A 114,968-nucleotide genomic window follows, 5' to 3' on the forward strand; every position below is an offset into this window, starting at 1 on the left:
AAGGGCAGGTACTACCTGCGCCGCACCGACGACGGCATCGACGAACCGCTCCTGGACACCGACGGCAACCCCAGCGCCACGACGTACGACTGCCATGTCTGCCACCGCCCCTACGAGCGCCCCGACCTGGCCGCCTGCCGTACGCACGACGCGGTCGTCTGCTCCCTGTGCCTGAGCACCGACAAGGCCGGCGACCACGTGCTGCCGGCGACGGCCGTTCAGCCGGTGCGGTAGAGGGCCGTGAGCAGTTCCACGACGGCCTGGGTGGCGGGATGGGCCTCGTCGCGCCACCAGGCCAGGCGCACGGCGATCGGCTCGGCGTCGCGGACCGGACGGTAGACGATGCCGCGGCGCGGGTACTGGTCGGCGGTCGACTCCGCGGTCACGCCGACGTACCGGCCGGTGGAGATGAGCGTGAGCCAGTCGTCCACGTCGTGGGTCTCCTCGGTCCGCGGACGGGCGTCCGCCTCCCACAGCTCGGGGGTCGTGGTGCCGGTCCGGCGGTCGATCAGGAGGGTGCGCCCGGCGAGGTCGGCGAGCCGCACCGAACGGCGCCGGGCCAGGGGGTCGTCGGCGGCCAGGGCGCACAACCGCCGTTCCAGGCCGACGATGACGGAGTCGAACCCGCGGGCCCTCGGGCGGCCTGCGCAGCACGGCCAGATCGCAGCCGCCCTCCGCGAGACCGGCGGTGGCGGAGTTGACCCGGACGAGATGCAGGTCGGTACCGGGATGCGCCTGGGCCCAGCGGCGCTGGAACGCCGAGGTGTGCCGGCCGAGCGCCGACCAGGCGTAGCCGATCCGCAGCCGGGTGTGGCCCGAGGTGGCCTCCAGGACCAGGTCGTCCACCTCACCGAGCACCCGCCGGGCCTGCGTCACCACCCGCTGCCCGGTCGCGGTGGGCGTCACCTCCCGTGAGGTGCGGCGCAACAGCCGTACGCCGAGGGCCCGTTCGAGCGAGGCCAGGGTGCGGGACACGGCCGCCTGGGAGACCCCGAGCGCGATGGCCGCGTCGGTGAAGGTGCCCTCGTCGGCGATCGCGACGAGACAGCGCAGCTGTTTGAGCTCCACGTCATGCATGCGCACAGCGTATGGATGGAACGGCGTACGCATTTTGCGCATACGAGGGGACGCCACACGATCGGCGTATGTCTGCCGCGCCCTTCTCCGCAGCCGCGCACTCCTCGACAGCCGCGCACTCCTCCACGGCCGTGTCTCTCCCCGCGGCCGCGTCGCCGCCCACCGTCGCCGACCCCTGCACGGCCGCTCCCCCGCCCGGCGCCGACCCGGCGGCACCCGCCCGTGGGCGTCTCGCCGGTGTCGTCACCATGGTCGCCAGCGGGCTGTCCAACCAGACGGGGGCCGCGCTCGGCTCCCTCGCCTTTCCCGTCCTCGGCCCGGTCGGGGTCGTGGCGATCCGTCAGTACGTCGCCGCGCTCGCCCTGTTGGCGGTGGGCCGGCCCCGGCTGCGGTCCTTCACCCGGCGGCAGTGGTGGCCGGTGCTGCTGCTCGGCCTGGTCTTCGGGGCGATGAACCTGTCCCTGTACAGCGCCGTCGACCGCGTCGGCCTCGGGCTCGCGGTGACCCTGGAGTTCCTCGGCCCGCTCACCGTCGCCCTCGCCGCCACGCGCCGCCGCGTGGACCTGTGCTGCGCGTCGGTCGCGGCCGTGGGTGTGGTGACGCTGCTGCGTCCGCGCCCCTCGGCCGACTACCTCGGGATGGGCCTGGGGCTGCTGGCCGCCGCCTGCTGGGCGTCGTACATCCTGCTCAACCGCACGGTCGGCCGGCGGGTGCCCGGCGCCCAGGGCTCCGCCGCGGCCGCCGCGTTCTCCGCGTTGATGTTCCTGCCGGTCGGCGCGGTGCTCGTGCTGCGCGAGCCGCCGACCGCGGTGGCCGTGGGGTACGCGGTGGCGGCCGGCGTGCTGTCCTCGGCGGTGCCGTATCTGGCGGACCTGTTCACCCTGCGCCGGGTACCGGCCCAGGCCTTCGGACTGTTCATGAGCGTCAACCCGGTCCTCGCCGCCGTCGTGGGGTGGGTCGGCCTCGGCCAGGACCTGGACTGGACGGAGTGGGCGAGCATCGGCGCGATCGTCACCGCGAACACGCTGAGCATCGCCGTGCGCCGGACATGACACGGCCACCCCGCCCTGCCCCTGCCCCACGCCGCCCGGCCCCACACCGTCCCGACCCCGCCGCCAACGACCCCACCCCCACCACCCCCCGCCGTCCCGCCCCGACGCGACAGCCCTACGACTCCCTGCCCCCCGGCGTCCCGACGGGCGCCCGCCCCGGCTCCCCCGCCGCCGGACGGTCGTGCCCGGCGCGTGCGAGCGGGAGGAGCAGCAGGGCGGCGGCGAGGGGCGCGGCGGCCGTCACCGCGCCGGAGATGTGCAGTCCGCGGACGAAGCCGTCCGAGAAGCGCGCGGTGCCGGGCACGGTACCGGCCTGGGTGGCGACGACGAGGCCGAGGACGGCGACACCGAGCGCGGTGCCCACCTGCCGGTGCTGATCGCCGCGGCGCCAGCGAGGCGGTGGGCGCGCGGGTCGCCGAGTGCGAGGCGCAGCTGGCCCGGCTGACCGCCGCCCGCGGCTATCTGGCCCATCTGCTGTCCTGCCCCAGCGAGCACCCCACCGACGAGTGCCCGTACCTGGCCGAGGAGATCGACGAGTATCTCGCCCGCATGAAGCGCGTGTGACGGAACCGTTGACGGGGGCATGCCCTCCACTTATCTTCTGACCGAATTCACGAACCACGTTCGGTATCACGAACAAAGTGGGTCGAGTGCTGCGCCGCCGACGGGCCCGACCCGAGCCGTCCCTTCTGACGACCCCTCCCCTGAGCCGTCCCTGTCCGATCTGGAGAACTCCTTTGAGACGCACCGCAGTTCGCCTGCTCCTGGCCGCGCTGGTCGCGCTCGCCGCGTGTCTGGTCGGCCCGGGACCCGCCGCCCACGCCGCCGCGCCCGCCTCTCCGGCGGTGACCTACACCAACCCGATCGCGGAGAAGCGGGCCGACCCGCACATCGTCAAGCACACCGACGGCTACTACTACTTCACCGCCACCGTCCCCGAGTACGACCGGATCGTGCTGCGCCGGGCCACGACCATCCAGGGCCTGTCGACGGCTCCGGAGACGACGATCTGGACCAAGCACACCAGCGGTGTGATGGGCGCGCACATCTGGGCACCGGAGATCCACTTCATCGACGGCAAGTGGTACGTCTACTTCGCCGCCGGGGCCACCAACGACATCTGGGCGATCCGGATGTACGTCCTGGAGGGCACCGGCGCCAACCCGCTCACGGCCACCTGGACGGAGAAGGGGCAGATCAGGACCCAGTGGGAGAGCTTCTCGCTGGACGCCACGACCTTCGTCGTGAACGGCGTGCGCTATCTGTCCTGGGCCCAGCGCGACCCGTCCGTGAACAACAACACGGACGTCTACCTCGCGAGGATGGCCAACCCCTGGACGATCACCGGGACGCCCGTGTTGCTGTCGCGGCCCACCTACTCCTGGGAGACGGTCGGGTACAAGGTCAACGAGGGCCCAGCGGTGATCCAGCGCAACGGCAAGGTCTTCATGACGTACTCCGCCAGCGCGACCGACAGCAACTACTGCCTCGGCCTGCTGTCCGCCTCCGCGAGCGCCGACCTGCTCAACGCGGCGAACTGGACGAAGAGTTCGACCCCCGTCTTCACCAGCAACACGTCGACCGGGCAGTACGGTCCGGGCCACAACTCCTTCACCGTCTCCGAGGACGGAAAGTCGGACGTCCTCGTCTACCACGACCGCAACTACAAGGACATCAGCGGCGATCCGCTGAACGACCCCAACCGCCGCACCCGCGTCCAGAAGCTGTACTGGAAGGCCGACGGCACCCCCGACCTCGGCATCCCGGTGGCCGACGGGGTCACCCCGCAGCGCCTGTCGTCGTACAACTTCCCGACCCGTTTCGTGCGCCACTGGGAGTACCGGGCCCGCGTCGACGCGAACGTCTCGCCGCTCGCCGACTCGCAGTTCCGGGTCGTGCCCGGGCTGTCCGGCAACGGCACGGTGTCCCTGGAGTCCGCCAACTTCCCCGGCTACTACCTGCGGCACGTCGACTTCGAGCTGCGGGTGGTGAGGAACGACGGCTCGGCACAGTTCGCCGCCGACGCGAGCTTCTTCAGGCGGGCGGGCCTGGCGGACTCCGCGGGCGTCTCCTACGAGTCGTCCAACTATCCCGGCCGGTACGTCCGCCACTGGGAGTACCTGCTGTACGTACAGGCCCTGAGCACGGCCACGGACCGGGCGGACGCCACGTTCTACGCCGAGTGACGCCCGCCCGCGCCCCCGGCGCCGCCGGCTCCGGTGTCGTAGGCCGTCTCGATCGGCCGCTCGTCGGCCAGGACGTGCCCCTGCGGCGGCCCCTTCAGCAGCGCGCGCACGGCGGTGAGGAGGTCCGGCGCCACATGGGCGGCGCGGGCCGTCTCCTCGGGCGGGGTCTCGGGCGTCGGTACGAGGATGCCGTGGGCGCCCGCCCGGTGCGCGGCCTCGACGTCCGCGCCGAGGGGGCCGACGACCACGCAGTCCGAGGGGGCCGTGCAGACGCGTCCGACGGCCCACAGGATCAGGCCCGGTTCCGGCGGGCGGCAGTGGCAGCCGTCGTCGGGGGCGTGGGGGCAGACGCCCCGCACGTCGAAGGGGCCGAGGAGTTCGTCGACCCGGCGGTCCACGTGCCGGACGTCGGCGTCCGTGAGCAGCCCGCGCGCGATGCCGGGCTGGCTGGTGACGAACCCGGTGCGGATCCCCCGTAGCCGCAGCATCCCGAGCGCCTCGCGGGCACCGGCGACGGGGCGGACCCGGTCGGGGTCGGCGTTGTCGGGGACGTTCTCCACGAGCGTGCCGTCACGGTCGAACAGCACCGTCCTCACCCCGCTCATACGGCCACCTCCCGCCAGGCGGGGGCGTGCCGGTGCCGCCATCGTCCGCTCAGCCAGTGCCAGGTCGCCGTGGGCGGGATGAGCACGCTGGTGGCGAGCATGGTGGTCACCTCGTACCGGGTGCGGGGCCCGGCGGTGATGCGCTTCCGGGCGAACTCCCCGGTGGCGGCGGCCCAGCCGAGCGCGGCGGCCGTGGCGGCCCGCCGCCGGCCCGCGACCGCCAGGGCGCACGCGGCGGCACCCGCGGCCGTCGTCGCGAGGTGGGCGCGCAGCCGGCCGCGCGGGGCCACCGCCTTCTCCCACCAGCCGGGGCCGTGCAGATGGCGCATGAGGGCGTCGTCGGCGGTGCCGCGCTGGGCCCGCAGCGACACCCAGCGGCCGGCGGGACGCACGGCGTGCCGGGTGGTGCGTCGCCCCTGGTGGATGCGCCAGCCGGCGTCGAGGACCCGCAGGGCGAGGTCGGTGTCCTCGCGCCAGGCCCGCCGGAAGCGTTCGTCGAAACCGCCGACCCGCTTCAGGACCTCCGTGCGGTAGGCCATGTCGGCGGTGGTCCACCGGGCCCGCGCCCGGCCGGCCGTCTCGCGCTCCCAGTCGGTGAGGCGGCGCTCCCCGGGCAGCGGTACGGCGATGACGCCCTGGACGCCCGCGGTGTCCGGGCCCGCCTCGGCCAGGTCCCCCACCACCTGCTCGCACCAGTGCGGGCCGACCTGGACGTCGTCGTCGAGGAAGACCACCCAGGGCGAGGCGGCCGTACGCAGGCCGGTGTTGCGCGCGGCGGCCGGCCCGTGTCCGCCGCCCCGGACCACCGTCGCGCGGTCGCGCAGCTCCCCGAGGACGCTCAGCGGATGCTCCAGCGGGCCCGGGTCGGGGTCGGGCCGGTCGTCGACGAGGACGATCTCCCGTGGGGCCGGTCCGGTCGCCGCCGCGAGTGCCGCCAGGCAGTCGGCGAGGGTGTCGCGCACGAGGGTCGGGACGACCACGGCGTAGGGCACGGATCCGGTGCCGCCGGTGACCGCGGCCCGACGCGGTGCGGGTCCGCTCACGGGACTCTCCTCACTCTCGCCTTCACTTCCGTGCCGGATCGGGTAACCCTCCGGGGCGCGGGTACGCACACCGGCCCGCACCCGACTGGGCCAAGAGTGTGAGACGTATACGAACAAGCCGCTGAGCAGGCCGGATTCCCTACGATCGTTGTGTGGTCACCTTTCTTCTCGAACGCACGGCACCGCTCCCTCTCGACGAGGCGTGGCGCCGCCTCACGGACTGGCCCCGCCACGGCACGGTGGTGCCCCTGACCCGTGTCACCGTGATCACCGCCCCGCCGACGGGCGAGGGCACCGTCTTCGTGGCCCGTTCGGGAATCGGTCCCCTCTCCTTCGACGACCGCATGGAGGTCACCGTGTGGCGTCCCCCCACGGACGACCTCCCCGGCCTGTGCCGCCTGGACAAACGCGGCCGGGTCGTCACCGGCTGGGCCGAGATCGAGGTACGGCCGGGCCCCGGGGGCCGCTCGCGCGTGCTCTGGCGTGAGGAACTCCGGCTCCGCCTCCTCCCCCGCTTCCTCGACCCCCTGCTGGGACCGCCGGCCCGGTATGTGTTCGGGCGCGCGGTCAACGGCCTGCTGCGGAAGCCGTGAGCCGGTCCGCCCTCGCCGGCTGGGACGACACCGCTTCGCGGCGGGCCTGGGCTTCCGCCAGGTGGACACCACCCGAGCGGGTACGCCGGCTGCTCACACCGGGCGGGGTCTGGATGGTGACGACCCCGCTGACCGGCCGGCTGCCCGAGGAGCGGCACCGCATCGGGCTGACGCCCGAGGAGGTCGCCGTCGCGACGGAGGGCTGGGCCGAGGGGGCGTGGTACGACCTGGAGCCGAACGGCGTGCGCTGTTTCGTGCTGCGGGCCGGCTCAGGCCACTGAGCCGATGCGTCCCGTCGGCGCCGACGTCCCGTCGTGGTGGATCGGGGTGTGGGCGCCCGTGAGGGAGACGCCGCTGCCGCCGCGCCGGACGGCGACGATCTCCGCGGCGATGGACAGTGCGGTCTCCTCGGGCGTACGGGCGCCGAGGTCCAGCCCGATCGGGGACCGCAGGCGGGCCAACTCCAGCTCGGTGACGCCGACTTCGCGCAACCGCTCGTTGCGGTCGAGGTGGGTCCGGCGCGAGCCCATCGCGCCGACGTACGCCACCGGCAGACGCAGCGCCAGCCGGAGCAGCGGTACGTCGAACTTGGCGTCGTGGGTGAGCACGCACAGCACGGTCCTGGCGTCCACCTCCGTGCGCTCCAGATACCGGTGCGGCCACTCGACGGCGATCTCGTCGGCCTCCGGGAAGCGGGCCCGGGTGGCGAACACCGGGCGGGCGTCGCACACCGTCACGTGGTAGCCGAGGAACCTCCCGACCCGTACCAGCGCCGACGCGAAGTCGATCGCGCCGAAGACGATCATCCGGGGCGGCGGGACGGAGGACTCGACGAGCACGGTGAGCGGGGCGCCGCAGCGCGACCCCTGCTCGCCGATCTCCAGCGTGCCGGTGCGGCCCGCGTCCAGGAAGGCGCGGGCTTCGGCGGCGACCGTACGGTCCAGTTCGGGATGGGCGCCGAAGCCACCGTCGTAGAAGCCGTGGCCGGGGCCGTCGTGCGGGCCCTCGGGACGGACCAGCAGCGCCCGCCCGACGAGGTCCGCCGGGCCGGACACGATCCGCGCCAGCGCTGCCGCCCGCCCACCTGCCGCGGCTTCCAGCGCGGCCGTGACGACCGTACGGACGGGATCACCGGACCGTACCGGTGTGACCAGGATGTCGATGACCCCGCCGCAGGTCAGGCCCACGGCGAAGGCGTCGTCGTCGCTGTAGCCGAAGCGCTCCAGGACCGACTCCCCGTCCCGCAGCGCCTGTTGGCACAGCTCGTAGACCGCGCCCTCCACACAGCCGCCGGAGACCGAGCCGATGGCCGTGCCGTCGGCGTCCACCGCGAGGGCGGCGCCGGGTTGGCGGGGCGCGCTGCCGCCGACGGCCACGACGGTGGCCACGGCGAAGTCGCGTCCCTGCTCGACCCACCGGTCGAGCTCTTCGGCGATGTCCAGCATGTCTCGGTCTCCTTGACGGCGGCGGTGGGCTTTCCCGTGCGGGTGTCCTAGTGGACGCCCATCCAGCTCTCGATGGGGTTGAGGGCGTAGTAGACGAAGAAGATCGCGGTCAGGCCCCACATGAACGCCCCGATCTCCCGGGCCTTGCCCTGGGCGACCTTGATGGCGGTGTAGCTGATGACTCCGGCGGCGACGCCCGCGGTGATGGAGTAGGTGAACGGCATGATCACGACGGTGAGGAAGACGGGGATCGCGGTGGCCCGGTCGGCCCAGTCCACGTGCCGCGCGTTCGTCATCATCATGCCGCCGATCACCACGAGGGCGGCGGCCGCGACCTCGCCCGGAACGATCGCCGTGAGCGGGGTGAAGAACAGACAGGCCGCGAAGAACAGGCCGGTGACGACGGAGGACAGGCCCGTGCGGGCGCCCTCGCCGACACCGGTGGCCGACTCGACGAACACGGTCTGGCCGGAGGCGCCGGACACCCCGCCGATCGCTCCGCCCGCGCCGTCGATGAACAGCGCCTTGGACAGGCCCGGCATCCGGCCCTTGGCATCGGCGAGTTCGGCCTCGGTGCCGACGCCGATGATGGTGGCCATCGCGTCGAAGAACCCGGCGAGGACCAGCGTGAACACGATCATGCCGACCGTCATCGCGCCGACCTCGCCCCAGCCGCCGAACTCGACATGGCCGAAGAGCGAGAAGTCCGGCATGGACACCGCACTGCCGTGCAGTTCGGGAGCCCCGCCGGCCCACTGCTTCGGGTCGATGACGCCCAGGGCATTGAGGAGTACGGCGAGCACGGTGCCGCCGAGGATGCCGATCAGGATCGCGCCGGGGACACCGCGCGCCTGGAGCATGAAGATGGCGAGCAGGGTGAGCGCGAACAACAGCACCGGCCAGCCCGCGAGTTCACCGGCCGGGCCGAGGCTGACCGGGGTCGCCTCGCCCTGGTGCACGAAGCCGGCCTTGTAGAAGCCGATCAGGGCGACGAACAGGCCGATGCCCATGGTGATCGCGTGCTTGAGGGCCAGCGGGATGGCGTTCATGATCATCTCGCGCAGGCCGGTGACGACCAGCAGCATGATGACCACGCCGTACATCACGCACATGCCCATGGCCTGCGGCCAGGTCATCACGGGCACGACCTGCGAGGCGAGGACGCCGGAGACGGAGAGTCCGGCGGCGAGCGCGAGCGGCACCTTGCCGAAGAAGCCCATGAGCAGCGTGGTGAGGGCCGCCGCGAACGCGGTCGCGGTGATCAGGGCCTGCTGGCCGAGCGTGGCTCCCGCCACGTCCTTGCCGGACAGGATCAGCGGGTTGAGCAGGAGGATGTACGCCATCGCCATGAAGGTGGTGACGCCGCCGCGCACCTCGCGCGCGAGCGTGGATCCTCGCCGGGATATGTGGAAGTACCGGTCGAGCCAGGACCGGCCGGCCGGGACGCGGGTGCCTTCGCCCGCGTCCTCGGCCGTGGTCCTGGGCTCCAGGGACTGTTGGGTCATGGTGCCGTCTCCCAAGTTTCAGAGGGGGTTGGGATTTCACGACCCGGGGGACGGCCCGAGACGAACAGTGGACGAGCAGGACGAACAGAGGGGACCCGGAGGATGAGGGCCCCCGGGGGACTCAGCTGCCCGTGAGGTGTTCCGGGCGTACCGGTGTCCTGTTCAGCTCCAGCCCCGTCGCGTTGCGGATCGCCGCGAGGACGGCCGGGGTGGAGGACAGGGTGGGTGCCTCGCCGACGCCGCGCAGTCCGTAGGGCGCGTGGTCGTCGGCGAGTTCGAGCACGTCGACGGGGATGGTCGGCGTGTCGAGGATGGTGGGGATCAGGTAGTCCGTGAAGGAGGGGTTCCTGACCTTGGCCGTTACGGGGTCGACGATGATCTCCTCCATGACGGCGACGCCCAGTCCCTGGATCGTGCCGCCCTGGATCTGGCCGACGACGGACAGCGGGTTGAGCGCCTTGCCGACGTCCTGGGCGCAGGCCAGTTCGATGACCTTGACCAGCCCGAGTTCGGTGTCGACCTCCACGACCGCGCGGTGCGCGGCGAAGGAGTACTGCACATGGCCGTTGCCCTGGCCGGTGCGCAGGTCGAAGGCCTCGGTGGGCCGGTGCCGCCACTCGGCCTCGACCTCGACGCTCTCGTCCTCCAGTACGTCGACCAGGTCGGCGAGGACCTCGCCGCCGTCGGTGACGACCTTGCCGCCCTCCAGCAGCAGCTCGGCGGTGGCCCAGGCCGGGTGGTAGGAGCCGAACCTGCGGCGCCCGATCTCCAGGACCTTCTCCCGGACCAGCTCGCAGGAGTTCTTGACGGCGCCGCCGGTGACGTAGGTCTGCCGCGACGCGGACGTCGAACCGGCGCTGCCCACCTGGGTGTCGGCCGGGTGGATGGTCACCTGGGTGACGCCCAGTTCGGTGCGGGCGATCTGCGCGTGGACGGTGACTCCGCCCTGCCCGACCTCCGCCATGGCCGTGTGCACGGTGGCGACGGGCTCCCCGGCGATGACCTCCATACGGACCTTCGCCGTCGAGTAGTCGTCGAAGCCCTCGGAGAAGCCGACGTTCTTGATGCCGACCGCGTAGCCGACACCGCGGACGACGCCTTCGCCGTGCGTGGTGTTGGACAGCCCGCCGGGCAGCTGCCGGACGTCCGCCTCCTCGCCCGCGGAGAGCCACTGCTGCTCGGGCGGCAGGGGCATCGCCTTGACGCGGCGCAGGAGTTCGGCGACCGGCGCCGGGGAGTCGACCGGCTGCCCGGTCGGCATGATCGTCCCCTGCTCCATGGCGTTGAGCTGCCGGAACTCCACCCGGTCCACACCCACCGCGTCGGCCAGTTTGTCCATCTGCGCCTCGTAGGCGAAGCACGCCTGGACCGCGCCGAAGCCGCGCATGGCGCCGCAGGGCGGGTTGTTGGTGTAGAGGGCGATGGCCTCGATGTCGACGTCGTCGACGACGTACGGCCCGACACCCAGTGACGCGGCGTTGCCGACGACCGCCGGCGAGGCGGAGGCGTACGCGCCGCCGTCCAGCACGATCCGGCACTTGACGTGGGTGAGCTTGCCGTCCTTGGTGGCGCCGTGCTCGTAGTAGAGCTTGGCGGGGTGGCGGTGGACGTGCCCGAAGAAGGACTCGAACCGGTTGTAGACGATCTTGACGGGCTTGCCCGTCCGCAGCGCCAGCAGACAGGCGTGGATCTGCATCGACAGGTCCTCGCGCCCGCCGAAGGCACCGCCGACACCGGACAGCGTCATGCGCACCTTGCGCTCGGGCAGCCCGAGCACGGGCGCGATCTGCCGCAGGTCGCTGTGCAGCCACTGGGTGGCGATGTACAGATGGACGCCCCCGTCCTCCTCCGGTACGGCGAGCCCCGACTCGGGACCGAGGAAGGCCTGGTCCTGCATGCCGAAGGTGTACTCGCCCTCGACGACGAAGTCGGCGCGCTCGCGGGCCGCCGCGACATCGCCGCGGATGATCGGCTGCCGGTGGACGATGTTCGGGTGCGGGACGTGACCGACATGGTGGTCGTCGCGGCCCTCGTGGACGAGGATCGCGTCCGGCGCGGTCGCGGAGGCCTCGTCGGTGATGACCGGAAGCTCCCGGTACTCGACCTTGATCTTGGCGGCCGCACGACGGGCGGTCTCCGGATGATCGGCGGCCACGATGGCGACCGGCTCGCCGTGGTGCCGGACCTTGCCGTGGGCGAGGACGGGCGTGTCCTGGATCTCCAGCCCGTAGTTCTTCACCTCGGTCGGCAGGTCGTCGTACGTCATGACGGCGTACACACCCGCCAAGGCCAGCGCCTCGCTCGTGTCGATGGACACGATCTCGGCGTGCGCGACGGTCGAGCGGAGGATCTGCCCCCAGAGCATGTCCTCGTGCCACATGTCGGACGAGTACGCGAACTCGCCGGTGACCTTGAGGGTGCCGTCCGGGCGGAGCGTGGACTCGCCGATACCGCCCTTGGTCTGCGACCCCTGGGTGATCTTGGTGGGAGTGCCGTTAGGAGTGGACACGTCAGACCGCCTCTCCCTGTCGGGCCGCCGCCAGACGCACGGCATCCATGATCTTCTCGTAGCCGGTGCAACGGCACAGGTTCCCCGACAGCGCCTCGCGGATGTCCGCGTCGCTCGGGTTCGGGTTGCGCTCCAGCATCTCGTCGGCGGCGACCAGCAGACCGGGCGTGCAGAAGCCGCACTGGACGGCACCGGCGTCGATGAACGCCTGCTGGATCGGCGCGAGTTCGGTGCCCTCACCGGTCTGCGAGTCCTGCCCCTTGGCGGACCACCCCTGGGCGTCCTGAAGCGAGGTACCACAGGAGCCGGAGGCACCGGAGGCACCGGAGGCACCGGAGGCACAACCCCCCTGCTCCCCGCGCTGCTTGGCGAAGTCCGCGAGCCCCTCGACGGTCACGACGTCCCGCCCCTCGGCCTGCCCGGCGGCGACCAGACACGAACACACCGGAACACCGTCCAGACGGACCGTGCAGGACCCGCACTCCCCCTGCTCGCAGGCGTTCTTCGAACCGGGAAGCCCGAGCCGCTCCCGCAGCACGTACAGCAGGGACTCGCCCTCCCACACGTCGTCGGCTTCCTGCGGACGTCCGTTGACAGTGAAATTGACGCGCATCAGGCGGCGCTCCCCTTGTTGGTACGGCCGGCGGTGCCGCGGTACGACTCCCAGGTCCAGGTGAGGGTCCGGCGGGCCATGACCCCCACCGCGTGACGGCGGTAGCTCGCCGTCCCCCGCACGTCGTCGATCGGGTTGCAGGCGCCGGAGCACAGATCCGCGAACTGCTTGGCGACCGACGGCGTGATGATCTTCCCGTTGTCCCAGAACCCGCCTTCTTCCAGAGCGGCGTTCAGGAACTCCTCGGCGGCCTTGGCCCGCACGGGCGTCGGAGCGGCGGACCCGATCCCGGTCCGCACGGTCCGCGTCTCAGGATGCAGCGCGAGCCCGAAGGCACACACGGCGATGACCATCGCATTCCTCGTGCCCACCTTGGAGTACTGCTGAGGCCCGTCGGCCTTCTTGATGCGCACGGCGCGAATGAGCTCATCGGGCGCCAGCGCATTGCGCTTCACGCCGGTGTAGAAGTCATCGACCGGAATGAGCCGCGACCCGCGCACCGACTCGACCTCGACCTCGGCGCCGGCCGCCAGCAGGGCGGGATGGGCGTCGCCGGCCGGGGAGGCGGTACCGAGGTTGCCGCCGACGCCACCGCGGTTGCGGATCTGCGGGGAGGCCACGGTGTGCGAGGCGAGGGCGAGCCCGGGAAGCTCACCGCGCAGGTTCTCCATGATCTTCGTATAGGGGACCGAGGCCCCGAGCCGCACACTCTCCTCACCGACCTCCCACTCCTCCAGATCGCCGATGCGGTTGAGGTCGAGGAGGTACTCGGGCCGGCGGTGGTCGAAGTTGATCTCGACCATCACATCGGTGCCACCCGCAATCGGCACAGCGGTGGGGTGCTCGGCCTTCGCGGCGAGCGCCTCCTCCCAGCTGGCGGGGCGAAGGAAGTCCATGACCGGCTCTCTTCTTCGTCTCGTGAGTCATACAGATGGAGCGGATCGAGCCAATCCGTGTGCGGCGGTCCCGGCTCGTTCATGTGCTGTTTACGCGGAGTGAAACCAGTACACAGCGGTGTACGCCGACCGGGTCAGTCACGGAAACCATGAAGGAGTTGGCTGGTCGGGACCGTCATCTTGTAGATTCGTATGAACGGAGGCCCTCAGTAACCTCCCCGTTTTCCAGGAGAAACGTGAGACACCCCCCACGTGACCTGGGACACAACTCCCGAGACGGCAGACGCCGCCCACCCCTCACCGGACCCACTCCCTCATCGTAGATTTCGAGACAAAGAACGGCGGCGACGAGAATGCGGCTGCGCGCACTGCTGGACACCGACGCGCTGGGCCTGCGGCTGCTCGGCGGCGAGGACGAACTGGATCGCACCGTGCGCGGTGTGATGACCACGGACCTGCGGGACCCCAGCCGCTACCTCTCGGGCGGCGAACTGGTCCTGACCGGCCTCGCCTGGCGCCGCGACGCCACCGACGCCGAACCCTTCGTACGCCTCCTCGTCCAGGCCGGTGTGGCGGCCCTGGCGGCCGGCGAGGCCGAGCTGGGGGACATCCCCGACGACCTGGTCCTGGCCTGCGCCCGCCACCGCCTCCCGCTGTTCGCGGTGCACGAGTCGGTCGCCTTCGCCACGATCACCGAGCACGTCGTACGGCAGGTCTCGGGCGAGCGGGCGGGCGACCTGGCGGCCGTGGTGGACCGCCACCGCCGCATGATGACCTCGGGCCCGGCGGGCGGCGGCCCGGACGTCGTCCTGGACCTCCTCGGCTCGGACCTGGACCTGCGCGCCTGGGTCCTGTCGCCCACGGGCCGCTTGATCGCGGGCTCCAAAGCAGGCTCTCCCGCCCTGCCCCCCGACACCTGCGCCAAGCTGGCCGCGGAACACCTGTCAGCGACCCGCACAGGCCGCAGAGGCCCGCACCGCGTCCCCCTGGGCTCTGCCACCTACTCCCTCTTCCCGATCCGCAGCAGCGGCCGTACCGCGACGGCCTCCCGGGACGTACGCGAGACGGTCCTGTCGGACTGGCTCCTCGCGGTCGAGGCGGACGCGGGCGACTGGCCCGAGGAACGCCTCGATCTCCTCTACGGCGTCACCCAGCTGATCGCGGTGGAACGCGACCGCCGGGACGCGGCCCGCACGGTCCGCCGCCGCCTGGCCCAGGAGGTCCTGGAACTGGTCCAGACGGGAGCCGCCCCCGCGGAGATCGCCGCCCGCCTGCGCGTCGCGGCCCCCGTCCTCCTCCCCGGCCTCGGCGCGGCCCCGCACTGGCAGGTGGTGGTGGCCCGGGTCGAGTGGGACGGCGGCGACCTGGAGGGCGGCCCCGTGGCCCAGTCCCTCCTGGAGGAGATCCTGGTCGACCCGCTCGCCACCGGCCCGGAACCCTCCGACCGCATCGCGGTGGCCCACACAGGCGACGAAGCGATCGCCCTGGTCCCCCTCCCCTCGGTCTCCTCGGAGCACGACGGCTCGGAGACCGGCATCCTCGCCGACCTCCTCCTGGAGTCGGTCCGCGACCCCCTCTCGGCGGGCCTGGACGACGACGGCCGGGTCACCCTGGGCGTCAGCGCCGCGGTCCACTCCGCGGAAGGCCTCCGGGGAGCCCTGGAGGAGGCCCGCCACGCCCGCCGGGTGGCGGCGGCCCGCCCCGGCAGGGTCTGCGCGGCCGGCCACCAGGAACTGGCCTCGCACGTCCTCCTGCTCCCCTTCGTCCCCGACGACGTCCGCCGGGCCTTCACCGCCCGCCTGCTGGACCCCCTGCGCGACTACGACCGCCGCCACCGCGCCGAGCTGATCCCCACCCTCGAGGCCTTCCTCGACTGCGACGGCTCCTGGACCCGCTGCGCCTCCCGCCTCCACCTGCACGTCAACACGCTGCGCTATCGCGTCGGCCGTATCGAGCAGTTGACGGGCCGTGACCTCTCCCGCCTGGAGGACAAGCTGGATTTCTTCCTGGCACTGCGCATGAGCTGAAACCCCGAGGCCCCCACCACCCCACGACTTTGTGAAATCCTTCACCCACCCCCTTGGCTCAAACAACCAATCCATGCTGAGATGCGGCCACCACTCATAGCTCGATGGCGCGCTCGGGGAGGGCAAGGTGGCGGATACCGCCATGTCTGGTTACGGAACGACCGCCGGTGACGATCCACTCCAGACCGCGGTATGGCGGCTGCGCTCACGCGCATGCTGGACCGACGCGGCAGCTCTGCTCCAACCTGTCACCGCACCGGGGGCCCTCCAGAGAGCCGCCCTGCTGGTCGAACGCTGTCTCTACACCGAACAGGGCTGGGGGGAGGCCGAGGACGCCCTGCGCACGGCCGAGGCCCTGGCCCACACCGACGACGAACGCGGCGCGGCCGCTTGTGAAAGAGGGCACCTTGCCTACGCCGCCACGCTCCACGGCGTCCGAGACCGGGCCGACGAGGCCCGCGCCGCGCTGGGCCGAGCGGCGGCCCTGATCGCCCCCGGCGCCCCCCGACGGGCCCTCCTCGACTTCCGCCGCGGCCTCCTCGCCGAGAACCTCACCCGCTCCCCCCAGGCCGCCCGCGCCGCCTACCGCCGCGCCCACGCCGGCGCCACCGCCCACTCCGACGCCCTCCTGCTCTCCTTCACCTGGCGCCACCTCGCCGGACTCGCCCTCCGCGACGGCGAGTTGGCCGAGGCGCGGCACGGATTCGCCGAGTCCCTCCGCATCCGCGAGGAACTCGGCTACCTCGTCGGCACGGCCCCCGCGCTGGCGTCCCTCGCCGACGCCGAATCCGAACCCGAGGCGTCCCGCCTCCGCGAGGAAGCGGCCCGCCTCTTCCGGCTCCTGGGCGGCGTCCCCACATGGCTCTCCCACGAGTTGGCTCCGCCGGCGGCCACGGCGTAGTCCTGGCGGCGGGTGGGTGTGCGGGGTGCGGTCGCGTGTCGTCTGCGGCTGAGTGGGGGCTGGTCGCGCAGTTCCCCGCGCCCCTGGGGTGAGTGGGGTCGCCGTGGGTCCGAGCGTGCGGGTTCGGCGCCATCGGGGGTGCCGCGTGCGGTCGTAGGGCGGCTGCGGGTGAGTGGGAGCTTGTCGCGCAGTTCCCCGCGCCCCTTAGGTGGGTGCCTCGTGCGGTCGTAGAGCGTCTACAGGCCCGTTGTGGCTGGTCGCGCAGTTCCCCGCGCCCCTGAGGTGAGGACAGGCGGCCGGTGATGACGCAGTCGCCCACGGCGGTGAGGGGACGGGGCGGGGGGTGTCCGCCCGCAGCGGCCGGCGTCCGACACGCAGGACCTCTTGCCGGAACAGTTCCGCCGGACCGAGGACGGAGACCCCCCGCCCCGGCCCCGACCCACAACGCACCCGTAGGCGCTACGCGCACCCCCACCGGAGCCGCACAGCGCGCCGCAGGCATCACGCCCCGGCGAAGTGCTCGCCGACCAGCGCGCGTACGACGTCGAGATCCCGGGCGATGAGGGCGTCGAGCAGGGCGAGGTGTTCCGCGGCGTCGGCCACCAGTTCCGCGCGCCCTCGGGACATCGCGGCAGCGCCCACCAGCGGCCACTGGGCACGCCGGTGCAGGTCCTCGGCGATCTGGACCAACTGCCGGTTCCCCGACAAGGACAGCAGGGCCCGGTGAAAGACCCGGTCGGACTCGGCATACGTGGCACGGCACCCGGAGGACGCCGCCCGCACGCTCGCCTCCGCCAGCGGCCGCAGTTCGGCCCACCGCTCCGCGGACACGGTACGAGCGAGCCGCAACATCACCGGCACCTCTATCAGCGCCCGCACCTCGGCCAACTCGGCCAGCTCGGAAGCCCCCCGCTCGACCACCCGGAACCCCCGGTTGGGCACAACCTCGACGGCCCCCTCCAGCGCAAGCTGCTGCATGGCCTCCCGCACAGGAGTGGCGGAAACCCCGAACCGCTCCCCCAGAGCGGGCCCGGAGTACACCTCCCCCGGCCGCAACTCCCCCGTCACCAACGCGGTACGCAAAGCATCCAGAATCTGCCCCCGCACAGAGGCCCGCTGCACAACAGCCCGAGCCCCCTGCTCCCCCCGCGCATCCCGCGGACAGGGAATCGGCACCTCACTGTGCGTGTGCTCACCCCGGACAGCAGACCCGCCAGACCCGGCAGCCCCCGGAACATCCCGCTCCGGACCCACCCCCCGCCGCCCCACATCCACGGCCCGCACCTGAGCCGGCACCCGCACATCCCCGGCCCCGGAAAGATCAGCACCCCCCGCCCCGGCGGAGCCCTGCGCACCCTGCTTCACGGCCCCTCCTCCGGACGTATCAGTACTTGCCGTCATTACGGCGTCTTGTTACTCACCCGTCAAGCACCTTAGGCCCAGAACCGTTCAGTTCAAATCCCGACCATATTGGGTAAGGTAAGCCTCACCTTCACCGCAACGCCGAATCGGTGGTCCCGCATGCCCGCACAGCTGCCTGCACAGCTGCCCGCACCACGACCGGCCCCGCACTCGGCCGTCACCGAGGCCTACACCCGGCTCACCCAGGCCCTCCCGACCCTGACGGTCACAGAGCTGGCCCCCACCGAGCAGCCCCCGCAGACCCCCGGCTGGATCACCACCGCCGCACTCGTGGACGACCCCGCCGCCCTGGACACCTTCCTGGCCTGGGACGACGCACAGATCCGCCGCGACCACGGCCGCCCGGCCCGCCCCGACGTGATCGCGAGCTTCGGCCTGCACCGCTACGCCTGGCCCGCCTGCCTCCTGATCACCGCCCCCTGGTTCCTGCACCGCAGGGTCCCGCGCTACCCCGTGACCAGCGTCTCGTACGACCGCACACGCGGCCCGATGGCCTTCGCCGTACGCCCGGGCCCCTTCGCCTGCCTCCCGGACGACCCGGCGTCGACCCACCCGGACGCGAGGACGGTCCCCGACGAGGAGGCCCTGCGCGCCGAGGTCAGGGACGCGATAGCCGAGCACATGGAACCGGTCCTGGCCGCGTTCGGCCCGCGCATGCGCCGCCGCGGCCGCGCCCTGTGGGGGATGATCACCGACGAGACGGTGGAAAGCCTCTGGTACCTGGCGGAGCTACTGGGCGAGTCCGAGAAGCACAGGGCGGAACACGAACTCGAACACCTACTCCCAGGCGGGACCAGGCCGTACGCAGGCTCCCCAGCCTTCCGCGTCCTCACAGGCCCCAACGGCGAACAACTCCCCACCCGCGACCGGGCGAGCTGCTGCATGTTCTACACACTGGACCCGGACGACACCTGCGCCACCTGCCCCCGCACCTGCGACGCGGACCGCATCACCAAGCTGATGGCCGCCACGGCCAGTTGAGGCACCCTCAGGACGAGAGCCCGTCACCCGTCCCGTAAGATCGCTCCGGATCAGACGACCCCACGGTTACAGGCGTTTCACGATTTCCTCACACGCCGCAGGAACTTTCCGAGGAACCACCCGTACGGGTAGTCTTATTCGAACTCAACTCCCGCCCCTCAAGCGGCAGTTCGAGCAGAACGCCGCCCTGGGCAACCCCTTGCACTTCCTTGGCGGCCTCTTGCCCCGAAAACGCCTGAGGGCCGTTGGGATTGGGCCACTATGGCGGGCGTTACACGCCCTATCCCAATGCAAGGGACCCCAGATGAGATTGACCGACATATCGCTGAACTGGCTGCTTCCGGGCGCCGTACTGCTCCTGGGCATGCTGGCGGCGGTAGCGGTGCTCGCGCGCGGCAAGCGGTCCGGGGAGCACGCGAAGACCGAGGACTCGTGGGAGCGGAACGAGGAGCGCCGCAGGCGCAAGGAAGCCATATACGGCACGGCTTCCTATGTACTGCTCTTCTGCTGTGCCGCCGTCGCGGCCGCCCTCTCCTTCAAGGGCCTGGTGGGCTTCGGCGAGCAGAACCTGGGCCTGTCCAACGGCTGGCAGTACCTCGTGCCGTTCGGCCTGGACGGCGCGGCGATGTTCTGCTCCGTGCTCGCGGTGCGCGAGGCCAGCCACGGCGACGCGGCCCTCGGTTCCCGGATACTCGTATGGACGTTCGCCGGTGCGGCGGCCTGGTTCAACTGGGTGCACGCGCCCAGGGGCCTGGGCCACGACGGCGCCCCCCACTTCTTCGCGGGCATGTCCCTGTCGGCCGCGGTCCTCTTCGACCGCGCGCTCAAGCAGACCCGCCGGGCCGCGCTGCGTGAGCAGGGCCTGGTGCCCCGCCCGCTGCCGCAGATCCGCATCGTGCGCTGGCTGAGGGCCCCGCGGGAGACGTACAAGGCCTGGTCGCTGATGCTGCTGGAGAACGTGCGCAGCCTGGACGAGGCGGTCGACGAGGTCCGCGAGGACAAGCGTCAGAAGGAGACGGCCCGCCTCAGGCGCCGCGAGCAGGAGCGGGTCGAGCGGGCACAGCTCAAGGCGATCAGCCGGGGCCACCGCGGATTCGTGGGCCGCGGCCGCCAGTTGGAGGCACAGGCCACCCTGGAGCGGGCGGACGACCGCGTCACCGCGGAGCCTGCCATATCGCCCAAGGAGCAGCTGCCCGTACGCGCGCGTCCCTCCCTCCAGCCCGTCCGCAGCGGGTCTGAGTCGCACACGGTGGACCTCACCGCGGAGGACGACACAATGGCTCTGCCGCGCCTCGATTCCCTTGAGCGCAAGCTCAAGGACCTGGAGCAGCAGTTCGGCTAGCCGAAGCACCACGGGAAGGGGGCGTGACCGACAGGTCACGCCCCCTTCCCGTTCCGTCAACGCCTCTTCGGGCACTGTCCGTTCAAGCGAGACCGCCGTCGAGTTCGAACCACACCGACTTGCCCACCCCGTGTGCCCGTACGCCCCACGCGTCCGCGAGGGACTGCACCAGTATCAGACCCCGGCCGTGCGTACCGTCGCCGTCGCCGGCGTTGGCGTTCGCCACGCACATCCTGGGCCGGCGGGCGACGAAGTCCCGTACCTCCACCCGCAGTCCACGGGGTCCGATCACGGCCGTGAACACCGCGTCGTGGTCGGTATGGACGAGTGCGTTGGTGACGAGCTCGCTGGTGAGCAGTTCAGCGACCTCCGACCGCCCGGGCCGCCCCCAGTGCCGTAGCAGCTCTCGCAGCGCCTTACGGGTCTCCGGTACCGCCCCCAGGTCCGCCCGTTCCAGTCGGCGCCTGAGTTGCGGCACCGGCGCCTGTTCCACGGCGCTGTCGGTGTTGTCCTCCACTGTCTCCGCCGAGAAGGCCCCTACTGTCGTGGGACCGCCTCCTCGTGCCTGCCTCTTCATGACCCCCGCCCGCGTGCCGATGTCGGTTCCCCTCCTGCTCGAACACGTTCACGGGGATCCATGCCCCGTAGTTCATGGGGCAGTCATGTCGAATCACCGACGACCAGGTGTTCGGCCACAGTGCGGTGGCCCCGGCGGGATGCGCGGCCTCGGGATCCCGCGCCCGCGAGCCGCCGAGGAGGCGCCGCGCGCCACGACCGCCCCCCGACGCCGGCACGCACGGAACGCGCCACCGGGCGGCACATGCGGCCCGCGCGGTGCGCCCCGCGTGTGCCGTCGGTCGGGTCCGTGCGGCACATGTCCACAAGGCCGGTGCCGGCGGGCCGGGCGCTCCGGGCCGCCCACGAATCGCCCGGCACCGGGACGGAGGGGGAAAGCCCTGGTCGACGGGTTGGTTCCGGTGACAGGGACAGGTCTCCGCGGAGCGGGCGGGACGCCGAGTCGAAGCCGTGGTCGAAGCCGGGGCTTCCAGGCCGAGGACCCATACAGCGTGTACGACGACGCTGGGGCACCGCTCAGAGACATCCGCCCAGGAGCCGCCCCGCCCCGGTCGCGAACCCGGCGGGCGGAGTGAGCCGGCGTGTCCGCTCCCGGAGGCGGCGGTGAACCCGGCCGTCCACACGGCTTCACGCCTACGCGGCCGTGCGACGCCCTGACCGCCGGGGATCCGCCGACCTACCGACGCCGGACTGCCGACCTCGCCGTACTCGGCGAAGGGATGTGGCAGTTGATCCCGGACACGCGCACGGGTGGGGCCGGACCCCGGCACACCCGTCGGCGAGGCGCGGGCCCGGTACACCGCCGCCTTCCCGAAGCGCGCGAAACTGGCCGGAATCCGCTCCCGGGCCGGGCCCGGCTCGACACCCCGTTCCCGCTGGAACGGCCGCGGCGCGAATCCCCCCTGAGTTTCGCACCGCGGCCGTTCCAGGTCCTCGCCCCGCCGCTGCGGCTTGCGAGGGGGGCGTCGTCCCCCGATCCCCTCCGCACGGGGCCGCCCGCCCGACCCCCGTGCGGGAGGGCGGCCCCGGTGCCGCTGTGGCCCCGCGGTCAGTGGAGCTTGTTCACGGCCGTGACGGTCGTCTTCTTGAAGGCCTTCACCGGCGCGTCGCCGAAGTCGCCCATCTGCCCCCAGTCGACGACGGTGACGGTCCGGCCGTCCCGCCCGACGGAGAGGAGACCGACGTCCATCGACCCCCACGACGTGGTGGTCTGCACACCGTGCACATGGGCGCCCTCCTCGACCGCCAGCGTGCCGAAGTCCCGGTACGTGTTGACGATGTCCGGATCGCTCGGCTCGCGCTCCGCGCAGGAACGGAAGTCCTTGTTCAGACGCTTCGCGAGCGCCGCGGCCTTGGCGTCGCTGCCGACGACGATCGTCAGCTGCCGGGCGCTCGCCTCCAGGTCGGTGCGGTACTCGCGGTACCGGGAGTCGTACGCGAGGAGCGCCTCTCCCAGGCAGAACTGGAGTTCCTCCGGGACGCCGTCGGTGATCTTGCCGGTGGTCCAGGTGGAGTTGAGGTACCGGGGCAGTTCGGAGGACGACAGGAAGGCGGGCGCCTTGGCCTTGGCCACGGCGGAGTTCGGCGCCGCCTCGGCGTCGGCCTGTACGGAGAGTGTGGTGCCGAGCGTGGCGGCGGTCATGGCGAGTACGGTGAGCGCGCTGGCTCGGATGCGCTTGAGCATGGGTGTCCCCCGTGAACGAGTACATGAGTGTGGGATGCCGCCCTGCCGCCGGTCGGTCGGTCCGGTGGTCGTCGGTGCGACACCAAGAGCATCAGCGGTCACAGTGGCTGTGCGCAACAGGGGACGCCGGATCCACCACGGTGGAACCATCCCAGCCCCTCTGACGTGCAGGTATATGGGGTGCCTGGGATACGGGTCCGGGACGGACGGGGGATGGTGTGTCGGCAGCACAGGACGAGGTCGGGGAGTTCGCGGCACTGCTGCGGCGGTTGAAGGACCGGACGGACCGCAGCTACGGCTCGCTGGCCCGCCGCCTGAACATGAACACCTCCACCCTGCACCGCTACTGCGCCGGCGAGGCGGTCCCCCTCGACTACGCCCCCGCCGAACGCTTCGCCGCCCTGTGCGGAGCGACAGCGGAGGAACGCCTCGAACTCCACCGCCTGTGGCTCCGCGCGGTCGCGGCCCGACAACGCCCCCGGGCGGCCGACGCGGCGGACACGGCCGCCCGGGAGCCGGAGGAACCGGAGGAGCCGGAGAGACCACAGGGAACAAGCACCGCCCCCGACACCGAACCCGCCCCCGGACCCACCGACACCCCCAGCCCCGAAGACGTGCTCGGCGACGCCGGAGGAGCCCCGGACGCTGGTGCCGAGTCCGAGTCCGAGTCCGAGCCGGAGACGGAGACCGAGCCGGAGACGGAGACCGAGACAGAGGCGGTGCTGGACGGACGGTCGCCGTCCGCTCCCCCGCGCCGCGCCTGGTACCGCCGCCGGCGGCTCGCGGTGGCCGCGGCTGTCGCGGGGGCGTTGCTCGTGACGTTGGGCAGTCTGTCGGCGTTGCCGGCGGACCGGCCCTCGACGGAGGCACGGGTGCGGGAGTCGGACGAGCCGTTCCGACTCCCCACGGCACCGCCCGACGCGTCCGGCACCCCCTCGGGGACGCCGAACAGCCCCTCCCCCGGTACCCGCTCGCCCTCCGCCCCGGAGGGGACCGGGGGCGCCTCGGGTAAGCCGTCCGCGCCGCCGGGCGAAGGCCGCGGTTCCTCGCAGGGGCCGGGCGGGAAGGCCCCTGAAGGCGGGACCGGTACTCCGCTCACCTGGAGTGCCGACTCCCACGTCTGGAACCAGGGTTGCGGCCACGACTACGTCATCACCAAGCCACCGGCGCAGGTCCCGCCACCCCCGGCCGCGCAGGACGCCGGGCAGTGGGCGGCTTCGGAGGGTGCCGTGCACGGCAAGGAGACCCAGGTGCAGATCACGGTGCAGGGGCGCGATTCCACGGCGGTCGTCCTGGAGGCGCTGCGCGTCCGGGTCGTCGGCCGCGCGGCCCCGGTCCAGGGCTCCTCGTACGCCATGGACCAGGGCTGCGGCGGGGCGATCTCCCCGCGCTACTTCTCCGTCGACCTCGACAAGGACCGCCCGATCGCCCACTCGGTGGCCGGCGGTGACGAGGAGGGCCCGATCCCGGCGATCCGGATGCCGTACCGCGTGTCCGCCGAGGACCCGGAGGTGCTGCTGGTCACGGCGACCACCAGGGCCTGCGACTGCAGCTGGTACCTGGAACTGGACTGGTCCTCCCAGGGCCGCAAGGGCACGGTCCGCATCGACGACCGGGGCCGCCCCTTCCGCACCAGCTCCATCAAGGGCCTGCCGCGCTACTGGTACGCCACCGACGAGGCCGGCACACGCGCCTGGGTGCCGTACGACAGTTAGCCGTACGGCAGTCGGGAGTCAGGGACTGATCACGTCGCTCAGGGCCTGGGCACGTTGCGGATGTTGGAGCGGGCCATCTGGAGCATGCGGCCGACGCCTCCGTCGAGGACGATCTTGGAGGCGGAGAGGGCGAAGCCGGTGACCATCTCGGCGCTGATCTTCGGCGGGATGGACAGGGCGTTGGGGTCGGTGACGATGTCGACGAGGGCCGGGCCCTTGTGCCTGAAGGCGTCCTTGAGGGCACCGGCGAGGTCCTTGGGCTTCTCGACGCGGATGCCGTGGGCGCCGCAGGCGCGGGCGACGGCGGCGAAGTCGGGGTTCTTGTTCGTGGTGCCGTAGGAGGGCAGACCGGCGACCAGCATCTCCAACTCGACCATGCCGAGGGAGGAGTTGTTGAAGAGGACGACCTTCACCGGCAGGTCGTACTGGACCAGGGTGAGGAAGTCGCCCATCAGCATGGAGAATCCGCCGTCCCCGGACATCGACACGACCTGTCGCCTCCGGTCGGTGAACTGTGCCCCGATGGCCATCGGCAGGGCGTTCGCCATCGAGCCGTGGGAGAAGGAACCGATCACGCGGCGGCGGCCGTTGGGCGAGATGTAGCGGGCGGCCCAGACGTTGCACATCCCGGTGTCGACGGTGAAGACGGCGTCGTCGTCGGCGAGTTCGTCGAGGACGGAGGCCACGTACTCGGGATGGATCGGGACGTGCTTGTCGACCTTCCGCGTGTACGCCTTGACGACTCCCTCCAGGGCGTCGGCGTGCTTCTTGAGCATCTTGTCGAGGAACCGCCGGTTCTTCTTCTCCCGCACCCGGGGCGTCAGGCAGCGCAGGGTCTCCTTCACATCGCCCCAGACGGCGAGGTCCAGCTTGGAGCGGCGGCCCAGGTGCTCGGGGCGGACGTCGACCTGGGCGATCTTGACGTCGTCGGGGAGGAAGGCGTTGTACGGGAAGTCGGTGCCGAGCAGGATCAGCAGGTCGCACTCGTGGGTGGCCTCGTAGGCGGCGCCGTAGCCGAGGAGGCCGCTCATGCCGACGTCGAAGGGATTGTCGTACTGGATCCACTCCTTGCCGCGCAGGGCGTGGCCGACCGGGGACTTGATCCTCCCGGCGAACTCCATGACCTCGGCGTGCGCGCCTGCCGTGCCGCTGCCGCAGAACAGGGTGACCTTGTCGGCCGCGTCGATCATCGCCACGAGCTTGTCGATCTCGGCGTCGCCGGGGCGGACGGTGGGCCGGGAGGTGACGAGGGCGGTCTCGGCGGCCTTCTCGGGGGCCGGCTGGTCGGCGATGTCGCCGGGGAGCGACACGACGGCGACCCCCGACCGGCCTACGGCGTGCTGGATGGCGGTCTGGAGCAGGCGCGGCATCTGCTTCGGGCTGGAGATCAGCTCGCTGTAGTGGCTGCACTCGCGGAACAGCTGGTCGGGGTGGGTCTCCTGGAAGTAGCCGAGGCCGATCTCGCTGGAGGGGATGTGCGAGGCGAGGGCGAGGACCGGGGCCATGGAGCGGTGGGCGTCGTAGAGGCCGTTGACGAGGTGCAGGTTGCCGGGGCCGCAGGAGCCCGCGCAGGCGGTGAGCTTCCCGGTGATCTGGGCCTCCGCGCCGGCCGCGAAGGCGGCGGTCTCCTCGTGCCGCACGTGCACCCAGTCGATCGCGGAGGTGCGGCGGACGGCGTCCACGACCGGGTTGAGGCTGTCGCCGACGACGCCGTAGAGGCGCTCGACCCCGGCCCGGACGAGGATGTCGACGAACTGTTCGGCGACGTTCTGCTTGGCCATGCTGCTTCATGCCCTTCGGTCTCCGGAGATCCCTTCGGGTTACATGAATTCACACCGCGGGCCGTCACGCCTCCCAAACGGCGGCGGCCGTACGGTCATCGGCATAACCCTTGACCCGTACTTGGGTGTCGGCGAGGAAGGCGGCGAGGCCGGGCGGGGTGGGCCCGGACCACCGGCCCGTGAGGTACTCGCACAGCTCCGGTTCGCCGCGCAGGGGCTCGGCGAGACCGCCGGTGCACATCAGGAGCGTGTCACCCGGGCGGGCGATGGAGGCACGGAAGCGGAAGGGTTCGCGGGGCGGCTCGGGGGCGGGTTCGTAGGGGCTCGGGGGTGTGGGGATGCCCAGGTCCATGGTGAGGCGGTCGCCCTCGGGGGTCTCGGCGGGCAGCGAGCCGAAGCCGACGACCGGCTCCCCGGACACGTCGGTGACGCGGGGTTCGATGTCGTGCCACTCGTCGTCGCGGAGCCGGAAGAGGCCGCCCGCGCCGACGCCGAAGAAGACCCGGGTGCGGCACTCGGGGTCGGCGGGGAGGAGGAGGCAGCGCAGGGTGGCGGCGTACTCCTCGGGGTCGACACCCTGCTCGGCGGCGCTGGCGCGGAGCTTGCCGAGGCTGCGGTCGGTGAGGCGGTGCAGTCCCGACTTCAGGTCGCCGCGGCGGCCCGCCCTTATGTCCTCGGCCAGCCGGGCGTGACTACGGCCGACCGCCCGGCCGATCCAGTGGCAGGCCTCCGCTGCCGCCCGGTGGGCCCCCGGTGTGGCGCGGGCCCCGGTCGCCATCGCCACCAGGACGAGCGCGCTCTCCCCGGAGCCGAACCGAGCGGTGAGCAACGAGTCGCGCCGCGGCTCCCCCCGGAACCTCGCGGAATCCCCCCGCACGGAGACCGCCCTCAGCGTGCAGACCCCGTACCGGGCCCCGTCCAGCACGGTGTCCGCGACCAGATCGTCCAGGTCGTCCGGGTCCGCCGGGGGCAGCGCGGTCGGCTCGGCCTCGTAGGTGGGCGGTCCGGAGCCCACGTAGTCGACGGGGTCGGTCGCGAGCACCGGGACATCGAGGCGGGTGGGGGTGCGGACGTCCTGCGGGCCTGCGGGTGGCGCTGCCCGACGCGAGCCGCCCTCCACCGAGCCGGGAGCGGCGTCGCGCGGCCCGTGGGGGTCGGGACCGGCCTCGGCGTCCTGCGGGGGTTCCGCGGGGCGGCCGGGGGGCGATCCGGTGCTCGCGTCCTGCGGCCCGTACGGATCGGGCGCGACCTCGGCGTCCTGCGGACCGGCGGAACGGGCGGCCCCTGGCGGACGCCCCGGAGGTGAACCAGTGTCCGCGGCCCGCGGCGGGCGGTCCCGGGACGTGTCGGGGGTGGCGTCGCGCGGGGCGGGCGGATCGGGGGCGGTCTTCCTGTCCTGGGGGCCGTGGGCGTCGCCCTGTAGGCCGTAGTCGTCCGGGGTGTCGGCGGTGGGGCTCCGGTGCTGCCGGGTGGGGGGTGTCGTGGGGCGAGGGGGGCCGAAGGGGGGTGGTGGAGGTGGTGGGGTCGAAGGGGGTGGCGGGGTGTCCGGGGGCATCGGGGAGGCGGGGACGGCGGTCGCCGGTGCCTCCTCGACGGAGTTGTCGGTGGCGGAGGGGGCCCGTCCCGGGGGCGTGTACTCGGCGAATCCCGGTGGTTTCGGGCCGAGCGGGAACGTCGCCGGTCCCTGGGGAGCCTCGGGAGGCGGTTCCCAGGGAGCCCGAGCCCGCTGCCATCCGTCCCGCGCCGGTGCCTCCGAGCCGTCCGCCTCCTCGGCGGCACCGTCCCGGGGCGCCGGAACCCGCCCTTCCGGGGCCCCTGCCGCACCGGCCCGCTCCGGCGGGACCGCGTCGCGCCCCTCCACCGCCCCCGCCGCCGAGGCGAAGCGGTCGTCGAGGGACTCGGGTGTGGCCGTGGGGCCGGTGTCCTCGGTGGAGTCGTCGTACAGCTGCCCCCACCAGTCGTCCTCGTGACCGGTGGGCGTTCCCCCCTGCTGGCTCATGCCCCTAATTGTCCACCTCACGGGCCGGATGAAAACGGGGCATCCGGAAAATCCGGCACTCGACACCCCGTCGAACGGCGTGTCGAGTGATCCCCCGAACGCGGATACGACAGAAGCCGCCGGGCGGCTCCACCCCCCACGGGAGAACCGCCCGACGACGCCGGAAGTGTGACGCCGCCGCCTGTGGACCCGCTGTGGCCGACGTGCGTCACCCTGCCCCGCTGCGGCCACCGGGTACCCGGGAACGTCCTGGTGAACCCTGGTGATCTGCGCCCGCACCGGTCCTCCTGCACTCTGGACAGATGGGAGCGGTGGATCTCCTGCTGGTCGGGCTGGTCATCCTGTTCGGTCTGGGCGGGGTGCTGGTACCCGGTGTGCCCGGGTCGTGGCTGGTGTGGGCCGCGGTCATGTGGTGGGCGCTGAAGGATCCGCGGCCCGTCGCGTGGGCGGTGCTCGTGGGGGCGACCGTCGCGCTGTTCCTCTCCCAGGTGGTGCGCTGGGCGCTGCCGCCCCGACGGCTGCGCGCGAGCGGGGCGACCCCGCGGATGGGCGTGTACGCCGGGCTCGGGGCCTTCGTCGGCTTCTTCCTCGTTCCCGTGCTCGGCGCGATCCCCGGCTTCATCGGCGGGATCTACCTGTACGAACGGCTCCGCCTCGGCCGCCACGGCGAGGCCCGGGCGGCCCTGCGCACGGCGATGCGCTCGGGCGGCTCCAGCGTGCTCGCGGAGCTGTTCACCTGTCTGCTGATCACGGGGGCGTGGCTGGGGGCGGTGATCTGGGGCTGACGTAGGGCACGGGATCCGGGGCTGACGTGGGACGCGGTGATCTGGGGCTGACGTAGGACTGGGGCCCTAGGGCGAGAATCCGATGTGCGGGACCGGACGCGCGTGTTCGGATGGCTGCCATGACCGTATTCAGCGAGGCCGAACGCGCCTACCTCACGTCGCAGCGACTGGGGCGGCTGGCGACCGTCGACCAGCACGGGCAGCCGCAGGCGAACCCGGTCGGCTTCTTCCCGCAGGACGACGGCACGATCCTGATCGGCGGCTTCGCCCTGGGCACCACCAAGAAGTGGCGGAACCTCCAGAAGAACCCGAAGGTCGCGCTGGTGGTGGACGACATCGTCAGCCACCGCCCCTGGAAGGTGCGCGGCATCGACATCCGCGGGGAGGCGGAACTCCTCACCGGCCCGCACGAGTTGGGCCCGCACTTCAGCGAGGAGCTGATCCGCATCCACCCGCGACGGGTCCACAGCTGGGGGCTCGAGGACACCGCCTAGCGCCCGCCTAGAGCACGCCTTCCAGGGCGAGCAGGCGCGTCTTGCGTTCCAGTCCGCCCGCGTACCCCGTGAGCGCACCGGTCGCCCCGATCACCCGGTGGCAGGGCCGCAGGATCAGCAGCGGGTTGGCGCCGATCGCTCCGCCGACGGCCCGCACGGCGGCGCGGGAGGCGCCGATCCGCGCGGCGATCTCGCCGTACGTCGTGGTCGCGCCGTACGGGACGGTGTCCAGGGCATTCCAGACCCGCTCCCGGAACTCGCTTCCCGCACTCCTCAACTCCAGGTCGAAGTCCTTGAGTTCACCGGCGAAGTAGGCGGCGAGCTGCTCCTCGGCCGCCCGGAAGGGGCCGGGGTCGTGCCGCCAACCCTCCTGGACGGTACGGCCGTTCTTCTGGTCGGGCACGGACAGCGAGGTCAGCGCGCCGCTCTCGTCGGCGGTGAGCAGCAGTCGGCCGACGGGGCTGTCGAGGTGAGTCCAGAGTGTGGTCATGAGTACTCCAACTTCCCTGCTGCGCGCAGGTGTTGTACGGCATAGGAGCGCCAGGGGCGCCAGCTGTCGGGAATGTCGAGGCCCGGTGGGGCGACATCGGGATCGCCGAGGGCGCGGGTGCGGACGGCGGCGACGACCCGGCCGTCCAGACCGGGCAGGGCGAGCAGCGCTGCCTGCGCGTCGTCCCGGTCGGCGCCCGGGTCGAGGCGTACGGCGCCGTCGGCGAGGGCGGTGGTGAGCGCGCCCAGGGGGCCGTCCGGCTCGGCCTCGGCGAGGACGGCCGGGTCGGGGAACACGTGGGTGAGGCTGCCGCAGGGGGCGTCGAGCGCCTTCCCGTACCGCCGCACCAGCCGCTCGGTCTCGGCGCGCCCCACCAGGGCCCGCACGGCGAACTCCTCCGGGTCGGCGGCTCCGGGCGACCGTAGGCCGGGACGGGCGGCGACCAGCGGGGCGAGCCGTGCGTCGGCGCCGAGCCGTTCGTCGACGGCGTAGGGATCGGAGTCGAGGTCGAACAGCCGCCGCAGCCGCTGTACGGCGGTGGTGAGGTCGCGGGGGTCGGTGAGGTGCAGCCGGGCGTCCAGCCAGCCGCCCGGGTTCGCCCCGGACCCGGACCTGGCCGTACCCGGCCGCTCGTCGACGGCGACGATGCCGCTGCCGTGGGGCAGCCGCAGCGTACGGCGATAGGTCCGCCGCCCGCGCGCCCCGCTCACCTCCTCCACCCCGGCCACCGCCTCGGCCTCCAGCAGGTCGAAGGCCGCGCCCGCCTGGTAGGGCCCTCGGTGGGCGAGCCGCAGCGGGATGCCCGCCGTGGGGGTGGCCGCGCGCCGGGTGGTCCGGGCGGCGGCCCTGAGCTCGCTCGGTGTCGAGGCGTACACCTCGCGCATGGTGTCGTTGAACTGCCGCACACTGGCGAACCCCGACGCGAACGCGATCTGGGTGACCGGCAGGTCGGTGGTCTGGAGCAGGACCCGCGCGGTGTGGGCCCGCTGCGCGCGGGCCAGCGCGACCGGTCCGGCGCCGAGTTCCGCGGTGAGCTGCCGCTGCACCTGCCGCGCGCTGTAGCCCAGCCGCCCGGCCAGCCCGGCGACTCCCTCACGGTCGACGACGCCGTCCCCGATCAGGCGCATGGCCCGTCCCACCACGTCCGCCCGGACGTTCCAGTCCGCCGAGCCCGGCACGGCGTCCGGCCGACACCGCCGGCAGGCCCGGAACCCCGAGCCCTGCGCGGCGGCGGCCGTCGCGAAGAACCGCACGTTGTGCCGCTTCGGCGTCACCGCCGGGCAGCTGGGACGGCAGTAGATCCCGGTCGTCTCGACAGCGAAGAAGAACTCGCCGTCGAACCGCCCGTCCCTGCTCCGTACCGCTTCGTACCTGGTGTCTTCGTCCATCACATGACCCAGTGTGGCCCTTGCGGGCCCCCCGGGCTGGCGGAAATCGGACGGGGCGCTGGGAGACGGCGCTCGTCTTGACGGCACTCGTCTTGGAGACGGCACTCGTCTTGGAGACGGCACTCCTCAACGCCGGCCCAGGCAATCCCAGCCCGTCCGGCGTTTGAGGACGAGGCCCCTTCAGGGCCGACAGCGGGGGCCTGGGGGCGGCAGCCCCCAGAGACGGCCACCCCCACACCCCGGCAAGGAACGCGCCCTAACTCCAACGCCCCCGCTTCGCCTCCATCGCCGCCTTCCCGATCGCCCCCTTCCGCTTCCAGTCCTTGCGGATCTCCGCCCGGAGCCGCGCGTCGGTCTTGGCCACGATCCGCTGGTTCTCGCGCAGCAGCTTGCGGTAACTGTCCAACCGCCGCTCCCCCAGCTCGCCGGAGGCCACCGCGGCGAGGACCGCACACCCCGGCTCACTCTCGTGCGCGCAGTCGTGGAAGCGGCAGCGCTCCGCCAGCGACTCGATCTCGGAGAAGACCTGTCCGACCCCGCTCTCGGCGTCCCAGAGACCGACACCCCGCAGCCCCGGTGTGTCGATGAGGACACCCCCGCCGGGCAGGGCGAGGAGATTGCGGGTGGTGGTCGTGTGCCGCCCCTTGCCGTCCGCGTCGCGGGTGGCCTGTACGTCCATGACCTCCTCGCCGAGCAGCGCGTTCGCGAGCGTGGACTTGCCCGCGCCGGACTGCCCGAGCAGCACGGACGTACCGCCGGAGACGAGGGCGAGGAGGACGTCGAGCCCGTCCCCGCCCATGGCGCTGACCGGCAGCACCGGCACGCCGGGCGCGGTCGTCTCGACGTCCTGCACGAGGTGCGCGAGCGTCGCCGCGTCCGGCACCAGGTCGGCCTTGGTCAGCACGACCACGGGCTGCGCGCCCGACTCCCAGGCCAGCGCCAGGAACCGCTCGACCCGCCCGAGGTCGAGTTCGACGGCGAGCGACACGGCGACGATCGCGTGGTCGACGTTGGCCGCGAGGATCTGCCCCTCGGACCGCTTGGAGGAGGTGGAGCGCACGAAGGCCGTACGGCGCGGCAGATACGTCCGTACGTAGCGCGGGTTGCCCGCGGGTTCGACCGCGACCCAGTCACCGGTGCACACGACCCGCATCGGGTCGTGCGGGGTGACGAACGCGGTGTCCGCCCGGAGGATCCCGTCGGCGGTGACCACGTCGCACTGACCGCGGTCGACCCGGATCACACGTCCGGGCAGGAGCCCTTCGGGCTCGTAGGAAGCGAACTCGTCCGCCCAGGCGTCGTCCCAGCCGTAGGGAGCGAGCGCGGTGGAGACGGAGGAAGCAGAGCTGGAAGTCAAGGGTGACCCTTCACAGGGGCGGCCCCGGCACGCGTCGTCGGACGCAGGAAAGAGGAAGAGTGGTTCAGCCGGTGGCCGCGGAGGTGGACTGGATGGATTCCTGGATGCGGGCAGCGCCCCTCGCAAAGACAGCCATCGGTCGACACCTCCTCGTCAGCTCTTCAGCTCTCGTTCGGTCGCGGAGCCGTGGGCCACCGCGTGGATCGCCCTCACTCTAGCCCGGCCCCTCGGCACCCCGTCAACGCATTTTCACCGGCCGGGTCCTCACGCCTTCGCGCACTTCTCCCCGTTCAGCGTGAAGCCGTACGCCGGCGCGTTCTTCCCCTGCCACGAGGCGAGGAAGCCGAGGGAGAGGGAGCCGTCGGCGGGGACCTTCTTGTTGTAGGCGGCGGCGGTGGCGGTGATGCGCGGGCCCTTCTGGGTGAAGCTCGCGTCCCACATCTGGCCGACCCGCTGGCCGTCGGGGAAGGACCAGCCGACGGTCCAGGAGTCGAGGGCGTGTTCGGTGGTGATGGTGACGGTGGCCTGGAAGCCGTCGGGCCACTGGTTGACCAGGTCGTAGCTGACGCGGCACGTCGGGGAGGCGCTCGGGTCGTCGGCGGTGGCCTCGGAGGTGGCGGTGCCCTGGGGTGTGGTGCCGGGGTTCTTCACGCCCTCGGAGGTCTCGGAGGTGCCGGCCTGGCCCGAGGGCCTGGGCGAGCTGGTGGAGCTGACGTCGGTGGGCGAGACGGACGGGGAGGGGTCGGCGGCGACCGGCCGGCTGTCGGCGGAGCCGCTGGGGGACGCGCCGCCGTCGGTGTCGGCGCCCGGCATCATCGAGACGGCGAGGGCCAGCAGGGAGACCAGGACGGCGGCGACGAGGAGGCCGTTGCGCACCACCCGGGCCTTGTGCGCGCCGGGGTTCGGGGGGCCGTCGCCGTCGGCCGGGCCGGGGCGTCCGGCGCCGAGCCGTACCTCGGCGGCGCGTCGGCGCCGTTCCAGGTAGGCGAGGCCGCCCCAGCCTATGACCCCGCCGGCCAGGGCCGCGGGCAGTCCGCCGCCGTGCAGCCGCAGACAGGCGGCGGCCTCGGCGCACTCCACGCACCGGGCGAGGTGGCGGGAGAGGTCGTCGGGGGTGTCGGCGGCGGGCGAGCGGGTGACCGCGTCGAGCAGCCGGGCGTAGCTGCGGCACTGCGCGTCCATCGGTGTGTCGAGATGGTTGCGGTGGCAGCGGTCCCGGAACAGGCCCCGGACCTGGGCGAGTTCGTCGGGGACGGTGGCCGGGTCGAGGCCGAGCCGGCGTGCCACCGCGCTCAGCGGCAGCGCCTCCACCTCGGCCAGCCACAGCAACTCGGCGTCGGCCGCCTGGAGGTCGCGCAGTCCGCGCAGCGCGAGCGGGCGCCGCAGCGGGGGGCCCGAGTAGCGGGCGGCCTTGTCGGAGTTGAGCCACAGGCGCAGTTCGGGGTCGAGCCGATGGCCGTGCCCCTGGGTCTCCCACTCCTCGGCCGTGGTCCGTACGGCCGTCAGCAGCAGCGGGATCCTGGGCAGACGGGCCGGGCGGCGGCCGGCGCCGCGGGCCGGGGTGGCCTCGGCGGCACGGGCCTCGCGCATGCCGAGGGAGAAGGCCTCCGTGGCCAGTTGGGTGGCCGACGTGGAACCCGAGGTGCACAGGTCGGCGTAGGAGAGCACGGCGTCCCAGCACTCGGCGAACCGCGCGGCCTCCGCGGAGTCCTGGGGAGTCGGCAGGTCGGGCATGGGTCTCCTGCAGTCACAAGCGAGGTCAACTCGCCATACTGGCAAAGGAGTTGGGGGGAACCTCGCGGCAGGACCCGAGCTTTTCACGACTCCCACACAACTGACAAGCGGCCTGTTCAAATGTCAGGACTCACTGTCACGTCCCACCACCCGGGGTCCCCGACTCCATCCGATGGTACGGATCCGGCCACCCCATGACTCAACCTCAGCCCCAGGAGTTTCCTACGCGCTCGCCGATTCCTCCACCGTGTCGACGGCCGGAAGGCTGTCCATGAACGAGCTGACGGAGAACACCGCACGTCCGGGGCCGGGCGGGCCGTAACCGGGAGGCGAGGACAGGCCGAAGTCGTCCATCGTCTGCCGGTACGCCTGGAGCAGCCGGATGTGGTACTCCAGCGGCGCTCCCTGCGGGTTGGCCTTGCCGAGCGGGGTCGTCGGCTCCGGGCACCAGGTGGTGAAGCGGGGCGTGATGCCGTGCGACATGAAGAAGCGCAGGCCCTCGGTGGTCGACGCGATCGCCTCGTCGACCGTCTTGAAGCCGAAGGGCTCGGCCATCTCCACGCCGGCGACGAAGTTGGGGATCACGTTGCGCGCGCCGAAGACCTCCGCCGAGTCCAGGATGCGCTTGTGCCACACGTCGCGGCCGACGTACCGCTCCTTGCCCGGGCAGTACATCTTGAACAGGTACTCGTCCCACACCTCGTAGTTGGGGTGGTAGATCTGCACGCCGTAGTCCTTGAAGCGCTGCACGTCGTCGCGCGGCAGCGCCTGGGCGACCACCTTGCCGATCCAGCGGCCGGGGAAGCGCTCCTCGATGGCCTTGGCGTAGTGGCCGTAGAAGTCGGCCTCGTCGCGTCCGGAGACCGTCTTGGTGATCGCGCCGCCGGTGAGGGTGTAGGCGGTGGAGGTCTTCGCGGTGTCGTAGCGGTCGATGATCTCCAGGGCTTCGAGGACCTCCTCCACGTCCTTGACGCCCGTGTAGGGCCGGCCGGCGGCCTTGTGCTGGCGCCAGTTGTGGTTGATGTCGCAGTACTGGCACTCCTCCTTGGCGCCGAAGTACTGGCAGACCCGGAAGACGGTCAGGTAGATCAGGTAGCCCCACTGGATGGTCGGGGCGACCTCCATGACCGACTTCCCGTTGGAGAGGGTGTGCCGGTAGTACTCCGGCATGGGCGGCACGCCGACGTCGGAGATCCGCTTCCCGTCGAGGTAGAGCCCGAGCACGCCGTGCTCGTCGGCGGCGACCCGGTAGGGCGAGGCCGGGTTCACCCGCACCGACACCACGGTCCGGCGCAGGTCGTAGGGCCCGCCGGTGAGGATGATCTCCTCCGGGGGGCGCCGCAGCGCGGCCTCGCCGAGCTCCGGGAGGGTGCCGTGGTCGAAGGAGAAGATGAAGTACGACTTCGGCTTCACCTCGCCGCCCTCGTTGTCACTGAGCGCGGACGGGTCGAAGGCGACACCGCCGCGCAGCAGGTCCTCCTTGAAGACGGCTTCCCGTGGCACCTGCGGAAAGCGCTCCATCAGATCCTCGACCAGCGCGGTTCGGCTGCCCATCCCGTGTCTCCTCCCGGCTCAGGCGTACAGCTCCTCACGGTATGCCCTCCCCCGCACGCCACCGGTGCCGGGGCCCCATATCGGGCATCACCGCCCGGACGGTCCCGGCCGACCGGGACCGGCGCGGCCGTGGGCGCCGCTCAATGAGAGGGTCGACGCATCCGCACTCTTCGGGAGGGACGACAGGAATGACGGAAACCGTCACCAACTGGGCGGGCAACATCACGTACGCCGCCAAGGAGCTGCACCGCCCGCACTCGCTCGACGCGCTCGCGGACCTGGTGGCCGGCAGCGCGAAGGTGCGGGTGCTGGGGAGCGGGCACTCCTTCAACGAGATCGCCGAGCCGGGCCCCGAGGGCGTCCTGCTGTCGCTGGCGGCGCTGCCGGCCGAGGTGGACGTCGACACCGGGGCCCGCACGGTACGGGTCGGCGGTGGCGTGAGATACGCGGAGCTGGCCCGGCGGGTGCACGGGCACGGGCTCGCGCTGCCCAACATGGCCTCGCTGCCGCACATCTCGGTGGCCGGTTCGGTGGCCACCGGCACCCACGGCTCGGGCGTCGGCAACGGCTCGCTGGCGTCGGCCGTGCGCGAGGTGGAGATCGTCACGGCGGACGGTTCGACGCTGGTCGTGGGGCGGGGGGACGACCGGTTCGGCGGTGCGGTGACCTCGCTGGGCGCCCTCGGGGTGGTCACCGCGCTCACCCTGGACCTGGTGCCCGGCTTCGAGGTCGAGCAGCACGTCTTCACGGAACTCCCGCTGGAGGGGCTGGATCTCGAAACCCTTCACACCGTGCTGGCGAGCGCGTACAGCGTCAGCCTGTTCACCGACTGGCGGGCGCCGGGCTTCCGGCAGGTGTGGCTGAAGCGGCGCACCGACCAGCCGCTGCCCGAGGTCCCGTGGGGCACCCCGGCCACCGAGAAGATGCATCCGGTGCCGGGGATGCCGGCGGTCAACTGCACCGAGCAGTTCGGCGTGCCGGGGCCCTGGCACGAGCGGCTGCCGCACTTCCGGGCGGAGTTCACGCCGAGCAGCGGCGCCGAGCTCCAGTCGGAGTACCTGCTGCCCGAGCACCACGCCCTCGACGCGCTGCGGGCGCTGGACGCGATCCGGACGACGATCGCGCCCGTGCTCCAGGTCTGCGAGGTGCGGACGGTGGCCCCCGACGAGCAGTGGCTGAGCCCGGCGTACGGGCGGGACACCGTGGCCCTGCACTTCACCTGGGTCGAGGACGCCGAGGCGGTGCTGCCCGTGGTGGGCCGGCTGGAGGCGGCGCTGGACGCGTTCGACGCGCGGCCGCACTGGGGGAAGGTGTTCACCGTCCCGGCGGCGGTGCTGCGCGGGCGGTACCCGAGACTGGGTGACTTCGCCGAGCTGATGCGCGCGCTGGATCCGGAGGGTAAATTCGCCAACGGCTTCGTACGGGATGCGCTGGGCGTCTGACTTCGTAAGCCCCCTTTCCTAACCCCTTGTCGAAAGTCCTGGCTGCCCATAGCCTGACGCCCGCGCCGGAGCCGACGTCGTCCCGGCCCGAGCCGCGAAGGGATGGGGAGGGCGCCCCATGAAGCGCACATCACGTGACATCCGTACCGCGAACCGCTACGAGGTGCTGCGCCAGATCATCGCCGAGTCACCCACCTCGCGGCAGGAGCTGGCGGCCGCCACCGGGCTGAGCCTGGCCACGGTCGCCACGCTCGTCGGCGAGCTGCTCGACCTGCGGATGATCACGGAGGTGGGGTTCGAGGACTCGGCCGGGGGCCGTCCGAGGGGCCTGGTCGCCGTGAACGCCTCGGGCGGCGCCCTGATCGGCGTGGACATCGCGGAGACGTACGTCCATGTCGAGCTGTTCGACCTCGCACTGAACGTGCTGGCCCGCGCCGACGAGCACATGCGCCCCGGGGAGAGCCTGCCGGAGCAGGTCGTCGCCCATGTCGCGGCCGCCGTCGGCTCGGTGGTCGCACAGGCCGGGATCGAGGGCGCCCGGGTGCTCGGCGTCGGGGTGAGCGTGCCGGGGCAGGTCGACCGGGCCACCGGCATCTCGGAGTACGCGCCGAACTGGGACTGGCACGACGTGCCGTTGCTCGACCTGCTCACCGAGCACATCGCCTATCCGCTGTACCTGGACAACCCGCTGCGGGCCGTCGCGGTGGCGGAGCTGTGGTTCGGGGCGGCGCGGGGGCGCGGGGACGCGGTGGTGGTGAACCTCGGCACCGGGGTGGGCGCCGGGCTCCTGCTGGGCGGCGGGCTGCACCGGGGGGTGAGCAACAGCGCCGGCGAGTGGGGCCACACCACGATCGTGCTGGACGGGCGGCTGTGCCACTGCGGCAACCACGGCTGCGTGGAGACGTACGTGGGCGCCCCCGGCATCATGCTGAACCTGCGGGAGCTCAGCCCCGACAGCGCACTGCTGCACCCCGAGGACCAGACGGCCACCGTCGACGCGCTGGCCCGGGGCGTGCGGGAGCGGGATCCGGTGGCGCTGAAGGTGGTCCGGGACACCGCCCGCTATCTCGGCGCCGGCATCGCCGACCTGGTCAACCTGTTCAACCCGGAGGTGGTCGTGCTCAGCAGCTGGGTGGCGGCCGCCCTGGGCGAGCCACTGGTCGCCGAGGTCCGCGAGGCCGTGGCCCGGCACGCGCTGCCCCGGCCGATGGCCGCCACCGAGATCGTGCTGTCCGCGATCCCCACGGATCCGGCCTGTCTGGGCGCCGCGACCTTCGCGCTCGAAGGCGCCCTGCAGTCGGTGGGCCAGCGGTCCGCGAAGCGCGCCACGCGGTCGAGGAGCCGTACCGCGCCGTCGTCCTGACGGCACGGCCGTCGTCCTGACGCCACGGCCGTCGTCCTGACGCCACGGCCGTCGTCCTGACACGACGGCCCGCAGGCCGCCGTACCACCCTCCTGACCAGGCTTCGCGACCCCTTCGTGACCGGTCCGCCACCGGAACGCAACTGATCACGTCCGGTATACCGAACGTTACGCAACGCTTCGAACAGGCTTCGTTCAACCCCTTGCCGAAGCCTTAGCCGAAGGTTAACGTCCCGCTCCGCACCGCTCTTCCAGCCATCTTCCGCTGAGCGTCTGAGCCGCAGCCGCACTCGAGACAAGGACGTCGCCATGTCGGCATTGAGCAACAGCACCTGGGACCGCCGTAACGTTCTGCGCGCCGCCATGGGCCTGGCCGCCGCCGGCGGACTCGCCGCGTGCGGCGGCAACAACGGCCGGGGCGGCGGCGCCTCGGGCGTGAACCTCACCCAGTACTTCCACGCCTACGGCGAGCAGGGCACCGAGCAGGCCATCAAGCGGTACGCCAAGGCCTACGACAAGGCCAACGTGACCACGCAGTGGATCACCAGCTCCGACTTCGAGAGCAAGCTCTTCGCCACGCTGCTCACCGACAAGGCGCCCGACCTCTTCGAGTTCCACCCGCAGATCCAGCTGGTCAGAAGCGGCCAGGTGGCGGACCTGACCGACCTCGTCGCGCCGGTCAAGAGCGACTTCAACCCGGCCGACATCACGTCGCACACGGTCGACGGGAAGATATACGGCGTCCGGATGATCGACGACCCGCAGTTCTTCTTCTACCGCAAGTCGCTGCTTGAGCAGGCCAAGGTCGAGGTGCCCACCACCCTCGACGAGCTGATGGAGGCCGCCGCCAAGCTCACCACCGGCAAGGTCAAGGGCCTGTACATGGGCAACGACCTGCACAGCGTCAACGACACGTTGATCTGGTCGGCCGGCGCCCAGCACCTCGACGCGAAGAACGAGATCGCCTACCACACGGACGGCGTCGTCGAGGGCCTGAAGAAGATGCGCAAGCTGTTCACCAGCGGCGACCTTCTCCTCGGCGCCCCGACCGAGTCCTGGGACCCGTCCTCGTTCACCCAGGGCCTGTGCGCCATCCAGTTCTGCGGCATGTGGGCGATGCCGGCGATCCAGGAGGCGCTCGGCGACGACTGGGGGGTCTTCCCCTTCCCCAAGACCGTCGACTCCGGCAAGCAGTCGGTCTACAACGGCGGCTGGTCGATGTTCGTCAACGCCAAGGGCAAGAACGTCGACGCGGCCAAGGAATACGTCAAGTGGCTGTGGATCGACCAGAAGAAGTACCAGGAGGACTGGGCCACCTCCTACGGCTTCCACATCCCGCCGCGCGCCTCGCTCGCGCAGTCCGCCACCAAGCTCAAGTCGGGCAACGCCGCCGAGGGCGTCCGGCTCTTCAACGAGTTCGGGCACTTCGACAACATCGGCTGGACCCAGGCCATGCGCACCGCCTTCGAGGACGTCTTCGCCAACTCCGTCCGCAAGGACATGGACCCGGAGGCCGCCCTCGACAAGTGCGACACGGTCGTCAACCGCGAACTGAAGAAGCTGTTCGGATAGGCCGCGGGACGGACCACGACATGTCGGTGACCAAGACACCCGACCTCGCGCGCCCCGCCCCGGCCAAGGCCTCACCGGCCCGGCCGCGGCGGGGGCTGCGGGGCAGCGCCACACTCAACTTCTGGCTCTTCACCGGGCCCTTCCTCATCGGCCTGGCGATCTTCATCTACGCGCCGATCCTCTGGAGCGTCTGGCTCAGCTTCTTCGACGCGCGCTTCACCGTCACGCCGGACAAGTTCATCGGCTTCGACAACTACACGTACATGCTGACGAACGACGACTTCGTCGGCTCGCTCGGCACGTTCACCGTCTTCGCCGCGTTCATCGTGCCCACCACCTGGGCGTTCTCGCTGGGCCTGGCCCTGCTGGTGAACCGGCTGCGTTTCATGCGGGCGTTCTTCCGCTCGGTGTTCTTCCTGCCGACCGCGTGCAGCTATGTGGCCGCCTCGCTGATCTGGAAGATGTCCATCTTCAGCGGCGTCCGCTTCGGTTTGATGAACACCGTCCTCGGCTGGTTCGGGATCGAGAACATCGCCTGGCTGGCCGACCCCAACCCGCCCTGGTACTGGCTGGTCATCGTCTCGGCCCGGCTCTGGCTGCAGTCCGGCTTCTACATGATCCTGTTCCTGGCCGCGCTCCAGAACATTCCGGGCGAACTGTACGAGGCCGCCGCCATCGACGGTGCCAAGCCGGGCTGGCAGACCTTCCGGCACATCACCCTGCCCCAGCTGCGGGCCACCTCCACCGCGGTGGTCCTGCTGCTGCTGATCGCCGCCTACCAGGCCTTCGACGAGTTCTTCAACCTGCTGTCGAAGACCACCTGGGGCCGCCCGCCCCTGGTCGAGCTGTACTACAAGGCCCTGGGCGAGAGCCAGGACTACGGTGCCGGCAGCGCGGGGGCCGTCATCCTGACCGTGCTGATCTGCGTCGTGACCCTGTTCCAGGGCAGGATCATGGGCTTCGGAAGGGGGGACGAGTCCAAGTGACCGCCACCATGCCCCAGCTGGACGAGACCCCGCCGACCCGGCGGACCCGTCGCGGCGGGCGCGGCCGGAACGTGATGAGCTCCACCGGCCTGTACTTCGCCACGGCCGTCGCCGCGTTCCTGTTCCTCGTCCCGTTCTATCTGATCCTCCGCAACGCCCTGTCCACCGACGCCGAGATCACCGGCGAGAACTGGCAGTTCTTCCCCACCGACCTCCAGTGGGGCAACATCGGCGCCCTGTTCGACGACTCCTCGGTGCCCTTCGCCCGGTCGCTGTGGAACTCCACGGTCGTCGCCGTGCTCCACACCGTCGGCGTCCTGCTGATCTGCTCCCTCGCGGGCTACGGTCTGGCCCGCATCCCGTACAAGCACGCCAACAAGATCTTCTACGTCGTCCTGGGCACCCTGATGGTCCCGACCGCGGTGACCTTCGTGCCCAGTTTCGTGCTGGTGTCCTCGCTGGGCTGGGTGGACACCTACCGGGGTCTGATCATCCCGGGCCTGTTCAGTGGTTTCACCTGCTTCCTCTTCCGGCAGTACTTCCTGGGGTTCCCCAAGGAGCTGGAGGAGGCGGCGCGCGTGGACGGGCTGGGATACTGGGGCGCGTACTGGCGTGTCGTGGTGCCCAACTCGCTGAACTTCTTCGCCGCGATCGCCACCATCACCTTCATCAACGGCTGGAACGCCTTCCTGTGGCCGCTGGTCATCGGCCAGGACCCGAGCGCGTGGACCGTCCAGGTCGCGCTCTCGTCGTACACCACCGGGCAGACGGTGGTGTTCCACCAGATCTTCATGGCGACCGCTATTTCTATCCTTCCCTTGTTGTTCGTGTTCCTCTTCCTCCAGCGCTGGCTGGTCCAGGGGATCGCGCAGACCGGCATCAAGGGCTGAGCAAGGAGACCGATGTCTTTCCGCACCACCCGCACCTCCTCCGCCGTCGACTACGTGGAGGACGTCTCACCGGGCAGCGGGGCGCTCGCGCCCCGCGCCTGGTACGCGTCCTCGGACGCGCGGTCGTTCTCGCTGAACGGCAGCTGGCGCTTCCGCCTGTCGGCCACCGCCGACGCGGAGGACGACTCGTTCGCCGGGGAGGGTTACGACGCCGGGGACTGGGCCGAGGTCACGGTCCCCGGCCACTGGGTCCTCCAGGGCGACGGCGCCTTCGGGGCGCCGATCTACACCAATGTGCTCTACCCGTTCCCGGTGGACCCGCCGCACGTGCCGACCGAGAACCCGACCGGTGACCATCTGCGGGTCTTCGACCTGCCGTCCGACTGGCCGTCGGACGGCGGGGCGGTCCTGCGCTTCGACGGCGTGGAGTCCTGCGCCCGGGTGTGGCTGAACGGCACGGACATCGGCGAGTTCAAGGGCTCCCGGCTCGCGCACGAGTACGCGGTCGGGCACCTGCTCAAGCCGTCCGGGAACGTTCTCGCGGTCCGGGTGCACCAGTGGTCGGCGGGTTCCTATCTGGAGGACCAGGACCAGTGGTGGCTGCCCGGCATCTTCCGTGACGTCACGCTGCTGCACCGCCCGGCGGGCGGCGCCGGCGACTTCTTCGTGCACGCCTCCTACGACCACACCGTCGGCGAGGGCACCCTGCGCGTCGACTCCGAGGTCGCCGGCCGGGTCCTCGTGCCCGCCCTCGACATCGATGTCGCGACCGGCGAGGCGGTGACGGTCGCGGTCGAGCCGTGGTCGGCGGAGAGCCCGAGGCTGTACGACGGCGAGCTGGTCACCGAGGGCGAGCGCGTCCCGCTGCGCATCGGCTTCCGCACGGTCGCCCTGGACGACGGCCTGATCAAGGTCAACGGAAAGCCGATCCTGTTCAAGGGCGTCAACCGCCACGAATGGCACCCGGAGAAGGGCCGCTCCCTGGACCTCGCGACCATGCGCGAGGACGTGCTGCTGATGAAGCGGCACAACATCAACGCCGTGCGCACCTCGCACTACCCGCCGCACCCGGCCTTCCTGGACCTGTGCGACGAGTACGGCCTGTGGGTCATCGACGAGTGCGACCTGGAGACCCACGGCTTCGGCGAGCAGCAGTGGCGGGACAACCCCGTCGACGACGACCGCTGGACCCCGGCCCTGCTGGACCGCGCGGCCCGCATGGTCGAGCGGGACAAGAACCACCCCTCGATCGTGTTCTGGTCGCTGGGCAACGAGGCCGGCACCGGCCGCGGCCTGACCGCGATGGCCGAGTGGATCCACGGCCGGGACCCGGACCGGCTCGTCCACTACGAGGGCGACTGGAGCTGCCGGGACACGGACGTGTACTCGCGCATGTACGCCTCCCACGCCGAGGTCGAGCAGATCGGCAAGGACCTGGACGGGGGCGCGCACAAGCGGCGCGGGCTGCCCTTCATCGAGTGCGAGTACGCGCACGCCATGGGCAACGGCCCCGGCGGCCTCGCCGACTACCAGGAGCTCTTCGAGACGTACGACCGGCTCCAGGGCGGCTTCGTCTGGGAGTGGATCGACCACGGTGTGGCCCATCCCGAGCTGGGCTACGCCTACGGCGGCGACTTCGGCGAGGAGCTGCACGACGGCAACTTCGTCTGCGACGGGCTGGTCTTCCCGGACCGCACCCCCTCCCCCGGGCTCGTCGAGTTCAAGAAGGTGATCGAGCCGGTCCGTATCGAGGGCGACGGCGCCGCCGGCACCGTACGGGTCACGAACAAGTACGACTTCGCGGATCTGTCGGCGCTGGCCTTCGAGTGGGCCCACCAGGTGGACGGCGAGACGGTCGAGACCGGCGCGCTGTCGGTGCCGCCGCTGGCGCCCGGTGAGTCGGCCGAGGTGAAGCTGCCCCAGGCGCCGGCCCCGGCGCGCGACGGCTCGGAGACCGCGTGGACGGTACGGGCGCTGCTGGCGGCCGACACCGCGTGGGCGCCGAAGGGACACGTGGTGGCCTGGGGGCAGGTGCCGGTGACGGCACGCCCGGTGCCCTCGGTCTCCCCGACCGGCCGGCCCGCTCTCGACGGGGACCGGATCACCCTTGGCCCGGCCTCCTTCGACGCCCGCACCGGCGCTCTGCGGACCATCGGCGGGGTCGCGGTGGAGAATCCGCGGCTCGACGTGTGGCGGGCGCCGACCGACAACGACGACGGCACGGAGTGGAACTCGGGCATCAACTACTCCGCCCTGTGGCGGGGGTTGGGCCTGCACCGCATGCGGCACCGCCTGGACTCCGTGGAGGCGGGCGAGGACGCGCTGACGGTACGGACCCGGGTGGCGCCCGCCGCCCAGGAGGTGGGCCTGGCCACGGTCTACCGCTGGACCTCGGACGGGGAGCGGCTGCGGCTGACCGTGTCCGTGACCCCCGAGGGCGAGTGGAAGGTGCCGCTGCCCCGGCTCGGCGTCCGGCTCGGGCTCACCGGGGCCGACCGCGTCACCTGGTTCGGCGGCGGCCCCGGCGAGGCCTACCCGGACACCCGGCTGGCCTCCATGATCGGCCGCTGGGAGTCCACGGTCGACGGCCTCCAGACGCCGTACGTGCGCCCGCAGGAGAACGGCGCCCGTGCCGACGTGCGCTGGGTGGAGCTCGGCGGCCTGAGGATCGAGGGCGACCCGGAGTTCTTCTTCGCCGCACGCCGCTGGACCACCGAGCAGCTCGACGCGGCCACGCACCGCACCGGTCTGACGGCGGGCGGGACGGTGTGGGTGCACCTCGACCACGGCGTGCACGGCGTCGGCACGCAGTCCTGCGGTCCGGGCCCGCTGCCGCGGTACCACCTGCTCGCGGAGCCGGCGGAGTTCTCCTTCGTCTTCTCGGTGACCGGCTAGTCCCCACCGGACAGTCCATGTCCGTGATCGATTAATCCATTGACCGACTGATCGACATTCTGCGACGGTCGTGAGGTGCCCGCGGCCGGTCGGCCCTGACTCCGACCGGCCGCTCCTCATGTTCCGAGCAAGGGAGTTCACAGCGTGAGCGGAAGCATCGAGGTCCACGGCCTGTCCCGTGTCTTTCACACCACCGTCCGCCGCCCGGGAGTGGCGGGCGCGCTGCGCTCCCTGGTCAATCCCGAGCGGGTCGCCAAGCACGCGGTCAGCGACATCACCTTCGACGTGGCCCCCGGCGAACTCCTCGCCCTGCTCGGCCCGAACGGCGCCGGCAAGTCCACCACCATCAAGGTGCTCACCGGGATCCTCACGCCCACCTCCGGCGAGGTCCGGGTGGCGGGCGTGGTGCCGTACCAGGAGCGGGAGCGCAACGCCCGTAACATCGGCGCGGTGTTCGGGCAGCGCACCCAGCTGTGGTGGGACCTGCCCGCCCGGGAGTCCTTCGCGATCCTCAGGGACATCTACGAGGTGCCGAAGGCCGAACACGCGGCCCGGCTCAAGGAGTTCGACGAGCTGCTGGACCTGTCGTCCTTCTGGGACACCCGGGTCCGTCATCTCTCCCTCGGCCAGCGGGTGCGCTCCGACCTCGCGGCGGCCCTGCTGCACGACCCCCAGGTGGTGTTCCTGGACGAGCCGACCATCGGCATGGACGTCGTCGTCAAGGAACAGGTGCGGGAGTTCCTGCGCCACCAGGTCGAACAGCGCGGCCGTACCGTCCTGTTGACCACGCACGACATGACGGAGGTCGAGCGGCTGGCCGAGAGGGTCGTGCTGATCAACCACGGCCGGCTCGTCCTGGACGGCAGCCTGGACGAGATCCGCCGCAGGTTCGGCTCGACCTGGCAGGTACGCGCGACCCTGGCCGACGCCCACACGGACGCCGTGGCGCTGCCGGGCATCGCGCTGCTGCGGCGGGACGGACCGCAGGTCGTGTTCGGCCCCGACGGACCCGAAGCCCCCACCGTGAACTCGGCGTTGAAGGCGATCATCGAGCGGTACGAGGTGACAGGTGTCGCCATCGACGAGGCCGACCTGGAGGACGTGATGCGCAACGCCTACGCCCAGGCGGGGGCCGCCGCGTGATGGCCGCCCTGTCCGCCTGGCGCGTCGCCCGCGTCACCCCGCTCGGCGAGCTGAACGCGCCACCCCGGATGACGGGCGTCGCGCTCCGCCTGCTCGTGCAGGTGGTGCTGGTGGCGTCCCTGTGGCACGGCCTGTACTCCCACACCGGCACCACCGCGGGACTCGGCGAGAGCCAGGCGGTCACCTACGCCGTGCTGGCCGTCCTCGCCTCCCGGCTGCGGGAGTTGGACCAGTTCGCGGGCCGGGACACCGTGATCCAGCACATGCACTTCGGCACCATCGTCTACTGGTATCTGCGCCCGCTGCCGCCCCAGCGCTACTACGCCCTGCGCGCGCTCGGCGAGCAGGTGTACGGGTTCGCGTGGGCGCTGGGCGGCTACCTGATCTGCCTGGCGGCCGGCGTGGTGGAACCGCCCGGGTCGGCGGCCGTGACCGGGGTGTTCCTGCTGAGCCTGCTGCTCGGCCAGTGGGTGCTGCACTACATCATGCTCGCCACGGACCAGTGGTGCTTCTGGGCGCTGCGCAACAATTCGGCGATCCTGATCATCATCTTCGCGCAGAACCTGCTGTCCGGGGTATACGCGCCGCTGTGGTTCTTCCCGGACTGGTTCGTGACGATGAGCTCCTTCCTGCCCTTCCAGGCGACGCTGAACGTGCCGCTGTCGATCTACATCGGCCGGATCCCGCTGTCGGACGCGGCCGGGCAGCTGGCGGTGCAGGCCGGCTGGGTCGTGGTGCTCGCCCTGTTCACCCGGTTCCTGTGGCGGCGCGCCGCCCTTCGTGTCGTCTCCCAGGGAGGGTGAGGACCATGAACGCCCTCCGGATCACATGGCGCGTCACGCGGCTCAACTTCCGTGCGCAGCTGGAGTACCGCGCCGAGTTCCTGCTGAACGTGGCGATCGGCGCGATCTGGCAGGTCTCGGTGATCGTGTTCGCGACCGTGCTTCTGGCCCGGTTCACCGGGATGGGCGGCTGGGACAGCTCCGAGGTGCTGCTGATCCCGGCCACCCGGATGCTCGCGCACGGGCTCTTCGTACTGCTGCTGGGGCGAGTGCACTTCATCGGCCGGCAGATCCAGGAGGGCCGGATCGACATCTATCTGATGCGGCCCATGCCGGTGCACCGGCAGGTCCAGCTCTCCTACTTCCCGACCAACGCCCTCGGTGACCTCACGGTCGCGGCGGGCCTGATGGTCGGCGCGCTCAGCCGCAGCGAACTGGACTGGTCGGCGGGGCGGATCTCCTACCTGGTCGCGGCGGTCGTCGGCGGCATGCTGCTGGAGGCGGCCCTGTTCACGGCGCTGGCCTGCGCCTCCCTGCGCTTCCCCGCCGCCGACTACTGGAGCCGCTGGCTGGAGGAGCTCCTCGGCACCTTCGGCAGCTATCCGCTGAACGTCCTGCCGCGGGCCGTGGGCGGCTTCCTGACCTACGCCCTCCCCCTCGCGTTCGTCGCCTACCTCCCGGCCGCCGTCCTCACCGGGCACGGCCACGACACCGGAGTGCCGTACTGGCTGGCGGCGTCCGCGCCACTGGTGGGCGTGCTGGCCTACCTGGGGTCGCGGCTGCTGTGGCGGTGGAGCCTGCGGCACTACACCGGGGTGAACGGATGACCACCACCTCCGGATTACGTCCGCGCCTCGCGGTCGGCCTCGTCTTCGTCGTCCTGGGGGCCACGCAGGGCGGCTGGATGGCCCGGATCCCCGCGATCCGGGACCAGGTCGGGCTGAGCACCACCGAGTGGGGGCTGCTGAGCAGTTCGTCGGCGGCCGGGGATCTGGTGGCGATCGTGCTGATCACGGTGCTGATCGGCCGGGTGAGCACCCGGCTGCTGGCCCTCGCCGGGGCGACGGTGGTGCTGCTCAACGCGCCGGTGCTGGCGGGGGCTTCCGCGGTGCCGGCGCTGGTGGTGGGCCTCACGGTGTGGGGCGTGGGGGCGACCTTCCTGGCCACGCCGGTGAACGCGCTCGCGGTCGCCGTGGAGCGCCACCAGGGCCGGCCCCTGATGTCGGGCTTCCACGCCTCCTACAGCTGCGGGGTGCTCGGGGGCGGCGCCCTGGGCACGCTCGCGGCGGCCACCGGCATCTCCCCGGGCGTACAGCTGGCGATGAGCAGCGCGGTGCTCGGGGCGCTGCTGCTGGCGTGGGCGTTCTGGCTGCCCGAGGAGGAGGCCCCCGGCAAGCGGCGGCGGCCGGTCGGGGAGAGGTTCACTCCGCAGCTGGTGCTGCTCGCCGTCATCGCGTTCTTCGCCTCCTTCGTCGAGGGCGCGGCCTCCCAGTGGAGTTCGGTCTTCACGGCCGACCACCTGGGCGAGGGGGCGGCGCTCGGCGCGGCGACGTACACCGCCTTCTCGGTCGCGATCCTCCTCGCCCGGCTGCTGGGCGACCGTCTCGTGGCCCGCCTCGGCCGCGGTGCCTTTCTACGGCTGTCCCTGCTGACCGCGGTTCTGGGCGCCGTCCTGGTCCTCGCCCGGCCCTCGCTGCCGCTGGCCTTCGCCGGGTTCGTCGTGCTGGGCCTCGGCATCGCGTGTGTGCTCCCGGCGCTGATCGCGCTGGCCGGTCGGCAGCCCGGGGTGCCGGCCGGTGAGGGCGTTTCCGTGATCACGATCGGCCAGTGGCCGGGATTCCTGACGGCGGGCCCGGCGGTGGGTCTGCTGGCGGGCGTGGCGAGTCTGCGCATCGCGCTGGTGACGCTGATCGTGGCGGGCGCGGTCGCCGCGGTGCTGTCCAGGTGGGTGGTGGCGGAGCCCGACGAGGCCTCGGAGGCCGCGGCCGGCTGAGCGCGGCCGGCGGGTCAGCCCCGCCCCGACCGTCGTATCGGTGTGAACAGCCCGGCCACCGCGATGAGGACGCAGCAGCCTCCGGCGGCCAGGCCGACCGGGGCGGTGCCCCGGTGTTCGGCGGCCCACGTGAGGAGGGCGGCGCCGAGCGGGGCGGCCGCGTACTGCAGGGTCCAGAACGCGGAGGTGACCCGGCCGAGCAGGGGTTCCGGGGTCACTTCCTGACGCAGGGACATGGAGCAGGTGCCCGCCACGGCGACGCAGGCGAGGAAGGCCGCGCCGAGGGCCGCGACGACGGGCACGTCCCGGGCCCAGCCCAGGCCGGCGAACGCGAGCCCGGACACCGCCACGCTCCCGGTCCAGGTCCACCCGAAACCGAGCCGGCGGCGCAGCCGCGCCACCAGCAGGGCGCCGGTGATGGTGCCGAGGGCGCCGACGGCCATGACGGTGCCGACCGTGCCGTCGTCGTGTCCGAGGTCGTGCTTGAGGTGGTAGATGAGCAGGTCGTTGAGGCCGAGGGTGAGGAAGCTGAAGAAGAACAGCAGGACGGTCAGCGAGCGCAGCACCGGGTGGCCGCGCAGGAAGTCGACGCCGGTGCGCAGGTCCCGCCAGAGGCCGGCGCGTTCGGGTGCCTCGGCGGGCCGGGCCCGGAACCGGACGTAGAGCATGCACAGCGCCGACACCCCGAAGCTGGCCGCGTCGACGCCCACGGCGGTCGCCGGTCCGGTCCAGGCCGCCACCAGCCCGGCGCACAGCGGGCCCAGGACGCCCGCCGCGGCGGCGGTCGCGTTCAACCTGCCGTTGGCCTCGGTGAGTTGGCGGGTGCCGACGAGTGAGCGCACGACAGTGACGTAGCCGACCGCGAACAGCATCCCGACGGCCTCGCACAGCGGCAGGACCGCGTACAGCAGCCACACCCGCGGCCCGAACAGCCAGACCACCGGGATCACCCCGTACAGCACCATCCGCACGAGATCGCAGCCGATCAGCAGTCTGCGCCGGTCGACGCGGTCCACCACCGCCCCCGCGAACACGGCCGCCACGACCGCGGCGGCCCCGCCCACCGCCGTCAGCAGGCCCATCCGCGCGAGCGAGCCGGTGGCCTCAAGGACCAGCAGGGGCAGGGCGATCAGCGCGAAGGAGTCGCCGAGGACGGAGAGGGTCTGCGCGGCCCAGAAGACCGCGAAGCTCCGTTGCCGCCACAGCGGACGTGCGTCGCCCGGAGGTGCCTTTGCGCGTGAGGCGCGTCCGCCGGTGTCCTCGTCCCGCCGCGCCTCGTACGACATGCCCCTCCCCCTGAGTCACCGGCCACCTTACGGTCGCCGGTGAGGGCGCGGCGCAGGGCCTCAGTGGTCCGCGCAGCACGGTGTCGGGGCGGGGACCTCGAAGGGGACGAGGGTGCCGCCGACGGCGGGCATGGTGGACAGGACGAGCGTGCCGTCGTGCTGCCACTGCGGGCGGACGTGGTCCCACGTCACCAGCCGGGTGTCCGGGGCGGGTTCGCCGGGCGTGCCCAGGACCGCCACCCGGTCGATCGCCGAGCGGGTGAGCAGTTCGGCGACCGTCAGGGTGCCGGTGAGGGCGGACACGCCCGGGTAGAGGACGGCACGCCCCGCCGTGTCCGGGACGCCGGGCGCCACCTCGTACTCCCCGGCCGCGAGCCGCTCCCGGACGGTGCTCAGGAGCGGCTCGGACGGCAGGGTGAACGACAGGGCGACCCGCGGGCGGTCGCCGCGCACCAGGTGCGTGCAGCCGAACGCGCCCTCGGGGAGGGCGAGTTCGGCGGCCAGCGTGTGGAGCAGGTGGTCGGCGGCGCGCAGGTCCCGGATCCCGGCGTCCACGGTGAGGGCGTACCGCGTGAGGTCGTACGGCGTCACGAGGGCAGGACCCACACGGGGTTGGAGTAGAACCACAGGTCGCGCCACGGGTCCGCGTCACCGACGACATCGATGGCCGGGCCCGCCGGGTCCACCGCCGCGCCCATCGCGCCGACGGCCGAGCGGTTGCCGTCGCTGCCGCGCAGCCGGACGTACAACGGCCGGTCCACGCGCCCGAGTCGGTACGTCAACCGGACCGTGCCGCTGGGCTTGTCGATCTCGTACGACGTCACGACCTTCGCCGTCGGCGCGGTGAAGGTGTCCCGGTCGGAGACCGGACCGGTGACATCGCCCTGGATGACGTCCACGCGCGCCAACTCGGGCGTGAATCCAGCCCAGTTGGGACCGCCGGCCAGAGCGATGTCGACGGTCAGCGTGACGTTCGTGCCCTTCCTGACGTGGAGGGCGCCGCCGAGGGTGGCCCAGCGGCCGCCGCCGGAGACGCGGACGTCGAGGCCGCTGATGAGCTGACCGTGGTCGGCCCAGACGCGGCCGGCGCGGATGCCGTCCATGACGGCGGCGTAGGAGAAGCCGTCGGCGCCGACGTGGGTGCGGCTGTACTGGCCGGGCCAGTAGTCGCCCTGCGTGATGTCGATCCTGCCGCCGTAGACCGGGTCCTCGTAGCGGCCGTTGGCGTTGAAGTCGCCGCCGGGGCCGCGTACGGCGGTGTCGGCGTACACCTGGTGGCTGTCGCTGTTGGCGGTGATCCACCAGGGCTTGCCCTCGGCGAGGAGGCTGTCCCACAGGCCGCCGACCGTGGCGGTCATCCAGTCGAAGCCGCCCCAGGTGCGGTAGCTCTCCAACGGGTAGCCCGCGAAGGAGTTGGCGCTCGGGTTGTTGTCGTAGATGCCGCGGGCGCGGGCCATCCCGAGCGGGGTGGGGAGGCCGGCGGCCTGGTGGCCGGGGGCGCCCTCGAAGCCGACGGCTATCCGGCGGCCCGAGCCGGTCGCGTCGCGCCAGGCGCGGATCTCGTGCGGGGAGTCGACACCGCGCCGCGCCGGGTGGTTGGCGAGCATCAGCGCGTCCTTGACCTTGCGGCGCCGGACCTGGTCGCCGAGGAAGGCCAGGCCGGCGACGGCGAGGGCCTCGTTGGCGGGCGTGGAGTCGGAGGCGCCCTTGACGCTGCCGTCGTAGTCGGTCTCGAACTGCTTGAGGACCGAGACCTCGTTCTTGCCGGGGTGCACGAAGACGGTGCCGTGCTCGGCGCCCGGGATGTTCCACTCCAGGCCCTGGAAGACGAGGGTGTCCTCGTACGCGCTCCGGGCCTCCCTGATGTCCGGGTTGACCTTCTCCACGCCGATCTTCGCGTGCGTGGCGCTGCCGTGGTCGGTGATGACCAGCCAGTCCATGCCGTGCCGCGCGCCCTGGCGGACCTGGTCGACGACGCGGTACTTGCCGTCGCTGCTGTACTGGGTGTGGATGTGGTGGTCGCCGGCCAGCCACAGGAAGCCGTGGGTGCGGCGGCCGGCGGTGGCGGGGGCTGCGGCGGCGGGGGCGGCTGCCGCGGGGGTGGCGCCGAGGACACCGCCGGCCGCGAGGCCCGCGCCCAGCAGGCCCGCCCGGCGCAGCAGCGAGCGGCGCGAGCGCTGTTCGGGGGTCAGGGCCTCGTCGGGCACGGAGGTGTCGAAGGCGGCGGGCAGGGCCGTGGCCTCCTCGGGCCCGTGCGCGTGCGTGTGTCCGTCCCCGTGCTCATGTCTGTGGTGGTGATGTCCGTGCCCCATGACTGCGCCGCCTCTCGTTACCGCTGCCTTCTGCGGTTGCCTTCCGCGGTGCTTTCGCACCGCGTGTGGAGGATCGAGGCGGCACATGAACGCCGTGCGGCCGGGAGGTGAGCGGCGGCCGACCCGGGCGCGGCGGATCGCCTCGTCTCTCACTGTTTCCTCAACTGCCCTTGCCCGTCACACTGGTTGCCGGTGAACCTGAGCTCCGTTCACCTTCTGTACCTCCGCTTCTGTACTTCCGCTTCTGTACCTCCACCGCTTTCCCTCCCACCGGAGAGACCCCCCATGAGACGAATCCTCGGCGCCCTCGCGGCCACCGCCCTGGCCGTCACCGGCCTCGCCGCCACCGGCGCGACGCCCGCGGCGGCCGCCACGAGTGCCACGACCGGCACCTTCAACGTGCTGACGTACAACGTCGCGGGCCTCCCGGAGGGCCTGAGTTCGGGCAGTCCGGAGAAGAACACCCCGCTGATCTCCCCCCGGCTCGGGGCGTACGACATCGTGAACGTCCAGGAGGACTTCAACTACCACGCGGCCCTGTACGCCGGGGACGACCACCCGTACCGCACCGCGACCAGCGGCGGGGTGCCCTTCGGCGACGGCCTCAACACCCTCTCGGACCTCCCCTTCGAGGACTTCGAGCGGGTGAAGTGGAAGTCCTGCACCGGCACCAACTGCCTGACGCCGAAGGGCTTTTCACTGGCCCGGGTGCGGCTGGCCGAGGGTGCCTTCGTGGACCTCTACAACGTGCACACCAACGCCGACTCCACGGACGACGCGCTGGCCGCCCGCCGCGCCAACATCACCCAGCTGTCGGACTTCATCCGGGCCAACTCCGCCGGCAACGCGGTGATCGTCATGGGCGACACCAACACGCGGTACACCCGCAGCGGCGACAACATCCGCACCCTCGCCGACGACAACGGACTGACCGACGCGTGGGTGCAGCTGGCCAAGGGCGGTGTCCGGCCGACCCAGGGCGCGGACGCGCTGGTGTGCCCGACGACGGCGCCCCCGAACGACTGCGAGGTCGTGGACAAGGTCCTCTACCGCGGCAGCAAGCTGCTCTCGCTGTCAGCCACCCGCTACAACAACGAGTGGGCGTCCTTCCTCGACTCCGCGGGCGGCAACCTCTCCGACCACTTCCCGCACGCGGTCGACTTCTCCTACACCCTCAGCCCGTCCCTGAAGGCGAGCGACTTCTTCGGCGGCCCGCACGGCACGGCCTTCAACGACGCCGACGACCTGCCGGCCACCCCCTCCCCCCGCACCCTCACCCTGCGCGGCAGCTCCCGCCTGGACGCCATCTCCCTCACCCTCGACGGCGGTACGACCCTCACCCACGGCGGCACGGGCGGCACCGCGACCTCCCTCACCCTCGCCCCCGGCGAGCACCTCACCTCGGTCAGGCTGACCCAGGCCCAGAAGGACGGCCACACCAGGATCTTCTCCGCCGCCTTCACCACCGACAAGGGCCGCACCCTGACCTCCGGCACCCCCGCCGCGGCCACCAAGACCTTCACCGCCCCACCGGGCTGGCAGATCACCGGCTTCACCGGCCGATCGGGCTCCGAGATCGACAAGCTGGGGGTGGTGTACGCGCCGATCGGCTGAGGCGAAGGGACACCACCGCACCCCAGGCTCTAACCTAAAGCCCCTAGGAAGAGCGATCAGTCACCCCGAGGTGTCCCATGCCCAGAGCCGGTCTCACCGTGGAGCGAGTCGTGGCCGCCGCGGCCGATCTCGCCGATGAGGTCGGCTTCGACGGGGTCACGCTGTCCGCGCTGGCCCGGCGCTTCGGGGTGAAGGACGCGAGTCTGTACTCGCATGTCAGGAGTCTTCGGGATCTGCGGAGCCGGATGGCGTTGCTGGCCGGTGCGGAGATGATCGACCGGATCGCGGTGGCCGTGGCCGGGCGGTCCGGGAAGGAGGCGCTGGTGGCGTTCGCGGGGGCCTACCGGGAGTACGCGCTGGCGCACCCGGGGCGCTATGCCGCCACCCAGATCCGTGTCGACCAGTCCCTGGTCGCCGACTCCCCGGCGCTGCGCCGTACCGCCGAGATCACCTACGGCATGCTCCGGGCGTACGACCTGGACGAACCCGATCTCACCGACGCGGTACGTCTGTTGCGGGCCGCCTTCCACGGGTACTGCGCCCTGGAGGCCGGCGGCGGCTTCGGCGCCCCGCGTGACGTACAGCAGTCGTGGGACCGGGCGGTCGACGCCCTGCATGTCACCCTCGAACAGTGGCCGCGGACGAAGGAGAGGGGCGACTGAAGGAGAGGGGCGACTGAGAGGGCGACTGACCGACCGGGAGCCGCGCCGCCCGGCGAGGTCAGTCGACGGTGACCGTGTAGAGGAAGTACGCGGGCCAGTCGTCGGGGTTGGCGGTGCCGGTGGCCGTGGCGTACGGGCGGGGCGGGTCGGTGGGCTTGGGGAAGGGGGAGGCCGAGGCGCTCGCGTCGTGACACTGGGCGTTCGGGCAGTTGAGGAGCTTCACGGTGGTGGTGCCGGGGCCCGCGGCGGTGAAGTCGAAGTACTGGGCGGCGGCGTCGCTGTCGGCCTCGTCGCGTCGGCCGCGGTAGTCGAGGACGTCCTTGTCGGGGCGGGGGTCGGCGAGGTACCAGTTCTCGCCGGTGGCGGCCTCGGCGGGGACCTTCAGGGAGAACGTCTGCCCGGCCTCGACCTTCAGGGTGCGCTCGCCGGTGCCGTACTCGCCGTCGGCCGAGGCGGAGGAGCCGCAGCCGGTCAGGGCGGCGGCCGAGGTGAGCGAGACGAGCAGCGTCAGCAGGACGGCGGCCGGCGTGCGGGGCGGGCTCGTGAGAATGCGGGTCATGGTCAGTCCTGCTCGATGTACACGCGGTTGAGGTCACCGTCGTTCTTCTTGGCGTAGCGCTCGTCGGTGGCGGAGCTGAGGTCGCCGTTGATGAAGTCCTCCTCGCTGACCCAGGTGGTGGTGCCCCAGGGGTTGTAGATCTGGAGCATGCCGTCCTCCTGGCCGATGACCATCATGCTGTGGCCCTTCCAGTTGCCGTCCTCGTCGGTCCGCTCGATGTTGATGGGCACGGGCTTGCCCTCGGCGACGGACTTCTCGATGTCGGGCAGGACGTCACGGCGGTCGTCGGCGCTGTCCATGTCGTGCGCCTCGTAGCGGTCCCCGGTGTGCGGGCTGAGCTCCTTGTCGGAGATCTCGGTCTGGCCCTCGGGATCCATACCGGCGGGCTTGCGGTCCCACAGCCAGCCCGAGTTGGAGCCGTCGCCCTCCTCGTGCATCCGCAGCTGCTCGGCGGTGAGCCGCTCGCGGAACGCCTCGTCGGAGTCGTCCGTGCCGTCGGGGCCGCCGGTGAGTTCGAGGGCGTAGACGGGGTCCACGAGGGCACGGGCGGTGACGGTGGAGGACGGCACGCAGGTCTCGCCGTCCTGGTCCCACAGCTTCTCCCCGTACCACTGGGACTCCTTGTCGGTGTCCTTCGGGTCGTTGGTGGTGGTGATGGGCGTCAGGTGGCTCTGGAGCCAGTTCGGGTCCTTGCCGTGGATCTTGCCGCCGAACTCCTCGGCCTCGTCGACGGAGTAGCCGGCGGCCAGCGCCTTCATCAGGTACGCCTTCTCCTGCGGCGTCGACGCGTCCGCCAGCAGCCGCCGCATGCGCTCCTGGTCGGCGGCCGGCAGTCCCTCCATGCGCTGTCCGGCCCGCTCCAGGTCGTTGGCGGTGAGGATCTCGTTCAGCTCGCGGTCGCCGGTGGGGTTGGCGGTGTCGGCCAGCATCAGGCGGTCCGTGGCGGTCAGCTCGTCGGTGTCCATCTGCCCGGCCCGTGCCTCGGCCGCGTACTTGTTCAGATCGCGGGCGGCCTCGCGTGCCGCGTCGTCCGCGTTCTCCGCCGCGGTCTTCAGGTCCGCCACGCCCTGCGTGGCCAGGGAGCGTGCCTTCAGCCGGGCCGCCTCCTCGCCGTCGTCCTCGTGGATGTCGTCGAACCAGCCGTCGTGGCCGCCGAGCATGCCGCGTGCCTCGCGCAGCGCACCGCGGCCCTTGGCGTCGAGTTTCTGCGCGGGTTCGAGCGCGTCGGCCAGCCGCAGCAGCGCCTTGGCGCCGCCCCGGAAGGCCTCCGTCACCTGGTCCGCCGCGCGCGAGGCGGCCGACACCACGGCGCTCGCCGTCTCGCTGGTGGTGCCCACCCACACCTCGGGCAGCTGCCGGGTCGCCACCTTGTCGATGCGCTCGCGCAGCCGGTCGGCGTCGTCCACCTGCTCGCGGTAGCGCCTGGCGAGCGATTCGAGGGTGGGCACGTCGCCCTCCGGCGCGGACACCGCGAGGGCGTCGTCGATCGCGTCGATGAGGTCGTTCTTGCTGTCCGCCGACTTGATGCGCTCGTGCAGCCCGGCGAGCTTCACCCGCCGCTCGGTCGTCGACTCCGTCATCCGCGCTCCCCCGATGCGCCGCCCTGCCCGTCCACCGGGCAACTCGCCCGCCACGCCCTGTCGTTGCGCGCCAGGAAGATCAACTGCCCGTCGGGCGGGAGAGTAGCACGGCTGTTCCCGGCCATCCCGGCTTGTTCCCGGTTCCTCGCGGCATGGATCACCCCGCCCCGCGGATCGGCAACCTCCGCCGCCCGGGCGGCGACCAGGGGACATGACACACGCACCACACCCCACTCCGGCCGGCGCCACGGCCTCCCCCGCCCGGCACCGCCGGATCCGCGCGGCCCGCAGACCGCTCGTCGCGGGGCTCGCCGCGACCGGTGCCCTCGTCGGCGCCTGGTACGCCACCGCGGGCGCCGCGACGCCCGCCGCACCGAACCTCGCGGTCACGTCCACGGCGGTGAGCCTGCCGGCCAAGTTCCCGTATCTGTCCGCCGGTTACAACAACACCCGCGAGTGGACCCGGACGGCCACCTCGGTGGCCCCGAACGGCACCCTGCGCGTGGCGTGGCCCGCCTCGGACGGCGTCCACGTCACGCCGCTGACGGCCGCCGGGAAGCGCTCCGGCGCGGACACCGTCGTGAAGGGGGCCAAGGAGGTCGGCGGCCTGGTCGCGCACGACGACGGCTTCGCGCTGCTCACCCGGATCGCCGACACCAACAAGTGGAAGGAGACGGCGGCGGCGATCGTCCGCTACACGGGCGCGAAGAAGACCTGGAGCACCAAGCTCACCAGCACCGCCTCCCACGACACGGCCCCGCTGCTCGACGGCCAGCTCACCTGGAACGGCACCAAGTACGGCGCGTACTTCGTCGTGCACGGCGCCGGCGGCTTCGCCGACGGCCACTTCGGCGACAAGCTGGCGTACGTCAGTGCCAAGGGCGCCAAGCTCGGCGGCGGCTGGGGCTGGGGGTGCAGCCACAACGAGGGTATCGCCCTGCACGCCGAGAAGACCGGCGCCTTCACCTCCCTCTGCTTCGACGACTGGCGCTCGGGCCTGTTCGTCTCGACCGGCATCGGCGCCCCGGACAACGCGCCGGTCGTGCAGCGCGAGCAGTGCTGGGCCGGCTACTGCGGCGGCACCTTCGCGAGCCGTACCGGCGACCTGGTGAAGTCCTCCACCGGCCGCTACGCCACCGCCTTCGCCTCCCGGGGCGCCGCCTCCGCCGCCAAGAACCCGGACGACTCCAGCGGGCGCGGCTGGACGGTGAAGCCGAAGACGGCCACGCACCAGGTGGCGGTGGCCTTCCTGAAAAACCGCACCTCCGCCCCCGGCAAGGCCATCTACCTCACCAACGCCAAGGCCACCGAACACGTCAACGTCCGCCTCGCCCCGTACGGCAAGGACCGCCTCCTGCTGTCCTGGGAGTCCCTGAAGAACGCCAAGTGCACGAGCGGCACCTGCACCGGCACCTTCACCGGCACCCACCTCCGGCTCATCGACTGGAACGGCAAGTTCCAGAGCCCGGACAAGGTGGTCGCCGCGCGGCTGACCGGTGACATAGCCGTCCAGAAGGACGGGACGCTGACCTGGGCGTACGTCCCGGTGACTCCGTCGTACGCGAGCACGCTCACGGGCGCGTCACCGACGTCGGCGACGCTGAGGATCGCGCGGCTGAAGCCGTAGTGCCCTCAGGTGACCCGCGCCCCGGAGTCGTCCAGCCGGACCCGCAGTACGGGCCCGTCGCTCCAACGGACCCTCAGCTCGCCTTCGTCGCCGGTTTCCACCCTCACCGTCCCGCCCAGCGGGGCGGGGTCCGGCTCCGCCGTCAGCCGGGACAACGCGACGAAGAGCGAGCCGTCCGGAGCGGTGCGTCCGCACAGGTCGTCGTCCAGGCCGACGACGGGCACGAGCTCCGCCCGCACGCCGTCCCGTGCCGCCCATCCGGTGACCCGCACCTCCGTGCCGGGCTCCGCGCCCGCGACGCGATGGATCCTCACCTCCACGGCCCCGCGCGCCATCACCACACTGGTCACCCGCGCCCCAGCGCCGGCCGTGTGCCGCGAGGCCGCCCAGCCGTCCCCCACCCCGAGCGGTTCGATCTCCGTCCGGCTCGCATCCCCGCCCACGACCACACTGTTGTCGTACGACGACGAGGGCGCCGTCACCGTCGAGTAGGCGAGCCGTGTGTAGTACGGGTCGTAGCGGACGTCCTCGCTGCCGTGGTTGTGGAGGCGGACCAGGCCGTCGGAACGGGTGGACTGGAGGAGCCAGTTGGGGGCGGTGAGCGGGGTCACCGCGTCCGTGCGTTCGGCCGGGCCGGGTTCCTCCGGTGCTGTCCACACGGGGTGGTCCGGCGGCAGGAGGAGGCCGAGGAAGCCCTTGCCGGCCCAGTAGGGGGAGGCGGGGCCCGAATAGCCTTGCAGGACGCGGGAGTCGGGGCCGTGCCAGCCGAGGGTGAGCAGGCCCCGGTCGTCGACGGCGCCCCGGTCGAGGAAGTACTTCAGGGCGCCGGAGGCCAGTCGGCGGGTCTCGCCGGGGGACAGTGGCGTGCGGCCGGTGAGGGCGCCGAGCCACAGGGGGGCCGTGGTCGCGAAGCGGTAGGTGAGGGAGCGGCCCTGGTGCAGGGGGGCGCCGTCGGCGCCGAACAGGCGGGCGTAGTCCGTGAGATGGCGCGCGAGGCGTCCGCCGTAGAGGTCGAGCAGACGGGTGTCGTCGGCGAGCCAGGCGTGCAGCACCGGGTAGAGGTGCATCGCCCAGCCGTTGTAGTAGTCGAACTTGCGGCCGTCGCCGTCGGTGTACCAGCCGTCGCCGAGGTACCACCGCTCGATGCGTTCCAGCCCCCGGTCGATCGCCTTGGCGGACGCCTCGGGTTCGTGGCCGATCTCGGCGAGGAAGCCGCCGACGGTGACGGGGAACAGCTCCCAGTTGCAGGGCCAGGCCTCCGCGTGCAGCGCGTCGCCGAGCCAGGCCGCCGCCCGCTGCCGTACGCCGTCGTCGAGGCGGTCCCAGAGCAGGGGGCGGGTCAGGCGCAGGGCGAGGGCGATGGAGGCGGCCTCGACCAGGGGTTGGCCGCGGTCCTCGATGCGGGGCCAGACTCCCGACACTCCGGCGGCCAGGCCGTCGGCGTAGCGTCCGAGGGCGGTCTCGTCTCGGCGGAAGGCCGCCAGCAGGAGTGTGCGGGCGTAGCCCTCCAGGCCGTCGGAGAGCCGTCCCGACCAGCTCTCGCGGTCCCCGGGGAAGTGGTAGAGGGCGCGGTCCTCGGTGGCGTACGGCTCCACGGCGGCGAGGAGGGTGTCGGCGGCCGTCTCCCAGTGGGCGCGGGTGTAGCCGGTGCGCGGGCTGCGGCGGGGGTCCTCGGGAGGAAGCTGCATGGGGAGCTGCATGGGGAACCGCATGGGTCTCTTTCGTGCCGGGATGCGCGCCGGGAGCGCTCGGGACAGCCGGAGCTGGGGGGACAGCGGGGACAGCGGGGACAGCGGGAACAGCGGGAACAGCGGGAACAACGGGAACAACGAGAACCTGGGGCGCCCCGGTTCCGGTCGGAGCGCCCCAGGCGTCTATCCCACCCGCACCCGGCCCTCGGGCACCAGGTGCTGGGCGACGAGTTCGTCGCGGACCAGGCCGGCGTAGACCGTGGCGCCGTGGACGGAGGTGTGGGTGTTGTCCCGTTTCTCGTTGTACAGGTAGAGCGCCTTGGAACCCTCCACACCGAGGGACTCCACGACGGCCTTCGTCTTCGCGGTGAGGTCGATCAGAGGCACGTCCTCGGCGGCGGCGACCTCGCGCACGACCTCAGGATGGTTCACTCCGAGGCCGTTGACCAGAAGCGCGGTGCCGTTGTTCAGCGTTCCGTCGGTGTTGAACCAGCGTCGCACGATCGGGGTGACGAGGACGGGCTGTCCGCCTTTCTCCCGTACGCCCGCCACCAGGGTCTCCAGGTTGGCGCGGTAGGTGGCCTCGTCGGTGGTCTTGTCGTTGTGGGCGAGCTGGACCAGGACCAGGTCGCCGCGGCGGATCAGCGGCTGGACGGTGGCCCACAGCTGCGGGTTCCCCAGGTACGTCACCGTACTCTCGCCGGAATCGGCGTAGTTGGCGACGGAGACGCCCTTGCGCAGGTACTGCGGCAGCTGCTGGCCCCAGCCGGCGTACGGGTCGCCGGGCTGGTCGCAGACCGTGGAGTCGCCGACCAGGAAGATCTGGCGGGCGATGGGGGTCCCCCCGCGCGAGGTTGTTCGAGCGTGGGGGAGGGCGGGGGTGACGCGGATGTCGGCGAGGGCCGGGGCGGTGCCGCCGAGCGCGAGGTCCAGCCCTGCGGTGCCGGCGGGGCCGGTGGGCTCGCCCTCGGGGGTGCGGACGTTCACGGTGAAGCTGCGGGCGACGCGCTCGCCTGCGGGCACCGCCGTCTCGGGCAGCAGGGCGCGCCGGGTCTCGCCCGTGACGCTCGTGCTGGACGCCGTGGCGCCGCCGAGGAGCACCTGGACGTCGTAGGTGCCGGGCGCGACGTCGAAGTGGCAGGCGGTGGCGGTGCAGTTCTCGGGTCCCAGGGGGCGGTGGCCGCCGTGCGCCTGGGCGGGTGTGGCGGTCAGTCCGGCACCGAGGGTCAGCGCCGCCAGAACGGCGAGGTTGAAACGTCTCATACGGCTCCTCCGTCAGTCCCGCGAGGGGGCGACAAGCTCTGCGGGCTGGACCGTACCGCTCCCGGCAAGCGCTTTCTAGACCTCGGACCGATTTCACAAGATTGCCAACTTCGAGGGAACGAAAGCCCTTTCGCGAAATCGATTCAACTGTCACTCTCCAATCACCCGCGTCACCCCCACACCCCCTCGAAGGAGGGCACCCCCATGTCCGGAACCCCCTCGAACAGACCGGTCCGTCGCCGCACCTTCGTCCTCGGCACGGCGGCCGCCGCAGGATCGGCCGCCCTCGCCGGGCCGCTCGCCCAGACCGCCTCCGCGGCGGCCTTCGGCTACAGCGACGACGGCACGAACTACGTCGTCGACACCGGCGCCAGCCTGGTGTTCAAGGTCAACAAGTCCAACGGCGACCTGACCTCGCTGGTCTACAAGGGCACCGAGTACCAGGGCTACGGCGGCATGAACTCGCACGTCGAGTCCGGCCTCGGCGCCTCCACCGTGAGCATCCGGCAGTCCGGTACGACCATCCTGATCTCGGTCACGCACGGCACGCTCAGGCACTACTACGCGGCCCGCAGCGGCGAGAACAACATCTACCTGTGGACCAACCGGGCCGACACCTCCGTCGCGTCGAGCCGGTACATCGTGCGCGTGAAGAAGGGCCTGTTCCTCAACGACGAGCCCGACTCCTACACGTACACGAACTCCACCATCGAGGCCTCGGACGTGTTCGCGAAGTCCGACGGCCAGACCCGCTCCAAGCACTACTCCAAGCTGCGGGTGATGGACTACAACTACATCGGCTGGAGCGCGAACGGCGTCGGCCTGTGGATCGTCCGCTCCAACCACGAGAAGGCCGCGGGCGGCCCCTTCTACCGCTCGCTGCTGCGCCACCAGAGCGCCGACGGCGGCGGCCTGTACGAGATCCTGCACTACGCCCAGAACCAGACCGAGAACGAGCGCTTCGGCCTCCAGGGCCCGTACGTCATCGCCTTCACGGACGGCGGCGCCCCCTCCTCGTCGCTGTTCCCCGGCACACTGACCACCTCCTGGGCGGACTCGCTCGGCATCGCCGGTTACGTCGGCGCGGGCGGCCGGGGCCGGGTCGCGGGCGTCGGCATCACCGGCCGGAACACCGCCCACCCCTACACCGTCGGCCTCGCCAACTCGGCGGCGCAGTACTGGGGTTCGACCCGTTCCTCGGACGGCTACTTCTCCATCCCCGGCGTCCTGCCGGGGACGTACACGCTGACGGTCTTCAAGAGCGAACTCGCCGTCTACACCACCTCCGTGACGGTCACCGCCGGTGGCACCACGACCCTGAACTCGATCGCGATCCCGTCCACGAACGACCCGTCCAACGCGGGCACGATCTGGCGGATCAACGACTGGACGGGCACCCCGGCCGGCTTCAAGAACGCCGACCTGATGACGTACGCCCACCCGTCGGACGTGCGGGCCGCCGCGTGGACCGGCAACGTGGTGATCGGCAGCGGCAGCGAGACCTCGGCCTTCCCCTGCTACCTGTGGAAGGACGTCAACAGCGGTCTGCTCGTGTACTTCAAGCTGACCGCCGCCCAGGCCGCCGCCGCGCACACCCTGCGCATCGGCGTGACGACGGCCTACGCCAACGGCCGACCGCAGGTCACCGTCAACTCCTGGGCCTCGCCGATCCCCTCCCCGCCCACCCAGCCGAGCACCCGGTCCCTGACCAACGGGTCCTACCGGGGCAACAACCACACGTTCACCTACAACGTCCCGGCCAGCGCCTGGCTCACGGACACCGGCCAGTACAACGTGCTGAAGATCGACGTGGTGAGCGGTTCGGGGGCCGCCGGCTATCTCAGCGCGGGCACGTCGATCGACGCGATCGACCTGCTCGCCTGATCAGCCGTCAGGTTCCGCGCGTCCACTGCTGGTTCGTCGCCCCGTTGCACGTGTACGTGATGATCGCGGCGGCGTTGGCGGTGGACGCGCCGTTCACGTCCAGGCACTCACCGGTCGCGCGGGACTTGATGTTCACGTAGGAGCCGGTGGTGGTCAGCGACCACTGCTGGGCGGTCGAGGAGGCGTTGCAGTTCTCCTGGGTGACCGTGCTCGCGTTCTCCTGCACGCACAGGGAGCTGTTCCTGACCATCAGCTGGTAGTAGCCGCTGCCCACCGACTTGAACCAGTACTTCTGGTTGCCGCCGCCGTTGCAGTCGTACTGCTTGATCTGGGCGCCCGCCCACAGCGACTGGCTCGTGACGTCGGCGCACCTGGCGGAATGCCGGGCGATCAGCGTGTTGTACGTGGCGCTCGTGCCGCTGATGGTCCCGGCGGCCGTGTCGATGGTGACCTCCGGGGCCCACGCCATGGACATCGAGGTGGAGCTCGGGAAGCTCAACGGCAGCCACACGTACCGCGAGTCGTTGACGGTCCCGCCGAAGGAGTTGCCCCAGCGGTCGCCCAGGTAGAGGTAGGAGGTGCCCGAACCGCCCTGCACGGGAAGGACGAACGCGGTCTGCGAGCCGTACGTCGTGGAGTCGCCGACGTTGGCCATCGCCGTCCAGGGACCGGCGATGTTGGTGGCCGTGGCGTACTGCTGCTGGTTGGGGCTCCAGCCGGTGGCGCCCGAAGTGAGCATGAAATAGACGCCGTTGCGCTTGAAGAGGGCGGGTGCCTCGCGGTGGCCGCCGTGCCAGGGGTCGGCGACCAGGCTCGCGATGCCGGTGTAGTCGGCGGTGAGCCGGTAGATCTGGAGGTCGTAGTTCTCGCGGGCGGCGGAGACCATGTAGCCGGCGCCGTCGGTGTCCACGAAGACCGTGATGTCACGGGACATGTGCTGGCCGAGCGGCCGGAAGCTGCCCCGCCAGGTGTAGTTGCCGTCCACGGTGTCGGAGACGGCGACGGCCGCGCGGGCCTCGCTGTAGTCGACGCCGTTCTCCTTGTGCATCCACATCACGAACTTGCCGGTGGAGGCGTTGTACATGACCTTGGGCCGCTCGATGTTGGCGGTCGCGAGCTCCGGGTCGGTGGCCTCGGTCAGGACGTGGTTCCTGAACTCCCAGTTCTTCAGGTCCGTGGAGCGGTAGGCGTCCACGTACCGGAAGGTGTTGTCGGCGTTGCGGTTCTCGCCGAACCAGTAGTAGTAGTTCCCGACCTTGAGGACCCCACCGCCGTGGGCGTGCACGGGGTTGCCCGAAGTGTCGGTGAACTGGGTGCCGTTGACGATCGTCTGCGGGGCGGCCTGGGCGGGACCCGCGGTGGCCAGGGCGCCGAGCAGCGCCAGGCAGAGGGCGAGCAGAGCGGCGTGGGCACGTCTCATCACGCACTCTCCTTGACGGTGGTGGTGGCGGTGGCCGTGTCGGCCACCGGGATGCCGAAGTCCGGGGTGCCGTCCGCGTTCCAGCCGAGCTTCTGGACGCGGGTGTGGCGGTTGGGGTCGTTCAGCGGGTCGCCGACGATCTCCTTGTACTGGCGGGCGTGGTAGACGAGGACGTCACTGCAGCCGTCCTCGGCGACGGTGAAGCAGTTGTGGCCGGGGCCGTACTGCTTGGTGGTGTCGTTGCTGGTGAACACCGGGGTCGGCGACTTGGACCAGCTCGCCGGGTTCATCAGGTCGGCGTCCGCGTCGACGGTCAGCAGGCCCATGCAGTAGTTGAAGTCGGTGGCACTGGCCGAGTAGGACATGAACAGCCGGCCGTTGCGGGCGATGACCGACGGGCCCTCGTTGACCTTGAAGCCGATGCGCTCCCAGTCGTACTCCGGGGTGGACAGGCGTATCTGAGGACCCGTCAGGGTCCACGGGTTCGCCATCCTCGACAGGAAGATGCCGGTGTTGTTGTCCATGCCGGGTTCGTGCTGGGCCCAGGCGAGGTAGCGGGAGCCCCGGTGGGTGAAGGTGGTGGCGTCGAGGGAGAAGGTCTCCCACGCGGTCTTGAGCCGGCCGCGCTCGGTCCAGGTGCCCTTGAAGGGATCGCGGCTCGCGTTCTCCAGGACCCAGATGCGGATGTCCCACACGCTCTCGGCGGGCGCCGCGGCGAAGTAGATGTACCACTTGCCGCCGATCCGGTGGATCTCCGGCGCCCAGATGTGCGCGCCCATGTTCCCGGTGGCGTGCTTGCGCCAGATCACGGACTCGGCGGCGGTCGCGAGGCCGTTGAGGGTGCGGGAGCGGCGCAGGATGATCCGGTCGTACTCGGGGGCGGTGGCCGTGAAGTAGTAGAAGCCGTCGGCGTGACGGTGGATGTGCGGGTCGGCCCGGTTGCGGACGAGCGGGTTCACGAAGGGGGCTGCCTTCCGGTCCGGGACGGCGTGGGCGACACCCGGCGCGGCGGCGAGGGCGCCCGCGGCCAGGGCACCCTTCAGCATCAGTCTGCGGCCGGGTCCCGTTGTCACCTGCGGGTCGTCCGGGGTTTCGGGTCGGTCGTCGTCGGTGCGGCTCATGCGGAGTGCCTCTCGGAGGTGGGGTGTCCTGAGAGTGATGTTCGATATTGAGAACATCTGTTGTGATTGCGAACAGCCGAAAGGTAAGGCTGGGGAACGGGGAGGTCAACGGGTTGGACGCGACAAGAGAAGGCGCTTTCTGCATGCGCTTTCTGTCGGCCCGCGGACTGAGCGGAACCCAGGCCTCAGTTTTTGTTATCGGCGGCCCCTCCGGCCCGTCTCCGATACGTGCGCAGCCATACCCACAGGACAGCAGCGGTCATCGCCGTGATGGTGACCGCCTCGATGGCCATCGCTCCCCAGGCGGTGGCCGCCGGCCCCCGGGACGTCACCGCCGACGTCCTGGCCGACCGGGACGTCACGCTCACCGGTGACACCGTGGTGACCGTCCCTGCGGGGACGACGACCTACGACGGGGTGTTCCGCGGCGAGGGCACCCTCACCGTGCGCGGCACCGGGACGCTCGTCCTGACCAAGGACAGCGACTTCACCCTCCCCCGGTCCCGGCAGCGGGTGTCCGTGCGGGGCGGCAACCACCCGTACGTCACGACGACCGACCCGGACCCGCCCGCGGTCACCGTGGAGCGCGGCGCCACCCTCCAGTACGGCGACGGCGGCACGGCCGGCCTGATCGGCCACTTCCCGTACGGCACCCCGGCCTTCCGGCTCAACCAGGACAACATCCGGGTCGACGGCACCCTGCGGCTCGCCCTGAGGAGCGCCTACAACCTCGGCCACGTCAGCGGCTCCGGGCTGATCAGCCAGCCCAGGTTCCTGTGGGGCACCTGGGACCTGTCGGGCACGAACTCCTTCTCCGGTGTGATCGACAACGGCACGCAGGTCAACGCCGGACGCCCGGAGTACGCAACCTCGCTGCCCCGGGTGCGCAAGATCCTCAACCAGGGCACCTTCACCGTGGACACCCCGCTCGGGCAGACCGTCACGATGGGGATGGACTTCTACCAGCGCGAGTACGGCAGCGACATCAACGTCCAGTCCAGGCCCGGCGGCAAGGTGATCCTCACGGGCCAGTACAGCTGGTCGGACCGGGGCGGCGACCGCGACCCCTCGCTCAGCGACCCCGCCCTGAACTGGACGCCCGCCCGCAAGAACGTCAACAAGCGCGGCACCAACATCAAGGGCGCGGACGTCCAGTGGGGCGACGGGACGACGGACAGGATCTTCATGCCGGGTACCGCCGAGACGGTCTACATCAACCTCCTCGCGGCCCGCTCCCGTTCCCGGCTGACCTTCGACTACAACGGCCCGGTGACGCTGGGCGCCCCCATCGGCGGCGGGCGCTTCCACGACACGCTGTCCGCGCCCGGCGCGGGGGATGTCGTCATCGCCGGGACGCGGGGCAACGACGTCACCTTCGCCGCCGTCCAGTACTACGACGGCGCGACGACCGTCGAGAAGGGCGCCGTGCTGCGGCTCGGCCTCGGCAGGCCCGGCGGCGACGGCGGGCTCTACACGCGGGGCGGCCTCTACAAGGTCGTCAACGACGGCACGCTGGTCCTGAACAACGCGGCCAAGCCCCTGTCCCTGTCCCGGATCAGCGGCAGCGGGTCACTCGTGCAGTCCGGTGCGGCGACCACGACACTGACGGGCACGGCCGTGACGTACACCGGGACGACGACGGTCACGCGGGGCACCCTCGCCCTGTCCTCGGGGGCGACGCTCGCCCACAGCAAGGCGATCCGGCTCACGTCCGCCGGGGCGCGGCTCGACGCCGGGGCGGCGGGACTGCGGGTGTCGACCGCGCTGTCCGGCCGGGGCACGGTGGTGGGGGCGGTGACGAACGAAGGGGTCGTCACCGGTGGTCCGACGGTCTCCGGGGACTACACGCAGCGGGCCGAGGGCCAACTGGTCCTGGGCGACGCCCCGTTGAAGGTGACGGGTGCGGTACGGCTGGCCGGGGAGCTCGACCTGTCGGCCGCGGGTACGGACCCCGCGCGGGAGATCACGGTGCTGGAGCACTCCGGGCACAGGGAGGTCGTCGGGTCGTTCGACGGCCTGAAGGAGGGCACACGGCTCAAGCTCGCCGACACGACCTACCGGATCAGTTACCGGGGCGGGGACGGGAACGACGTCGTGCTGAGTGCCATCACCGCGAGCCCGTCGCCCTCCGAGCGCGATGGGACGCCGTCCGGGGATGTCGCCGCGGAGACGCGCGGCGCGAACACGGCGGGCGGTGGGCTCGGTTGGTGGCCGTACGTGCTGGCCGTGGGGCTCCTGCTCGGGCTGGTGCTGCCTGCGTCGCTGCGGCGGAGGGCAGGGCGACGCGGGGGTGGGCGCCACTCCGCCCGGGGGTGAGCCGCGGCCGGTACCGCGAGGAGGCACCGGCCCCCAGCTCCGGGCGCCCGCTCAGTCGAGGACCGCCGTGGCTTCGATCTCGACCAGATGCTCGGGGATGTCCAGCGCCGCGACACCGATCAGCGTGGCGGGCGGCACCGGAGTGATCCCCAGCTTCGCGGACGCCCGGGAGACTCCCTCCAGGAGCGCGGGCATCCTGTCGGGCGTCCAGTCGACGACGTAGAAGGTCAGTTTCGCCACGTCACCGAAGGAACCGCCGGCCTCGGCCAGCGCGGTGGCGATGTTGAGGTAGCTCTGCTCCACCTGGGCGGCGAGGTCGCCCACGCCGACCGTGACGCCGTCCGCGTCCCAGGCGACCTGCCCGGCGATGAAGACCAGCTTCGAACCGGAGGCGATGGCCACCTGCCGGTAGACGTCGGTCTTCGGCAGTCCGTCGGGGTTCTTGAGGGTGATGGCCATGCTGTCCGTCTCCTTGTCCGAGCTGTCTCTTTCGGTTACTCAGAAACCGTAGGAGAGTGTGCTCTGACATGGAAGAACGCACTTTTCGGTGACTGGGGAACCGGATGGTGACCCAGTAGTGCGTACGGCCGGGCGCGGGAACGGGGTCACCGGGCCGGTGGTTCCGGGACCACCGTGCGGTACGGGCCCTCGGCTGCCTTCAGGCGCTGCATGGACGTCAGCCGGACGGCGAAGTACACGGCGGCCACGGCGGCGGCGATGTCCAGGACGTCGGTCATCATGTACTGCACGACGGCGTCCCGGACCTCGGCGAGCGTGTCGGCGTCGTCGTAGCGTGACCCGGCGTACCGGCCGAGCAGGGTGCTGGAGACGAACAGGCCCCACCACAGGTTCACGGGCCAGATCGGCATCCGGTACGGCTCGCCGTCGGCGGGCAGTTGGGCGCTCGCCCCCCAGATGTCGATGGCGACGCGGTACGGCATCCAGAGGTTGACCAGCGGGATGAGCCAGGCTCCGATGGCCCAGCCGGGCCCGTTGCGGAACCGGTCGGGCCCCAGCGGCCCGGCGTTGCGGCGCGCCCCGAAGAACCAGACGACGAAGAGCACTGCGCAGGGCACGAATGTGATGACCTGGAGGTTCCCGGCCCTTTCGTACAGCGAGTACGCGGCGTCCAACTCCTGCTGGGAAGCCATGACGAAGCCGTGGTTCCCGTCGATCAGTCGGTGGATCCTGAATCCCGCGAACACGGCGAACAGATCGGTGAGGACGACGACCGCGAGCGACGCCGTGACGGCGGCCAGGAGGAGGCGTGAGAAGCGCGGTACCCCGCCGGGCAGCAAGGGTCTCGGGCGCAGCTCACTGGATGCGGACATGACGGTGGCCCCCCACGGGCGAGACATTCGGAGAACGGCCCGCGGAAGTGCGGTGCCAGGGAAAGGTACGCCGAGCCCGGGCGTCCCGTCCATGACAATTCGCAGGGGGCCCGGCGCAGGTCAGGCCGCGGTCTCCGCCGGCTCCTGCCTGCCCCGCAGCCACACGTACACCGGAATCCCCGCGAACAGGAACAGCACGCCCTGGTACACCGCCGCGTATCCCGCGCCCGCGATCAGCCAGAAGGAGAAGGCGAAGGAGAGGGCGGCGACGAGGAGGTCGCGGATCAGGCCCGCCGGGCGGATGCGGGCGCGGCTGCCCTGGGCCAGCCAGTACAGCTGGGCGGCGGCCGAGAGCAGGTAGGGGACGCAGCCGGTGAAGGTGGTGATGAGGACCAGGACGCGGAACGTGGTGTCGGGGCCGGCCGTGTAGTTGAGGGCGATGAGGAGCGTGCCGAGGACGGCGACGGCCCAGACGCCGAAGCCGGGGACACCGCCCTTGCCGACCTTGGCGAAGGGGGCCGGGAAGAGGCCGTCGCGGGCGGCGGCGTAGGGCATCTGCGCGGCCATCAGGATCCAGCCGTTGAGGCAGCCGGTGATGGACGCGACGGCGACCAGGGCGATGGCGGTGCCGCCCCAGGTGCCGCCGGTCATGGCGTTGACCGCGTCGGCGAAGGGGGCGCCGGATTCGACCAGCTCGGCGTGCGGGACGAGGCCGAAGACGGCGACGATGCCGAGGATGTAGACGAGCGCGGAGGCCAGTGTGCCCAGCACGCTCGCGCGGCCGACGTTGCGCTCGGGGTCGCGGACCTCGCCCGCGCTGACGGCGGCGGACTCCACACCGAGGAAGCTGTAGAGGAGCAGGGCGGCGGAGGCGGCGAGGGCACCCGGGACGCTGTCGCCGGTGGCGTTGAACGGGCCGTAGTTGTCGGTGTCGATGAAGAACAGGCCGATGGTGGCGACCAGCAGCAGCGGTACGAACTTCAGGACCGTGGAGACGACCTGGACCGTCCCGACCCACCGCGTCCCGGCGAAGTTCGCGGCGGCCGGCAGCCACAGCGCGGCGAGCGCGACGAGCGCTTCGAGGGTGTGGTCGCCGTGCAGCGGGATCAGGACGTCGACGTAGCCGACGACCGCGACCGCGAGCGCGGCGATGCTGACCCAGCACATCGTCCAGTACGACCAGGCCGACAGGAAGCCCGCGAAGGGGCCGAAGGCGTCGCGCGGGTAGACATAGAGGCCGCCGGTGACAGGGCTGCGGCGGGCCAGCTTGCCGAAGAGCAGGGCGAGCAGGACCGCGCCGACCGACAGGACGACGAAGGCGAGCAGGCTCACACCGCCGTACGGGGCGACGGTGGCGGGCAGCGCGAAGATGCCGCCGCCGATGATGTTGCCCATGACGAGGGCGGTGGCGGCGGCCAGGCCGAACGTGCGGCGGCGGGGGGCCGGTTCCGTCCCGGGCTCGGGCTCGGTGGCGTCTGTGGTGCTGGGGACGGTCATGGCACTCTCGCGGGACGGAGGAGGGGCGGGGAGGTGCGTGATCGTATCCCGGCGGTCCACATGCTGGGCGACCTGTTCATGAAGTGGACACAATCGGCTGGGGACCTCCGCCCCGTCTCGACTACCGTCGATTCCATGACCAGCACCCTCACTCTCGCCGAAGCCCTGGCCGCCGGGACCGTCGTCCTCGACGGCGGGATGTCCAACCAGCTCGAATCGGCCGGACACGACCTGAGCGACGAGCTGTGGTCGGCACGGCTGCTCGCGGAACGGCCCGAGGCGATCACCGAAGCACACCTCGCCTACTACCTGGCGGGCGCGGACGTCGCGATCACCTCCAGTTACCAGGCCACCTTCGAGGGCTTCGCCAAGCGCGGGATCGGCCGCGAGAGGGCCGCCGAACTCCTCGGCCGGAGCGTGGAGTTGGCCCAGGAGGCGGCCGGGCGGGCTCGTGCGAAGGGCGTGACGCGCCCGCTGTACGCCGCCGCCTCGGTCGGACCGTACGGCGCGATGCTCGCCGACGGCTCCGAGTACCGCGGCCGGTACGGGCTGAGCGTGGCCGAGCTGGAGGCCTTCCACCGGCCGCGCGTGGAGGTGCTGGCCGCCGCCGGTCCCGACGCCCTGGCGCTGGAGACCGTCCCGGACGCCGACGAGGCCGAGGCACTGATGCGGGCGGTGCGCGGGCTGGGCGTGCCGGCCTGGCTGTCGTACTCCGTCGCCGGGGACCGCACCCGGGCCGGGCAGCCCCTGGAGGAGGCGTTCGCGCTCGCCGCCGACGTGGACGAGGTCGTCGCGGTCGGGGTGAACTGCTGTGTCCCCGAGGACGTGGACCGCGCGATCGAGATCGCCGCCCGGGTCACCGGCAAGCCGGTCGTGGTCTACCCCAACAGCGGCGAGACCTGGGACGCCGAGGCCCGTGCCTGGACGGGCAGCTCCAGCTTCGCCCCCGAGGAGGTCCGGGGCTGGCGGGCGTCCGGCGCCCGGCTGATCGGCGGGTGCTGCCGGGTGGGGCCGGGGGCGATCACCTCGATCGCGGGAACGCTGGCGGCCGGATAACGCTGCCGGTCGCTTCCTCCCGCTGCTAGCCTCCGCTCGGGAACCGGTTTCCATCCATGTTGCCGCAGTTCCCGAGGGGTGGGCGCAACCGGGCCCGGGAAGAGGGGCGAGGCAGGAATGACCAGGAAGAGCGAGGACGTCGGCCGCAGCACGATCCGGGACGTGGCGGCCCGTGCCGGGGTGTCCGCGTCGACCGTGTCGCGCGTGCTCGGCGGGGTGTACCCGGTGAGCGCGGCGACCCGGACGCGGGTGATGCGGGCGGTGCGCGAGATGGACTACGTGGCCGACGCGCGGGCCAAGGCGGTCGCGGGGGTCGCCACCCCCACGCTGGCCTTCGTGCTGGAGGACATCACGGGGCCGTCGTTCGCGCTCATGGCGCACGGCGTGGAGCGCGAGGCGACCCGGCTCGGCCATCTCTGCCTGGTGTGCAGCACGGAGGGCGACGTCCGGCACGAGCTGGAGTTCGTCGAGATGATGCGGGCCCAGCGGGCCGCCGCCGTGATCCTGGTGGGCGGGGCCGCCGACACCGCCGAGTACCGCGACCGGACCCGCCGGATGGCCGACTCGCTGGCCTCGGCGGGCTCGCGTCTGGTCCTGTGCGGCCGCCCGACGCTGGGCCCCGGGGCACCGGTCACGGTCATCGAGTACGACAACGAGGGCGGCGCCTACGCCCTGGTCGCGCACGTCCTGGCCCAGGGCCACCGGCGGGTGCTCTTCCTCGGCGGCAAGCCGGACCACACCACGGCCCAGGGCCGCGAGCGCGGCTACCTGGCGGCCCACCGCGCCCGCGGCCTGGAACCCGACCCGGCGCTGCTGCGCCACGGCGACTTCACCCGCGACGCCGGCCACCGGCTGATGCGCGGCGCGCTGAAGGAGGGGCTGGACTTCACGGCCGTGGTGGCCGCCACCGACATGGTCGCCGCCGGTGCCCTGACCGCCCTGCACGAGGCGGGCCTGAGCGTCCCGGACGACGTCTCCCTGGCCGGGTACGACGACATCCCCTTCGCCCGCGACCTGCACCCCGCCCTGACGACGGTCCACGTCCCCTACGAGGAGCTGGGCCGCCTCGCCGTCCGCACCGCCCTGGGCCGCACCTCGGAGACCCCCGACGAGCACCTGCTCCTCGGCACGCACGTGGTGGTGCGGGACTCGGTGGCGGCGGTGGGCGAGAGCGGGGCGCGTGCCTGAAGCCGGGTCCTGTCCGACAATTCCCGGGAACGGCCGTGCCCGGGATGTCGATCCGGGCCGGTCCTGTTCGACGCAAGGGTGAGAAAGGCCATCCACACGAGAGGTGAAGGCCATGCCCAAGGTCCGCGTACACAACGTGACGATCTCCCTCGACGGCTTCATGACCGGCGAGAACCAGCGACTGGACGCCCCCTTCGGCGACGGGGTCGGCTGGGGGGACGAACTGCACAGCTGGTTCGTCGCGGCGTCGGAGGACGCCGCCGCGGGCAAGACCGGGATCGACGTCGACTTCTTCACCCGTGCCGATCAGAACGTCGGCGCCACGATCATGGGGCGGAACATGTTCGGGCCGCAGCGCGGGCCGTGGGAGGACGAGTCCTGGAAGGGCTGGTGGGGCGACAACCCGCCCTACCACCACGACGTCTTCGTGCACACCCACCATCTGCGCCCGCCGCTGGAGATGGCCGGCGGGACGACGTTCCGCTTCACCGACGAGCCGGTGGAGACGGTGCTGCAACGGGCGTTCGACGCGGCGGACGGCAAGGACGTCCGGATCGGCGGCGGCGCCGCGGTCATCCAGCAGTATCTACGGGCCCGGCTGATCGACGAGATGCACCTGGTGATCGCGCCGATGCTCATCGGGCGCGGGGAGCGGCTGCTGGACGACCTGGGCGACGGCGTCGAGGGCTACCGGGTGTCCGAGCTGGTGGGCTCACCGGCGGTGACGCACGCGGTACTGGTCCGGCGCTGACCTCACTGACCCGGCTGACTCGGCCGACCTGCCGGAGCTCAGTGCCGCCGCACCGCGCCGGGCAGCCGCAACCGCCGTACCACCGACCGGAGTTCCGTTCCCCGCGCGGGCACGCTCTCCGGCAGGGGCACCATGGGCGGAGGTTCCACGGGCGCGGGGTCGGCGGCCCACAGGGCGAGTTCGGCGTCCCGGGGGCCGTGGGCGAGGTGGGGCGGCCCGTCGCCGAAGATCCGCACGGGGTGGGTGTCGTCCCAGTGCCGCCAGCCGGGATCGCCGTCCGCCGCGAACCGCACCCATGCCGAGTGCATCGCGTCGGCGAGGTCCTGCGGGGCACCCTGGCCGGCGAGCCGGGCGGACTCCGGGACCTCGCCGGTGTCGAAGACGAAGCCCAGCTCCAGGGCGTGGCAGGAGCCGAGGTCGGGCAGCAGGGAGGGCCAGGCGAACTCGTAGACGTACGAGGTGTCGGGGCGGGCGTCGGCCAGGCGCTGGAGGGGGTCGCGCAGCAGATGGTCGGTGACCATCTGGCCGACGATCTCGGCGGTGCCGGACTCGGGGTGCAGGGCCCGGTAGCCGCGGACCACCTCGTGGCCGCAGTGGCAGCGGGCCATGGCACCGGCCAGCGCGACCGCGCCCAGCCGGTCGACGCGCTCAAGGAGCCCGCCCGGGACCAGCCACAGCCGGTACTCGTCGCGGGTCCAGCCCATCAGCACCGGGACGTCCCGGGCCGCCCCGCCGTCGACCAGGGCCTCAAGGGGATCGCGCGGCACGAGGTCGCCGTCGACGACGATCCCGAAGGCCGGGCCGCCGAGCACCGGGCTGCTGAGCCGGCCCACCTCGGCCTGGGTGCGCAGCAGCAGCTCGCGGTCGACCTCGGCGAAGGCGGCCGCGGTGGCCGGGATCTTCAGCCGGGCGGCCATGCGGCGCACCATCCGCCGCACCTTGTCGCGGTCGCCCGCCTCGGGCGGCCCGCTCTGCAGGACGGCCCGCCGGAACAGCCCCTGGGCCTGCGGAGCGGCCAGCAGGGCGCCGGCGCTGATGGCCCCGGCGGACTGCCCGGCCAGGGTGATCCGGTCGGGGTCCCCGCCGAAGGCCTCGACGGACGCGCGCACCCACTGCAGGGCGGCGAGCTGGTCGCGCAGGCCGGGATTGGCGGGGGCGTCCGGGAAGAGGCCGTAACCCTCCACGCCCAGGCGGTAGTTGACCGAGACGAAGACGACACCGTCGCGGGCGAAGGCCCGCCCGTCGTACACGGGCACGGCCGACGAGCCCCGGGTCAGGGCGCCGCCGTGCAGCCACACGAGAACCGGGAGCCGGGCCCCGGGGCCCGGCTCCGGCGTCCACACGTTCAGGTTGAGGCAGTCGTCGCCGGCCACCTCCGGGTCGGACAGGTACTGCGCGAAGGCGTCGGAGTACGGCGGTTTCGGCGCCGTCGGCCCGAAGGCCCCGGCGTCGCGCACGCCCTCCCAGGGCTCGGGCGGCACCGGCGGCCGGAACCTGCGGGGTCCGAAGGGCGGGGCGGCGTAGGGGATGCCCCGGAACACCGCCACGCCCTCCTCGTACCGGCCGCGTACGGCCCCGTAGGGGGTCCTGACCACCGGATCCGTCCGGTCCGCTGCCGTCATCTGCCCACCAGCCTCCCGTGCCGCGCTCGTGCACCGTGAACTTCAGAGCACCACAGGGTGGTCCGGTATTCCGGTGGCGAGCGCGGTTTTACGACTGTTTGGGGGAAGGGGTCACGGGCCGCGTCCGGCCGGTCACGCTCTATTTGGCGAACATCAGGGTGCCGAAGCCGAGCTGGTCGAAGCCGCCGCTGGTGGTGCCGTAGTCCCCGCCTCCTCCCTCGGGGTCGATGGAGAAGCACATCTGGGAGATGTACTTGTCGTCCAGGCCGAGGCGCCGGTTGTAGTGGTAGTGGAGCATCGCCCACACCGGGCGGACCTGGCCGCGGGAGGCGGCGGAGATCACGGTCTGGGAGGACTGGGCGCAGCTCTGGCCGGTGCCCCAGGTGTAGGTGGTGAAGGGCACGTCGTTGCCCAGGTTGTACTTGGCGACGTACTGGGCGGCCTTCATGAAGCGCCTGCCGTCGTACGAGTAGAGGTCGGTGCCCTGGTTCCAGGCCATCTCGCAGATCGCGCCCATCTGGCCCATGCCCATCATGGTGTGGCCCTGGTCGCGGCCGGACTCCTGCCACTGCCCGAGGGCGTAGCCGTCGGAGTCGGTGTAGAGGTACGGCACGGCGTGCGTGATCGAGCCGTTGCCCGCGCCGTTCTTGAAGTAGTTCACGGCCTGGTCGAACTTGGCGCCGTCCTGGTTGAGGATCCCGATGGCCAGGACGGAGGCCATGTTGCACAGGTCCCAGTTGGCCCAGTAGTTGGTGATGCAGGCGTCGTTGTGGCCGGTCAGGAACTGGTTGTTGAGCGGGTAGAAGACCTTGACCATCATCTGCTGGAAGGCGGCGAGGTCGAACCCGTCGTAGTCCCGCATCAGTTCGGCCGCGTTGGCGAACTCCCAGCCGTAGATGCCGGCGGCGAGGAAGCGGTCGGCGTTGCCGGTGATGGAGGTCAGGGTCCTGGCCCAGGCGTTGAGGATGTTGGCGGCGCACACGGCGTTCGCCTCGGTGCCGCCGACGCGCCAGCGCAGCGCGTTCTGGTAGGCGGCGGCGATGTCGTTGAAGAGCAGGCCGTAGTTCTCTCCGGTGCCGCCGCGGATGATCGTGGCGGTGGCCCGGTTGGTCCAGGTGGACTGGGAGTGGGAGTTGGCGACCAGCTTGTTCCAGCCGGACAGCCAGGGGTCGTCGCCCGCGGCGACCCGTACCTTGGCGCGGTTGATGTCACCGGCGTTGTGCAGCATGCCGGGGTGGATCCAGGTCGAGGGGGCCGCGTTCGCCGAGGTGGCGGCGAACGCGGAGCCCAGTGCGACGGCGGCGCCGACACCGCCGACGGCCCGGAACAGGCCGCGGCGGGTCAACTCGGCCTGGTGGAGGTGCCGGTGGGGGGAAGTGCGGCTCATGCTGTGCATCTCCGTTTCCGTGGGGGGAATCAGACGGGGGTGATGCTCACCTCTTCGAACTGAGCGGTGCCGAGGGCCAGCGGGCTGCGGGAGCAGACCACCAGACCCACGTGGTAGGGGGCGTCACCGAACCCGGGGACCTGGCCGGAGGCCAGGGCGGTCCAGGTGGTGCCCTCGTCGGTGGAGACCGCCGCGGCGAACGCGGTCCCGGTGCGCTTCAGCCGTAGCAGCAGGGGGAGTTGGACGGGTGTGGCGCCGGAGAAGGCGGAGGCGCCGGCCACGGTGGGCCGCAGCATCAGCTGCCCGGTGGTGCCTCCGGTGACGATCACTCCGGCGGCCTGGTCGAACGGCGACAGCGACTTGGCCATCAGCAGCCCCACGCGGTCGGCCGTGGCGCCGGTACGGGAGGCCAGCCGGGCGGTGACCTCGCAGTCGCCGGTGACGGGCCGCCGTACGAACTGCCCGGTCATTCCCTGGTTGTTGACGCTCAGGTCCACGCCCGCGCCGCGCACGGTGAAGGTCCCCTCGGCGTACGAGGTGGAGCCGGGGGTGCGGATCGCGACCACGCCGAGGGTCCCGAAGGCGCGCTCGTCGAGGACCACGTCACCGAGGTCGCCGTAGGTCCAGGGGATGGGCGGGGGTGTGCCGACGGTGAGGGCGAGCGTGCCGGTGCCCTCCCCCGCCGCGTTGCCCGCACCGGTGCGGACGGTGAACTCCCCCGTCCCGGTGGGCGTTCCGGAGATCAGGCCGGTGCGTCTGTCGACGCGCAGCCCGTCGGGCAGACCGTCGGCGGTGAACCGCACGGGCTCGTGCGAGCCGCGCAGCAGATGCCTGAAGGCGACCCCCTTGTTGGCGAACGCCGTGGCGGTGGAGGTCAGTTGAGGCATGTCCGGGGTCGGCATGACGGCGGAGGCGGACTCCGACAGCGGTCCGCGTCCGGAGGTGTTGGTCTTGGCGACGGCGTAGTGGTACGTCGTCCCGGGCGTGCCGGTGGCGTCGGTGTACTGGACGCGGGTGCCGGAGCCGACCGGGCCGATGCCCGTCGCGACCGTGACGTACGGGCCGTCGGCGTCGGTGGCGCGCAGCACCTTGTACCGGGCGGACAGGTCCGGGTCGGTCCAGGCCAGCTCGACGGCGTCCGCGCCGCTGCTCGCCCTGAGGTCCCCGGCGGCGCGGGCCGGCTTGGGAACCGCCCAGACCTCGCCGCCGTACGCCGAGGTCACGCTGACGTTGTCGAAGGCGCCGGTGCCGGTCTCGGCGTACTCCTCGTCGACGCCGAGGCAGGAGGTGAGGACCAGTCCCGCGTAGGCGGTGCGGCCCAACGCGACCTCGGTGGTGCCGACTTCGGTCCAGCGGATGCCGTCCGGGGAGATGGCGCCGGTGCAGCGGCGGCCCCTGCGGGTCACCCGCACCCAGTACGGCGTGCGCAGCCGGTAGCCGTCGCCCGCGCCCTCGACGTACGGCGCCTCCAGTGGGGTCGCCGACTCGGGCAGTGCGCCCAGGCCGGAGATCGGGAAGGCGGCGGACGTGGTGATCGCCTGCTGCTGGGAGGGCGGCACGGGGGTGCTGCCGGTGCCGGTGACGGCGGCCCCGGTGGCCGGGCGCCACGAGAACACACCGCTCCAGGTGTGCAGCGGCAGCCCTTGGATCAGCATCGAGGCGTGCGCCGCGTCCGCGTCCAGGGAGGCCCGGACGGTGACGCCGATCTTGGAGTACTGCGAGCTGAGCGGCCACACGATCCGCGCGGTGACCGTGCCGTCGCCGGACAGGGGCAGGTGGACGAGACGGTGGGTGTCGGCGATGCCGGACGCCTCCAGCACGAACCGCTCCCCGTCGAACACGGCCGAGCCGGGGATCCGCACCTGGCCCACATCCCGGGTCGCCCAGGGTTCGGGGAGACCGGCGGAGGCGGACGCGGGAGCCGAATCCCCGCTGCCGCCACGGGAGTTGGCGGCGCTGACGGTGTAGTGGTACGTCCGTCCCGGGTGGGCCCCGCGGTCCGTGTACGCCGGCTTGTCGAGGCCGGTGGCGATCTCCTCGTAGGGGCCCTCGGGCGCGGTGGCCCGGCGGACGCTGTACGTGCTCGCCCACGTGGCGGGCAGCCAGGCGACGGTGATGTCCTCGCCGGTGCCGACGGCCGTGACGCCGGCGGGGGCCGTGGGCACGGTCGGCGTGGGCGCCTCGGTGCCGGCGTAGGTGAAGGTGCCCCAGCTGGGCAGGTCGTCGTTGCTGCCCTCGACGAAGCGGGCGCCGCCGGTGCCGCGGAAGACGGCCGCCTTGGTGTACGGGGTGTCGAGGCCGCGGACGCCGGCGTAGTGGGCGTAGGCCATCTCGTAGATCGGGGGCAGGTTGCCGCGGACCTTCTCGGAGACGGTCGTCTTGATGTACTTGCCGGTGCGGTCCAGGTCGGGGGTGAAGGGGACGTCGCCGCCGAGGTTGTAGCGGGCCGCGTACTCGAAGTTGGCGAGGACGCGGTTCTCGTCGTAACCCCACAGGTCGACGCCCTGGTTCCAGGCGACCTGGGCGAGGTCGCCGGTGAGTCCGGCGGCGAGCTGCTCGTGGCCCTGGTCGCGGCCCGACTCCTGGCCCTGGCCGGCGTCGGTGACGATGCGGTGGGTGATGGAGCCGTTGCCCGCGCCGGCCGCGGCGAACCGCAGGGCGTCCTCGAAGAGGGTGGGCTGCTCGCAGAACACACCGATGGCGGCGATGGTCTGGAGGGCCGTCAGGTCCCAGTTGCCGTTGGCGTAGAGCATGTAGCCGGAGACCGCCGGATACCAGACGTCCAGGAAGGACCGCTCGCAGCGGGCGATGTCCGCCTCGGCCCAGCCGTCGTAGCCGGTGTGCCGCAGCAGCTCGGCCGCGTTGACGAACTTGAAGGCCTGCAGGCCCGCGCCGAGCGGTCCGTCGGCGCCGGTGACCATGGTCAGGGAGGCCGACCAGGCGTTGAGGATGTCGCGGGCCTTGTCGGCGTTCGCGCGCTCGCCGGTGACGGCCCACATCAGGGCGTTCTGGTAGGCGGCGGCCGAGTCGGCGACGGCCTGGTTCTGGAAGTTGGTCGGGCCGCGTCCCCAGGAGGTGATCTGGCCCGCGTTCTGGACGGTGTACGTGGACTTGGAGCGCGCGTGCGCGGCGAACGCCAGGTAGCCGTCGTATATCGGTGCCTGCCGGGCGGCGACCGCGGCCTTCATCCGGGCGAGGTCGGCGGCGCTGTGCAGGAGGCCGGGGTGCGCGAAGGCGCGGAGACCGGTTCTGTGGTCGGCGGCCCGGGCGGTGCCGGGGGCGAGCAGTCCGCTCGCCCCCGCCACCAGCAGCAGGGCGGCCGTGCCGCCGAGGAAGCCCCGGCGGCTCGGTGCGGGAGTGGTTCTCACCGGGCTGGTGCTCATGACGCGGCGGCCGCCTCGGCGGTGGTCAGGAACTTGAGGTTCGTGACGTGCTCGTTGGTGAACATGGGCACGCCGTCCGAGGCCAGGAACCAGCCCGGCTTGCCCCCGCTGTCCCGTATGACCCTGCCGTTGATGCTGAGGTTCTCGAAGGTGACGTCCTTGACGGCGTGGTCCGCGTCGAGGCCGGCGATGATCGAGAGGTCGGCGTTCTTGCCGTTGTAGCTGAGGTCCTTGATGTAGACGTTCTCGATGCCGCGGCCCGCCGAGGTGTTGTACTTCGGGTTGTACTCGACCCGCATGTGGACGAGCTGGCCCCAGCGGAAGTCCTCCACGCGGATGTTGTCGAACTTCACGTCCCGGACGAGGTTGCTGTCGCCGACCATGAAGGCGATGGCGCCCTGGTAGGTCACCTGCGGCTCGCGGTGGTCGAGGATGTCGATGTTCTCGTAGGTCAGGTTCTCCAGCACCTCCGGGTTCTCGGAGTTGCCGTGCACGCCGATGTTGATCGGGTGGGCGACGTCGGCCCAGAGCGAGCAGTTCTTGACCGTGATGTTGCGGGTGTCGCCGTAGAAGTCCCAGCGGTGGGTGTACAGGGCGACGCAGTCGTCGGAGGTACGCAGGAAGCAGCCGTCGACCGTGATGTTCTCGGAGCAGTAGAGCTGGATGCCGTCGCCCCAGCCCTGGTGGCTGAAGGCGCGCAGGTTCTTGATGGTGAGGTTCCGGGACTCGGCGACCCGGACGTTCTCGTAGCGGGGGTTGAGGATCGTGATGCCGTCGATGGTGACGTTCTCGGCCTTGCGGACGAAGAGCGCCCCGTTGGGAGAGTTGTAGAGCACGCCACGGCCGATGAGCCGGGAGTTCTCCACGTTCTCGAAGATCACCTGCGAGGTGAGGACGGCACCGGCGGCCAGATAGACGGTGGTGCCGCTGGGCACCTTCAGCAACCGGTCGGCGGTGGTGTGCAGCCCGGGCCCGAAGTACATGACCTTCTTGTCGCCCTCGGCGGGCACGTCCTGCTCGATCGGGTTCGCGAACAGGTGCAGACAGTCGAAGATCTTGTCGTCGACCTGGACGACGACGTTGCGGGGCCGGTCCAGGGTGAAGCGCGCGGTGCTGCCGAGCACCTCGGGCTTGATGCCGTACGAGTCCGGACGGATCCGGAACTTCTCGCCGCCGCCCGGGTTGTAGGTGACCTCGACCTCGACGGTGCCGGAGAAGTCGAAGGCGGCCCAGGAGGAGTTCTGGGCTCTGTTGCTGCCGGTGGTCGCGTCGATCAGGGCGAGCTTGGCGAGGTGGACGCCGAGCTTCTGCCAGGTGCCGCCGAGCGGCCGGACCCTGACGGTGAAGGAGTTGTTGACCGGCACCTGGGGAAGGGGCGGGTGGACGACCACGCTGTCGGCGGTGGCGGCGGTCTCGTCCGCCGCGGCGGCCTGTGCGGTGCCCGCGATGCCACCGGCCAGGCCGGCGGCGGCGACGGCACCGGCGGCCTGGAGGGCGGTCCGGCGTGACAGGGGCGTGTTCATGCGTAGCTCCTTGCAGAAGGTTCGGTAAGGGGGAGGTAAGGGGGGACTACTTCAGTCCGGTCGTCGACATGCCGGCGACGAAGCCGCGCTGGGCGACGAGGAAGATCAGCAGGATCGGCACGACGTACATCACGGAGGCCGCGGCCTGGAGGTTGGTGATGGGCGTGCCGGCCGAGGAGACATAGGTCGTCATGACGGCGACGGCCAGGGTGGACTTGTCGGTGGAGAGCAGCAGTTGGGGGGCGATGTAGTCGCCCCAGGTCCAGGTGAAGGCGATCACGAAGCTCGCGGAGAGCACCGGCCAGGACTGCGGCAGGAAGATCCGCCAGAAGATCGTGCCGTAGCCGCAGCCGTCGACGATCGCGGCCTCCTCCAGTTCGCGGGGCAGCCCGGCGAAGAACTGGCGGAACAGGAAGACCAGATAGGGGGCGGAGGACAGCCCCCACAGCACCCACGGCCAGTAGGTGTCGACCATGCCGAGCTTGGCGAAGATCAGGTAGGTGGGCAGCAGGGTGATCATCTGGGGCAGCATCATCGAGCCGATGAGGATGCCGAACAGTGTCTTCTTGCCGGGCGCGGACAGCCGGGCGAAGCCGTAGCCGACCCAGGCGGAGCTGAGGGTGACCAGACCGGCGTAGAGGAAGGCGATGATCAGGGAGTTGCGGGCGTAGCCGAGGAAGTCGATGAGGTCGAAGGCGTCGGCGAAGTTGTGCCACTGGATGTGCGCGGGCACCCAGTGCACGGGCGCGGAGGCCAGTTCGGCCGGGGTCTTCAGGGCGGTGAGCACCAGCCAGCCGAAGGGGCCGAGGAAGAGTCCGGTGACGACGACCAGGACCGTGTAGAGGACGAGGCGGTGGGTGCGGATCCGTACGCGGACCGGCGGCTCGGGGTTCAGGCTGGTGGCGGTCACTTCTTCGCCTCCGGGTCGACGTTGTAGAACACCACACCGGACGTGAACCTGAAGATGAGGCCGGTGGCGATGAGGATCAGGACGAAGAGCACCCACAGCAGCGCGGAGGCGTAGCCGTAGCGGCCGAGCGCGAAGTACTGCGAGAACACGTGGATCATGTACGTGTAGTTGGACTGCGGGACCGTGGTGAGCCCGCCGGTGGTGGCGATGGGGGCCAGCAGCATCGGCATGATCGTCTGGACGGAGGCGATCACCCCGGTCACGGTCTGGAAGAGCAGCACCGGCGACAGCAGCGGCACGGTGATGCTGCGGAAGGTCCGCCAGGAGCTCGCGCCGTCGATGCGGGCCGCCTCGTGGAGTTCGCGGGGCACGTCCTGGAGCCCCGCCAGCGAGATGATCATGATGTTTCCGGCGCCCCAGAGCACCGTCATGATGAGTACGTAGCGGGCGTAGGGGTCGGCGAGCCAGCCGACGGCGTCGAAGCCGAAGAACGTCAACACGCCGTTGGTGGCACCGGCGTTCTGGTCGAAGAGGTTCTTGAACGCGATACCCGCGCCGACCGGCGGCACCACCGCGGGCAGGTACAGCAGCGTGCGGAACAGTCCGCGGGCCCTGAGCGGCCGGTTGACCAGGACGGCCAGGCCCAGCCCCGCGATGATCGACAGCGGTACGGAGACCAGCGCGAACAGTCCCGCGCGGCCCAGCGAGTCCCAGGTCACCGAGTCGTTCATCAGCTCGCGGTAGTTGCCGAGGCCGACGTAGTGCCAGTTCGGCGAGATGCCGTCGAACGTGGTGAAGCTCAGCCACAGCGCGTACGCCATCGGCACGATGGTCAGCAGCAGGAAGCCGACGATCCACGGCGCGACGAACATGTAGAACGCCCGGTGCCTGCGCGCGGTCATCGTGGACCGGGGCCTCTCGGCGGACCGGGTCCGGCCGGCGGTGGCGGCGGCCCGCGGCCGGTCCGCGACCGTGGACATCTGATCGACCGTCATCCGACCTGCTCCTTGCCGCGCTTGAGCTGCTCGTTGAGCACCGAGTTGAGGCGTCCGGCGAGGGTGTCGACGGAGATCTCGCCCTTCATCGCGGCCGGAGCGACCTGGTTGAACAGGGCTTCGAAGGAATCGCCCGTGGTGTACGGGGAGAAGGCGACCACCGAGAAGTGCTTCAGCTCGTTCTCCTGCACCTTCAGCACGCGCTTCTGGTGCTCCGCCTTCGCCGGCATCAGCGGGCGCAGGGACTTCAGGGTCGGGATGCCCCAGCCGCCCGAGGCGCGGGCCTTGGCCGGCGCCTCGCCGAAGTACCACTCGAAGATCCGCCAGGCGGCGTCCTTGTGGGGCGCCTTCTTCGGCATCCACAGTCCGGTGCCCGCCTGGCAGGCACTGACCCGCGGACCGCCCTCGAAGACCGGGGTGGGGGCGAGCCGGGAGACCTCCGCCAGCTTCGGGTCGGTGGCGATCATGCCGCCCATCCAGTAGCCGGAGTTGCACATGGCCAGCCGTCCGGCCTGGTAGGTGGGCCCGTCCCAGCCGTTGGGGTCGGGCAGGATCGGGCTCGCCCCGACCTTGAGCCTGCAGTACTCGATGTACCAGCCGAGCGCCTTGCGGGCCTCGGGGGTGGTGAAGTCGACGCGGGAGAAGTCGTCGTTGAAGAGGCTGCCGCCGGCGGACGCCGTCAGGGTCGACATGAGGGTGGCCTTGAGCAGCCCGTTGTAGGTGCCGCCGAAGAGGCTCGTCTGTCCCTTGGACCGCTGGACCAGGCGCTGGGCGGTGTCCAGCCACTCCTCGTAGGTGGTCGGTTCCAGCTCCGCCGGGTAGGAGACCCCCTGCTTGTCGAAGGCCGAGGTGTTGTACCAGTACATGGAGTCCTGGGAGAAGTCCTTCGCCATGCCGTAGCGCGGGCCCTTGCCCTGTGTGGTGCCGTCGAAGCGCCACAGGTCGTTGACCGGGTCGAGGTCGTCGCGCCTGAGCACCTGGCTCCTGGCGAAGTACGGGTCCAGGTCCTCCATCACCTCCCGGGCCGCGAAGTACGCCGCGTCCACGGCACCCACACCGCGTACCAGGTCCGGCGGGTTGCCGCTGGTGAGCATCGCGATCAGCTTGGTGATGTCGAAGTCGACCCGCTTGATCGCGATGCCGGTGTCCTTCAGTGCCTGCTGGACCAGGTCCGGGGTGATGTCGTCCGCCTTGACCATCATCGTGACGGTCTCGCCCGAGCCGCCGCCGACTCCGCTGGACACCTGCATCGCACAGCCGCTCAGGGCCGCCGCGCCGCCCGCCGCGCCGGCGGCGGAGAGGGAGAGAAATCGGCGGCGGCTCATGGGGGCACCGGCATGGGGGCGCATGAACGCACCACCTCCTGCTCTGTTGCTTCGATCCGGCGGAGCAACCGATAGCAACCGGTTGCCGAACGTTGGGGCAGAGCTTCACCCTGTCCGGAAACGGCGTCAAGAGCCTTGACGAATTTTCGAAAAGACTGTGTAACCTCGACGTCACGGGCCAGCCGGCCGAACAGGGCCGATGAGATAGGGCCTGAACTGCATCGATGACATGAACCCGGGCAGATCGGTGATCGCGGCACCTCTTTGGGAACCGGTTGTTGTCACTCGATTGACCGCCCGTCACCCGCAGATCTACGGTAGAAGACGTTTTCTGAAACTGTTTCCAGCCAGTGTGTTGTCAGGAGAGACATGCCCACCCCGCCGCCCCCCAGGGCCGTGTTCGCGATGGATCCGGTGCACCTGCCCCTGCTCTTCCCGCCGCCGCTGATGACCCGGCTGACGCGGGCGACCGACCTCGATCCCGCGCTGGTCGTACGGGACTTCGCCGATCCGGCCGCGGCCGGCGCCCTGACCCACGCCGAGGTGCTGATCACCGGCTGGGGCTGCCCCCGCCTCGACGCCGACGTCCTCGCCGCGGCCCCCCGGCTGCGCGCGGTCCTGCACGCCGCGGGCTCGGTCCGCTCCCTGGTCGGCGACACCGTGTGGGAACGCGGGATCACCGTTTCCAGCGCGGTGACCGGCAACGCCCTGCCGGTCGCGGAGTACACCCTCGCGATGATCCTGCTCGCCGGGAAGGACGCCTTCACCCACCGGGAGCGCTTCCGCGCCACCCACGGCTACCCGACGACCCACGCCGAGACCGCGCACACGGGCAACCTCGGCCGCCGCGTCGGCGTCATCGGCGCCTCCCGGGTGGGCCGCCGACTCCTGGAGCTGCTCCGGCCGTTCGACTTCTCGGTGCTGCTGCACGACCCCTACGTCAGCCCCGCCGAGGCCGCAGCCCTGGGCGCCGAGCTGCTGCCGCTGGAGGACCTGCTCCGGCGCAGCGACATCGTGAGCCTGCACGCCCCCGACATCCCCGAGACCTACCGCATGCTCGACGGCGACCGGCTCGCCCTCATCCGGGACGGCGGCGTGCTGATCAACACCTCCCGGGGCGCCCTGATCGACCCGGACGCGCTCACCGACGAACTGGTCTCGGGCCGGCTGCACGCGGTCCTCGACGTCACCGAGCCCGAGCCGCTGCCCGCGGGCTCCCCGCTGTACCGGCTGCCCAACGTCTTCCTCACCCCGCACATCGCCGGCTCGCTCGGCAACGAGCTGGAACGGCTCGGCCGGATCGTCGTGGAGGAGGTGGAGCGCCTGGCCGCGGGGGAGCCGCCGGCCCACGAGGTACTCCACTCGGACCTGGCCCGGGTCGCGTGAGCGGCCCGCCTCCGGGTACGGCCCGCCGGGGGGCGCCACACCGACCCATGCCACGTGAGCGACATGCCGCCGGGTACGGACCTCCGCGGGGAACACCGGAGGCCGTGTGCCCGCGGCGGCCCGGACTTCCGCGGGGAGCACCCGGAGCCGCGCGCTCCGACCGGCATGGGTCCCCGCCGGAAACATCCGGCGTCGCACGTCCCGGCCGGCACGGATCCCCGCGCGGAACACCCGGCCCCGTCCCCCGTGACCGCCCCGTCCGCCGGCGCGGACTGCCGCCGGAAACGCCCTCGCCCGCGTCGCGCGCGCGGCCCGTCCGCCGGTGCGGGCTCCCCCGGGAAACACCGGGAAACAATGGGATACGGTTTCGCCACCGGCGCGGAACGGCCGGCGCCCCACCGACCCCGCGAGGGTCCATGAGGCCGCCCCCGCTCCCCCGGTCCTCGGGCGAGTCGGCCGCGAGGGTGGCCGCGAGGATGAAGGAGCCGCAACGGTGAGTCAGCGCAAGGCGCCCGGAGACGCCGGACGGGCCACCATCCGCGACGTGGCCCAGCGGGCGGGCGTTTCCGTGGCCAGCGTGTCGCGTGTCCTGTCGGGCAACTACCCGGTCTCGGAGGAGCTGCGCCGCCGGGTCATGAAGGTCGTGCGGGACCTCGACTACGTCACCAACGCCCACGCCCGCTCCCTCGCCGGCGGCGGTACGCCGACGGTCGCCATCCTCATCAACAACATCACCGGCGCCGCGTTCGCCCACGTGGCCAAGGGAGTCGAGGGCGCGGCCACCCTGCGCGGCTGGCTGTCCCTGGTCGGCACCACCGGCGACGACCCCGAGCGCGAACTCGCCCTGGTCAACCTGATGCGCCAGCAGGGCGTGGCCGCGGTGGTGCTGCTCGGCGGCGCCTACGACTACGACGAGTACCAGCTGCGCATGGCCCGCTTCGCCCGCTCCCTGGACGCGGCCGGCTCGCACCTGGTCCTGGTGGGCCGTCCGCCCCTGGAGGGCGACGTCCCGGCGACCACGGTCGACTACGACAACGAGGGCGGCGCGTACGCCATGGCCAGCCATCTGCTGTCGGCCGGCCACCGCAGGGTGCTGGTGCTGCCCGGGCACCAGGAACTCACCACCGCCCAGGGCCGGTTGAGGGGCGCGCAGCGCGCCTTCGAGGCCTACGGCGTGCCCTTCGACCCGGGCCTGGTGCGGCACGGCCCCTACGACTACGAGCACGGTTACGACGCCGTCGAGGAGAGTCTGCGCGAGGGCCTGGACTTCACCGCGGTGCTGGCCGGCACCGACGTGGTCGCCGCGGGCGCGATGCAGGCGCTGCGCGCGGCCGGGCTGCGGGTGCCCGAGGACGTCTCGATCGTCGGCTACGACGACATCCCGCTGGCGTCGCAGCTCACGCCCCAACTCACCACCGTGCACGTGCCGTACGAGGAGATGGGGCGGGTGGCCCTGCGTGCGGTCGCCGACCGGCGCGAGGGCGGCTCGGGCCGCCGCAAGGGCGCCGACGGCGACCATCTGGTGCTGGGCACCCATGTCGTCGTACGGAACTCGGTGCGGCCGCCCGCCCGGCGTGAGGGTGCGGACCGCGGCGAGTAGATCGCGTGTAGGCCGCGACGACCAGATCGCGTTTCGTAAACGGTTTCCACAAGTTTTTCCCGGCCACCCGGCTCACCCCGGGCCGGCCGGCGAGTACCCGACGGATCGCCACCTCACGTCTGTGACCTGGTCCGATGTGAGCTGTTCCGCGATCGCCCGGCAGGCGCCCGGCCCTAACCTCACGGACAAACCGGCGTAACAAATTGACGCGCACCTCTTGCTATGGGAGCAGTCGTCCGCCTACCGTCCCTGCAACCGCTTACTACAGCTTCTGCCTGGCCGACCCCCCGCAACCGCGAGCCGATGGTTTCCGGCCGCCGTTCCCGGCCCGCACCGAGCCGCCACCCCCGCTCACCTCCCCTCTCTCTGAGCCCTACTTTCCGAAGGAACACGGTCAGATGAACTTCACCAGCCCCCGGAGAAGGTTCGCCCGCGCCGCCGTCGCGGGACTCGCGCTGACAGGTCTGCTCTCCGCGTGCGGCAGCGGATCGGACTCAGGGGACTCCGACGCCTCGGGTCCGGTCACCCTCCCCTTCTGGGGCTGGGCCAACGGCCAGGACAAGGTGGTCGCGGCCTTCAACGCCGCGCACAAGGACATCCAGCTGAAGTACACGAAGGTCACCGACCAGCTGACCATGCAGAAGCAGCTCACCAACGCGGTGAAGGCCGGCAACGCGCCCTGTCTGGTGCAGAACACCGCCGAGTACGTCACGAGCTGGGTCTCGCAGGACGCGCTCGCCGACATCACCCAGTACGTCGAGGCCGACAAGAGCAAGTTCAACCAGGGTTCCTGGGCGAGCGCCGAGGTGCAGGGGAAGATGTACGGCGTCCCCACCAGCTCCGCGCCGAACTTCACGATCTACCGCGCCGACCTGTTCAAGAAGTACGGCATCAAGGCTCCGGCGACCTGGGACGAGTTCATCGCCGCGGGCAAGGAGCTGAAGAAGCACGACATCAAGATCACCAACTACGCCGGTGAGGACCCCAGCACCCTGGAGGTGCTCGCCATGCAGGCCGGTGCGCACTGGTACGCGATCGACGGCAACGCCTGGAAGGTCGACTTCCAGGACCCGGGCACCCTGAAGGCCGCCGAGGTGATCCAGGAGATCATCGACAACGACCTCAACTCCAAGCTGTCCTTCGCCGACTACGCGGCCGTCCAGCGCAACTACGACAACGGCGGCACCGCGACCCGGCAGATCTCCACCTGGCAGATGGCGGGCATGGTCGCCAACTTCACCAAGTCCTTCGGCGACTGGGCCGTGGCGCCCTGGCCGACGTTCGCCGGCGAGGCCGCCAAGACCCCCGCCCCCACCAACCTCACCGGCAGCGTGAACCTGGTGACCAAGGGCTGCGCGCACAAGGAGCAGGCCGCCGAGGCCGCCCTGTGGATGTCGACGAACACCGGCGCGGTCAAGACCATGGCGAGCCCGGAGACCGGCAACGGTGTGATGCCGGCCCTGGCGAACAGCGACACCTATGTGCCCGAGGCGATCTCCGAGAAGCTGCTCGGCTCGAACTACCAGCCGGCCCAGCAGGTGGTGAAGGACAGCCTGAAGACCGTCACCACCGACTGGACCTTCGGCCCGAACTGGACGGCGATGTTCACGGAGATGCAGGCGGGCTGGGCCAAGGTCGTCAACAAGGAGCAGAAGGTCACCGACCTGCTCGCGCACATGCAGCAGTGGACGGTCAAGGACCTGAAGTCCCGCGGCATCAGCGTCAAGGGCTAGAGGCTAGGGCATCCACTGATGATTCGCTCACTGCGCTGGAAGGGTGCCGCCTTCACGGTGCCCTTCCAGCTCGGCTTCGTCTTCCTGTACCTGATTCCGATCGGCTACGCCGTCTACCAGTCGCTGTTCCGCGTCCAGCAGTCCGGACTCGGCCTCGGCGGCTCGACGGAGGAGTTCGCCGGCCTGGACAACTACCAGCAGGGGCTGACCGACTCGGCGTTCATGGGATCCGTCCTGCGAGTGGTCCTCTTCGCCTGCGTACAGATCCCGGTCATGCTGCTCATCAGCCTGATCCTGGCGCTGCTCCTGGACGCCGTCACCTCGCGGGTGGCGAGCAGGTTCCGGATCCTGCTGCTGGTGCCGTACATGATCCCCGGCGTGGTGGCCGCGATCGTGTGGCTCAACCTGTACAGCCCGGACGTCGGTCCGCTCACCCCGCTGGGCGAGATCTTCGGCCTCGACTGGAACTTCTTCGCGCCCTCGATGGTGTGGCCGTCCATCGGCAACCTGCTGACCTGGCACGGCATCGGCTACAACATGGTGATCATCTACTCGGCGCTCCAGGGCGTGCCGCGTGAGCTGTTCGAGGCCGCGCGGCTGGACGGGGCCTCCGAGCGGCGGATCGCGCTGAGCGTCAAGATCCCGTTCGTGCGGGGCGCGCTGGTGCTGACCGGGATGCTGTCGATCATCCAGATGCTCCAGATCTTCAACGAGCCGGCGCTGTTCCGGAACGTCACCCCGCAGACGGTCAGCGACAGCTTCACCCCGATCATGATCATCTACAACCAGGCGTTCAACGCGGGCAACTACCACTACGCCGCCGCCCTGTCGGTGCTGCTGGCCCTGATCCTCGGCGTCGCCTCCTTCCTGTTCTACCGGTTCACCTCGAAGGAGGCCGACTGATGACGCTCACCGAGGACCGTGCGAAGACCGGCCAGGTCCGCCGCCTCACCGCACCGGACCCGGCCTCCCGCACCCGTGGCGGCCAGCGCTTCCTGCTGGTCGGCCTCTCCCTGGCCAGCGTGTACAGCCTGTTCCCGGTGTGGTGGCTGATCGTCGCCGCCACCAAGGACCGCACGGGCCTGTACCAGTCCAACGGCCTGTGGTTCTCCGGCTGGCACCTCTGGGACAACCTGCACCAGCTGTTCACCTACGAGGACGGCATCTTCCTGCGCTGGACGGCCAACTCGTTCCTGTACGCCGGTCTCGGCTCCCTCGGCGGCACGCTGCTGGCGCTGGCCACGGGCTACGGCCTGGCGCGCTTCGACTTCCCGGGCCGCAACGTGGTGTTCGCGGCCGTGGTGGGCTCGTTCCTGATCCCCATCGCCCTGCTCACCCTGCCGCTGTACCTGCTGTTCTCGGACATCGGCCTGGTCGACACCCCCTGGGCGATGCTGATCCCCTGCCTGATCAACCCCTTCAGCGTGTATCTGGCCAAGGTGTACACCGAGGCGACGATCCCCTTCGAACTGCTGGAGGCGGCCCGCATCGACGGCGCCGGCGAACTGCGGATCTTCTTCAGCATCGTGCTGCGGATGATGACGACGGGCGGCGCGACGGTCTTCCTGCTGGCCTTCGTCAACACCTGGAACGCCTTCTTCCTGCCCCTGACCGTGCTGCGCGGCGAGGAGAACTGGACGCTCAACCTGGGCCTGTACAACTGGTCCGGCAAGCGGCTGGAATCCGGCGTCGACCTGACCAGCCTGGTACTGACCGGGGCGCTGCTGTCCATCGTCCCGATGGCGATCATGATGGTCGCGATGCGCCGCTACTGGCGGACCGGCGTGACCATGGGAGCCCTGAAGTGACCCTGGCGCACAACCCCGTCATCCGCGGCTTCGCCCCGGACCCGTCCCTGGTGCGGGTGGGCGACTGGTACTACGTGGCGACGAGTTCCTTCGAGTGGTTCCCGACGATCCCCCTCCACCGCTCCCGGGACCTCGCGCACTGGGAGTACGCGGGCCATGTCCGGGGCGCGGTCCCGGGCGACTCGCTCGCCGGGGTGCCCGACTCCGGCGGTATCTGGGCGCCGTCGCTGAGCTGGGACGGCGAGCGCTTCTGGGTGGTCTACTCGATCGTCCGCTCGGTGGGCACGCCGTACTTCGACACGGACACCTATGTCAGTACGGCGACGGAGGTGGACGGGGAGTGGTCCGCGCCGCGCCGGATCGCGAGCCACGGCTTCGACCCCGCGCTCTTCCACGAGGACGGCCGGCTCTGGCTGCTCAACCTCCAGAACGACCACCGTCCCGGCGGCCGGCGCTTCGCGGGGATCGTCCTGACGGAACTGGACCGGGAGACGCTCGCGCCCGTCGGTGACACCCGCCTTCTCCTCCAGCACGAACGGCTGATCGAGGGGCCGAAGGTGGTGGTGCGGGACGGCTGGTACTACCTGGTGCTGGCCGAGGGCGGCACGGGATTCGAGCACGGAGTGCTGGTGGCACGGAGCCGGGCGCTCACGGGACCGTACGAGCTGGACGACCGCCCGCTGCTGACCTCCCGGGACGACCCGTCGCTGCCGTTGCAGAAGGCGGGACACGCGGAGCTGGTGCGGACCCCGGGCGGGGACTGGGTGTTGAGCCACCTGACGGCCCGCCCCCTGCCCACTCCGGACGGGCCGCGCTGCCCGCTCGGCCGGGAGACGGCGGTCCAGGCGCTGGTGTGGGACGCGGAGGGCTGGCCGCGGTTGCGACACGGGGGTGCGCATCCGGCGGTCGAGGTCGACCTGCCCACGCGGCGGCACGAGGTGGAGCCGGGTGAGTCGGCCGACCCGCTGGGGTGGCCGTGGAGCACCCTGCGCGGTCGTCCGGACCCGTCCTGGGCCGACACCGCCGCCCGCCCGGGCTGGATCCGGCTGACCGGGCGGCACGGTCCCGAGTCGCGGTGGGCGCACAGCCTGCTCGCCCGGCGGATCACCGAGCACCGCGCGGAGGCCGAGGTCACCGTGGAGGCGGATCCCGGGACGTTCACGCAGGCCGCCGGGCTGGTGCTCCGCTACAACGCCGAGGCGTATCTGAGCCTCGACCTGACCTGGGCCGAACCGGAGGGCGAGGAGCAGCGCGGGCAGCAGTGGCGGGGCGGGGCGGGCCGTAGGGTGCTCCGTCTCGTGGAGCGCGAGGAGTCCGGCACCCGGCAGGCGGCCGTGGTCGACGTCGAGGCGGACGGACCGGTGACCCTGGGCGTCACCGTCGAGGACGGGGAGGCGCGGTTCTGGTACGTCCGCCGGGGCGTCCGGATGCTGGTCGGCCCGGCACTGGACTTCACGCGGCTCTCCGACGACTACGGCAGCAAGCTGCGCTTCACCGGGGCGATGGCCGGCATCCACGCGGTGGACCTCGTCGACGCGGCGTTCACGGCCGACTTCACGGGGTTCCGGTTGACCTGCTGGTAGGCGGGACCGCCGCGGCCGTGGTCGCCCCGGCTGCGGCCGCCGCGGCTGCCACCGTGTTCGAAGTTTCGAAAGTTCGCGACCATCAAGACCTGCGAAGTCCGGCCTCTTCCCGACCACTTGCGACCTACCTAGGGTAGGAAGCGCTTACTATTCAGCGCTGGTCGAAACTTTTCATGGCCCTCGGGCGGGTCGGAGAGGTGGTTCCCTATGGGCCGTACGGGGAGTGCGAGCGCGACGGCCGGGCCGACCCTGGCGGTCGTCGCCCGCGAGGCCGGGGTGTCCGTGCCGACCGCCTCCAAGGTGGTCAACGGCCGGGAGGACGTGGCCCCGGAGACCCGCCGACGGGTGACGGAGGCGCTGGACCGGCTCGGTTACGTCCGCAGACCGCGCTTCGACGCGGCCAAGGCGTCCGGTCTGGTCGACCTGGTGGTGCACTCGCTGGACACCTCCTGGTCGGGCGCGGTGCTGCACGGCGTGGAGGCCGCGGCGCACGACGTGGGCCTGGAGGTGGTGGTGTCGGCCGGCCTGAACCGGACGCGCAGCGGGCGCCCGGAACGCGGCTGGCTCGACAAGCTCATCGCCCGCGGTTCGTCGGGGGTGCTGTTCAATCTGGCCGAACTCACGGACTCCCAGTACGCCTGGCTCGACCAGCACCGCATCCCGTACGTGCTGATCGACCCGGTGCTCGAACCGCCGCCCGGTGTGGTGTCGGTGGGCGCGGCGAACTGGCACGGCGGGGTGACCGCGACCGAGCACCTGCTCTCCCTCGGCCACGAACGCATCGCCGTCATCGCGGGCCACCAGCGCAAGATGTGCAGCAGCGCGCGCGTCGCCGGCTACCGCTCGGCCCTCGCGGCCGCGGGGCTCAGACACACCCCCGAGTACATCCACCACGCCGGCTTCGACGAGAGCGTCGCCCGCCTCCGCATGCTCGAACTCCTCGACCTCCCCGAGCCCCCCACCGCCGTCTTCGTCTGCTCCGACCACATGGCCCTCGGCGTCTACGAGGCCCTCACCGAACGCGGCCTCTCCGTCCCCGGCGACATCAGCGTCGTCGGCTTCGACGACCTCCCCGAGTCCCGCTGGCTCACCCCGTCCCTCACCACCGTCCGCCAGCCCCTGTCGGAAATGGCGGCCACGGCCCTGCGACTCCTGGTCCGCATGATGGACGGCGAACGGCCGGAGAGCACCCGGACGGAACTGTCTACGCGGTTGGTGGAGCGGGCGAGTACGGGGAGGGTGGGCGGGGGGTGAGCCATCGCGCATGCGCCCGTTGAAACACGGCTACACCAACCGCACCCTGGGCGACGGCACTGTCGTGCGGAAGACCTACGAGGGCCCCGACGCCGAGCTGCGACTCCACCGCGAACACCTGCTGCTCACCCGGCTCCGGGGCCGCTTGCCCGTGCCACCGGTGCGCGCGGCGGACGCGGGCACACTGACGGTCGGCTTCGTGGAGGGCACGCCCGGGCAGGAACTCCTCTCCGCGGGGCGGGCCGAGCAAGTCCTGGAGAGTTGCGGCGAGTTGCTGCGCCGCATCCACCGGATCGAGCCGAGTGTGCTGCCGGTGGGCCCGGACGAGGCGGGCAAGGTTCTGGTGCACGGCGACTTCGGCCCCCACAACGTCCTGTTCGACCCCGCCACTTACGCCGTCACCGCGGTCGTCGACTGGGAGTTCGCCCACCTCGGAGACCCGGTGGAGGACCTCGCCTGGTGCGAGTGGATCGTACGGACCCACCACCCCGCTCAGCGCACGGCACTCGGTCACTTCTTCCGGGCCTACGGCTCAGAGGTGCCCTCCTGGCCGGTCCGGCGGGCCGCCATGCTCGCCCGGTGTGAGATGTTCCGGCGGTTCTGCCACCGTTGGGAGCCGAACGGCTCGGGGGTACGGCTGTGGCGGGAGCGGTCCGCCCTGACGGCCGGGTGGGAGGAGTGAGCCCGGCGCGTCTCGGCGCCGGGGTCACGGCATGACCGTCATCCCTTGCACGCCACCCGCGCGGCGGGCCGGTGGGCCGTGGAGGCACCCTGAGGGTCGAGTGCCGTGCTGTCACCCGCAGTCGTCCTCGACGCTCCGTGCACCACGGCGACCGCGGCAAGGGCGACCGCGAGGCCCACGCCCGTCTGGGTGGTGAAGGGTTCGCCGAACATGAGGGCGCCCCAGACGGCGGTGACCGGGGCCATCAGGAACATGAGGGTGTTGACCCGGGTCACGCCGGAGCGGCGGAGGACGAGCCAGTAGAGGCCGTAGCCGCCGAAGGTGGAGAGGATCACCAGCCAGGCGGTCGCGATCCAGAAGGAGGGCTCGGCGGGAGGCGTGGCGGCCCCCGTCAGGAGGGCGGCGGCCGTGAAGACGACGGCGCTGGTGACGCAGTGGACGGTCATGGACACCTGGGGCGCGACGGACGTCCGGGAGCGCTGGTCGAGGAAGGTGGCGGCGACCAGGGAGAGCATCCCCGCGAAGGGCACGAGGTACGTCCACCAGGCGACGCCGGTCATCGCGCCGGCGTCGGCCGTGGTGACGAGGGCGACGCCGCCGAGCCCGAGGCAGAGGCCGAGCCACTGCCGGGCGGAGACGTACTGGCGCAGCAGCGGACCGGCGAGGGCGCCCGCGACGAGGGGCTGGGTGCCGTCGATCAACGCGGTCGTACCGCTGGAGACGCCGAGCTGGATCGCGTAGTAGACGGTGAACAGGTAGCCGCTCTGGGAGAGCAGCCCGATCACGGCCTGGCGCCCCACGTCACGCCTGGTCAGCCCCCGCCACGAGGACCGGAGACGCCCGGCGGCCACGGCGGCCAGGACCAGGACGACGGCGAGCGGCAGGAACCGCCACATCAGGAGGGTCGGCGCGTCCGCGGTCTCCGTGCCCAGCTTGGCCCCGACGAACCCGGAGCTCCAGCACAGCACGAACGCGACGGAGAGCAGGAAACCCATGGGATACCACGCCCATCACTGAGTCGGTGGGTGGGTGAGTCGGCGAGTACGCACGACTCGCTGACTAGACAGATCTGTATACCTGCCGAATGCCCCCCACTATACAGATCGGTATAGTCTTGGGCCATGGGCACCGAACCACGGCAGAACCCCCGCCCCACCCGCATCACGATGACCCCCGGCGCCCGCCGCGCCCTCGCCGCCGCGTCACGGCTGTTCTACGAGCGCGGCATCCACGCGGTCGGCGTGGACCTGATCGCCGCCGAGGCCGGGGTCACGAAGAAGACGCTCTACGACCGGTTCGGCTCGAAGGAGCAGATCGTGGTCGAGTACCTCGCCGACCGCGACGACCGCTGGCGGGCCTACGTCACGGAGGAACTCGCGCGCGCGGCACCGAACCCCGTCGACCGCGTCCACACGGTCTTCGACGCCTCCCGCGCCTGGATGACCGAGTCCAGCCCCAAGGGATGCAGCATGGTCAACGCCCACGCCGAGATCAGCGACCCCTCCCACCCGGCCTACGCCATCATCACCGGCCAGAAGCAGTGGATGCTGGCCCTCTTCACCGACCTGGTGAGGGACCTGCCCCCGGACCGCCGCCCCGCCGCCGATCTCGCCCGTACCCTGATGCTCCTGCACGAGGGCGCCCTCGTCGCCCACGGCCTCCGGATCTTCCCCGACCCGATCGGCAGGGCGAGGGACGAGGCACGCGCACTCCTCGAAACCCGCGGGTGAGCACGGCATACGCCGGCTTCCGGTCACGAGGTACCGGTGACCTCGGTCACTCCCCGGGCTCTCGGCGTCGGGCATGCTGAATCATGATCGGGATGGATGCCCGTTTCCTCGGCACCGCCGAGTTGGTCGACGTCCCGTCCGTGGCGGTCGTGGTCGACGTCATGCGTGCTTTCACCGTGGCCGCGTGGGCGTTCGCCCAGGGGGCGGAGAAGATCGTTCTCGCGGAGTCGCTGGACGAAGCCCTGGAGCTCAGGGCCCGCCACCCGGACTGGGTGGCGCTCAAGGACGGGCCGCCCGCTCCCGGGTTCGACCTCGTCAACTCCCCTGGCCTGCTGCGGTCCGTCGACCTCACCGGACGGACCGTCGTGCAGAAGACCACGGCGGGGACGGTCGGTGCCCTCGCGGTCAAGGAGGCGTCGTTGGTGCTGTGCGCGGGTTTCGTGGTGGCGGAGGCGACCGCTCGGCTCCTGCGGGAACGCGCGAGCGACAGTGTCACGTTCGTGATCACCGGCGAGGACGGGAGGGCCGACGAGGATCTGGCGTGCGCTCAGTACATCGCTCGAAGGGTCACCGAGCCCGACGCGGACGCGACCGACTTCGTCCGCCGCGCTGCCGAGTCGCGCGCCGCCGCCGAGTTGGCGGAGGGGGTGCGGCAAGGCGCCCACCCCGATGACGTCGCCCTCTGTCTTGAGGTCGACCGGTTCCCCTTCGCCATGGTGGCGACGGTGGAAGGTTCGCTCATGGTCCTGCGTCCGAGGGCGGAGTGACGGTCCGCAGGGCAAGGATGTCGGGGAGGGCGTCGCGCAGACTGCCGAAGTGCCGGTGTACGCCGGGCACCGCCGCCGGGGTGTTCACGCCCCACACCGTCATGCCGGCCCGCAGCCCCGCCTCCACGCCGGACGGGGCGTCCTCGACGACCAGGCAGTCCTGCGGACGGGCGCCGAGCCGCTCGGCGGCCAGCAGGTAGGGCACGGGGGACGGCTTGCCCTCGGACACGGCGGCCGCGTCCACGACGACGTCCGGCATGGGCAGGCCCGTGCGGGCGAACCGGCCGCGCACCCGGTGTTCGTAGTTCGAGGTCACCAGGGCCCAGGACCCGGCCGGCAGGGCCCGCAGCAGTTCGGAGGCGCCGTCGAAGGCCGTGTACACGCCGGACCGTACGTCCTCGTCCTCCAGGGCGTGCAGCGCGGCCAGGCATTCCTGGGGGTCCCGTCGCGGGGCCACGGTCGCGAAGGTCTCCAGCGGCCGTGTCCGCAACGCCACGCGGTAGACCTCGGCCGCGTCCAGGCCGTACCGCTCCGCCCAGGTCGCCCAGACACGGCGCTGGTTGTCCACGGCGTCGATCAGGGTGCCGTCGACGTCGAAGAGGACGTATGCGGCGGGGGCGGTGGCAGCGGCGCCGGCGGGGCGTCGAAGATCTTCGGTCACGGCGTGATCATGCCAGGCCTCGGGCGACACCCCCACTGTCGGACCCGGCCACTAGGGTCCCGATCATGCGGATCACGAGCGACGGCTTCGAGTGGCTGGACGAGGAGATGGGGCGTGGCTTCGACGGCTTCTGCCTCACGATGGTCAAGGGCATCAGCCATGTCGACCTGGCCGTCCGCCTGGGCGCGGAGCCGGGCGGCCTCATGAGTGCGGAGACGGCACGGGAGATGCTGGAACTGTCTCCCGGGCCGTGGGACCTGCCCGAGCTGGCGATGCTGGGGCGGACGGTCGACGGCTGGGCCTTCGCGATCGAGTCACCGACGGCGAGCGACCACGGGTACCGGCTCGCCCCCGGCAGGGACCTGTGGTCGGCGCACACCGTCGTACGCGTGTCGGACAGCACGATGGACCCGCCGGTCATCAACGTCACCGTCGACGGCGAACCCGACTGGATGTTCTGGGAGTACCGCACCGACCACACGGACCACCCCCTCACCCGCCGCCTGGCCCTCGGCACCGGCGAGGTGCGGATGTCGGACGTGTACCGGGCCATGGGCGACCACTACGGCCTCTCCCTCCCCCGCCAGGCCATCACCGAACGCCTCCTCCCCCACGCCTTCACCGAACCGAGGGTGCGCGTACGCGCCCTGGCCGCCTGCCCGGTCTGCGGCGGCCGGATGATCCCCCACCGCGGCGATCCCCGGAAGCCGGACGACCTCCGGCTCGTCTGCGTCTTCTACAAGGTCCGCAACGCCGACGGCCACCCGCCCGGGGGCTGCCCGGGAGAGATCCGCGGGGCGGCCCTGGCCGGAGCGATACACGAAGAGCCGAACCCCAAGTACGCCAACATCCGCATGCCGGACGAGGAGTAGAGCGGAGGAGAGAAGCAGAACGGAGGGGAGGGCCAGAGCGGGCCGCATTGTCAGTGCCGGGTGGAACACTGCCCCGCATGACCGAACCCAATCCGAAAGCCGACCTCCTGCGGTATCTCCAGGACGGTCGGGACGCGCTGGTGTGGAAGCTCGACGGACTCTCGGAGTACGACGTGCGCCGTCCCCTGACTCCCACCGGGACGAACCTGCTGGGGCTGGTGAAGCACGTCGCCGGTGTGGAGCTGGGGTACCTCGGCGACACCTTCGGGCGGCCGTTCTTCGAGGGCGAGGTGCCGTCCTGGTGGTACACGCAGGACTCGGAGCCCAACGCGGACATGTGGGCCACGGCGGACGAGTCGCGCGAGGACATCGTCGGGCTGTACCGGCGGGCCTGGGAGCACTCGGACGCCACGATCGCGCAGCTGGACCTGGAGGCCCTCGGGCACGTCCCGTGGTGGCCGGAGGAGCGGCGGGAGGTGACGCTCCACCACATCATCGTCCGCGTGATCACCGACACCCAGCGGCACGCCGGCCAGGCCGACATCGTGCGCGAGCTCATCGACGGCGCCGCCGGGCACCTGCGGGGCAAGGACAGCCTGCCGCCCGGGGACGAGATCTCGTGGGAGGAGTACCGAGGTCAGCTGGAGCGTGTGGCGCGGGAGGCCGGCAAGGTCTGATTCTTTCGGCCCCAGATCCTCTCCACGTCGGCGAACTCGGCCTCGTAGGCGCCCGGTCGGAGTGCGGGGCGCAGATATCCGAGGTCGGAGGGGCGCAGGAGGCCGAAGGCGGGGGCGGGGAGCGCGGCGAGGAGTTCCGGGGCACGGGCGGCGAGCCAGTCGGTCAGATCCAGTTCGGCCGCGATGCGCAGGAGGCCGATGACGGCGGCGGGGTGACGGGTGGCGAGGAACGGCAGGTCGAGGTCGGCGAGGAGGTCGTCGATCTCCTCATCTGCGCCACCGCCGGCCAGCGCGGACCATCTCCAGGTGCTGCTGGAACGCCCGTCCTTGACCAGGTGCAGCAGAGCGCGCAGCGAGGTGTTCCGGTCGCCGGGGATGTCGCGCAGTCCCACGTCCTTCTGGAGGTCGGCGAGGGTGAGGGTCACGTCACGGTCGACCCGCCCCACGGCGGCGTACACGCAGTCCAGAAGCGCCTCCTGGAGCCCGCCCGTGAGACCGGTACCGAGCTCGGCGACGCACTCACTCAGCTCACGCAGGACGCCCAGCAGGTCCTCGTCCGACAGCAGGGGGACATCCTCGACCAACCGGCGGCACACGGCTTCCAGGTAGATGTCGGCCTCGCCGGACGGCAACAGCGGGACGGAGCCCACACACTGGACGTAGAGCCCGGGCAGCGCCGTCGCCGTCAGGTCGCGCGCCTGTCCCATGAGCAGGGCGATGAGCGACTGTGCCGCCGAACGCGGATGCCCGGCATGGTCGGTTCGGTACATCAGCAGCGTGTGGGGCATCCGGCGGAGCAGCGGATAGACCGCGTGCAGCAGAAGTTCGGCATGGCGATCACCGAGGAACGTCAGCTGGGTGAACACCTCCGCCGCCGCGTCCGACGAGGAGATGACCGCCGGCCCGACGTCGTGGGCATCCGGATCGTCGGCCGTGCCGAGCATCCAGCCGAGGTGGTGGTCGAGGGACAGCGTCGGGGTCGTGCTGAGCCTCATGTCCGGTCGCAGTTCGGTGGCGTCGTCCGGGTTCGGCCGCCAGCAGCGATCGGGGTCGAGTGTGGAGGAGAGGAGTTTCCACGACTCCTCGGACAGCTGGGACCGCCACATCATCGTGCGCCGCCGCCAGGCGTCGCCCAGCCCCTCGGCCCCGAGGAACTCCGAGGCGTGCACCTCCCCCGCCGCCACGACCGCGATCAGCAGCAGGTTGACCTCGTACACGGCGTCCCGGTAGGCCCTGGTCACACGGACCGGCGCGTGTTCGGGGCCGCCGCGCTGTCCGGAGTTCCACTCGGCCGCCCGGAACAGCTCGACGAGCAGTTCCTGGAGCCGGTGCCGGGACCGGTCCTCCGGCCAGGCTGCGAGCATGCCCCAGAGGTTCTCCACGAGTTGGGCGCGGTCGGTGAGCGGAGTGAAGGACAGCAGCGTGTACAGCTCGCCGTCGTCCCGGTCCGCCCCGCTCTCCGCCACCGCACGGCCGGCCAGCCGCCGCAGGGCCTGGTCGATCAACCGTGCCGCCAGGTGCTCGCCGAACGTCGCGTGCATGAACTCGTAGCTGCGCAGACGTTGTTCGGTGACCACGGCCTGGGCCTCGTGGACGAAGAAGAACCGGCCGAAGACCAGCCCAGAGCCAGAGCCGGCCTGCTCCCCGTGCGCCGCCGGATCCGCCAGGGCCCGCAGGTCGCGGTCCGCCTCCTCGCCGCTGATGGCCTGCGCGCCCCGATGGAACATGCCGAGGGCGATCACCGACAGGCGGTGGAACTCCCGGTCGATCGCGGCGGCCTGCTCGTGCGGGGGCAGCGAGCCGTCCTTGTCCACCTGGCGTCGGACGAACTCGGTGAGCAGCCGGTCGTAGAGCTGCGTACGGCTGATGCTCTCGTCGTCGCCGAGTCGCTGGAGCGCGTTGTCGACGGCGTCGTACAGGGCGAGCATCAGGAGCAGGAGAGGCTGGGAGGCCAGGTCCCGGTGGGGCCGTAGGTCGGCCGGGGACAGCGGACGCAGGCCGTGCTGTTCCAGGTAAGCGGCGTTCGTGGTGTTCCAGATGGTCAGCCAGCGGGCGATCTCGGATGCCCCGAACGGCTCCAGGCGCAGCACCTGGGTACCCTCGGGGACGTCCGTGCGATCGGCCACCACGGTCCGGCTTGTCACTATCACGACGAGGGGGCGACCGAGGTCGGCCTCGCGCTGCTGGAACCGCTGGACGTCCCGCAGATAGCTCCACTGCCGTGCGGAGTCGAGCCGTTGGGCGCCCGCCTGGAGCAGTTCGTCGAATCCGTCCAGCAGCACGACCGGGGTCACACCGGGCTGTTCCTCCGACCAGTCCGGCCAGTTCACCGGTCGCCCGGTGGCCAGCCTCAGGGTGTGTTCCAGCTGGGTCTGGACGTCCGCCTCCGCGGGCGTGTGCCGCAGCTCCACGCGCAGGGGCCGGAACTCCGGCGCGGGCAGCCGGGCCGTCAGCAGCTTCGTGAACAGGGACTTGCCCGCGCCCGGATGCCCGAGCACCAGCAGCGGGGCCAGCAGGGCGGGGAGGCTGAGCAGGTGACCGGCGAGGAACCGGTCGAATCCGTCGTACGACGGCCGCTGTTCCCACCACTTGTCCGAGGCGATGGCCTCGCCGAGCGCCACGTCCGATCCGACCAGCCGGAAGCGCGGGCTGATGTACCCGTCCGCGAGCAGCGGCAGGCGGGGGCCGGGCGAGTCGAGCGAGGCGATCGGGGCGCGGAGCAAGGCGCGACCGGCGGTGGGGCGCGCGCCCTGGCCCGCGAACTCCGCCAGCAGGGCGCCGAGTCCGGCCAGCCCGGTCCTCGTCGGATCATTCAGTCGTTCGCTCAGCGCGGCGCAGGGCAGTCCGGCCGCCAACGCGAACTCGGGGCAGGACGCGGCCAGCGGTGCGGCGGCGTCCTGGTAGTAGCGGTTGAGCCTGCGTGCCGCTTCGCCGGTCACGGTGTACCGAAAACCGTACAGAGAGGGCGAGGCGTCGCCGCTGCCGTCGGAGGCCCACGCGTAGAGGTGGGCGTAGTGAGCGTCGCCGGTCAGGTCCTGGATGAGGTCGAGCGCTTCCTCGTGGGTGGCTCCGTGCCTCAGCACCGCCTTCGCGATCAGCACCACCCGCGCGGCCTGGAGGAGGGCGGCACGGTCGGTCCCGTGCGTGGCCCGCACCCGTTGCGGAAAGTCCTGGAGCAGGTCGTCGAGGACCGGGAGGGAGTCCGACGCCGCGGTCGGCGACTCCAGCAGCGCCTCCATGCGAGGGGTCAACTCCGGTCTGCGTTCCGCCAGCAGGTGCATGGCCTCGGGAAGCGCTACGGCCGCCAAGTCACCGGCGACCGGCCTCGCCGTCGGAGGAACGGGAACGGGTCGGGGCGCCCGCGCCCGATGGATCGCGGAGACCAGCGCTGTCTCGACCGTCCGTTCCAGCTCCGCGTGCCGCGCCTTCCACACCCACTCGTCCAGGTGCATGCCCTGCGGTGACCCGGGACCGTGCGACTGGGCGCACAGGCTCACGATCCGCCGGACCACGTCCCAGTCCGGCACCGTCCGCCGTTGCCCGCCCAGCAGCCCCGAGACCGTGCTCTCGCTCAGGCCGAGCGCGGCGGCGATCTCCGTCTGCGGCACACCGCACTTGCGCACGAGCCGCCGAAGCTCTGCGCAGAAGTCCGCGACGGGACCCGCCGGTGGTGCGGCCAACTCCCCACTCCTTCGACTTCGACGCGGTTCGCCGGAATGCCCCGAAGCGTACGACCTGACCTGCGTCTTCCGCCGGGAGTTCGGCGGGATTCGGAATCCTGCGGCAGCGCGGTCCGGTGCGGCGAACCTCGTTCCGTCAGCGGTTCGCCGTCACCACCATCGAAGGAAGCCCCATGGCCTTCCCGCCGTTTCACCTCCCCGTCCTGCTCGCGGTCCTCGTCTTCACCGCGCTCTACGTGGGAGTCGTCCTGCCCGCCGTCTGGTCCCGGAAGCCGGCCCGCCGGAGCGCCGCGCTCAAGGTGCTCGCCCAACTCCTCGGCGCTGTCCGTCGATGGAGGCGGCGCTAGGGCGGTGCGATCGGGCGAGCCCCGCCGCCCAGTCGAGGCCGCCCAGGAGGTGGGCGCGGAACATCGGATCCGTGTAGGCCTCGGCTGCGTGGCCGAGGGCGGTGTAGAAGACGCGGCCCCCGCCCTGGGGGCGGCACCAGGCCAGGGGGTGGTCGGGGCCCATGCCGCCGCCGCTGTACGACGACTCGTCGGCGGAGAGCAACACCCGTACGGCGGCACGGGGGTTGGCGCGGAAGTCGTACCACTCGTCGGTGAAGTCCCATACGGCGGGCAGGTGGGAGGTGGCCGGATGGTCGTGGTCCTCTACGACCACCCTTCCGGGCTGGAACTCCGGGTGGCGGGCGAAGCGGGCGCCCAACAGCTCGCCGTAGTACGGCCAGTCGTACTCCGTGCAGGCCGCCGCGTGCACTCCGGCGAAGCCACCGCCCGACTCCACGTACCCGGCCAGCCGTTCGCGCCCGGCCGGCGTGAGCACCTCGCCGCTGGTGGAGAGGAAGACCACGGCGGCATACGCGTCGAGGGGCGCTTCGAGGGCCGCCGGGTCCTCGCTGGCGTCCACCTCGAAGGGGCCGAGCGTGCGGACGGCGGCGACGGCGGCCGGGATGGAGTCGTGCCGGTAGTCGGCGGTACGGGTGTAGAGGAGGAGGCGCGGTCGTCCGGGGTCCATGGCATCCGACTCTACGGCCGCGTCGCCCTCGCCACTGTCGCTGTGGGTGACGCGGGTTGATGTCGGCGCGCATCGCATCGCGGAAGTCGCGGACGTGGCGGAAGTAGGTCAACGCCGGAGCCACCACGCTGCCGGGAGCGTAGAGCTCCAGTTGGTGCCGTATCTGGTAGCAGCGCGCGAAGATCCCGTTGGCCAGAGCACGGCGCACCGGACCCGACGGACCTTACGGATCTCCACCATGAGTGACGTGCTCATCGCGATCGCGGCGCCCAGCAGGGTGGCAACGAGAGTTGTCCACTCCAGCGTCACTCTAGACACAGAGCCCTCTTGGCATGTTCCGGTCGGCGAACTCGCACCACACGACCTTCCCCGGACTCCGCTCCCCCACCCCCCACTTGTCCGCCAGCTCCGACACCAGCAGCAGCCCGCGCCCGCCCTCGCCCGGCTGCTCCGGGACCCACGACACGGGTACGGCCGGTACGCCGGGCCCGCTGTCGTGCACCTCCACGCGCACCCCGCCGCCGTACGCCGACGGCAGCAGGCGCAGCAGGAAGCCACGGCCGGGCGGGACGCCGTGCACCAACGCGTTCGTGGCGAGTTCGCTGACGCACAGCACGATGTCGTACGACCGCTCGACCAGGCCCCAGTCGGCCAGCGCCCCGCGCGTGAACTCGCGGGCCGCCGGGACCGACTGCCGCTCGCGCCGGTAGAAACGCTCACGTGGGGACGGGGGTGGAGTTTCGATGTTCACGGGACGAGAGTCACCCTGCGTGGTCACACTGTGACAGTGTGCGCACCCGTACAGCTTGTTTGTACGGGTCCACGACAGTGAACGTACGCGCGCGGCTGGGGAGTTGCACCGCATGGGCACCACGACACGGACACGGACACGGAGGAACGCCTCCGCCATGAAGATGGTGGGCGCGCTGCTCGCCCTCTTCCGCGAGGCCGCCGGATACACGCAGAGGTCACTGGGCGAGCGGTTCGTCGTCGGCGAGCAGCAGATCGCCTCCATTGAGCAAGGCAGACGGCCCTTGAAGCCGGACCTCGCCGAGCAGCTGGACGAACTCCTCGACACCAAGGGGGCGTTGGCGACGGCACTGAGCAGGATGCCCGAGGTGGATCTCGTTCCGTTGTGGGCGGAGGAGTATCTGGATCGGGAGCGGGAGGCTATTGCGATCTCGTGGTACGAGAGTCTGCTCGTCCCCGGGTTGCTTCAGACGGAGGCGTATGCGCGGGCGGTCTTCAACAACAAGGTGCCGGTCTACGACGACGACACGGTCGAGCAGCTGGTGGCGGCTCGTATCGAGCGCCGGGAGATTCTGCACCGCAAGGTGCCACCAATGATGAGCTTCGTCATCTGGGAGGCGGCGTTGCGAGACCAACTCGGCGGACGAGAGGTGTACGTCGAGCAAGTGATGCACCTGAGGGAGTACGCCGATCTGCCTGGCCTCGCGCTCCAGATCCTGCCACTCGGCCGAACCTCGCACGCGGGACTTTCGGGGCCGTTCATCCTGCTGGAGACCCCCGACCACCAGCGGCTCGGGTACAGCGAATCCCAGCGTGGGAGCCAACTGATCGCCGATCAGGACGAGGTGGCGATCCTCAACCAGAAGTATGCGATGCTGCGAACGCAGGCCCTCAACGCCGAAGACACGAGGGCCCTGTTGGACCGTCTTCTGGGAGAACAATGAGCGGCACCGCGCTTGAATGGTTCAAGTCCAGCTACAGCAGCGAGGAAGGCGGCGCGTGCCTGGAGGTCGCCGCCCACCCCACCACCATCCACATCCGCGACTCCAAAACCCCCACCACCCCCCACCTCACCGTCACCCCCGCCACCTGGACCGCGTTCCTCAAGCTGCACCGATGAACGCCATCCCCGCGCTGCTGGATCATCTCGTCCTCGCGACCCCCGATCTCGCCGCGACGGTGGAGGACTTCGCCCGGCGTACCGGGGTGACCCCGGCGCCGGGTGGGGTGCATGTGGGGCTGGGGACGCGGAACCGGCTCGTGGCGCTGGGCGGGGCGAGTTATCTGGAGATCATCGGGCCGGATCCGGAGCAGGCGGCGTACAAAGGGCCGCGGCCCTTCGACGTGGACCTGCTGACCGGACCGCGGACGGTGACGTGGGCGATCGCACCGCCCGATCTGGACGCGGCGGTCGAGGCGGCCCGGAGTCAGGGGTACGACCCCGGTGCCGTACGGGCGATGAGCCGCCGCAGGCCCGACGGCACGCTGTTGGAGTGGCGGCTGACGGACGGCGAGACCGCGCACCCCTCGGGGCTGGTGCCGTTCCTGATCGACTGGGGGGCGACGATCCATCCGTCCGCCTCCGGCCTGCCCACCACTCCCCTGCTCGCGCTGTCGGCGAGCGCTCCGGAGCCGGATGAGATCCGGCCGTTGCTGACCGCCGTAGGGACCACGCTCGACCTCACCACCGGGCCTGTCGGGTTCTCCTTCACGGTGGACTCGCCGCGCGGGCCGGCGACGTTCACGTGAGCCAGGGGTTCACCGCTCCGCCACCCGGCCGCTGAAGCACTCCTCCGTCCCGCCCGCCACGGGCCGGAAGCACGCCCGGACGGTGGTGCCGGGCCGGGTCTCGGTCATGAACGTGTAGATGTACTCCTTGGCGTCGGCGGCGTCCGCGATCCGGACGGAGCGGGCGGGGCCGTCCGCGCGCATCTCCAGCCGGTCGCCGATCCGCGTGTCCCACATCCGGGCCCAGCTCGTCCCGCACATCCTGCTGTGGCGCAGTTCCAGCGACGCCCCGGTGGCGGTGCGGTACGTGGCGAGGGTGTCCGGCTGCGCGCCGCAGTGCGTGGCCATCGGGCTCTTGCCCTCGCAGGCGGCACCCTCGCACAGGGGAGCGACCGCGGACGGCGACACGGACGACCTCGACGAACCGTCCCCGGGCGACCACAGGAACAGCGCCGCGGCCAGGGCTCCGACCAGTACGGCGCACAGGACGGAGAGGAGCACCACGATGTGCGTCGTCCGGGCACCGGAGGGGACGGGCACCTCGGTGGTCGTCTCCGGAGTCGGCGTCGGCTCCGGCTCCGTGGGCGCCCGCGTCGCCTCCGCCGCGCGGCCGCTCGACGCCGCCTCCGCGATCTCCCAGAGGGCCAGGCAGCGGCCCTCCGGTTCGCCGGCCAGCCGGCACAGGGCCTGGACCGCATGCCGGGGCGGGAGTGTCCGGCCGTTGAGATAGCGGTCCCAGGAGGACTTGCTGTAAGCGGTCCGGGCCTCCAGGGCGACGAGGCTGAGGCCGGTGCGCTCCTTGAGCTCGCGGAGCGCGGTGGCCAGGCGGGCGGACTCCGGGGAGGGGCTCGGACGTGTCATCCCCGCAGGGCCTCCCAGGTGTGCGGGCCGATGATGCCGTCCACGACCAGTCCGACCTTCCGCTGCACCTGCTTGACCGCGCGTTCCGTCAGCGGCCCGTAGATCCCGTCGATGGCTCCCGGCGCGTATCCGGCCCGCCGCAGCAGACACTGCGCCTCGGCCACGTCCCGCCCGACGAGCCCCTTGGCCAGCACCGCCTCCTTCGTACGGCTGTTGCCGCCGTACCAGAGACCGTCGATCCGCTGTGGCCGGCAGGTGTACGACGGCTCCGACGGCGTCGGCGACAGCATGGACCAGGAGGGGGTGGCCGAGGGCGCCGCCCGCTTGTCGCCGCCGTTCCCGTCGAGTCGTACGACCAGCAGGACCGTCGTGGAGACGGCCAGGACGAGCGCCACCGCACCGACGACGACCGCGGTCCGGGTCCGGATCCAGGGCCGGGCCGACCGACGCGGCCGGGGCACGGACTCCACCACGTGGACCGCCCGGCCCTCGGAGGCGTCCCCGCGCCGCTCCGTCCAGGCCTCGGCGGCGAGTTCGTGCAGCGCGAGGAGGCGGGTCGGGTCCTCGCCGACGATACGGGCCATCGCCTCGACGGCCTCCCGGGGCGGCAGCGACCGGCCGCTCAGATACCGCTCCCAGGACGAGGTGCTGTATCCCGTCTTGGCCGCCAACTGCCGCGCGCTCAGCCCGCCGTGGTCCTTGAGTCTGCGTAGGCGCACCACCAACTGCCGGACCCTGGGGTCCAGTTCCGCAGGCAGGCCCTTCCAACGCGACATGCTCCACCCCGTCCGCGTGCGTGGTCCCGGTGCCCCGGTCCCCGTCGCATTTTGCATCAGCTTCCACGGCCACCCCGGGACGGTGGTTCCCAGGCCCGTCCGGAATCGGCCACCGCGCGCTTGGGCCGTCCCGCGAGACCGTCACGCGGGACGGTGTCCCCGCAGGTCAGGGCGCGGGACGTCCCGTGGGACCGTCACTTCCGCGGCAATTGTGGCCACAATCACCGCCCGCTCGGCATCCTCGTTCTCGGGGCGCCGCGGTCCGTCCCGAACGCGGGGGACAGGACGGGCCGCGGCAGGCTCACGGGGGGAGCGGGGCCCCCGAAGAGTCTGTCCGATTCCTTCAAGACCCCGGGCGGGTGCCCTGCCTACGGTGGTCCCCATGACTCCACGATTCGACGCGATCGGCGTGGTGGCTTCCGATCTGGCCGCCTCCGTCGCCTTCTACCGCCGGCTCGGCCTCGACTTCCCCGAGGGGGCCGACAAGCAACCGCACGCCGAGGCCACGCTGCCGGGCGGGCTGCGGCTGATGCTCGACAGCGAGGAGACCGTCCGCTCGATCGCCCCGGAATGGCGGCCGCCGACCGAGGGCGGCCGTATCTCGCTGGCCCTGCTGTGCGACAGCCCGGCCGAGGTCGACTCCGTCTACGCGGACATGGTCGGCGCCGGACACCGGGGCGAGCGCAAGCCGTGGGACGCCGAGTGGGGGCAGCGGTACGCGTGCCTGGTCGACCCGGACGGCAACGGCGTCGACCTGTTCGCGCCGCTACCCGGACCGGCCGCCCAGTAGCACGCCCAGCGGCACTCCCGTGAACTCCCGTACGTCCCGCGCCAGATGCGCCTGGTCCGCGAACCCGGCCCGCGCCGCGGTGTCCGCGAACGACACATCGGCACGGGCCAGCGCGAGCGCCCGCTGCAACCGCAGCACCCTCGCCAGCGTCTTCGGGCCGTACCCGAACGCGTGCAGCGAGCGCCGGTGCAACTGGCGTGCGCCGAGCCCGAGTTCATCGGCGGTGGCGGCGACGGGACGCCCGGTGCCGAGGGCAGCGACGAGTCTTCGCAGCAGGGGGTCGGGGGGTTCGGCCCCGGCGGCCCAGCGGCACGCCACCTCGTCCAGACCGGTCGCCGGGTCGGGGGCCGCGTTCACGGACGCGGTCAGCCGCCGCACCCGGGACGCGGGCAGCAACTCGTCCAACTCGACCCGCCGGTCCCGCAGTTCATGCGCCGGCACGCCCAGCAGGGCGGGCGCGGTACCGGGATAGAAGCGGACACCGGCCCATGCACCGGGCCCCTCGTCGTTGACGTACGCCCGCGTATCGGGCCCCGCGACAAGCAACCGCCCCTCGTTCCAGAGCAGATCCATACACCCGTCGGGCAGAACGCGCCCCGGTTCATCCCCGTCCACGGTGTTCGTCCACACAACGGCACCGGAGACCCGGGACACCCTCTCCGAGTACATAAAATCCAGCGTACGCCTCACCCACCCAGGGGCGCGGGGAACTGCGCGACCAGCCCCCACACACCCGCAACCGCCAAACGACCTAAGCCACCCGAGACCTGTGCTCCTGAGGACTCACCCCGTACACCCTCTTGAACGCGCTCGACAAAGCGAACGCACTCCCATAACCGACCTGCCGGGCGATCGCCTCCAGCGTGTCCTCACTCCCCCGCAGCCGATCCGCCGCCAACGCCAGCCTCCACCCCGTCAGATACGTCATCGGCGGCTCCCCCACCAACTCCGTGAACCGCCGGGCCAACGCGGCCCGGGACACGCCGGCCTTGGACGCCAGCGTCGCCACCGTCCACCCGTGCGCGGGATCGTCCTGGATCAGCCGCAGGACCCGCCCGACGACGGGGTCGGACAGCGCCGCGTACCAGGCGGGCGGCGAGCCGTCCGGGCGGGAGAACCAGGCCCGTAGCGCGGCGATGACCAGCAGGTCGAGCAGACGGTCGAGGACGACCTCCTGGCCGGGCTCGTCGCGGACGATCTCCTCCATGAGCATCGGCGTGAGCGGGCAGTCCCACACGTCGGAGGTGAGGGTGATCAGGGGCGGCAGCGCGTCCAGCAGGCGCCCGCTGACCTCGCCCTGCCACAGATACGTGCCGATCAGCATCACGGCCGCACCGTCGAGCCGGTCGCCCCACGTCCGTACCCCGAGGTCCATCGTGCCGCTGAGGGACCTGCCGTCGGGATAACGGCACTCGGCGCCCGGCAGGATCAGCGCCTGCGGTGCCGTACCGGGGTCGTCGGCGCAGGTGTACGGGTCGGGGCCGCGGGCGATGGCGAGGTCGCCGGCGTTCAGCCGGACCCGCTCCCCCGCGTCCGGCATGATCCACGCCTCGCCGCGGACCATGAGCATGACGGTGAGGGGGGCGCGGTCCTCGATGCGCACCGCCCACGGTGGTTCGAAACACGCTCGGATCATGAAGGCGCCCCGGGCTCGGGGGCCTTCCAGCAGGCCTGCGAGAGCGTCCATGACGTCAGCGTAGACGCGCGCGCATGGGAATGAGCCGTTCAGCGATGGGCCCTTGGGGCGCGGCGCCGTTGACTGGAGGCATGACGGAGAACACGCGGAACAGGCAGAACACGACGGTTGTGGTGACCGGGGCCAGTGGGCGTACCGGGAGCCGGGTGGTCGAGTCGGCGCGGGCCGCCGGACTGACCGTGCGGGCCGCCTCCCGGGCCCAGGGGTTCGACTGGGAGGACCCGACGACCTGGGCGGAGACCCTGCGGGACGCGGACGCGGCGTATCTGATGTACCCGTCCGACATCGGCGCCCCCGCGGCGGCCGAGGGGATCGGGGCGCTGGCCCGCGAGGCGGTCGGGCTCGGGGTGCGGCGGCTGGTGCTGCTGTCGGCGCGCGGGGAGACGCAGGCGCTGCCGGCGGAGGAGGCGCTGCAGTCGTCGGGGGCGGACTGGACGGTCGTGCGGGCCACGTGGTTCGCGCAGAACTTCAGCGAGGGGCCGTTGGTGGAGGGGATCCGGCACGGGGAGCTGGTGTTTCCGGCGGGTGAGGTGAAGGAGCCGTTCGTCGATGTGCGGGACATCTCCGATGTGGTGGCGGCGGTGTTGGTGGCCGGGGACCGGTATGTGGGGCGGACGTTGGAGCTGACGGGGCCGCGGCTGCTGTCGTGGCGGGAGGCGGTGGGGGAGATCTCTGCCGCGACGGGGATGTCTCTCGTGTACACGCCGGTGCCTGCGGCGGCGTACGGGGAGGTGTTGGCGGGGTTCGGGGTGCCGGCGGAGGAGGTGTCGCTGTTGGTGGAGGTGTTCGAGGGGTTGATGGACGGGCGTAATGCGTATGTCTCCGACGATGTGCGGGAGGTGTTGGGCCGTGACGCGCGGGACTTCGGGGAGTTCGTGCGTGAGGCGGCTGCGGCGGGGGTGTGGAAGGCGTAGCGCCGTAGGGGTGCGGGGTGCGTTGCCGGGTGCCTGTCCGTTGTGGCTGGTCGCGCCCCGCGGCGGAGCCGCAATTCGACACAGCCCCGCGCCCCTAGGTGCCTCCCGCGCCCCCTTGGTGGTTACGAACCCTCCGGCTTCTGCGGGGGATGCGTATGCGTGCTCTTCACGTGGGTGCGGAGCCTCGACGTGACGTCCTCCGGGGGAAGGAAGCGGGACCAGCGTTCCGGGAACTCGGAGGGCATGTCGGGGTCGTCGGGGTCGGGGGGGTCGGATTCGCGGGCGGCGGCGCGGGCGACGTACTCGGCGACCTGGGCCTCGCGGAGGCGTTCGTTGGCGGCGCGGGCGGCGGCGGTGGCGGCGGCGGGCCAGACGCGGTCGATGGCGGCGTTGACGGCGGCGCCGACGAGGACGGCGAAGGCGGAGACGCCGATCCAGAGCATGACCGCGACGGCGGCGGCGAGGGAGCCGTAGATCGACGCGCCCTCGACGGTGTTCTGGAGGTAGATGCGCAGCAGGAAGCTGCCGAGGACCCACATGGCGAGGGCGACGAGGGCGCCGGGGACGTCCTCGATCCACGGGGAGCGCACGGGCACGGAGACGTGGTAGAGGGTCGTCAGGAAGGCGATCGAGAGCACGATGACGACGGGCCAGTACAGGACCTGCACGACGGTCGCGGACCACGGGACGATGTCCACCACCGCGTCCGGTCCGGCCACCATCAGCGGCAGCGCGACCGAGCCGATCAGCAGGGCCGCGAGGAAGAGCAGGAAGGCGACGAGGCGGGTCTTGACGATGCCGCGGACGCCGTCGAGGCCGTACATGACGGTGATGGTGTCGATGAAGACGTTCACCGCGCGCGAGCCGGACCACAGGGCGAAGAGGAAGCCGACGGAGATGACGTCGGGACGGCCGCCCTTCATCACGTCGTCCAGGATCGGCTGGGCGATCTGGGCGACGCCCTTGTCGGACAGGACGGTGCGCGACGCCTCCAGGATGTTGCTCTCCAGGCTGCTGATGGTGTCGGTGCCGGTCCAGTCGTCGACGTAGCCGAGCAGGCCGATCATGCTCAGCAGCAGGGGCGGCACCGACAGCAGTGTGAAGAACGCGGCCTCGGCCGCGAGACCCAGGATGCGGTACTCGATGCACGAGTTGACGGTGTCCTTGATCAGCAGCCAGGTCGTCCTGCGCTTCGAGACGTCCCGGTAGAGGGCCCGTGCCCGGTGGAGACGGCCGGAGGGTGGTTGGGGGGATTCACTTGCTGGCTGCACGACCTAAAGGTATCCGCCGTACGGGCCCGCACTCATCCCGCGGTGCCGCGACCTCCGGAGCAGCATCCTCCCCTCCGGTAGCGCAATGAGGCAGAAACCGATCGGCAACCCAGCGGAAACCGCCCCGGTGAATTCGAACCACTTTTCTGTCATGCTCGCGCTGGCCGAATACCGCACCCTCGTCAAGCGGAATCCTCACGAGCTGTTACACAGGCCATTCGGTGAGTTCCCCGATAGGGCTGGCAGGTGGGATGATCCGGGGGCGTGATCGAGAATTCGGTGAGCGGCGGTAAAGCGCCAATGACCGAAACGCCCTTGAACCGTTCATGAAATTGCCGAAACAATTCGGACTGCATTCGTTGCGCACTCTGAGGACGGCTCAGACGCACACGACACGGGGGACATCAAGGGTCTCTGACCAGGACCCGATTCACGCGGACATCATCCATTTCCGCTTGCTCACTCTCACTCCTTCATTTACTCCCGTTCCTGTGCGACGCACCAGAAACAGCAGCAAGGAGCGCCACCGTGGGGGGAATATCCGGCGCCGGCACCGAGAGCGTACTCGCCGAGGTGCTGGCCGGAGTCGTACGCAAGGAACACATACCGGTCGACAGTCACTTCTTCGAGGATCTGGGAGCCAACTCGCTGGTAATGGCGCACTTCTGCGCCCGAGTCAGGAAACGGCCGGACCTGCCGGCCGTGTCGATGCGGGACGTCTACGGACACCCGACGATCCGCAGGCTGGCGGCGGCCCTCGCCGAGACGCCGGAGGAGGCACCTGCGCAGGTACCCGCGCAGGTCACGACGCCTGCCGAGCCGGGCAGCACGGCACGGTACGTCCTGTGCGGGGCACTTCAGTTCGTGGTCTTCGCCCTGTACTGCGTGCTCGCCGGGACGGTCACGGCCCGGGGGTACGAGTGGATCTCCGCCGGTGACGGCGTGGCCGACGTCTACGGCCGCGCGGTGGTCTTCGGCGGCGCGCTGTTCGCCGGCATGTGCGTCTTCCCGGTGCTGGCGAAGTGGCTGCTGGTCGGCCGCTGGAAGGAGACCGACTTCCCGGTCTGGAGCCTGGCCTACGTCCGCTTCTGGACCGTGAAGACCCTGCTGCGCGGCAGTCCGATGGTCCTGTTCATCGGCAACCCGGTCTATGTGCTGTACCTGCGGGCCCTCGGCGCGCGGATCGGGCCGGGCGTCACGATCCTGACCCGGGACGTGCCGGTCTGCACCGACCTGCTGACCGTCGGCGCGGGCACGGTGATCCGCAAGGACTGCCACCTCCTGTGCTACGAGGCGCACGCCGGCCGTATCCGCACCGGGCCCGTCACCCTCGGGAGCGGGGTCTACGTCGGTGAGAACACCGTGCTCGGCATCGGCACCTCCATGGGCGACGGCTCCCAGCTGGGCCACGCCTCCGCCCTCTACGGCGGCCTGGCGGTCCCGGCGGGCGCGCACTGGCACGGCTCCCCGGCCCGGCCGACGGACGTCGAGTACGTGCGGGTCCCGCCGGCGCGGTGCACCGCCTCGCGCCGGTTCGGCTACGGGCTGGCCGCCCTGCTCCAGACGGTGCTGCTGTGGGTGCCCCTCGGGCTGGCCGGCACCTATCTGCTGCT

At 71.5% G+C, this 114,968-nt stretch carries 97 protein-coding genes and 1 pseudogene (2 of these 98 running past the window's edge); 50 read left to right on the plus strand and 48 right to left on the minus strand.

The features are described 5' to 3' along the window. A protein-coding gene (locus tag K4B79_RS02240) for a purine-cytosine permease family protein (RefSeq protein WP_232024440.1) crosses the window boundary here: on the plus strand, positions 1-234 show its end. The gene continues 1,449 nt to the left of window position 1, outside the view; the window shows 234 of its 1,683 coding nt (coding positions 1,450-1,683); its start codon lies off the left edge, out of view; its stop codon occupies positions 232-234. On the opposite strand, the pseudogene K4B79_RS02245 reads toward K4B79_RS02240, so the two are convergent. Then, positions 219-1,077, minus strand: a pseudogene (locus tag K4B79_RS02245) (LysR family transcriptional regulator). The gene K4B79_RS02240 and the pseudogene K4B79_RS02245 sit on opposite strands and share 16 nt — an antisense overlap. Before the next feature lie 248 nt (positions 1,078-1,325). On the opposite strand from K4B79_RS02245, the gene K4B79_RS02250 reads away from it, so the two are divergent. Further along, positions 1,326-2,129, plus strand: coding sequence for an EamA family transporter (locus tag K4B79_RS02250; protein WP_374208413.1), 804 nt, complete (start codon positions 1,326-1,328; stop codon positions 2,127-2,129). Between the two features lie 115 nt (positions 2,130-2,244). On the opposite strand, the gene K4B79_RS02255 is transcribed toward K4B79_RS02250, so the two are convergent. Beyond that, positions 2,245-2,493, minus strand: coding sequence for a hypothetical protein (locus K4B79_RS02255; RefSeq protein ID WP_232024442.1), 249 nt, complete (start codon positions 2,491-2,493; stop codon positions 2,245-2,247). Positions 2,494-2,528: 35 nt separating this feature from the next. Between K4B79_RS02255 and K4B79_RS02260 the strand changes: the two genes are divergently transcribed. After that, entirely contained in the window at positions 2,529-2,693 is a 165-nt protein-coding gene (locus tag K4B79_RS02260; RefSeq protein WP_232024443.1) for a hypothetical protein, read from the plus strand. 173 nt (positions 2,694-2,866) lie between these two features. Further along, entirely contained in the window at positions 2,867-4,315 is a 1,449-nt protein-coding gene (locus tag K4B79_RS02265) for a family 43 glycosylhydrolase (RefSeq protein ID WP_232024444.1), read from the plus strand. Here the strand turns inward: K4B79_RS02265 and K4B79_RS02270 are convergent. Beyond that, positions 4,303-4,920 carry a D-glycero-alpha-D-manno-heptose-1,7-bisphosphate 7-phosphatase gene (locus K4B79_RS02270; RefSeq protein WP_232024445.1) on the minus strand — a complete coding sequence of 206 codons (618 nt, stop codon included), beginning with the start codon at positions 4,918-4,920 and terminating at the stop codon, positions 4,303-4,305. The two genes, K4B79_RS02265 and K4B79_RS02270, sit on opposite strands and share 13 nt — an antisense overlap. Further along, complete coding sequence (locus K4B79_RS02275; protein ID WP_232024446.1) at positions 4,917-5,963, minus strand: glycosyltransferase; 1,047 nt, start codon at positions 5,961-5,963, stop codon at positions 4,917-4,919. Before K4B79_RS02275 ends, K4B79_RS02270 begins: the two co-directional genes overlap by 4 nt. A gap of 152 nt (positions 5,964-6,115) precedes the next feature. Between K4B79_RS02275 and K4B79_RS02280 the strand changes: the two genes are divergently transcribed. Together K4B79_RS02280 and K4B79_RS02285 are read left to right on the plus strand one after the other, a co-directional pair. After that, positions 6,116-6,556 (plus strand): SRPBCC family protein, encoded by a 441-nt coding sequence (locus K4B79_RS02280; RefSeq protein WP_232024447.1) that lies wholly within the window; start codon positions 6,116-6,118, stop codon positions 6,554-6,556. Then, positions 6,553-6,837 carry a hypothetical protein gene (locus K4B79_RS02285; protein ID WP_232024448.1) on the plus strand — a complete coding sequence of 95 codons (285 nt, stop codon included), beginning with the start codon at positions 6,553-6,555 and terminating at the stop codon, positions 6,835-6,837. The genes K4B79_RS02280 and K4B79_RS02285 overlap by 4 nt, the downstream gene beginning before the upstream one ends. Here the strand turns inward: K4B79_RS02285 and K4B79_RS02290 are convergent. The 5 genes from K4B79_RS02290 to K4B79_RS02310 all read right to left on the minus strand — a co-directional run bounded on the left by K4B79_RS02290 (position 6,826) and on the right by K4B79_RS02310 (position 13,524). Beyond that, positions 6,826-8,001 carry an XdhC family protein gene (locus tag K4B79_RS02290; RefSeq protein ID WP_232024449.1) on the minus strand — a complete coding sequence of 392 codons (1,176 nt, stop codon included), beginning with the start codon at positions 7,999-8,001 and terminating at the stop codon, positions 6,826-6,828. The two genes, K4B79_RS02285 and K4B79_RS02290, sit on opposite strands and share 12 nt — an antisense overlap. 47 nt (positions 8,002-8,048) lie before the next feature. Continuing rightward, on the minus strand, positions 8,049-9,506 hold the full coding sequence (locus K4B79_RS02295; protein ID WP_232024450.1) for an NCS2 family permease: 1,458 nt from the start codon (positions 9,504-9,506) through the stop codon (positions 8,049-8,051). Positions 9,507-9,627: 121 nt separating this feature from the next. Next, a complete protein-coding gene (locus tag K4B79_RS02300; protein WP_232024451.1) occupies positions 9,628-12,015 on the minus strand; it encodes a xanthine dehydrogenase family protein molybdopterin-binding subunit in 2,388 nt (795 codons plus the stop codon). A gap of 1 nt (position 12,016) precedes the next feature. Then, positions 12,017-12,628 (minus strand): (2Fe-2S)-binding protein, encoded by a 612-nt coding sequence (locus K4B79_RS02305; RefSeq protein WP_232024452.1) that lies wholly within the window; start codon positions 12,626-12,628, stop codon positions 12,017-12,019. Then, positions 12,628-13,524 carry an FAD binding domain-containing protein gene (locus tag K4B79_RS02310; RefSeq protein WP_232024453.1) on the minus strand — a complete coding sequence of 299 codons (897 nt, stop codon included), beginning with the start codon at positions 13,522-13,524 and terminating at the stop codon, positions 12,628-12,630. The genes K4B79_RS02305 and K4B79_RS02310 overlap by 1 nt, the downstream gene beginning before the upstream one ends. 353 nt (positions 13,525-13,877) lie before the next feature. On the opposite strand from K4B79_RS02310, the gene K4B79_RS02315 reads away from it, so the two are divergent. Both K4B79_RS02315 and K4B79_RS02320 read left to right on the plus strand, forming a co-directional pair. Next, positions 13,878-15,551, plus strand: coding sequence for a PucR family transcriptional regulator (locus tag K4B79_RS02315; protein ID WP_232024454.1), 1,674 nt, complete (start codon positions 13,878-13,880; stop codon positions 15,549-15,551). A 127-nt stretch (positions 15,552-15,678) separates the two neighbouring features. Next, a complete protein-coding gene (locus K4B79_RS02320; RefSeq protein ID WP_232024455.1) occupies positions 15,679-16,452 on the plus strand; it encodes a hypothetical protein in 774 nt (257 codons plus the stop codon). A gap of 501 nt (positions 16,453-16,953) precedes the next feature. Here the strand turns inward: K4B79_RS02320 and K4B79_RS02325 are convergent. Continuing rightward, complete coding sequence (locus tag K4B79_RS02325; protein ID WP_232024456.1) at positions 16,954-17,817, minus strand: GntR family transcriptional regulator; 864 nt, start codon at positions 17,815-17,817, stop codon at positions 16,954-16,956. 156 nt (positions 17,818-17,973) lie between these two features. Between K4B79_RS02325 and K4B79_RS02330 the strand changes: the two genes are divergently transcribed. After that, positions 17,974-18,855: a (2Fe-2S)-binding protein gene (locus tag K4B79_RS02330; protein ID WP_232024457.1), complete on the plus strand. Its 882-nt coding sequence runs from the start codon at positions 17,974-17,976 to the stop codon at positions 18,853-18,855. A gap of 304 nt (positions 18,856-19,159) precedes the next feature. Continuing rightward, complete coding sequence (locus tag K4B79_RS02335; protein ID WP_232024458.1) at positions 19,160-20,197, plus strand: DUF2637 domain-containing protein; 1,038 nt, start codon at positions 19,160-19,162, stop codon at positions 20,195-20,197. 82 nt (positions 20,198-20,279) lie between these two features. Here the strand turns inward: K4B79_RS02335 and K4B79_RS02340 are convergent, their stop codons facing one another. Together K4B79_RS02340 and K4B79_RS02345 are read right to left on the minus strand one after the other, a co-directional pair. Then, the gene (locus K4B79_RS02340; RefSeq protein ID WP_232024459.1) at positions 20,280-20,714 is read right to left on the minus strand and encodes an ATP-binding protein; all 435 of its coding nucleotides are present in this window, start codon (positions 20,712-20,714) and stop codon (positions 20,280-20,282) included. A gap of 1,107 nt (positions 20,715-21,821) precedes the next feature. Beyond that, on the minus strand, positions 21,822-22,457 hold the full coding sequence (locus K4B79_RS02345; RefSeq protein WP_232024460.1) for a hypothetical protein: 636 nt from the start codon (positions 22,455-22,457) through the stop codon (positions 21,822-21,824). Positions 22,458-22,675: 218 nt separating this feature from the next. On the opposite strand from K4B79_RS02345, the gene K4B79_RS02350 reads away from it, so the two are divergent. Further along, positions 22,676-24,172, plus strand: a complete 1,497-nt coding sequence (locus K4B79_RS02350; RefSeq protein WP_232024461.1) for a helix-turn-helix domain-containing protein — start codon at positions 22,676-22,678, stop codon at positions 24,170-24,172. Between the two features lie 38 nt (positions 24,173-24,210). Here the strand turns inward: K4B79_RS02350 and K4B79_RS02355 are convergent, their stop codons facing one another. Beyond that, positions 24,211-25,953, minus strand: a complete 1,743-nt coding sequence (locus tag K4B79_RS02355) for a pyruvate dehydrogenase (RefSeq protein ID WP_232024462.1) — start codon at positions 25,951-25,953, stop codon at positions 24,211-24,213. 64 nt (positions 25,954-26,017) lie between these two features. Continuing rightward, entirely contained in the window at positions 26,018-27,952 is a 1,935-nt protein-coding gene (locus K4B79_RS02360; protein ID WP_232024463.1) for a protein phosphatase 2C domain-containing protein, read from the minus strand. A 302-nt stretch (positions 27,953-28,254) separates the two neighbouring features. Here K4B79_RS02360 and K4B79_RS02365 point away from each other — a divergent pair, with 302 nt between their 5' ends. After that, positions 28,255-28,737 carry a DUF456 domain-containing protein gene (locus K4B79_RS02365; RefSeq protein ID WP_232024464.1) on the plus strand — a complete coding sequence of 161 codons (483 nt, stop codon included), beginning with the start codon at positions 28,255-28,257 and terminating at the stop codon, positions 28,735-28,737. Between the two features lie 119 nt (positions 28,738-28,856). Next, the gene (locus tag K4B79_RS02370; protein WP_232024465.1) at positions 28,857-29,231 is read left to right on the plus strand and encodes a PPOX class F420-dependent oxidoreductase; all 375 of its coding nucleotides are present in this window, start codon (positions 28,857-28,859) and stop codon (positions 29,229-29,231) included. 7 nt (positions 29,232-29,238) lie between these two features. On the opposite strand, the gene K4B79_RS02375 is transcribed toward K4B79_RS02370, so the two are convergent. From K4B79_RS02375 to K4B79_RS02395, 5 genes are all read right to left on the minus strand, one after another. After that, on the minus strand, positions 29,239-29,721 hold the full coding sequence (locus K4B79_RS02375; protein WP_232024466.1) for a methylated-DNA--[protein]-cysteine S-methyltransferase: 483 nt from the start codon (positions 29,719-29,721) through the stop codon (positions 29,239-29,241). Next, positions 29,718-31,109 (minus strand): DNA-3-methyladenine glycosylase 2 family protein, encoded by a 1,392-nt coding sequence (locus K4B79_RS02380; RefSeq protein ID WP_232024467.1) that lies wholly within the window; start codon positions 31,107-31,109, stop codon positions 29,718-29,720. Before K4B79_RS02380 ends, K4B79_RS02375 begins: the two co-directional genes overlap by 4 nt. 256 nt (positions 31,110-31,365) lie before the next feature. Next, positions 31,366-32,466 carry a ribosome small subunit-dependent GTPase A gene (rsgA, locus tag K4B79_RS02385; protein ID WP_232024468.1) on the minus strand — a complete coding sequence of 367 codons (1,101 nt, stop codon included), beginning with the start codon at positions 32,464-32,466 and terminating at the stop codon, positions 31,366-31,368. Positions 32,467-32,730: 264 nt separating this feature from the next. Further along, on the minus strand, positions 32,731-34,200 hold the full coding sequence (locus K4B79_RS02390; protein ID WP_232024469.1) for a cellulose-binding domain-containing protein: 1,470 nt from the start codon (positions 34,198-34,200) through the stop codon (positions 32,731-32,733). Positions 34,201-34,422: 222 nt separating this feature from the next. Next, entirely contained in the window at positions 34,423-35,754 is a 1,332-nt protein-coding gene (locus K4B79_RS02395) for a radical SAM protein (RefSeq protein ID WP_232024470.1), read from the minus strand. A gap of 188 nt (positions 35,755-35,942) precedes the next feature. On the opposite strand from K4B79_RS02395, the gene K4B79_RS02400 reads away from it, so the two are divergent. From K4B79_RS02400 to K4B79_RS02445, 10 genes are all read left to right on the plus strand, one after another. Further along, positions 35,943-37,196, plus strand: coding sequence for a D-arabinono-1,4-lactone oxidase (locus tag K4B79_RS02400; RefSeq protein ID WP_232024471.1), 1,254 nt, complete (start codon positions 35,943-35,945; stop codon positions 37,194-37,196). A 118-nt stretch (positions 37,197-37,314) separates the two neighbouring features. Beyond that, positions 37,315-38,559: an ROK family transcriptional regulator gene (locus K4B79_RS02405; RefSeq protein WP_232024472.1), complete on the plus strand. Its 1,245-nt coding sequence runs from the start codon at positions 37,315-37,317 to the stop codon at positions 38,557-38,559. A gap of 308 nt (positions 38,560-38,867) precedes the next feature. Next, positions 38,868-40,130, plus strand: a complete 1,263-nt coding sequence (locus K4B79_RS02410) for an ABC transporter substrate-binding protein (RefSeq protein ID WP_232024473.1) — start codon at positions 38,868-38,870, stop codon at positions 40,128-40,130. 20 nt (positions 40,131-40,150) lie between these two features. Continuing rightward, entirely contained in the window at positions 40,151-41,116 is a 966-nt protein-coding gene (locus K4B79_RS02415; RefSeq protein WP_232024474.1) for a carbohydrate ABC transporter permease, read from the plus strand. An 8-nt stretch (positions 41,117-41,124) separates the two neighbouring features. Then, positions 41,125-42,006 (plus strand): carbohydrate ABC transporter permease, encoded by an 882-nt coding sequence (locus tag K4B79_RS02420; RefSeq protein ID WP_232024747.1) that lies wholly within the window; start codon positions 41,125-41,127, stop codon positions 42,004-42,006. Positions 42,007-42,018: 12 nt separating this feature from the next. Continuing rightward, complete coding sequence (locus K4B79_RS02425) at positions 42,019-44,901, plus strand: glycoside hydrolase family 2 TIM barrel-domain containing protein (protein WP_232024475.1); 2,883 nt, start codon at positions 42,019-42,021, stop codon at positions 44,899-44,901. Positions 44,902-45,045: 144 nt separating this feature from the next. After that, a complete protein-coding gene (locus tag K4B79_RS02430) occupies positions 45,046-46,044 on the plus strand; it encodes an ABC transporter ATP-binding protein (protein WP_232024476.1) in 999 nt (332 codons plus the stop codon). Further along, positions 46,044-46,847, plus strand: a complete 804-nt coding sequence (locus tag K4B79_RS02435; RefSeq protein ID WP_232024477.1) for an ABC transporter permease — start codon at positions 46,044-46,046, stop codon at positions 46,845-46,847. The genes K4B79_RS02430 and K4B79_RS02435 overlap by 1 nt, the downstream gene beginning before the upstream one ends. Positions 46,848-46,852: 5 nt before the next feature. Continuing rightward, on the plus strand, positions 46,853-47,653 hold the full coding sequence (locus K4B79_RS02440) for an ABC transporter permease (protein ID WP_232024478.1): 801 nt from the start codon (positions 46,853-46,855) through the stop codon (positions 47,651-47,653). Next, positions 47,650-48,819 carry an MFS transporter gene (locus K4B79_RS02445; RefSeq protein WP_232024479.1) on the plus strand — a complete coding sequence of 390 codons (1,170 nt, stop codon included), beginning with the start codon at positions 47,650-47,652 and terminating at the stop codon, positions 48,817-48,819. Before K4B79_RS02440 ends, K4B79_RS02445 begins: the two co-directional genes overlap by 4 nt. A 14-nt stretch (positions 48,820-48,833) precedes the next feature. On the opposite strand, the gene K4B79_RS02450 is transcribed toward K4B79_RS02445, so the two are convergent. Genes K4B79_RS02450 through K4B79_RS02460 form a run of 3 tightly spaced genes read right to left on the minus strand, consistent with a single transcriptional unit; the run spans position 48,834 to position 52,417 of the window. Continuing rightward, positions 48,834-50,105, minus strand: coding sequence for an MFS transporter (locus K4B79_RS02450; protein WP_232024480.1), 1,272 nt, complete (start codon positions 50,103-50,105; stop codon positions 48,834-48,836). A 60-nt stretch (positions 50,106-50,165) separates the two neighbouring features. Next, positions 50,166-50,711 (minus strand): hypothetical protein, encoded by a 546-nt coding sequence (locus tag K4B79_RS02455; protein WP_374208407.1) that lies wholly within the window; start codon positions 50,709-50,711, stop codon positions 50,166-50,168. Beyond that, positions 50,693-52,417 (minus strand): PHP domain-containing protein, encoded by a 1,725-nt coding sequence (locus K4B79_RS02460; RefSeq protein WP_232024481.1) that lies wholly within the window; start codon positions 52,415-52,417, stop codon positions 50,693-50,695. The genes K4B79_RS02455 and K4B79_RS02460 overlap by 19 nt, the downstream gene beginning before the upstream one ends. A gap of 285 nt (positions 52,418-52,702) precedes the next feature. On the opposite strand from K4B79_RS02460, the gene K4B79_RS02465 reads away from it, so the two are divergent. Next, positions 52,703-54,031, plus strand: coding sequence for a jacalin-like lectin (locus K4B79_RS02465; protein ID WP_232024482.1), 1,329 nt, complete (start codon positions 52,703-52,705; stop codon positions 54,029-54,031). Positions 54,032-54,108: 77 nt separating this feature from the next. Beyond that, entirely contained in the window at positions 54,109-54,693 is a 585-nt protein-coding gene (locus K4B79_RS02470) for a TetR/AcrR family transcriptional regulator (RefSeq protein ID WP_232024483.1), read from the plus strand. A 58-nt stretch (positions 54,694-54,751) separates the two neighbouring features. On the opposite strand, the gene K4B79_RS02475 is transcribed toward K4B79_RS02470, so the two are convergent. Further along, complete coding sequence (locus tag K4B79_RS02475; protein WP_232024484.1) at positions 54,752-55,252, minus strand: protease inhibitor I42 family protein; 501 nt, start codon at positions 55,250-55,252, stop codon at positions 54,752-54,754. A 2-nt stretch (positions 55,253-55,254) separates the two neighbouring features. Next, positions 55,255-56,832, minus strand: coding sequence for a peptidoglycan-binding protein (locus tag K4B79_RS02480; protein ID WP_232024485.1), 1,578 nt, complete (start codon positions 56,830-56,832; stop codon positions 55,255-55,257). A gap of 211 nt (positions 56,833-57,043) precedes the next feature. Between K4B79_RS02480 and K4B79_RS02485 the strand changes: the two genes are divergently transcribed. Continuing rightward, positions 57,044-58,459, plus strand: a complete 1,416-nt coding sequence (locus K4B79_RS02485; RefSeq protein WP_232024486.1) for a hypothetical protein — start codon at positions 57,044-57,046, stop codon at positions 58,457-58,459. 5 nt (positions 58,460-58,464) lie between these two features. On the opposite strand, the gene K4B79_RS02490 is transcribed toward K4B79_RS02485, so the two are convergent. Beyond that, complete coding sequence (locus K4B79_RS02490; protein WP_232024487.1) at positions 58,465-60,147, minus strand: DUF2264 domain-containing protein; 1,683 nt, start codon at positions 60,145-60,147, stop codon at positions 58,465-58,467. Between the two features lie 186 nt (positions 60,148-60,333). Next, positions 60,334-61,413: a rhamnogalacturonan acetylesterase gene (locus tag K4B79_RS02495; RefSeq protein ID WP_232024488.1), complete on the minus strand. Its 1,080-nt coding sequence runs from the start codon at positions 61,411-61,413 to the stop codon at positions 60,334-60,336. A gap of 204 nt (positions 61,414-61,617) precedes the next feature. On the opposite strand from K4B79_RS02495, the gene K4B79_RS02500 reads away from it, so the two are divergent. Then, positions 61,618-63,297: a rhamnogalacturonan lyase B N-terminal domain-containing protein gene (locus K4B79_RS02500; RefSeq protein ID WP_232024489.1), complete on the plus strand. Its 1,680-nt coding sequence runs from the start codon at positions 61,618-61,620 to the stop codon at positions 63,295-63,297. A gap of 7 nt (positions 63,298-63,304) precedes the next feature. Here K4B79_RS02500 and K4B79_RS02505 read toward each other — a convergent pair whose 3' ends face one another. Both K4B79_RS02505 and K4B79_RS02510 read right to left on the minus strand, forming a co-directional pair. Beyond that, the gene (locus K4B79_RS02505; RefSeq protein ID WP_232024490.1) at positions 63,305-64,717 is read right to left on the minus strand and encodes an RICIN domain-containing protein; all 1,413 of its coding nucleotides are present in this window, start codon (positions 64,715-64,717) and stop codon (positions 63,305-63,307) included. Continuing rightward, a complete protein-coding gene (locus K4B79_RS02510; RefSeq protein ID WP_232024491.1) occupies positions 64,717-65,838 on the minus strand; it encodes a glycoside hydrolase family 43 protein in 1,122 nt (373 codons plus the stop codon). Before K4B79_RS02510 ends, K4B79_RS02505 begins: the two co-directional genes overlap by 1 nt. Positions 65,839-66,123: 285 nt before the next feature. On the opposite strand from K4B79_RS02510, the gene K4B79_RS02515 reads away from it, so the two are divergent. Then, complete coding sequence (locus K4B79_RS02515; RefSeq protein ID WP_232024492.1) at positions 66,124-68,154, plus strand: autotransporter-associated beta strand repeat-containing protein; 2,031 nt, start codon at positions 66,124-66,126, stop codon at positions 68,152-68,154. A 51-nt stretch (positions 68,155-68,205) separates the two neighbouring features. On the opposite strand, the gene K4B79_RS02520 is transcribed toward K4B79_RS02515, so the two are convergent. From K4B79_RS02520 to K4B79_RS02530, 3 genes are all read right to left on the minus strand, one after another. Beyond that, positions 68,206-68,613, minus strand: coding sequence for a RidA family protein (locus K4B79_RS02520; protein WP_232024493.1), 408 nt, complete (start codon positions 68,611-68,613; stop codon positions 68,206-68,208). Positions 68,614-68,759: 146 nt separating this feature from the next. Then, positions 68,760-69,485, minus strand: a complete 726-nt coding sequence (locus tag K4B79_RS02525; RefSeq protein ID WP_232024494.1) for a DUF4328 domain-containing protein — start codon at positions 69,483-69,485, stop codon at positions 68,760-68,762. 120 nt (positions 69,486-69,605) lie between these two features. Continuing rightward, the gene (locus K4B79_RS02530) at positions 69,606-70,982 is read right to left on the minus strand and encodes an amino acid permease (RefSeq protein WP_232024495.1); all 1,377 of its coding nucleotides are present in this window, start codon (positions 70,980-70,982) and stop codon (positions 69,606-69,608) included. 135 nt (positions 70,983-71,117) lie between these two features. Here K4B79_RS02530 and mmuM point away from each other — a divergent pair, with 135 nt between their 5' ends. From mmuM to K4B79_RS02545, 3 genes are all read left to right on the plus strand, one after another. Further along, the gene (gene mmuM / locus K4B79_RS02535) at positions 71,118-72,038 is read left to right on the plus strand and encodes a homocysteine S-methyltransferase (RefSeq protein ID WP_232024496.1); all 921 of its coding nucleotides are present in this window, start codon (positions 71,118-71,120) and stop codon (positions 72,036-72,038) included. A 117-nt stretch (positions 72,039-72,155) separates the two neighbouring features. Further along, positions 72,156-73,226, plus strand: a complete 1,071-nt coding sequence (locus K4B79_RS02540) for a LacI family DNA-binding transcriptional regulator (protein ID WP_232024497.1) — start codon at positions 72,156-72,158, stop codon at positions 73,224-73,226. Positions 73,227-73,338: 112 nt separating this feature from the next. Beyond that, entirely contained in the window at positions 73,339-73,977 is a 639-nt protein-coding gene (locus K4B79_RS02545; RefSeq protein ID WP_232024498.1) for a dihydrofolate reductase family protein, read from the plus strand. A 38-nt stretch (positions 73,978-74,015) separates the two neighbouring features. Here K4B79_RS02545 and K4B79_RS02550 read toward each other — a convergent pair whose 3' ends face one another. The 7 genes from K4B79_RS02550 to K4B79_RS02580 form a co-directional block, all read right to left on the minus strand. Further along, positions 74,016-75,599 carry a carboxylesterase/lipase family protein gene (locus K4B79_RS02550; RefSeq protein ID WP_232024499.1) on the minus strand — a complete coding sequence of 528 codons (1,584 nt, stop codon included), beginning with the start codon at positions 75,597-75,599 and terminating at the stop codon, positions 74,016-74,018. Positions 75,600-75,738: 139 nt separating this feature from the next. Beyond that, a complete protein-coding gene (locus tag K4B79_RS02555) occupies positions 75,739-76,986 on the minus strand; it encodes an alginate lyase family protein (protein ID WP_232024500.1) in 1,248 nt (415 codons plus the stop codon). 29 nt (positions 76,987-77,015) lie between these two features. After that, complete coding sequence (locus K4B79_RS02560; protein WP_232024501.1) at positions 77,016-80,369, minus strand: alginate lyase family protein; 3,354 nt, start codon at positions 80,367-80,369, stop codon at positions 77,016-77,018. Further along, positions 80,366-81,892, minus strand: a complete 1,527-nt coding sequence (locus K4B79_RS02565; protein WP_232024502.1) for a glycosyl hydrolase family 28 protein — start codon at positions 81,890-81,892, stop codon at positions 80,366-80,368. The genes K4B79_RS02560 and K4B79_RS02565 overlap by 4 nt, the downstream gene beginning before the upstream one ends. A 46-nt stretch (positions 81,893-81,938) precedes the next feature. Further along, the gene (locus K4B79_RS02570; protein WP_232024503.1) at positions 81,939-82,802 is read right to left on the minus strand and encodes a carbohydrate ABC transporter permease; all 864 of its coding nucleotides are present in this window, start codon (positions 82,800-82,802) and stop codon (positions 81,939-81,941) included. Further along, on the minus strand, positions 82,799-83,797 hold the full coding sequence (locus K4B79_RS02575; RefSeq protein WP_232024504.1) for a carbohydrate ABC transporter permease: 999 nt from the start codon (positions 83,795-83,797) through the stop codon (positions 82,799-82,801). The genes K4B79_RS02570 and K4B79_RS02575 overlap by 4 nt, the downstream gene beginning before the upstream one ends. Further along, on the minus strand, positions 83,794-85,146 hold the full coding sequence (locus tag K4B79_RS02580; RefSeq protein WP_232024505.1) for an extracellular solute-binding protein: 1,353 nt from the start codon (positions 85,144-85,146) through the stop codon (positions 83,794-83,796). Before K4B79_RS02580 ends, K4B79_RS02575 begins: the two co-directional genes overlap by 4 nt. A gap of 345 nt (positions 85,147-85,491) precedes the next feature. On the opposite strand from K4B79_RS02580, the gene K4B79_RS02585 reads away from it, so the two are divergent. The 8 genes from K4B79_RS02585 (at position 85,492) to K4B79_RS02620 (ending at position 95,168) form a co-directional block, all read left to right on the plus strand. Continuing rightward, positions 85,492-86,508: a hydroxyacid dehydrogenase gene (locus tag K4B79_RS02585; protein WP_232024506.1), complete on the plus strand. Its 1,017-nt coding sequence runs from the start codon at positions 85,492-85,494 to the stop codon at positions 86,506-86,508. A gap of 493 nt (positions 86,509-87,001) precedes the next feature. Beyond that, positions 87,002-88,108 (plus strand): LacI family DNA-binding transcriptional regulator, encoded by a 1,107-nt coding sequence (locus K4B79_RS02590; RefSeq protein WP_232024507.1) that lies wholly within the window; start codon positions 87,002-87,004, stop codon positions 88,106-88,108. A gap of 398 nt (positions 88,109-88,506) precedes the next feature. Then, positions 88,507-89,841 (plus strand): ABC transporter substrate-binding protein, encoded by a 1,335-nt coding sequence (locus K4B79_RS02595; protein WP_232024508.1) that lies wholly within the window; start codon positions 88,507-88,509, stop codon positions 89,839-89,841. 18 nt (positions 89,842-89,859) lie between these two features. Next, entirely contained in the window at positions 89,860-90,744 is an 885-nt protein-coding gene (locus K4B79_RS02600) for a carbohydrate ABC transporter permease (RefSeq protein WP_232024509.1), read from the plus strand. After that, positions 90,744-91,649 carry a carbohydrate ABC transporter permease gene (locus tag K4B79_RS02605; RefSeq protein ID WP_232024510.1) on the plus strand — a complete coding sequence of 302 codons (906 nt, stop codon included), beginning with the start codon at positions 90,744-90,746 and terminating at the stop codon, positions 91,647-91,649. Before K4B79_RS02600 ends, K4B79_RS02605 begins: the two co-directional genes overlap by 1 nt. Beyond that, positions 91,646-93,232: a glycoside hydrolase family 43 protein gene (locus K4B79_RS02610; protein ID WP_232024512.1), complete on the plus strand. Its 1,587-nt coding sequence runs from the start codon at positions 91,646-91,648 to the stop codon at positions 93,230-93,232. The genes K4B79_RS02605 and K4B79_RS02610 overlap by 4 nt, the downstream gene beginning before the upstream one ends. A 207-nt stretch (positions 93,233-93,439) precedes the next feature. Next, on the plus strand, positions 93,440-94,486 hold the full coding sequence (locus tag K4B79_RS02615; RefSeq protein WP_232024513.1) for a LacI family DNA-binding transcriptional regulator: 1,047 nt from the start codon (positions 93,440-93,442) through the stop codon (positions 94,484-94,486). Positions 94,487-94,496: 10 nt separating this feature from the next. Continuing rightward, positions 94,497-95,168, plus strand: a complete 672-nt coding sequence (locus K4B79_RS02620) for a phosphotransferase (protein ID WP_232024515.1) — start codon at positions 94,497-94,499, stop codon at positions 95,166-95,168. A gap of 38 nt (positions 95,169-95,206) precedes the next feature. Here the strand turns inward: K4B79_RS02620 and K4B79_RS02625 are convergent, their stop codons facing one another. Beyond that, a complete protein-coding gene (locus K4B79_RS02625) occupies positions 95,207-96,163 on the minus strand; it encodes a DMT family transporter (protein ID WP_232024517.1) in 957 nt (318 codons plus the stop codon). 171 nt (positions 96,164-96,334) lie between these two features. On the opposite strand from K4B79_RS02625, the gene K4B79_RS02630 reads away from it, so the two are divergent. Together K4B79_RS02630 and K4B79_RS02635 are read left to right on the plus strand one after the other, a co-directional pair. After that, positions 96,335-96,898 carry a TetR/AcrR family transcriptional regulator gene (locus K4B79_RS02630; protein ID WP_232024749.1) on the plus strand — a complete coding sequence of 188 codons (564 nt, stop codon included), beginning with the start codon at positions 96,335-96,337 and terminating at the stop codon, positions 96,896-96,898. A 92-nt stretch (positions 96,899-96,990) separates the two neighbouring features. Next, on the plus strand, positions 96,991-97,665 hold the full coding sequence (locus K4B79_RS02635; RefSeq protein ID WP_232024519.1) for a 2-phosphosulfolactate phosphatase: 675 nt from the start codon (positions 96,991-96,993) through the stop codon (positions 97,663-97,665). Here K4B79_RS02635 and K4B79_RS02640 read toward each other — a convergent pair. Then, complete coding sequence (locus K4B79_RS02640) at positions 97,637-98,326, minus strand: HAD family hydrolase (RefSeq protein ID WP_232024520.1); 690 nt, start codon at positions 98,324-98,326, stop codon at positions 97,637-97,639. The two genes, K4B79_RS02635 and K4B79_RS02640, sit on opposite strands and share 29 nt — an antisense overlap. Before the next feature lie 65 nt (positions 98,327-98,391). Here K4B79_RS02640 and K4B79_RS02645 point away from each other — a divergent pair, with 65 nt between their 5' ends. Then, complete coding sequence (locus K4B79_RS02645; protein WP_232024522.1) at positions 98,392-99,198, plus strand: hypothetical protein; 807 nt, start codon at positions 98,392-98,394, stop codon at positions 99,196-99,198. A gap of 77 nt (positions 99,199-99,275) precedes the next feature. Then, positions 99,276-99,875, plus strand: a complete 600-nt coding sequence (locus K4B79_RS02650) for a DinB family protein (RefSeq protein ID WP_232024524.1) — start codon at positions 99,276-99,278, stop codon at positions 99,873-99,875. On the opposite strand, the gene K4B79_RS02655 is transcribed toward K4B79_RS02650, so the two are convergent. Continuing rightward, positions 99,836-103,555, minus strand: a complete 3,720-nt coding sequence (locus K4B79_RS02655) for an NACHT domain-containing protein (RefSeq protein WP_232024525.1) — start codon at positions 103,553-103,555, stop codon at positions 99,836-99,838. The two genes, K4B79_RS02650 and K4B79_RS02655, sit on opposite strands and share 40 nt — an antisense overlap. Before the next feature lie 173 nt (positions 103,556-103,728). Between K4B79_RS02655 and K4B79_RS02660 the strand changes: the two genes are divergently transcribed. Then, positions 103,729-103,902 carry a hypothetical protein gene (locus tag K4B79_RS02660; RefSeq protein ID WP_232024527.1) on the plus strand — a complete coding sequence of 58 codons (174 nt, stop codon included), beginning with the start codon at positions 103,729-103,731 and terminating at the stop codon, positions 103,900-103,902. On the opposite strand, the gene K4B79_RS02665 is transcribed toward K4B79_RS02660, so the two are convergent. Together K4B79_RS02665 and K4B79_RS02670 are read right to left on the minus strand one after the other, a co-directional pair. After that, entirely contained in the window at positions 103,850-104,569 is a 720-nt protein-coding gene (locus tag K4B79_RS02665) for a ThuA domain-containing protein (protein WP_232024528.1), read from the minus strand. The genes K4B79_RS02660 and K4B79_RS02665 overlap by 53 nt on opposite strands. Before the next feature lie 310 nt (positions 104,570-104,879). Further along, complete coding sequence (locus tag K4B79_RS02670) at positions 104,880-105,320, minus strand: ATP-binding protein (protein ID WP_232024530.1); 441 nt, start codon at positions 105,318-105,320, stop codon at positions 104,880-104,882. A gap of 112 nt (positions 105,321-105,432) precedes the next feature. Between K4B79_RS02670 and K4B79_RS02675 the strand changes: the two genes are divergently transcribed. Genes K4B79_RS02675 through K4B79_RS02685 form a run of 3 tightly spaced genes read left to right on the plus strand, consistent with a single transcriptional unit; the run spans position 105,433 to position 107,068 of the window. Then, the gene (locus K4B79_RS02675) at positions 105,433-106,263 is read left to right on the plus strand and encodes a helix-turn-helix domain-containing protein (protein ID WP_232024531.1); all 831 of its coding nucleotides are present in this window, start codon (positions 105,433-105,435) and stop codon (positions 106,261-106,263) included. After that, positions 106,260-106,439: a DUF397 domain-containing protein gene (locus K4B79_RS02680; RefSeq protein ID WP_232024533.1), complete on the plus strand. Its 180-nt coding sequence runs from the start codon at positions 106,260-106,262 to the stop codon at positions 106,437-106,439. Before K4B79_RS02675 ends, K4B79_RS02680 begins: the two co-directional genes overlap by 4 nt. Next, complete coding sequence (locus tag K4B79_RS02685) at positions 106,436-107,068, plus strand: VOC family protein (RefSeq protein WP_232024535.1); 633 nt, start codon at positions 106,436-106,438, stop codon at positions 107,066-107,068. Before K4B79_RS02680 ends, K4B79_RS02685 begins: the two co-directional genes overlap by 4 nt. A 9-nt stretch (positions 107,069-107,077) precedes the next feature. On the opposite strand, the gene K4B79_RS02690 is transcribed toward K4B79_RS02685, so the two are convergent. After that, positions 107,078-107,908, minus strand: a complete 831-nt coding sequence (locus K4B79_RS02690; protein WP_232024537.1) for a helix-turn-helix domain-containing protein — start codon at positions 107,906-107,908, stop codon at positions 107,078-107,080. Further along, a complete protein-coding gene (locus K4B79_RS02695; RefSeq protein WP_232024538.1) occupies positions 107,905-108,684 on the minus strand; it encodes a peptidoglycan-binding protein in 780 nt (259 codons plus the stop codon). Before K4B79_RS02695 ends, K4B79_RS02690 begins: the two co-directional genes overlap by 4 nt. Before the next feature lie 382 nt (positions 108,685-109,066). Here K4B79_RS02695 and K4B79_RS02700 point away from each other — a divergent pair, with 382 nt between their 5' ends. Further along, positions 109,067-109,474 carry a VOC family protein gene (locus K4B79_RS02700; protein ID WP_232024540.1) on the plus strand — a complete coding sequence of 136 codons (408 nt, stop codon included), beginning with the start codon at positions 109,067-109,069 and terminating at the stop codon, positions 109,472-109,474. Here K4B79_RS02700 and K4B79_RS02705 read toward each other — a convergent pair. Then, positions 109,451-110,143, minus strand: a complete 693-nt coding sequence (locus tag K4B79_RS02705; protein ID WP_232024542.1) for a helix-turn-helix transcriptional regulator — start codon at positions 110,141-110,143, stop codon at positions 109,451-109,453. The genes K4B79_RS02700 and K4B79_RS02705 overlap by 24 nt on opposite strands. 82 nt (positions 110,144-110,225) lie before the next feature. Further along, positions 110,226-111,161: an AraC family transcriptional regulator gene (locus K4B79_RS02710; RefSeq protein WP_232024544.1), complete on the minus strand. Its 936-nt coding sequence runs from the start codon at positions 111,159-111,161 to the stop codon at positions 110,226-110,228. Between the two features lie 80 nt (positions 111,162-111,241). Here K4B79_RS02710 and K4B79_RS02715 point away from each other — a divergent pair, with 80 nt between their 5' ends. Continuing rightward, positions 111,242-112,084: an NAD(P)H-binding protein gene (locus tag K4B79_RS02715; RefSeq protein WP_232024545.1), complete on the plus strand. Its 843-nt coding sequence runs from the start codon at positions 111,242-111,244 to the stop codon at positions 112,082-112,084. A 122-nt stretch (positions 112,085-112,206) separates the two neighbouring features. Here K4B79_RS02715 and K4B79_RS02720 read toward each other — a convergent pair whose 3' ends face one another. Further along, positions 112,207-113,355, minus strand: coding sequence for a YihY/virulence factor BrkB family protein (locus K4B79_RS02720; RefSeq protein WP_232024547.1), 1,149 nt, complete (start codon positions 113,353-113,355; stop codon positions 112,207-112,209). A gap of 528 nt (positions 113,356-113,883) precedes the next feature. Between K4B79_RS02720 and K4B79_RS02725 the strand changes: the two genes are divergently transcribed. Further along, positions 113,884-114,968: the beginning of a Pls/PosA family non-ribosomal peptide synthetase gene (locus K4B79_RS02725; protein WP_232024548.1), read on the plus strand. It continues 1,369 nt past the right edge of the window; the window shows 1,085 of its 2,454 coding nt (coding positions 1-1,085); its start codon is at positions 113,884-113,886; the stop codon falls past the right edge of the window.

This window comes from Streptomyces lincolnensis, from assembly GCF_021173675.1.
GTDB lineage: Bacteria > Actinomycetota > Actinomycetes > Streptomycetales > Streptomycetaceae > Streptomyces > Streptomyces lincolnensis_B.

Coding starts and splice junctions, on each gene's coding strand:
- K4B79_RS02250 (WP_374208413.1), top strand. CDS start 1,326: ATGGTCGCCAGCGGGCTGTCCAACCAGACGGGGGCCGCGCTCGGCTCC.
- K4B79_RS02270 (WP_232024445.1), bottom strand. CDS start 4,920: ATGAGCGGGGTGAGGACGGTGCTGTTCGACCGTGACGGCACGCTCGTG.
- K4B79_RS02290 (WP_232024449.1), bottom strand. CDS start 8,001: ATGCTGGACATCGCCGAAGAGCTCGACCGGTGGGTCGAGCAGGGACGC.
- K4B79_RS02295 (WP_232024450.1), bottom strand. CDS start 9,506: ATGACCCAACAGTCCCTGGAGCCCAGGACCACGGCCGAGGACGCGGGC.
- K4B79_RS02305 (WP_232024452.1), bottom strand. CDS start 12,628: ATGCGCGTCAATTTCACTGTCAACGGACGTCCGCAGGAAGCCGACGAC.
- K4B79_RS02310 (WP_232024453.1), bottom strand. CDS start 13,524: ATGGACTTCCTTCGCCCCGCCAGCTGGGAGGAGGCGCTCGCCGCGAAG.
- K4B79_RS02315 (WP_232024454.1), top strand. CDS start 13,878: ATGCGGCTGCGCGCACTGCTGGACACCGACGCGCTGGGCCTGCGGCTG.
- K4B79_RS02330 (WP_232024457.1), top strand. CDS start 17,974: ATGCCCGCACAGCTGCCTGCACAGCTGCCCGCACCACGACCGGCCCCG.
- K4B79_RS02335 (WP_232024458.1), top strand. CDS start 19,160: ATGAGATTGACCGACATATCGCTGAACTGGCTGCTTCCGGGCGCCGTA.
- K4B79_RS02345 (WP_232024460.1), bottom strand. CDS start 22,457: ATGCTCAAGCGCATCCGAGCCAGCGCGCTCACCGTACTCGCCATGACC.
- K4B79_RS02355 (WP_232024462.1), bottom strand. CDS start 25,953: ATGGCCAAGCAGAACGTCGCCGAACAGTTCGTCGACATCCTCGTCCGG.
- K4B79_RS02360 (WP_232024463.1), bottom strand. CDS start 27,952: ATGAGCCAGCAGGGGGGAACGCCCACCGGTCACGAGGACGACTGGTGG.
- K4B79_RS02365 (WP_232024464.1), top strand. CDS start 28,255: ATGGGAGCGGTGGATCTCCTGCTGGTCGGGCTGGTCATCCTGTTCGGT.
- K4B79_RS02370 (WP_232024465.1), top strand. CDS start 28,857: ATGACCGTATTCAGCGAGGCCGAACGCGCCTACCTCACGTCGCAGCGA.
- K4B79_RS02375 (WP_232024466.1), bottom strand. CDS start 29,721: ATGACCACACTCTGGACTCACCTCGACAGCCCCGTCGGCCGACTGCTG.
- K4B79_RS02380 (WP_232024467.1), bottom strand. CDS start 31,109: ATGGACGAAGACACCAGGTACGAAGCGGTACGGAGCAGGGACGGGCGG.
- K4B79_RS02390 (WP_232024469.1), bottom strand. CDS start 34,200: ATGCCCGACCTGCCGACTCCCCAGGACTCCGCGGAGGCCGCGCGGTTC.
- K4B79_RS02395 (WP_232024470.1), bottom strand. CDS start 35,754: ATGGGCAGCCGAACCGCGCTGGTCGAGGATCTGATGGAGCGCTTTCCG.
- K4B79_RS02400 (WP_232024471.1), top strand. CDS start 35,943: ATGACGGAAACCGTCACCAACTGGGCGGGCAACATCACGTACGCCGCC.
- K4B79_RS02405 (WP_232024472.1), top strand. CDS start 37,315: ATGAAGCGCACATCACGTGACATCCGTACCGCGAACCGCTACGAGGTG.
- K4B79_RS02410 (WP_232024473.1), top strand. CDS start 38,868: ATGTCGGCATTGAGCAACAGCACCTGGGACCGCCGTAACGTTCTGCGC.
- K4B79_RS02415 (WP_232024474.1), top strand. CDS start 40,151: ATGTCGGTGACCAAGACACCCGACCTCGCGCGCCCCGCCCCGGCCAAG.
- K4B79_RS02420 (WP_232024747.1), top strand. CDS start 41,125: ATGCCCCAGCTGGACGAGACCCCGCCGACCCGGCGGACCCGTCGCGGC.
- K4B79_RS02425 (WP_232024475.1), top strand. CDS start 42,019: ATGTCTTTCCGCACCACCCGCACCTCCTCCGCCGTCGACTACGTGGAG.
- K4B79_RS02435 (WP_232024477.1), top strand. CDS start 46,044: ATGGCCGCCCTGTCCGCCTGGCGCGTCGCCCGCGTCACCCCGCTCGGC.
- K4B79_RS02440 (WP_232024478.1), top strand. CDS start 46,853: ATGAACGCCCTCCGGATCACATGGCGCGTCACGCGGCTCAACTTCCGT.
- K4B79_RS02445 (WP_232024479.1), top strand. CDS start 47,650: ATGACCACCACCTCCGGATTACGTCCGCGCCTCGCGGTCGGCCTCGTC.
- K4B79_RS02450 (WP_232024480.1), bottom strand. CDS start 50,105: ATGTCGTACGAGGCGCGGCGGGACGAGGACACCGGCGGACGCGCCTCA.
- K4B79_RS02460 (WP_232024481.1), bottom strand. CDS start 52,417: ATGGGGCACGGACATCACCACCACAGACATGAGCACGGGGACGGACAC.
- K4B79_RS02465 (WP_232024482.1), top strand. CDS start 52,703: ATGAGACGAATCCTCGGCGCCCTCGCGGCCACCGCCCTGGCCGTCACC.
- K4B79_RS02470 (WP_232024483.1), top strand. CDS start 54,109: ATGCCCAGAGCCGGTCTCACCGTGGAGCGAGTCGTGGCCGCCGCGGCC.
- K4B79_RS02475 (WP_232024484.1), bottom strand. CDS start 55,252: ATGACCCGCATTCTCACGAGCCCGCCCCGCACGCCGGCCGCCGTCCTG.
- K4B79_RS02480 (WP_232024485.1), bottom strand. CDS start 56,832: ATGACGGAGTCGACGACCGAGCGGCGGGTGAAGCTCGCCGGGCTGCAC.
- K4B79_RS02485 (WP_232024486.1), top strand. CDS start 57,044: ATGACACACGCACCACACCCCACTCCGGCCGGCGCCACGGCCTCCCCC.
- K4B79_RS02490 (WP_232024487.1), bottom strand. CDS start 60,147: ATGCAGCTTCCTCCCGAGGACCCCCGCCGCAGCCCGCGCACCGGCTAC.
- K4B79_RS02495 (WP_232024488.1), bottom strand. CDS start 61,413: ATGAGACGTTTCAACCTCGCCGTTCTGGCGGCGCTGACCCTCGGTGCC.
- K4B79_RS02500 (WP_232024489.1), top strand. CDS start 61,618: ATGTCCGGAACCCCCTCGAACAGACCGGTCCGTCGCCGCACCTTCGTC.
- K4B79_RS02505 (WP_232024490.1), bottom strand. CDS start 64,717: ATGAGACGTGCCCACGCCGCTCTGCTCGCCCTCTGCCTGGCGCTGCTC.
- K4B79_RS02510 (WP_232024491.1), bottom strand. CDS start 65,838: ATGAGCCGCACCGACGACGACCGACCCGAAACCCCGGACGACCCGCAG.
- K4B79_RS02515 (WP_232024492.1), top strand. CDS start 66,124: ATGGCCATCGCTCCCCAGGCGGTGGCCGCCGGCCCCCGGGACGTCACC.
- K4B79_RS02520 (WP_232024493.1), bottom strand. CDS start 68,613: ATGGCCATCACCCTCAAGAACCCCGACGGACTGCCGAAGACCGACGTC.
- K4B79_RS02525 (WP_232024494.1), bottom strand. CDS start 69,485: ATGTCCGCATCCAGTGAGCTGCGCCCGAGACCCTTGCTGCCCGGCGGG.
- K4B79_RS02530 (WP_232024495.1), bottom strand. CDS start 70,982: ATGACCGTCCCCAGCACCACAGACGCCACCGAGCCCGAGCCCGGGACG.
- mmuM (WP_232024496.1), top strand. CDS start 71,118: ATGACCAGCACCCTCACTCTCGCCGAAGCCCTGGCCGCCGGGACCGTC.
- K4B79_RS02540 (WP_232024497.1), top strand. CDS start 72,156: ATGACCAGGAAGAGCGAGGACGTCGGCCGCAGCACGATCCGGGACGTG.
- K4B79_RS02545 (WP_232024498.1), top strand. CDS start 73,339: ATGCCCAAGGTCCGCGTACACAACGTGACGATCTCCCTCGACGGCTTC.
- K4B79_RS02550 (WP_232024499.1), bottom strand. CDS start 75,599: ATGACGGCAGCGGACCGGACGGATCCGGTGGTCAGGACCCCCTACGGG.
- K4B79_RS02555 (WP_232024500.1), bottom strand. CDS start 76,986: ATGAGCCGCACTTCCCCCCACCGGCACCTCCACCAGGCCGAGTTGACC.
- K4B79_RS02560 (WP_232024501.1), bottom strand. CDS start 80,369: ATGAGCACCAGCCCGGTGAGAACCACTCCCGCACCGAGCCGCCGGGGC.
- K4B79_RS02565 (WP_232024502.1), bottom strand. CDS start 81,892: ATGAACACGCCCCTGTCACGCCGGACCGCCCTCCAGGCCGCCGGTGCC.
- K4B79_RS02575 (WP_232024504.1), bottom strand. CDS start 83,797: ATGACGGTCGATCAGATGTCCACGGTCGCGGACCGGCCGCGGGCCGCC.
- K4B79_RS02580 (WP_232024505.1), bottom strand. CDS start 85,146: ATGCGCCCCCATGCCGGTGCCCCCATGAGCCGCCGCCGATTTCTCTCC.
- K4B79_RS02585 (WP_232024506.1), top strand. CDS start 85,492: ATGCCCACCCCGCCGCCCCCCAGGGCCGTGTTCGCGATGGATCCGGTG.
- K4B79_RS02595 (WP_232024508.1), top strand. CDS start 88,507: ATGAACTTCACCAGCCCCCGGAGAAGGTTCGCCCGCGCCGCCGTCGCG.
- K4B79_RS02600 (WP_232024509.1), top strand. CDS start 89,860: ATGATTCGCTCACTGCGCTGGAAGGGTGCCGCCTTCACGGTGCCCTTC.
- K4B79_RS02605 (WP_232024510.1), top strand. CDS start 90,744: ATGACGCTCACCGAGGACCGTGCGAAGACCGGCCAGGTCCGCCGCCTC.
- K4B79_RS02615 (WP_232024513.1), top strand. CDS start 93,440: ATGGGCCGTACGGGGAGTGCGAGCGCGACGGCCGGGCCGACCCTGGCG.
- K4B79_RS02620 (WP_232024515.1), top strand. CDS start 94,497: ATGCGCCCGTTGAAACACGGCTACACCAACCGCACCCTGGGCGACGGC.
- K4B79_RS02625 (WP_232024517.1), bottom strand. CDS start 96,163: ATGGGTTTCCTGCTCTCCGTCGCGTTCGTGCTGTGCTGGAGCTCCGGG.
- K4B79_RS02630 (WP_232024749.1), top strand. CDS start 96,335: ATGACCCCCGGCGCCCGCCGCGCCCTCGCCGCCGCGTCACGGCTGTTC.
- K4B79_RS02635 (WP_232024519.1), top strand. CDS start 96,991: ATGGATGCCCGTTTCCTCGGCACCGCCGAGTTGGTCGACGTCCCGTCC.
- K4B79_RS02645 (WP_232024522.1), top strand. CDS start 98,392: ATGCGGATCACGAGCGACGGCTTCGAGTGGCTGGACGAGGAGATGGGG.
- K4B79_RS02650 (WP_232024524.1), top strand. CDS start 99,276: ATGACCGAACCCAATCCGAAAGCCGACCTCCTGCGGTATCTCCAGGAC.
- K4B79_RS02660 (WP_232024527.1), top strand. CDS start 103,729: ATGGCCTTCCCGCCGTTTCACCTCCCCGTCCTGCTCGCGGTCCTCGTC.
- K4B79_RS02665 (WP_232024528.1), bottom strand. CDS start 104,569: ATGGACCCCGGACGACCGCGCCTCCTCCTCTACACCCGTACCGCCGAC.
- K4B79_RS02675 (WP_232024531.1), top strand. CDS start 105,433: ATGGGCACCACGACACGGACACGGACACGGAGGAACGCCTCCGCCATG.
- K4B79_RS02680 (WP_232024533.1), top strand. CDS start 106,260: ATGAGCGGCACCGCGCTTGAATGGTTCAAGTCCAGCTACAGCAGCGAG.
- K4B79_RS02685 (WP_232024535.1), top strand. CDS start 106,436: ATGAACGCCATCCCCGCGCTGCTGGATCATCTCGTCCTCGCGACCCCC.
- K4B79_RS02690 (WP_232024537.1), bottom strand. CDS start 107,908: ATGACACGTCCGAGCCCCTCCCCGGAGTCCGCCCGCCTGGCCACCGCG.
- K4B79_RS02695 (WP_232024538.1), bottom strand. CDS start 108,684: ATGTCGCGTTGGAAGGGCCTGCCTGCGGAACTGGACCCCAGGGTCCGG.
- K4B79_RS02700 (WP_232024540.1), top strand. CDS start 109,067: ATGACTCCACGATTCGACGCGATCGGCGTGGTGGCTTCCGATCTGGCC.
- K4B79_RS02705 (WP_232024542.1), bottom strand. CDS start 110,143: ATGTACTCGGAGAGGGTGTCCCGGGTCTCCGGTGCCGTTGTGTGGACG.
- K4B79_RS02710 (WP_232024544.1), bottom strand. CDS start 111,161: ATGGACGCTCTCGCAGGCCTGCTGGAAGGCCCCCGAGCCCGGGGCGCC.
- K4B79_RS02715 (WP_232024545.1), top strand. CDS start 111,242: ATGACGGAGAACACGCGGAACAGGCAGAACACGACGGTTGTGGTGACC.